This is a genomic window from Pseudacidovorax sp. DMC4, from assembly GCF_056314265.1.
The window spans coordinates 56410-142505 of the sequence record NZ_JBQUYR010000018.1 but is presented as its reverse complement, the minus strand read 5'-3'; the positions used below and the strand labels follow the sequence as shown (position 1 = coordinate 142505).

The following is an 86096-nucleotide window of genomic DNA, read 5'->3' as shown; positions in this document are numbered from 1 at the left end:
GATCTTGCGGTCATGAACCTTCTCCTGGTGAAGGCCCAGCCAGCGTATCAGTCTCTGCAACTATCGGTGGTCCAGCCGCAGGGGTTCACTCCAGCTGCCGCAGGCAGCGCAGCGAGTTATGCGACGCGCCCCCTGACCGCGCATCGCAGCGGAGTCGATGCGCAGCATCGACCGCCACCGTCTGAGCCCCTGGCAGCCCGGCCCCGCCGCGCCGCCCCCACCGCCAGTGAAGCTGCGAGCACGCGCACCACTGCGAAAGTCATTCAGAACCGGACGCTCCCAACGTTCGCAACGACACCCACAACAAGGCCCCACCAGTGAGCACCCCGCCCGTCCTGCTCGAAGCCAAGTCCCTCTGCGCCTGGTACGGCGCTGCCCAGATCCTCTACGACGTGGACCTGGAAGTGCGCCGCGGCGAAGTCGTCGCCCTCATGGGCCGCAACGGCGCCGGCAAGTCGACCACCCTCAAGGCGCTGATGGGCATGCTCGCCAAGCGCCGCGGCAGCATCCGCTTCCTGGGCCACGACATCTCCAGGACCGAGCCGCACCACGCCGCCCGCCTGGGCCTGGGCTTCGTGCCCGAGGACCGGCGTGTCTTCACCGACCTCACGGTCATGGAGAACCTCGAAGTCGGCCGCCAGGCCGGCCGCCAATGGGCCGACGGCGGCGCCGCGCCGCTATGGACGCCCGAGAAGCTGTTCAAGCTCTTCCCCAACCTCGGCGAGATGCCCGACCGCCCCGGCGGCCGCATGAGCGGCGGCGAGCAGCAGATGCTCACCGTCGCGCGCACGCTCATGGGCAACCCCTACCTCGTGCTGCTCGACGAGCCCTCCGAAGGCGTCGCGCCGGTCATCGTGGAGCAGATGGCGCAGATGATCCTGGAGCTCAAGGCCCAGGGCGTGTCCATCCTGCTGTCGGAGCAGAACATGCACTTCGCCGAACTCGTCTCGGACCGTGCTTACGTGCTGGAAAAAGGCCAGATCCGCTACCAGGCCACCATGGACGAGCTGGCGGCCAATGATGAAGTGCGACGGGCCTACCTCAGCGTCTGATTTCCAAACCTGTCCTCGGAGGGACCGATGATGACCATGCTGCGCACCGCCAACCCACGCCGCCATTTCCTGCAGGCCGCCGCCGCCCTCGGCGCGGCCGCCATCGCGCCGCCGCTGCTGGCGGCCGACGCGAAGAAGATCAGCCCCAGCGCCCAGGCCGCGCTGATCGTGGTCGACGTGCAGAACTGCTTCGTCGACGGCGGCACGCTGCCCGTCAAGGGCGGCGCCGACGTGGTGCCGGTCATCAATGCGCTGGCGCCCAAGTTCCAGAACATCGTCGTCACGCAGGACTGGCACACGCCCGGCCACACCTCCTTCGCCAGCGCCCACAACGGCACCAAGCCTTTCGACAGCATCAAGCTGAACTACGGCAACCAGGTGCTGTGGCCCGACCACTGCGTGCAGGGCACCGACGACGCGGCCCTGCACAAGGACCTGAAGCTGCCCACCGCCCAGCTCATCATCCGCAAGGGCTACAACAAGGGCGTGGACAGCTACTCCGCCTTCCAGGAGGCCGACCGCAAGACCGTCACCGGCCTGGCGGGCTACCTCAAGGCGCGCGGCATCAAGACCGTGTACGTCACGGGCCTGGCCACGGACTTCTGCGTGGCCTGGACGGCGCTCGACGCGCGGGCCGCCGGCTTCAACGTCTACGTGATCGAGGACGCGACCCGCGCCATCGACCTCAACGGCTCGCTCGCCAAGGCCTGGCAGCAGATGCAGGCCAAGGGCGTCAAGCGCATCCAGTCGGCCGACGTCGCCTGAGAAGGTTCGAGCGACCTGCCTTGCCCGCGCTTCAGCTCACCGTCAACGGCCAGCCCTTCGCGGGCGAGGTGCCACGCCAGGCCTCGCTGCTGCACCTGCTGCGCAACGACCTCGGCCTGAACGGGCCCAAGTACGGTTGCGGCCTGGGCCAGTGCGGCGCCTGCACGGTGCATGTGGACGGCACCGCGGCGCGGGCCTGCGTCATTCCCGCGCATGGCGTGGCGGGGCGCGCCATCACCACCTTGGAAGGCCTGGGCCGGCGCGGGCACTTCCATCCCGTGCAGCAGGCCTTCGAGGAGGCGCAGGCCGCCCAGTGCGGCTACTGCCTCAACGGCATGGTGATGCAGGCCGCGGCACTGCTCGCGCGTGAGCCGCAGGCCGACGAGGCGCGCATTCGCAGTGAGCTGTCGGGCAACCTGTGCCGCTGCGGGACGCATGTGGAGATCCTGCGTGCCGTGAGCCTGGCCGCCGCGCGGTTCGGCGTAGCGCCCGCACCGGAGGCCGCGCGTTGACCGCCGACCCGCGCCGCGCCGCCCAGCCCCGCACGCGCGCCGACTTCCTCGGCGCCGAGGGCGTGCTGGTCGTCGTGCGCGACACGCCGCTCCCGCCGCCGCCCGCCAAGGGCCAGCCCGCCGCCGTGCCCGGCAATCCGGCGGAGGGCGACGAAGTCCTGCTCGCCGTCTGGGACGACGGCAGCGTCACCGCCCTCAACGGCCATGTGGACCTGGGCACGGGCATCCAGACGGCCCTGGCCCAGATCGTGGCCGAGGAACTGGACGTGCCCATGGCCTGCATCGCCATGGCGCTGGGCCACACGGCGCAGGTGCCCAACCAGGGCGCCACCATCGCCAGCGCCTCGATCCAGATCCATGCACAGCCGCTGCGGCTGGCGGCGGCGCAGGCGCGGCACTGGCTGCTGGCGCGCGCCGCCGAGCGGCTCGGCCGGCCGGCGGACGAACTCGCCATCGACGGCGGACGCATCGTGGCCGAGGGTGTGGCGCTGCCCTTCGCGGAGTTGCTGGCCGGCCAGCGCACCCTGCTGCGGCTGGACCCGGCCGCGCCGCTCAAGCGGCCCGAGGACTACCGCATCGTCGGCACGCCGCAGCCGCGCATCGACATCCCCGCCAAGCTGGCTGGCGAGCTGGCCTTCGTGCACGACATGCGCCTGCCCGGCATGCTGCACGGCCGCGTGATCCGCCCGCCCTATGCCGGCGCGGACCATGGCGACTTCATCGGCAACACGCTGGAGTCGGTGGACGAGTCGTCCATCGCCCACATCCCCGGCATCCGCGCCGTGGTGGTCATCCGCGACTTCGTCGGCGTGGTGGCCGAGCGCGAGGAACACGCCGAGCAGGCCATGCGCGAGCTGCGCGTCCGCTGGAAGGCCTGGCCCGGCATGCCCGATCTGGCCGGCGCGGGCAAGGTGGCGGATGCCATCCGCGCCAACCCCGCCACCACGCGCACGCTGGTGGACGAGGGCGATGTCGAGGCCGCCCTGGCGGGCGAGGGCACGCTGCGCCGCACCTACCTGTGGCCGTACCAGCTGCATGCGTCCATCGGGCCTTCATGCGCGGTGGCGCAGTGGGAGCCGGACGACGGCGACGGCAGCAGCCAGGGCGGCGCCGATGGGCGTGGCGCAGGTGACGGCCAGAAGGGCGCCGGCCGCGAAGGCGGGCCCAGCGCCGGACCCGGCCGCGTGCGCCTGCGCTGCTGGGCCGGCACGCAGAACCCCCATGTGCTGCGTGCGGACCTCGCCCGCCTGCTGGACCTGCAGGACGTCGAAGTCGACGTGGTCCGCCTGGAGGCCGCCGGCTGCTATGGCCGCAACGGCGCCGACGACGTGGCGGCCGATGCCGCGCTGCTGGCCCGCGCGGCCCGCGCGCCGGTGCGTGTGCAGCTCAGCCGCGAGCAGGAGCACCTGTGGGAGCCCAAGGGCACGGCCCAACTGATGGAAGTGGCCGGCGCCCTGTCGCCCGAAGGCGGCATCGCGGCCTACGACTTCCAGACCAGCTACCCGAGCAACGGTGCGCCCACACTGGCCCTGCTGCTCACCCGCACCGTGGAGCCGCTGGCCCAGGCCTACGAGATGGGCGACCGCACCGCGCGCCCGCCCTATGCCTACGACCACCTGCGGGTGCAGGTGCGCGACATGGCGCCCATCGTGCGCGCCTCGTGGCTGCGCGGCGTTTCGGCCCTGCCCAATTCCTTCGCGCACGAGAGCTTCATCGACGAGCTGGCCACGGCCGCGGGCGTGGACCCGGTGCAGTTCCGTCTGCGCCACCTGCCCGACGAGCGGGCGCGCGAGCTGATCCAGGCCACGGCGCAGAAAGCCGGCTGGCGCTGGCGCACCGGGCCGCAGGAGGATGCGCATGGGGACCATCCCTCGCGGCCGGTGCAGTCCCGGGTGGGCCCGGGGGGCGACATCCTTTTTGGACAGGGCTTCGCGTACGCCCGCTACATCCACAGCAAGTGGCCCGGCTTCGGCGCGGCCTGGGCGGCCTGGGTGGCCGACGTGGAGGTCAACCGCCGGACCGGCGAGGTGCATGTGCGCCGCGTGGTCGTCGGCCACGATGCGGGTCTGACGGTCAACCCGGCCGGCGTCGAGCACCAGGTGCACGGCAATGTCATCCAGACCACCAGCCGCGCGCTGAAGGAGGAGGTGCGCTTCGCGCCTGCCCCGCAGCCGGCCGGCGTCGGCAAGCCGCCGGTCCCGGTGAAGGCCCCGCTGCCCGGCATGCCGCCAGCCGGCGTGGTCGCCACGCGCGAATGGGGCAGTTATCCGATCCTGCACTTCCGCGAGGTGCCGGTCATCGAGGTGCTGCAGATGCCGCGCCCCGGCGAGTCGCCGCTGGGTGCGGGCGAGTCGGCGTCGGTGCCGGGCACGGCGGCCATCGCCAATGCCATCTTCGATGCGACGGGCGTGCGTCTGCGCGAGCCGCCGTTCACGCCGGAGAAGGTGCTGGCGGCGCTGTCTTCACTCCTTCCCCCGCTGGGGGAGGGCGGGGGTGGGGGCCAGTCCACCACGCCGTCGCCTGATCGAGCGCCGCAGCCCCCATCCCAGCCTTCCCCCAGCGGGGGAAGGAGCCAGACCCTCGCCCCGCGTCGCAAAGGTTGGCCGGCCCTCATTGCCGGCCTGCTCGTCGGCGCCATCGGCGCGGTGGCGGGCCTGCTCGGCTGGCGGCCGGCCATCGCGCCCGTCAATTTCAGCGCACCCGCCTACAGCGCCCAGACCATCGAACGCGGCCGCCAACTGGCCGCGGCCGGCGACTGCGCCGTCTGCCACACGGCCGACGGCGGCCTGCCGAATGCCGGTGGCCGGGCCATGCACACCCCCTTCGGCACGATCCACACGACCAACCTCACGCCCGATGCCGAGACGGGCCTGGGCCGCTGGTCCTTCACCGCCTTCCAGCGCGCGATGCGTGAGGGAATCTCGCGCGACGGCCGCCACCTGTACCCGGCCTTCCCGTACACCGCCTTCGCCAAGACCAGCGACGACGACCTGCAGGCGCTCTACGCCTACTTCATGTCCCTGCCGCCGGTGAAGGCCGGCGCGCGCGAGGATGGCGGTCCGGCCCTCATGCCGGCCAACGACCTGCGCTTCCCCTTCAACCTGCGCCCGCTCATGGCCGGCTGGAACGGCCTGTTCCACGACCCCACGCCCTACCAGCCCGTCGCCGGCCAGAGCGCCGAATGGAACCGCGGCGCCTACCTGGTCAACGGCCTGGGCCACTGCGCCGCCTGCCACAGCCCACGCAACACCTTGGGTGCGGAGAAAGCCGGCGCTGACTTCCTGTCCGGCGCGCTGATCGACGGCTGGGAGGCGCCGGCCCTCACGGCCCGCTCCACCAACGCCGTGCCCTGGGATGCGGACAGCCTCTACGCCTACCTGCGCCACGGCCATTCGCCGCGGCACGGCATCGCGGGCGGGCCCATGGCCGAGGTCGTCCACGGGCTGCAGGAGCTGCCCGACACCGACGTGCGTGCCATGGCCACCTACCTGGCCAGCTTCAACCCGGCGCCCGCGGCCGATCCGCAGGCCATCGCCACGCAGGCGGTGCAGCGTGCCGTGGCCGGGCAGGGTGCGTTGCTGGGCGCGCCCCAGCGCATGTTCGAGTCGGCCTGCGCCGCCTGCCACCACGACGGCGACGGCCCCACGCTGCTGGGCGCCAACGTGCCGCTGGCCCTCAACAGCCAGCTCACCAGCACCCGGCCCGACAACCTGATCCGCACCATCCTCGACGGCGTGCGCACGCCGCCCACGCGGGACATCGGCTTCATGCCCGCCTTCCGCGACGCGCTGGACGATGCGCAGGTCGCCGAGCTGGCGGGCTACATGCGCGCCCGCTTCGCCCCGCAGGCGCCGGCCTGGGCCGACCTGCCCGCGCAGGTGGCGCGGGTGCGGGCGGCGCCGGGGCATGGCGCGCCGGCCGGGCACTGACGCCGGCCGGATCAGGGCGCCGCGCTCAGCGTGCGCCGGTATTGCATCGCCTCGCCCACGTGCAGGGCGCCGATGGTCTCGGCACCTGCCAGGTCGGCGATGGTGCGGGCCACCCGCAAGGCGCGGTGCGTGGCCCGTGCGCTCCAGCCCAGGCGCGTGGCCGCCTTCTGCAGGAAGGCGAGGGCGGCGGCATCGGCGCCGGCATGGGCATCAAGCGCCTGGCCGGCCAGGGCCTGGTTGGCACTGCCCTGGCGCTGCAGCGCGATGGCGCGCGCCGCGGCCACGCGTTCGCGTACGGCGGCGCTCGACTCGCCGGCGGGGGCGCCCAGCAGCTCCCGCGGGTCGATGGCCTGCACGTCCACATGCAGGTCGATGCGGTCCAGCAGCGGGCCGCTGATGCGCGCCTGGTAGCGCGCCACCTGGTCGGGCGAGCAGCGACAGGCATGCAGGCGCGAGCCCAGATGGCCGCAGGGACAGGGGTTCATCGCCGCCACCAGCTGGAAGCGCGCCGGGAACTGCGCCCGCCGCGCGGCCCGAACGATGGAGATGGTGCCGGTCTCCAGCGGCTCGCGCAGCGCCTCCAGGGCGGCGCGGGGGAATTCGGGCAGCTCGTCCAGGAAGAGCACGCCGTGGTGCGCCAGCGAGATCTCGCCCGGCCGCGGTGGCGAGCCGCCGCCCACCAGCGCCACCGCACTCGCCGTGTGATGCGGGCTGGCCACCACCCGCTGCATGAAGCGCTGCGGGTCGAAGCGACCGGCCAGGCTGGCGATGGCGGCGCTCTCCAGCGCCTCCTGCACGTCCATCGGTGGCAGCAGGCCGGCCAGCCGCTGCGCCAGCATCGACTTGCCGGCGCCGGGTGGGCCGACCATCAGCAGGCTGTGGCCGCCGGCGGCCGCGATCTCCAGCGCGCGGCGGGCGGCGGCCTGGCCCTTCACGTCCGCCAGGTCCGGTCCGTCGGGCGCATGACCGGCCAGCTCTGGCGGAACCATGCGCACCCAGCCCGGGCCGTCTTCCACCTGCGCCAGCGTGTCGGGCGGCAGGAAGGGGCGCACCACATCGAGCAGGTGCGCCGCGCCATAGACCGCGGCGCCGGGGACCAGCGCGGCCTCCCGCGCGCTGGCCAGTGGCAGCACCAGGACGGGGCGTGGCGACGGGCCCTCGGCCGCCAGCGCGGTGGCCAGGGCGCCGCGCACGGGGCGCAGGTCACCCGAAAGCGACAGCTCACCCGCGAATTCGTGGCCCGCGAGTCGCGCCCCATCGATCTGCCCGCTCGCCGCGAGGATGCCCAGTGCGATGGGCAGGTCGAAGCGGCCGGAATCCTTCGGCAGGTCGGCCGGCGCCAGGTTCACCGTGATGCGGCGGTCGTGCGGAAAGGCCAGCCCCGAGTTCTGGATGGCGGAGCGGACCCGCTCGCGGGCCTCCTTGACCTCCACATCGGCCAATCCGACCAGCGTGAAGCTGGGCAGGCCATTGGCCAGATGCACCTCGACGGTGACTGGCGCCGATTCAAGCGCCACCAAAGCGCGCGTCTGCACCAAAGAAAGGCTCATCGCTCATCTTCTCCCTGATTTGGTGCGTTGCACCGATCCTGTTTCATGCATTGAACAGGAGCCCGGCCCCTGCATGAAGCGCTCGCGAATTTTTCTTGTGGGGGTGTGGAGCACTTCACATGCGTAGGACGCGGCTGTCTTTTGGCACGCTCCCTGCTTTGAGGGGAACTCCAACGAACACCACTTGCGAGGAGTTACCCGATGAAGATCCGTCCGGCCACGATCAAGACGGCAACGATTGCCTTCTGCCTGGCTGCTGCCGCCGGTGCGGCCAGCGCCCAGACGGCGCCCGCCGCTGCCCCCGAGGCCTCGCCCATCACTGCCAACATCTCGCTGACCACCAACTACAAGTTCCGGGGCCAGGACCAGGACGTCATCGGCAACAACGGCTACTACAAGACCAAGGCCCTCAAGCCCGCCATCCAGGGCGGCTTTGACTACGCCCACGAAAGCGGCTTCTACGTCGGCAACTGGAACTCCAGCGTCAACTGGCTCGCCGGCAATTCCATCGAGAGCGACATCTACGGCGGCTACAAGTTCAAGGCCGGCCCCTTCGACCTCGACTTCGGTGCCCTGACCTACATCTACCCGGGCAACCGCAACGGCAACACCACCGAGCTGTACGGCGCCGCCACCTGGAGCGACGACGCCATCGGCTCGTTCACCGTCAAGTACTCCAGCACCGTCTCCAAGGACTACTTCGGCTTCGCCAGCAACCGCACCACGGGCTGGAAGGGCCGCGGCACCGGCTATCTGAACGTGTCGTACAGCAAGGCCGTGCTGCCCAACCTGACGCTCAAGGCCGCCGTGGGCTACACGCACCTGTCCAGCGACATCCGCCGCAACACGCCCTACAAGAGCTACGTCGACTACAACGTGGGTGCCACCTACGACTTCGGTGGCGGCCTGAGCCTGACGGGCGCCATCGTGGGTGCCAACAAGAAGGATGCCTACCAGGCCACCACCGCCGTCTACGACTACAGCGCCATCGGCCTGGGCACCTTCACCTACAGCGAGTCGCCCAACAAGGCACGCTTCATCGCCACGCTGACCAAGACCTTCTGAGGTCGCGCCAGCCAGCCGACAGGTGGGCGCGGCGGCTGCCGCGCCCGGTTCATCCCAGAGGAGAGAAATCGTGAAGCTGATCACAGCCATCATCAAACCCTTCAAGCTCGACGAGGTGCGCGAGGCCCTTTCCGCCATCGGCGTGCAGGGCATCACCGTGACCGAGGTGAAGGGCTTCGGCCGCCAGAAGGGCCACACCGAGCTCTACCGCGGTGCCGAATACGTCGTCGACTTCCTGCCCAAGGTCAAGATCGAGGCGGCGGTTGCCGACGAGCTGGTCGACCGCGTCATCGAGGCCGTGGAAAGCGCTGCGCGCACCGGCAAGATCGGCGACGGCAAGATCTTCGTGTTCAACCTGGAGCAGGTCGTCCGCATCCGCACGGGTGAGACCGGCCGCGAGGCGCTCTAAACCGACGCAGCAGAAGAAGGCACAAGAAAGACCAAGATGAAGAAGTTCCTTGTATCCCTGGCGCTCGGCCTGAGCGTCCTTACGGCTGGCGTGTCCAGCTTCGCGCAGGCGCCCGCCGCCAGCACCGAGGCCCCGGCGGCGTCCGCGCCGGCCGCCGCTGCGCCTGCAGCCGCCGCTCCGGCCGCGCCCGCCGCCGCAGCACCCGCTGCAGCACCGGCCGATGCCGCCGCTGCTGCCGCACCTGCTCCCAAGATCGACAAGGGCGACGTGGCCTGGATGCTGGTGTCCACGCTGCTCGTGATCCTGATGACCGTCCCCGGCCTGGCCCTGTTCTACGGCGGCCTGGTGCGCAGCAAGAACATGCTCAGCGTGCTGATGCAGGTGTTCGTCACCTTCTCGCTGATCGTCGTGCTGTGGTGCATCTATGGCTACAGCCTGGCCTTCACCGAGGGCAACGCCTTCATCGGCGGCTTCGACCGGCTGTTCATGAAGGGCATCTTCGACCCGGCCACCGGCGCCTTCGCGCCCGGCGCGACCTTCAGCAAGGGCGTCTACATCCCCGAGCTGCTGTTCGCCGCCTTCCAGGCCACCTTCGCCGGCATCACCTGCTGCCTGATCGTGGGTGCCTTCGCCGAGCGTGCCAAGTTCTCCGGCGTGCTGGTGTTCATGGTGATCTGGTTCACCTTCAGCTACACCCCGCTGGCCCACATGGTCTGGTTCTGGATGGGTCCGGACGCCTACACCGCCGCCGACGTGGTGGACGCCACCAACGCCAAGGCCGGCCTGATCTGGCAATGGGGCGCGCTCGACTTCGCGGGCGGCACCGTGGTGCACATCAACGCCGCCGTCGCCGGTCTGGTGGGTGCCTACGTGATCGGCAAGCGCATCGGTTTCGGCAAGGAAGCCTTCACGCCGCACTCGCTGACGCTGACCATGGTCGGTGCCTCGCTGCTGTGGGTGGGCTGGTTCGGCTTCAACGCCGGCTCGGCCCTGGAAGCCGGCAACAGCGCCGTGCTCGCCTTCATCAACACCTTCTCCGCCACCGCCGCCGCCGTGCTGGCCTGGTCGCTGGGTGAAGCGCTGCACAAGGGCAAGGCCTCGATGCTGGGCGCCGCCTCCGGCGCCGTCGCCGGCCTGGTGGCCATCACCCCGGCCGCCGGCAACGTGGGCCTGATGGGTGCCATCGTCATGGGCTTCATCGCCGGCTTCGCCTGCCTGTGGGGCGTGTCGGGCCTCAAGCGCCTGCTCGGCGCCGACGACTCGCTGGACGTGTTCGGCGTGCACGGCGTGGGCGGCATCGTGGGTGCCCTGCTGACCGGCGTGTTCAACACCCAGGCGCTGGGCGGCCCCGGCCTGGTGACCGACTGGGTCACGGCCACCGTCGGCTCCAACGGCATTGGCGCCCAGGTCTGGATCCAGCTCAAGGGCGTGCTGCTGACCATCGTCTGGTCGGCCGTGGTCTCCTTCATCGCCTACAAGATCGCCGACCTGACCGTGGGTCTGCGTGTGAGCGAAGAGGAAGAGCGCGAAGGCCTCGACATCACCGCCCACGGCGAGACGGCCTACAACCGCTGATCGACCACCGCCGCCACTTCGCCGCACCGAGGGCGGCGTGGCGGACGAAAGAATGTTTTAGCGAGAGTCTCCTTTGGATGTTCGGCCCGCAAGTGCTTCGGCATGAGCGGGCCATTTTTTTTGGGACCGGGCCCCGCAGGCCCCTGTGCCCTGCCACCAATAATCCGGCATGCCTGACCTCATCCCCCCCAACGATCCCCTGGGCTGGACGGCTCTGCCGGGCAGCGATAGCGCCCTGGGTGAATCGCCCTTCTGGCATCCGGACGAACGCGCGCTGTACTGGCTGGACATCCCGGGGCGGCAGGCGCTGCGCACCCGCGGCGACATCGCCAGCGGCCAGGCTGTCGTCGAGCGCTGGGCCTTGCCGCAGGAGCCGGGCTGCATGGCGCCGGCCCGCCGCGGCGGCCTGGTGATCGCGCTGCGCGACGGCATCTACCGGGCCCGCGAATGGGGCGGCGCGCTGCAGTGCATCGCCGCCTTCGACCATGACACGGCCACCATGCGCTTCAACGATGGCAAATGCGACCCCCAGGGGCGCCTGTGGGCCGGCACGCTGCAGGAGCCCAAGGACCGGCCGATCGCCGCGCTCTACTGCATCGATGCCCGCGGCGGCGGCGCGCCCCGCGTGCAGCGCATGGCCGGCGAGGCCATCACCGCCAACGGCCTGGTGCTGGTGCCCGAGCTGTCGCGTGTGTACTGGGCCGACACCAATGCCCATGCCGTGCGGCAGTACGACTGGGAGGCCGAGCCGCACGGGCTGGCGGGCGAGCGCCTGTTCCGCCAGTTCGATCCCAAGCCGGCCGGCTGGACCCCCGGCTCGGACCAGCCCTACGACGGCCGTCCGGACGGCGCGACGATGGACGCCGATGGCCGCTACTGGGTGGCCATGTTCGAGGGCGGCCAGTTGCAGGCGCTGGACGCGCAGGGGCGCACCACCGACGTGCTGCCGGTGCCCGCGCGCTGCCCCACCATGCCCTGCTTCGGGGGCGACGACCTGCGCACGCTCTTCGTCACCACCGCCCGCAAGGGCCGCCCGGCCGACGAGCTGGCACGGCAGCCGATGGCCGGGCAGGTGCTCTGGCGGCGCATGGACGCACCCGGCCGGCCCGTCGCCTTCTTCGAGGACTGAGAGGCCGGAGCTGGTGCGAATCAAGACGTCCAAGAGAGACCCTGACGTACCATCCCGCGGATGACCCCCGCCCAGTCCCAGATCGCCGAGCGCGTGCGCGCCGCGGCGGCCCAGAAGCGTCCTTTGCGCCTGCGCGGCGCGGGCACCAAGGATTTCCACGGCGGGCCGCTCGATGGCGAAGTGCTGGCGCTCGACGCGCTGACCGGCATCACCAGCTACGAGCCCAGTGAACTCGTGGTGACCGTGCAGGCCGGCACGCCACTGGCCGAGCTGGAGGCACTGCTGCAGGCCCACGGCCAGTGCCTGCCCTTCGAGCCACCGCACTTCGGCGAGGGCGGCACCGTGGGCGGCATGGTGTCCGCCGGCCTGGCGGGCCCCGCCCGCGCCAGCGTGGGCTCCGTGCGCGACTACGTGCTCGGTGCCAGCCTGATCAACGGCCGTGGCGAACTGTTGACCTTCGGCGGCCAGGTGATGAAGAACGTGGCGGGCTACGACGTCTCGCGCGTGCTGGCCGGCGCCTGGGGCACGCTGGGCGTCATCACCGAACTGAGCCTCAAGGTGCTGCCCATGGCCCCGGCCGAGGCCACCCGCGTCTTCGACTGCAGCCAGGCCGAAGCCCTGCGCCTGCTCAATGCCTGGGGCGGGCAACCGCTGCCGCTCAATGCCAGCGTGTGGCAGGCCGGGCCAGGTGGCGGCGCCGTCGGCCGGCTGTACCTGCGGCTGCGCGGCGCGGTCGCCGCCGTGCAGGCCGCCGGACGCCAGCTCGGCGGTGAGGTGCTGCCGCCCGATGCGGCCGACGCTCTGTGGCGCAGCCTGCGCGACCAGCGCCATGCCCTCTTCACCGATGCCGCGGCGCAGGGCCTGGACCTCTGGCGCGCCAGCGTCCCGCAGACGGCGCCCGTGCTGGCGGCCGCCGGCCTGTCCGCGCCGCTGATCGAATGGCATGGTGCACAGCGCTGGTACGCCGTGCCCCCCGGCGGTGCCGTGGACCTGGCCGAGTCGGTGCGCGCCGCCGGTGGCTGGGCGGCGGCCTTCCGCGCCGCGGCGGGCCGGCGGGCCGAGCCCGCGCCGCTGTCGCCTGCACTGATGGACATCCACCGCGCGCTCAAGGCCGCCTTCGATCCCGCCGGCATCTTCAACCCGGGCCGGCTGGTGGCCGGGCTCTGAGCGTCCTCCCTTCTCCATGCGCCGCCTGCGCCACCTGACCGGCCGCCATCGCGCCCCGTCGACCAACCGGGCGCTGGGCCTGCTGCTGGCCTTCAACGCCGGCGCCATCAACGCGGGCGGCTTCCTGGTGCTGCATCGCTACACCTCGCACATGACCGGCTTCACCTCACAGGTGGCCGATTCGCTGGTGATGGGCGACATGACGCTGCTGCTGGGCGCGCTGGGCGCCATCCTGGCCTTCCTGGCCGGGGCGGCCACCGCGGCCATCCAGATCAACTGGGGCCGCCACTACCGGCTGGCCCATGTCTACGCGCTGCCGCTGCTGCTGGAGGCCGCGCTCATGCTGCCCTTCGGGCTCATGGGTGCGCTCACGCTGGGCTGGCACACGCCCTTCGCCGTGCCGCTGACGGTGCTGCTGCTGTCCTTCATCATGGGGCTGCAGAACGCGCTGGCGTCGAAGATCTCCGGCGGAAAGATCCGCACCACCCACATGACCGGCAATTTCACCGACCTGGGCATCGAGCTGGGCAAGGCGCTGTACTGGAACCGCCGGCGCACCGATGCCACGCGGGTGCGGCCCAACCTGGAGCGGGTGCGCATCTTCGGTGGCCTGATCCTGGCCTTCGTGACGGGTGGGCTGGCCGGAGCCACCGGCTTCAAGTACCTGGGCTTCATCTGCGTGCTGCCGCTGGCCGCACTGCTGCTGTGGCTGTCGCTGCCGCCCTACCTGGACGACCTGCGCCACAACCAGGCCCTGCGGGCGTGGACCTTCGGCTGGCTGGGCCGGCTGCGGCTGCGCAGGCACCGCGCCGCAGCCGCAGAGCCACCGCAGCAGCAGCGGCCGCCTTCCTGAGCGCAGCGCCGCGCGGCCCCACGACAGACACCCACGACGAGACACGATGCAGACCGAACTCTCCCCCCAGTACCAGGGCACGCCCGAAGGTCGCGAGGCCGAGGCCATCCTGCGCAAGTGCGTGCACTGCGGCTTCTGCACCGCCACCTGCCCCACCTACCAACTGCTGGGCGACGAGCTCGACGGACCGCGCGGGCGCATCTACCTCATCAAGCAGGTGCTCGAAGGCCGCACGCCCACGCGTGCCACACAGCAGCACCTGGATCGCTGCCTGACCTGCCGCAACTGCGAAAGCACCTGCCCCAGCGGCGTGCAGTACGGCCACCTGGTGGACATCGGCCGCAAGATCGTGGACGAGCAGGTGCCGCGGCCGGCCGGCGAACGCGCCACGCGCTGGCTGCTCAAGGAAGGCCTGAACTCGCCGCTGTTCGCGCCCGCCATGAAGCTCGGCCAGGCCGTGCGCGGCCTGCTGCCATCCAGCCTCAAGGCCAAGGTGCCCGCGCCGCGCGCCGCCGGCGCCTGGCCGCGCCACAGCCATGCGCGCAAGGTGCTGCTGCCCATGGGCTGCGTGCAGCCGGCCATGGCGCCGTCCATCGATGCGGCCACCGCCCGCGTGCTCGATGCGGCCGGCATCGAGGCCGTGGTGCCGCAGGCGGGCGGCTGCTGCGGTGCCATCCGCTTCCACCTGAACGACCAGGCCGGCGCGCTGGACCAGATGCGCGCCAACATCGACGCCTGGTGGCCGCTGCTGCAGGGCGGCGGCGTGGAGGCCATCGTCAGCAATGCCTCGGGCTGCGGCGCCGCGCTGAAGGACTACGGTCATGCGCTGGCGCATGACCCGGCCTATGCCGACAAGGCCCGCGAGGTCTCGCGCCTCACCCGCGACCTGGGCGAGTTGCTGCCGGCCCTGGTGCCACTGCTGCGCGAGCGCGTGAAGGCGCCCCAGGGCGTGATCGCCTATCACCCGCCCTGCACGTTGCAGCACGGACAGAAGCTGCGTGGGGGTGTCGAATCGGGCCTGCGCGCGCTGGGCTTCGACGTGCGCGTGACGCAGACCGAAAGCCACCTCTGCTGCGGCTCGGCCGGCACCTACTCGGTGCTGCAGCCCGAACTGTCGACGCAACTGCGCGAACGCAAGCTGGGCCACCTGGAGCGGCTGCAGCCCGAGGCCGTGGCCTCGGCCAATATCGGTTGCATCACCCATCTGCAGGCCGGCACCGAGCTGCCGGTGCGGCATTGGGTGGAGTGGCTGGACGAGGCGCTGCAGCCGCGGGCCTGAGCGTCCCGAGCGTCTTCCGGCGCGGCCGCACGCCGGCGGGCGCTGCGGTCCGACAGCCGGCCAGGGCCTTTCGAGGCCAGCATCTCTTTCGTTTTTTCGAGGAGACCTTCCATGCCTTCACGCCAATTCCTGATGTCCGCCGCGCTCGCCGCTGCCTGCACCGCGGGCCTGGCCCATGCCCAGATGCCGCCGTGGACCGAGGCCGGCCAGGGCCGCTACGTGTGCGGCGGCATCGGCTCGGACGAATCCACCGCCATGCGCTCGGCGATGAAGTCGCATCCGCTGTCGCTGCTGTTCGCGCGGGCCGATGGTGCCTATCTCGCTTCGGTGGCGGTGGAGATCCGGGGTGCCCAGGGCGGCGCCGGCCTCTCGCTGCGCGCCGATGGCCCGGTCTGCCTGGTGGACCTGCCCGCCGGTGCCTACGTGGTGGAAGCCACCTTCGAAGGCCGTACCCAGCGGCGCGAGCTGAGCCTGGGCGGTGGGCCGAAGACGGCCGACTTCCGCTTCTGAGTGGGCTCGGCGGACGGCTCCGCCGGGCGGGCCGCGGATGCCGCGACGCGCGTCCTCGGCATGCAGCGCGTCGATCCGCTGACGAGTGGGGTTTCGGCGCGATGCGCCTGCGCAACCCGCTGCACGGGGTCATGCGGCTCCACTACACTTCGCGCCTCGCTCGGGGGGGCGCGCACCGCGCGCCGGCCCCGGCGCAGATCGAAGCAACTCTAGGAACCCAATCTTGAACCGTCTCGAATTCATCGAAAAGATCGCCTCCGCCCATGACGTCTCCAAGGCCGAAGCCGGCCGCATCCTGGAGACCATCACCAGCAGCATCGTCACCGCCGTCAAGAAGGGCGACAGCGTGACCCTGGTGGGTTTCGGCACCTTCAAGCAGGTGGCCCGCGCCGCCCGCACCGGTTTCAACCCGCAAGCCGGCGAGAAGATCAAGATCGCCGCCCAGAAGGTGCCGAAGTTCGTGCCGGGCGCCGCCTTCAAGGCCGCCGTGGACCCGAAGGCCGCCAAGCGCAAGGCCGACAAGGCCGAGAAGGCCGCCGCCGCCAAGCCGGCTGCCAAGAAGCCCGCTGCCAAGAAGGCCAAGAAGGCCTGATGGTGCTTCGGCACCGGATGCGGTGCCGAAGCAGACAACGAGAGGCCCTTCGGGGCCTCTTTGCATTGGGGCTTGCGTCGACGTCGTCGAAGGACGGCGCACGACCGGCATTTGCTCCCTCTCCCCTTGCGGGAGAGGGGAGAAGAAACGAGCCTCAGTGCTGATGCCCGCCGCTGCCCGCCGCAGCCGGCGCGGCACGCACCGGCAGCTGCACCTCGCGCGTGGACTCGTTGCCCTGTGCGTCCTTGAAGCGCAGCGTCAGCGGCAGCGTGCTGCCGACGGGCAGCGGCTGCTTCAGGTCCATCAGCATCACATGCAGGCCGCCGGGGCGCAGCTCGACCGTCTGGCGCGCGGGCAGCGCCAGTTCGGCGACGGCGCGCATCTGCATGTGGTCGCCCTGCATCGACATCTCGTGCACCTCGGCGATGCCGGCGACCGGCGTGCTGGCGCCCACCAGGCGCGCGCCCGAGGGCGCCTGCAGCTTCATGAAGGCGCCGGTGCCGCTCTGGCCGGCCACGGCCATGCGGGCCCAGCCGTCACGCACGTCCACGGCGGCCACGCCGCGCGGCAGCACGTCCAGCTTCGCGGCGGGCAGGGGCAGCTTCTCGTCGGCGGCGCCCGTGGGCAGCTGGGCCCAGTCGCTGCTGCCCACGTCGCAGCCCTGCAGCACCTTGAAGTACAGCGGGCCCGGCTTGTCGGGCAGGCGGCCGCGCAGCACGAACTCGGTCTTCTGGTCGGCAGGCACGGCGGTGGCCGCGCTGGTGGCGGTCCAGCGCACCACGGCCTCGTTGCCGCTGCGCGTCTGCTCGATGGTCCAGCCGGGGCGCGCAGGCACGTCCTTCAGCGCGAAGCCCTGCGGCAGGCGCACGGTGAGCGCGTTGGTGAGCGTGGCGTCCTTGCAGGCATGGCCGACGCGGAAGGCGGCCTCGTAGTCGGTGCCGACGGTGGCGCCGCCGGGCGGCAGCGTCACGTGGGCGATGGCACTGCCGGTGCCGGCCAGCAGGGCGAGGGCGAGGGCGAGAAGGGGGCGGTTGAAGCGGCTCATGGTTCGGGTCTCCGGAGGATGGGGTGGATCACAGGTCCCACTGCAGCGACGCGGTGTAGGTGCGCTGCGGGTAGGGGTGGAAGTTCCAGTACTGGGCGTTGTTGAGGTTGTCGATGCCGAAGGCGGCCGAGAAATGGCGGTCGATCTGCCAGCGCACGCGCGTGTCGACGGTGAAGTACTTGCTGGCGCCGAAGTAGGCATCGGCGTTGACGTCGCTGTTGTCCAGGTTGGAGTACTGGCGCCCGCTGTAGCGCGCCGCCACGGTGAAGGACCATCGGTCGGTGGGACGGTAGGTGGCGTACACCGTGGAGCGCCAGCGCGGCACGCGCGGCTGCCACTTGCCCACGCTCGCCGGATTGGCCACATTGGCCACGGTGCGCGAGTCGGCGAAGGTCAGGCTACCGCCCAGGTCCAGGCCGCGCATGAAGACATCGGTGCCGGTGTAGGCCAGCTCCACGCCGGTGGTGCGCACCTTGTCGACGTTCTGCACGCGCGAGGTGGTGGTGCCGGGCACCAGCTGGCTGAAGAGTGCATCGCGCGTGGTCTCGTGGAAGAGCGTGGCGCGCAGCAGGCCGTTGCCCAGGTCCTTCTCGGCGCTGAGTTCGCCGGTCCAGGACTTCTCGGGCTTGAGCGTCGGGTCGTTGACGAAGGACAGCGTGCCACTGGTGGCGCCGTACAGCTCGCCCACGGTCGGAAAGCGCACCGCGCGGCCGACCGAGGCCTTGATCACCGTGTCGTCGGTGGCCTGGAAGGCGAGGGCGGCCTTGGGCGAGAGGTGCGACTCGCTGCGGCGGGCATAGCGCAGGGCGCTGGTGGCGCTGGCGCTCAGGCCGTCCTCGGCCTGCCAGTCCTCCCAGCGCAGGCCGAGCACGGCCTTCCAGCGCGGGGCGAAACGCCAGGCGTCCTGCGCCCAGGCGCTCACGGTCTGCGTGCGGCCGCCCACGTTGCTGACCAGCGAGAGCGGGTTGATGGGCCCGTCGATCCAGCTGCCGGCGACGTTGTTCTTGGCGATGGCCAGCTTGTAGGCATCGCGGCCGATGCCGAAGTCCACGATGTGCGCGCCCTGCAGGCCCTGGGGGCGCCAGGTGCCCTTGGCGGCCAGCGTGTTCCAGCCGGTGCCGTCCTGGTCCTGCAGCGTGCCCGCCCCGCCGTAGGCGGCGATCGGCAGCGCCACCGTGGGCGCACGCTGCTGGTCCTTGCGGTAGTCGTACAGGCTGGCCGCGAGCTCCCAGTCGAAAACGCCCTCGGTGCGGCTCTTGAGCGACAGGCCGTGCATCAGGTGCGTCTGGTCGTCGTTGGTCAGCGGAAAGGCGGTGGGCGCGAGCGTGTAGCTTCTGCCGAGGATGTTGACCGTGCCGCTGTACACCGGCAGGCCGTCGGGCCCCGTCAGGTAACTGGCCGGACGGCCTTCCGAGCTGTTCTGCCACCAGCCCAGCGTGTAGCTGGCGCGCAGCGTGGGCGTGATGTCGTAGGCCAGCTTCAGCTTGGCCTGGTCCTGCACCGTCTGGTAGGCCGTGCCCGTGCCCAGGATGTACCAGGGCGTGTTGGTGGTGTTGAGTCCGCCCACCCAGCCCGTGACCGGCGTGCCTGCACGACCGGGCGTGCCCGAGGCGACGGTGGCCGTGGTGAAGGTCAGCGGCTGGCCTTCGCTGCGGGTGCGGTTGAGGTGGATCCACCACGACCAGTCGCCCGCGCGGCTGCCGATGGAGGCGCTGGTCTGCCAGCTGTTGAAGGTCTGGTCGGTGTTGTAGAGCTGGTTGGGCTGCGACGAGTAGCCGGCGCTCACATGCGCTTCGAGCGTCGTCGGCATGCGCGTCACGTAGTCGACCACCGCGCCGGCCGAGTTGCCGGGATAGGCGGCCGAGAACGGGCCGTACATCACGTCCACCCGCTCGATCTCCTCCGGCGACACCAGGCCCCAGCGCGGCGCGAAGTTGGTGCCGTTGGCGATGCCGTTGCCCAGGTAGTTGGACAGCAGGATGCCGTCCGCATACACCGCCGAGCGCGCGCTGTTGCCGGTGCCCGAGGCGCGGGTCGAGAGGATCGCGTGGTTGTAGTCGCCGATGTAGCGCTTGCGCACCAGCAGGCTGGGCAGGTACTTGAGCGCGTCCTCGCTGTCGGTGGCATTGATGCGCGTGGCGATCTCTTCGCGCGTGACGCCTTCGATGGTGGTGGGGATCTGCGTCGGCAGCGAGGTGGGCTGGCCGCCGGTGACGGTGACCACGCCGAGCGACTTGACGCGCTCGGGCGTGTCGGCGGCGGTGGTGCCGGCCTGCTGCGCCAGCGTGCCCAAAGGCAGGGCCAGCGGCAGCGAAAGGCCGGCGCGCAGGGCGAGCCGGGACAAGCGGGCGCGCTCGGCAGCGCGCGGGTGCAATGAGGGATTCATGGAGAGGCCTGGCATCCGCGCAGCCGGTGGCCGGAGTCGGTCCGGCCCGGGCCTGCGCGGCGATCTGTGGTTCGGGTCCACGCCGGGTGTTCGGCGGTCGGACGCAGACGGCCGGCCCGCAGGGCCGGGGCCGTCGCGCCGCCGGTCAACACCGCGGGCGAACGGGAAGAGAACAGCTCAGCGCAGTGCCGGGGGCCCGCGCGCCGGCAGCGGCGCGGCGGTGGCCGCCGCCAGGCGGGCGGCCTCGATGGGCTGCAGGGCCACGCCCAGGGGCTGGGCCTGGGGCAGTTGCAGCAGGGGTGCCTGCGGCGGCGGTGCGCCGGTGGAGACGCACAGGGGGCAGTCCATGTGCGTGGCGCCCATCTCCTGGACGCCGTCGTCGGTCTTCACGACCACCTTCACGGCACCCATCGCCGAGCAGACCAGTTCCATGGCCTGCGGATGCACCAGCGGCGAGGCAATGGCCGCACCCATCGACAGCGCGAACCACAGCAGCACCGCGCGACCGAGCAGGCCGCGGGCAAGGCGATGGAGGGTGCGTGCGAAGGAGCGCATGGGCGAGCGCGCGATTCTAGGAGCGGGCTTCGCGCGATGCGGCGGACTTTTTGTCCGAGGGTGTTGCACGGCCCTCACCCTTCGCCCCGAGTTGGGTGCCATCCGTGCGTCCTGAACTGGGCATCACCCCGTTCGCTCTGAGCTTGTCGAAGGGCAGAACGGCGCGCAGGCCTGCCTGCCGGCTCAGCCTGCGCTCAGCGCCGCCTCAATGTCCGCCGCGATGGACTCCGGCTTGTCCAGCGGCGCATAGCGGCGGATCACCTGCCCGTCGCGGCCCACCAGAAACTTGGTGAAGTTCCACTTGATGGCCTGCGTGCCCAGCAGCCCGGGCTTCTCGCTCGTGAGCCACCGGTACAGCGGCGCGGCATTGGCGCCGTTGACGTCGATCTTCTCCATCATCGGGAAGCTCACGCCGTAGTTGCGCTGGCAGAAGCTGCCGATCTCCTCGGCCGAGCCGGGCTCCTGCCCGCCGAACTGGTTGCAGGGAAAGCCCAGCACCGCGAAGCCGCGGTCCTGGAAGCGGGCATGCAATGCTTCCAGCCCGCCCAGCTGCGGCGTGAAGCCGCACTGGCTGGCGGTGTTGACCACCAGCACCACCTGCCCGCGGAACTCGCCCAGCGAGACCGGCGAGCCGTCCAGCCGGCGAACCTCGAAGTCGTGAAGCGTCGTCATGTCGATCTCCTCATCAAGTGGGTGGTGCCCATCGCTGACGAGGGCCGTGTCGGCTGGCCGCGAAGCACGCCATGCAAGGGCACCCGCGGAACCGGCTCCGCCGGGCCGCCGGGTGCGCCCCCTTGAGGGGGGAGGCGGCTACACGAAGTGAGCAAGCAACGGGGGTGGTCAATGATGCTTATCGCTGCGGGCGATCTCGAGCAGGCGCTGCACTTCCTCGCCATGCACCTTCAGGTTGCGCTGGTGCCACCGGCGGATGAGCTCCATGAAGCCGGCGACCACGATGCCGAAGGCGGTGATCGCGCCGAAGGCCGACAGCCCGAGGCCCGTGCAGGCGCTGTAGAAGGCCCCCAGCAGCAGGATGCAGGCCTGCTCGTTGAAGTTCTGCACGGCGATCGAACGGCCCGCGCCCATCAGGTTGTGGCCACGGTGCTGCAGCAGTGCATTCATCGGCACCACCAGGAAGCCGCCCAGGCCGCCCAGCAGGATCAGGAAGGGCACGGCCACCCACACGTTCGAGATGAAGTTCATCGCGATCACCAGCAGGCCCATGCCGATGCCCAGCGGAATCACCTGCGTCGCCATGTCCAGCCGCATGCGCACCGAGGCCACCACGGCGCCCACGGCGGTGCCGATGGCCACCACGCCGGTCAGCGCCGAGGCCTGCGGCGTGCTGTAGCCCAGGGCCAGCGAGGCCCAGGCCAGCACGATGTACTTGAGGTTGCCGCCGGCGCCCCAGAAGAGCGTGGTCGTGGCCAGCGAGATCTGGCCGAGCTTGTCGCGCCACAGCCGTGCGTTGCACTGCCAGAAGTCGGGCAGCAGCGCCACGAGGTTGCCCACGAAGCTGCGGTGCGGATCGGCGCGCAGCGGACGCATGGCCACGCCGGTGTGCGGGATGCGGGTGTTGAACCAGGCGGCCAGCGCATACACCGCGATCAACACGCTGATGGCGGCTTCCGGCGGGGTGTTGATGCCGGTGTCGATCAGCGGCACGTCCAGCGCCAGCAGCCGGTTGGAGACAGGCTCGCCCACCAGCAGGCCGCCGAGCACGATGCCCAGGATGATCGAGGCGATGGTCAGCCCTTCGATCCAGCCGTTGGCCTTGACGAGCTGCGAGGCGGGCAACAGCTCGGTCAGGATGCCGTACTTGGCCGGCGAGTAGGCCGCCGCGCCCAGGCCCACCACCGCATAGGCGGCCAGGGGGTGGCTGCCGAACAGCATCATCAGGCAGCCCACCACCTTGATGGCATTGCTGATGAACATGACCTTGCCTTTGGGCAGCGCGTCGGCGAAGGCGCCGACCAGCGGCGCCAGGGCCACATAGAAGATGGCGAAGATCGGCACCAGTGCCGCCCGTTGCCACTCCGGTGCGCCCGCGGTCCGCAGCAGTTCGACGGCAGCCACGAAGAGCGCTTGGTCGGCCAGCGACGAGAAGAACTGGGCCGACATGATGGTGTAGAAGCCGCGCTTCATCGATGGGGCTGGCTGGCCATGTGCAGGCTCGAAGCTGTATACAAAAAATCCCCGGGGTCGGGGGCCCGTGGTTATAGCACGCAGGTGCAATGCCAAAATGACCCATAACCCTGCCGCAGGCGGCCCGTCCGCGTCCGACATGGGCGTCATCCCGCATCGAATTCCGGCCGCCCCATGCCCCGCCCGATCCTCTGCACCATCCACCCCGGCGCGCTGCGCCACAACCTCGAGCGCGCCCGCCGCGGGGCGGCCCCGGCCAGCGTCTGGGCGGTGGTCAAGGCCAATGCCTACGGCCACGGCATCGAGCGCGTGTTCGAGGCCTTCCGGGCCGCCGATGGCTTCGCGTTGCTGGACCTGGCCGAGGCCGAGCGCGTGCGCGCCCTGGGCTGGCGTGGCCCCATCCTGCTGCTCGAAGGCGTGTTCGATGCGCGCGACCTGGAGTTGTGCTCGCGCCTGAGCCTGTGGCACACGGTGCACTGCGACGAGCAGATCGACTGGCTGGCCGCGCACAAGACGCAGGCGCCGCACCGCGTCTTCCTCAAGATGAACTCGGGCATGAACCGCCTGGGCTTCGCGCCGGGCCGCATGCGCGCTGCATGGACGCGCCTCACGGCCCTGCCGCAGGTGGACGAGGTCTCGCTGATGATGCATTTCAGCGATGCCGACGGCCCGTGCGGCATCGACGCGGCCATGGCCGCCTTCGACGACGCCACGGCCGACCTGCCCGGCGAGCGCTGCATCGCCAACAGCGCCGCGGTACTGCGCCATGCAACCCGCACCCGGGCCGATTGGGTGCGGCCGGGCATCGTGCTCTATGGCAGCGCTCCCGACTTTCCCGAGCACGACGCGGCCCACTGGCAACTGCAGCCCGGCATGACGCTGGCCACGCGGCTCATCGGCGTGCAGTCGCTGCAGCCGGGCGACACCGTGGGCTATGGCTCCAGCTTCGTGGCCGAGCAGCCCATGCGCATCGGCATCGCGGCCGTGGGCTATGCCGACGGCTATCCGCGCCATGCGCCCACCGGCACGCCGGTGCTGGTCGACGGCGTGCGCACCCGGGTCGTCGGCCGCGTGAGCATGGACATGGTCACCGTCGACCTCACGCCCGTGCCCGAGGCCGGCTTCGGCAGCGAGGTGGTGCTGTGGGGCCGCAGCGCGCAGCACGGCACTCTGCTGCCCATCGACGAGGTGGCCCGCGCCAGCGGCACCGTGGGCTACGAGCTGATGTGCGCCGTGGCGCCGCGCGTGCCGGTCGTGGTCGAAGCGCTGGAATGAAGGTCCGCTCGACCTGGCGCTCCGTGCGCCTGGAGGAATCGGCGCTGGAGCAGGCGCTGCACCGGCGCCACAGCCTGCGCATGCACGGCTGGCTGATCGGCAGCCTCGTGCTGCTCACGATGTGGGCCTGTTCGGCCCTGCTGCGGCATGGGGCCGAGGTCGATTCGCTGGCCCTGCGCTACCTGCTCACCCTGGGCGTGGGCTACCTGGTCTACCTGGGCCTGCTGCGCCTCTGGGCGCGTCGGCTGCTGGGCGAGCGGCGCGAAGGCGAATGCGGGGATTGGGGCGATGCGTTCGACCTCCCGGGGTCCGACCTGCCGGCCGGCCGCGGTGGCGCAGGCCCATCGATGCCCCGCACGGGCGGCGGCGGTGACTTCGCGGGCGCGGGAGCGCAGGGCGATTTCTCGGCGCCGGCCGCGGCCGACGGCAACGCGCTGGGTGACCTGGCCTCGGGGGCGCTCGAGGCCGCCGGCGCTGCGGACGAGGGCGCCATCGTGGTGGTGCCCGTCGTGGCCGTCTTCCTGATCGGTGTCGCGCTGCTGCTGGGGGCCGGCTCGCTGCTGTGGCTGTACTTCGGCTCGGAGGCGCTGCTGGCCGTCGCGGTCGAACTGGCCTTCTCCTATGCGGCGGTTCGCACCACCCGGCGCCTGGCCCGTGAAGGCTGGTTGATGGCCGCCGTGCGCCTGACCTGGAAGCCGCTGCTGGGTGCCCTGCTGTGCGCCGTGCTGCTGGGTGCCGCGGTCGACCACTTCGTGCCCCAGGCCCACACGCTGCCGGAGGCGCTGCGGATCATCACGGGCCGGCGCTAGACGGCCCCGCAACCTCGCACTCAGTACAGCCCCAGCCCCCGCGCCTGCACCCGGGCCAGGCCCAGCAGCGCGTCGGTGAAGGGCGTGGCCAGCCCGACGCCCTCGGCCAGCTCGCGCACAGCGCTGACCAGCGCATCGAGTTCCACCGGCCGGCCGGCCTCCACGTCCTGCAGCATCGAGGTCTTGAAGGCGCCCAGCTTGCGCGTGACCGCGTGGCGGTCCTCCGGCATCTCGGCGATGGGCACGCCGATGCGCTCGCCCACGGTGCGGGCCTCCAGCATCACGGCCGAGATGAAGCCGCGCAGCAGGTCGTCGGCCAGGATGCGATCGGTGGTCGCACCCGTCAGCGCGCTGATGGGGTTGACCGTCATGTTGCCCCAGAGCTTGTACCAGACGTCCTTCTGGATCTGCGGCGACACGCGGGCGTCGATGCCGCCGCGCTGCAGCAGGTCGGCCAGGCGCTGCACCCGCTCGGTCGGCTCGCCCGAGGGCTCGCCGACGATCAGGCCGTTGCCGAAGTGGTGGCGCACCACGCCGGGCCCGTCGAGCGAGCAGCTCGCATGCACCACGCCGCCGATCACGTGATGGCCCGGAATGGCCGCGGCGATGCGCCCGTCGGGATCGATGGCGGACAGCCGCCGCCCCGCCAGCGGGCCGCCGAAGCCGCCGTCGAGGAACCACCAGGGCACGCCGTTCATGGCCGTGAGCACGACGGTGTCCGGCCCCAGCAGCGGGCCGATGCGCTCGGCCACGGCGGCGAGGGCGGGCGCCTTGACGGCGACGGTCACCACGTCCTGCGGACCGAGGGCCGCAGGGTCCTCCACCGCGTTCACCGGCACGCGCGTGACCACGCCGCCCTGGCGCACCAGCTGCAGGCCACTCGTTTGCAGCGCTTCGAGCGTGGCGCCGCGCGCCACCACGTTCAGCCGCTCGCCCGCCTGGGCCAGGGCCACGCCTAGCCAGCCGCCGATGGCGCCGGCACCGTAGATGCAGATCTTCATGGGATGGGTCCGAAAGTCGCAAAGCCGCGATGGGCGACGATGCTAGTCGCCCGGGCGGCTCCGTGCGCGCAACGCGGCGGTCGGCGGCCGCGGATGCTCAGGCGCGGTAGCCAGGGTCGAGCCGGTCCACCTGTCGTACGAGCGCGTCGAAGACGTCCTGACCGGCACCCTGCTTGGGGTGGAACTGCAGCGCGTCGCGCTTGCATTGCTCGGCGATGGCCTCGGCCACGGGGATCGGCGTGCCCATGCTCATCGTCGCCAACTGCACTTCGCAGGCGCGCTGCAGCGTCCACAGCGTGACGAAGGCCTGCGGCAGCGTCTGGCCCCAGACCAGCAGGCCGTGGTTGCGCAGGATGACGGCCGGCTTGTCGCCGATGCTGGCCAGCAGGCGCGGGCCCTCGTCGGCATGCACCGTCACGCCCTCGAAGTCGTGGTACGCCACCCGGCCATGCAACTGCGCGGCGTAGAAGTTGGACAGCGACAGCCCGCCCTGCACGCAGGCCACCGCCATGCCGGCGGTGGTGTGGGTGTGCATCACGCAGTGCGCCCCGGGCAGCCCGTCGTGGATGGCCGCATGCACCGTGAAGCCCGCGGGATTGACCGGATGCGCCGAGCCGTCGAGCACCCGGCCCGCCAGGTCGATCTTGACCAGGTTGCTGGCCGTGACCTCGCTGTGGTGCAGGCCGAAGGGGTTGATCAGGAACTGCTTCTCGCCGCCCGTGACGCTGTCGGGCAGCCGGACAGTGATGTGGTTGTAGATCATCTCCGTCCAGCCCAGCATGGCGAAGACGCGGTAGCAGGCCGCCAGCTCCACGCGGGCGGCCCGCTCGTCGGGATGCAGGTTGGGATGGATCAGCGACGAGGCCGGCAAGGTCATGGCGATCCGTCCCGCTGCGGCCTCGTCAGGCCTCGGCCGTGAAGCCGACTTCCTTGACGATGGGGCCCCACTTGGCCGTGTCCTTCTTGATCAGCTCGGCCAGTTCGGCGGGGGTGGAGGACATGGCTTCCAGGCCGAAGGTGCCCAGGCCGTCGATCACGTCCTTCTGCGCCAGGGCGTTCTTCATGCCGGCATTCAGGCGGGCGACCAGCTCCGGGTTGGCCTTGGGTGGCAGGAAGAAGGCGAACCACTCGCTGTGCGCCATGTTGATGCCCTGCTCCATCAGCGTGGGCACGTCGGGTGCGAAGCGGCTGCGCTTGGTGCCCGAGACCGACAGGATGCGGACCTTGCCCGTGGACAGGTGCTGCGTGATGTCGCCGATGGGGCCCGACACGGCCGAGATGTTGCCGCCCAGCAGGTCCAGCATGGCCGGCTGCGTGCCGCGGTAGGCTGCGTGCTTGAGCTCGACGCCGGCGCTCTTGCCGATCAGCACGCCCACGAAGTGCGGCGTGGAGCCGGCGGCGGGCGAGCCGAAGTTGGCGCCCGTCGGGTTGGCCTTGGCCCAGGCCAGGAAGTCGGCCACGGTCTTGACGCTGGCCGGCACGGCCGGGCCCACGGCGAAGCCGAAGTCGAACACGCAGCCCAGGCTCACGGGCGTGAGGTCGGTCTGCGGGTCGTACGACAGCTTCTTGTAGATGTGCGGATAGATCGTCAGCATCGACGTGGGCGTCTGCAGCATCGTCGTGCCGTCGGCCGGGCGGGCCTTGATGTAGTTGATGGCGATCTGGCCGCCCGCGCCGGTGCGGTTGTCCACCACCACGGCCTTGGCGTAGTCGGGCTGCAGCTTCTGCGCCACGCGGCGGCAGATGGTGTCGGAGGTGCCGCCGGCCGCGAAGCCGGTGACGATGGTGGCGTTCTCCAGCGCGGCCTGGGCGAAGGCCTGCTGGCCGATGCCGGCGAGCAGCGCCGAGGCGCCGGTGGTCTGCAGCAGGTGACGGCGGGTGATCTGCATGGGGATGTCTCCGGAACGAGAGGAAAAAAACGGGCGCGACGCGCCCGGTGGATGGCCGACATTGTTCCAGCGCGTCCCGCCATCGGACCTTCTGGTTTACGCGAGCCCCGGGGCCGCGCGATGGGGGTCCCTACACTCGACCGATGGCCAAGGACAAGACCCAGTACGTGTGCAGCGAATGTGGAGGCACCAGCCCCAAGTGGCTCGGCAAATGCCCCTCCTGCGGCGCGTGGAACTCGCTGGTCGAGCAGGCGCCGGCCGCGGCGCCCGGCGCGGCGCAGAACCGCTTCGGCAACACCTTCGCCGCGCTGGGCGGCGCCTCCGAGCTGGCGGTGCTGGCCGAGATCGAGGCCACCGACGTGGCGCGCACGGCCACCGGCCTGGAAGAGCTGGATCGCGTGCTCGGCGGCGGGATCGTGCCGGGCGGCGTGACGCTGATCGGCGGCGACCCGGGCATCGGCAAGTCGACCCTGCTGCTGCAGGCGGCCGACGCGCTGCAGAACGCCGGGCAGATCGCCCTGTACGTGACCGGCGAGGAAAGCGGCGCCCAGGTGGCGCTGCGCGCCCACCGGCTGGGGCTCGAGCGCTCGCAGGTGCAGCTGATGGCCGAGATCCAGCTCGAGAAGATCCTCGCCACGCTCGACGCGCACCGGCCTGCCATCGCCATCATCGATTCGATCCAGACCGTGTATTCCGACCAGCTCACTTCGGCGCCCGGCTCGGTGGCGCAGGTGCGCGAATGCGCCGCGCACCTGACGCGCTTCGCGAAGGCCAGCGGCACCGCGGTGGTGCTGGTGGGCCATGTGACCAAGGAAGGCGCGCTGGCCGGCCCGCGCGTGCTGGAGCACATGGTGGACACGGTGCTGTACTTCGAGGGCGACACGCATTCCAGCTTCCGCCTGGTGCGCGCCATCAAGAACCGCTTCGGCGCCGTCAACGAGATCGGCGTCTTCGCCATGACCGAGCGCGGCCTGCGCGGCGTGGCCAATCCCAGTGCCATCTTCCTGAGCCAGCATGCGCAGCCGGTGCCCGGCAGCGTGGTGCTGGTGACGCTGGAGGGCACACGGCCGATGCTGGTGGAGATCCAGGCGCTGGTGGACGACGGCGGCCCCAGCCCGCGCCGCCTGTCGGTGGGCCTGGAGCGCGACCGCCTGGCCATGCTGCTGGCAGTGCTGCACCGCCATGCGGGCGTGGCCAGCATGGACCAGGACGTGTTCGTCAACGCCGTGGGCGGCGTGCGCATCACCGAGCCGGCGGCCGACCTGGCGGTGATGCTGGCCATCAGCTCCAGCCTGCGCGGCAAGGCGCTGCCCAAGGGCTTCGTGGCCTTCGGCGAAGTCGGCCTGGCCGGCGAGGTGCGGCCGGCGCCGCGTGGGCAGGAGCGCCTGCGCGAGGCGGCCAAGCTGGGCTTCTCGGTGGCGCTGGTGCCCAAGGCCAATGCGCCGAAGAAGCCCATCGAGGGGCTGACCATCCATGCCGTCGACCGGGTGGACGAGGCGATGGCGGTGGTGCGGCAGCTGGACTGAGCTGCTGCGTTGATTCCAGCGCGGCGCCCGTCGACGGGTGCGGAGGAACCGCGCAACCGCGCAACCGCGTCCCGCCTGCCCGACGCCCGGCCTGCGCCTACAGACACGCCGGGTGCCCGCCGCCTACAATCCGCGCCTTCGTTCCGCCCTATCCGGCCTCTCGCGCCGGTAGTCTGGGCATCGGGGTGGCCCCGCTGCCGCCCGCCCCTCGTCCGTGGACTGGTTCGTGCATCGCCCGATGCCGCGCCGTCGTCCGCGGGTGTTTTCATCCATCAGCGCCCGTGCCGGCATGCAGCATGCGTGGCGGACGCCTGAACCGTTCCCCGGGGGGCACGGCGGGCCACGCAGGGCGCACCGATCGAGGAGGAGTGCGCCATGCAACTCATCGTTTCCGCGGCCATCATCGGGGCCGTGGTGCTCTGGGGCCTGATCTCGCCCCGCACACTGGACAGCGTCTTCGGCACGCTGCTCGCCGACATCACCCGCACCTTCGGCTGGTTCTACCTGTGGGTGGTGCTGGGCCTGGTGCTGCTGGCCTTCTTCCTGGCCGTGAGCCGTTACGGCGACCTCAAGCTCGGCGACGAGGACGACGAGCCCGAGTTCTCCCTGGGTGCCTGGTTCTCGATGCTGTTCGCGGCCGGCATGGGCATCGGCCTGGTGTTCTGGGGCGTGGCCGAGCCGGTGTCGCACTACGTCACGCCGCCGCCGGGCATCGCGCCCAACACGGCGGACGCTGCGGGCGCGGCCATGCGCTATTCCTTCTTCCACTGGGGCTTCCATCCCTGGGCCATCTACGGCATCGTGGGCTTGGCGATCAGCTTCTTCACCTTCCGGCGCAAGGCCTTGCCGCTGGTGAGTTCGGCCACCGAGGCGCTGCCCTGGGCCTGGACCCGGCGGCTGTCGCCGGTGGTCAACGTGCTGGCTGTGGTCGCCACGGCCTTCGGCGTCGCCGCGTCGCTGGGCATGGGCGCCACGCAGATCGGTGCCGGGCTGCAGCAGGCGTTCGGCCTGCCCGACAGCCGATGGACAGAGTCGGCCATCATCGTGGTGACCACGGTGCTGTTCCTCACCTCGGCCGTGAGCGGCGTGGAGCGCGGCGTCAAGTGGCTGTCGATGGGCAACCTGATCGTGGCCGGCCTGCTGGCCCTGGTGGTGCTGTGCCTGGGGCCGACCATCGCCATCATCGACACCTTTACCGCCACCCTGGGTTCCTACCTCAGCGACTTCGTGCGGATGAGCCTGCGCATGACGCCCTTCCGCCAGAGCTCGTGGATCGGCGACTGGACCATCTTCTACTGGGCCTGGTGGCTGGCCTGGTCGCCCTTCGTGGGCCTGTTCATCGCGCGGGTCTCGCGCGGGCGCACGGTGCGCCAATTCCTGGTGGGCACCGTGCTGGCGCCCAGCCTGGTGGGCTTCGCCTGGTTCGCGGTGTTTGGCGGCACGGCGCTCAACTACGAGATCTTCCGTGGCGTCCCGCTGGCCGAGGCCGTGGCTTCCAACGTGTCGAGCGCGATGTTCGTGATGTTCGACGCGATGCCCGGCGGCGCCATCCTGTCCGTGGTGGCCACCATCCTGGTGTTCGTCTTCTTCGTCACTTCGGGCGATTCGGCCACGCTGGTGCTGGGCACCATGAGCACGCAGGGCAATCCCAACCCGCCCGCCCGCGTCAAGATCATCTGGGGCGTGCTGGTGGCGGCCATCGCGCTGAGCCTGCTGCTGGCGGGCGGCTTGAACGCGGTGCAGACGGCCACCATCGTGTTCGCACTGCCCTTCGCGCTGGTGTTGGTGCTGATGGCGATCTCCGTCACCTGGGCGATCCGCCACGACTGGGATGAGGAGCAGAAACGTGAGCGCGCCCTGCGCCGCCGGATGCGCGAGATGGTCAAGTGATCCGGGTTGACCCGCAGCGCGGCCTGCGGATGTCCGCAATGCGGACCCGCGGCGCGAGCAGGGACAATCTGCCGCCATGACTCTCTCGAAAATCCTCGTCCCGGTCGCGGGACTGGCCCTGCTGGTGATCGGATGGCGCAGCTATGGCCTGGCGGGCGTCGTTGGCGTGGCTGGCGGCATCATGATGTTCCTGCTGCTGCACTTCACGCGCACGATGACGGTGCTTCGCCGCGCCGGCAACCGGCCGATGGGCTATGTGGACAGTGCGGTGATGCTCAATGCCAAGCTCAAGCCGCGCATGACGCTGCTGCATGTGATCGCCATGACCCGCGCGATCGGCGCCGCACAGACGCCCGAAGGCGTGCAGCCCGAAGTCTTCCGCTGGACCGACAACAGCGACTCCTACGTGGACGCGACCTTCCACGAAGGCAAGCTGCGGGAATGGAAGCTGACGCGGCCGGTTCAGGTGGAGGAGGCGGCGGCGGTCGTGCCCTCGGTTGCCGAGGCCGGCGGCATGGCGACCGGGGTGGCGCCGGACGGTCGCTGAGCGACCTTTCTCTTTCCACGAGGGCGCCCGTTTTCTGCTCCCTCTCCCCTTGTGGGGGGCGGGGGAGAGGAGCGGCGCTCGCAAGGCGCAGGGCTGTTGGCGCGCAGGCTCCCCCTCTCCCCAACCCCTCTCCCGCAAGGAGTGAGGGGCTTCATCTTCAGAAGGGCGGGCCGTCGTCGTCGGTCGCCGACGTCGATCCGGGCGTTGTCTCTGCCACCAATTGCGATTCAGCCCGCGGCGCGGCCACCGGCGCTGGCGCGGCTGCCGCCGCCATGCCCGGCGCCATCTCCCCGCCCAGTGCCTCCAGCAACGCGGGCAGCAACTGCCCCAGCTCGCCGGTCACGATGGCGGCATCGGTGTCGAAGCCCTCGTCCTTGGCCTGCGCATCGCTGCCGGCGCCGTCGAACACGCCTTCCAGGAACTGCAGCTTGCGCAGCTGCATGCCCTCGGTCAGCTCGAAGGAGACGCGGTCCTCCCAGGTCAGCGCCAGGCGGGTCGGCCGCTTGCCCTGGGCGATGTGCTCGCGCACCTCCTCGATGTCCAGGGGATGCTTGGCATAGCGCACCACGGCCTTGGAGTCGTCCGTGGCCTTGAGCTCGCAGTCGCGGTCGATGGAAAAGCCCGCCGGTGGCTCCTGCGTGGCCAGCCAGCCGGCCATGGCGCTGCCGGGCTCCACCTGCGTGTGGAAGGCCGACACGCCGAAGCCGTCCAGCGCCTTGACCAGGGCCGTCACCACGCCGTCGGCGCGGGCCTGGTTGGAGGTGTCCAGCGTCAGTCGCCTTGCGCCCGGGTCGATCCACACGGCGATGCGCGCATGGCGGGTGAAGGCCATGGGCAGCAGCTCCTGCGTGATGTCTTCCTTGAGCTGCTTCTTCTCCTTCTTGCCGGGCTGGCGGCCGGTCTGCTGCTCGATCTGCGCGCAGCGCTCGTCGAGCTTGCGGCGCACCACCGAGGCGGGCAGCGTCTTGCTCTCGACCATGTACTCCAACAGCCACTGGCCGCCGACGGACTCCAGCAGCGGGCCCTCGGCCTGGCCGCGGGGCTCGACCCAGCCGGCGGACGATTCCTGCGTCGCGCCGCAGGGCACGAAGCGCTCCTTTTCCAGCTGCTGCTGGGCGGCGTCGAAGTCGGGCGCCCATGCGGGCTCGATGCGGAAGCTGATGACGTTCTTGAAACGGGGCACGGCAGGTCGGCGGGAAAAACGCGAAGCGGGCGATTGTGCGTGCGCCGCGTGGCCGGGGTCGCCTGCGCGGCCTGTAAGCCCGAGTAAAAGCCCGGGCAGGCCGGCGCCTTAAAATCGCCGGCTCCCCGCATTTCTCCCTGCAAGGACAAGCAAGACATGAGCGCGATCCCCTCGCTGGCCGACCGTGACGGCAAGATCTGGATGGACGGTGAACTCGTCGACTGGCGCGACGCGAAGATCCATGTGCTGACCCACACGCTGCACTACGGCTGCGGCGCCTTCGAAGGAGTGCGGGCCTACAACACCGTGAATGGCACCGCCATCTTCCGCCTCGAAGAGCACACCGAGCGCCTCTACAACAGCGCCAAGATCCTGCGCATGAACATCCCGTTCAGCAAGGAGCAACTCAACGAGGCGCAGAAGGAAGTCGTGCGGGCCAACCAGCTCGAAAGCTGCTACCTGCGCCCGCTGGTCTGGATCGGCTCCGAGAAGCTGGGCGTGAGCCCCAAGGGCAACACCATCCATGCGATGGTCGCGGCCTGGGCCTGGGGCGCCTACCTGGGCGAAGAGGGCCTCAAGCGCGGCATCCGCGTCAAGACCAGCAGCTACACCCGCCACCACGTGAACATCACGATGACGCAGGCCAAGGCGGTCTCCAACTACAGCAACTCCATCCTGGCCAACATGGAGGCCACGGAAGACGGCTACGACGAGGCCCTGCTGCTGGACGCGGCCGGCTTCGTCTCCGAAGGCGCGGGCGAGAACATCTTTGTGGTCAAGGGCGGCACGATCTACACGCCCGACCTGTCGGCCGGCGCGCTCAACGGCATCACGCGCAACACCATCCTGCACATCGCCAAGGACCTCGGCATCGAGGTGGTGCAGAAGCGCATCACGCGCGACGAGGTCTACATCGCCGACGAGGCCTTCTTCACCGGCACCGCCGCCGAGGTCACGCCCATCCGCGAACTCGACCGGGTGCAGATCGGCATCGGCAGCCGCGGCCCCGTGACCGAGAAGGTGCAGAACGCCTTCTTCGACATCGTCAACGGCCGCAATCCCAAGTACGCCCACTGGCTCACCAAGGTCTGATCGCCATGTCCACTTCCGCCGTCGTCGAACTCGCCGCCAAGGACCTGAACCACCAGGGCGGCGTCTTCTGTCCCAGCCCCAAGGCCGACATGAAGCTGTGGAACACCCATCCCAAGGTGTACCTGGACGTCGCCCGCACGGGCGAGGCCAAGTGCCCGTATTGCGGCACGCTGTACCGCCTGAAGGCGGGCGAGGTGGTGGCCGGCGGCCACTGAGGCAGGCGCCACCCGGGCCCTCGATTCGCGGGCCCTACGCCAGAACGAAACAAGGCCGCCGGGTCATCCCCGGCGGCCTTGTCGTTTCTGGCGGCAGTGCTAGACCGAGGCGCCTCGCCAGCGCCGTGGCAGCACCGCCAGCCAGGCGCCCGCCGGCTCGCGCGAAAGCCGCAGGAACACCATCCCCACCCACAGCAGCGACAACCCGATCTGCGCGTCCCGCAGGGCCGAGTTGACGCAGCTGGCCAGCAGCATGATGAGCGTGGCGGCGAAGGCCACGCGGCCAGACAGGTCCGGTCGCTTCCAGGCCTGCCACACGGCGCACAGCATCACGGCCAGCAGCGCGGCCACGCCGGGCAGACCGGTCTGTGAGCCCATCCACAGGAAGTCGTTGTGCGGCATGTTGTAGTTGGCCAGCAGGGCCGGGCCGCGCTCGCGCCAGATCTGGTTCCAGGCGCCGATGCCCCAGCCCGCCAGCGGCCGGTCGGCGATCATGCGGCCGGTGACGGTGTACATGTGGTAGCGCACCACCCAGCTGCCCTCGGAGACCGCGCCAGCGCGTGCGGCCTCGATCTCCGACACACCCTGGGCCAGCTTCTGCTCGACCACGGGCGGCGCCTCGCGCAGCGCGAAGCCGAGCACCACCACCACGGCCGCCAGCGCCACGGCCATGCCGCGCCAGTGGCTGCGCCACTGGTGCACGCACAGCAGGGGCAGCACGATCAGCATGGCCAGCAGCGAGGTGCGCGAAGGCAGGTTCCAGTTGACGATGAAGACCGTCGCAGCCGTCAGCGCGAAGCCGGCCACCGCCCGGTAGGGCCGGTGCTCCACCAGCCGCTGCAGCGCCCAGGCGGCCGAGGCGCCGCCCAGCACGGTGTAGAGCAGCGCATCGTTGATCGACTTGTTGCCCACCAGCATGATCATCGGCTTGAGCACGCCCATGGGCGGCATCACGCCGAACTTCATCAGGATGAAATAGAACACCGCCGTGTAGGCGATGTTGAAGAAGGCGATGCCCAGGAAGCCGCGCATCGCCCACACCGCCTCCTCGCGGGTGAGCATCAGGGCCAGCAGGATGGTCAGCGGGATGCGGATGCCGTGCCACAGGTTGACGCCGGTCTCGGCGTAGTGCGGCCCGATGACCAGCACGACCAGCTGCCACAGCACCAGCGCCGCGAGGGGCCAGCGCAGCGGATGGTGGGCCAGGCGCTCCACGCGCTCGCGCCAGTCGCCTGCCACCAGCATCGTCGCCAGCAGCAGCAGGAAGGCCATGTAGTTCAGGCCCACCGGCATGAACACCACCGCGCCCCACAGGCAGGCGGCGGCGCGGGGAAGAAGGGGAAGGCGCATCGGATGGGTCGGTTGGTCGCGGCGTCGGCACGCGCGGGCTGGTGTGCAGCACAAGGCGGCGGGTGGCCGGAGAAAGGCTGCCGATTCTAGGAAGCGACCGTGGCAGGATCGTGCAGACCCTGCGGGCGGCCCGTCGGGCGCGTGTCAGGCGGGCCGTGGCAGCCGGATGGTGAAGCGGGCGCCGCCCGCCGGGCTGCGCGTGCAGCGCACCCCGCCGCCATGCCGTTCGGCGATGGACTTGACCAGCGCCAACCCCAGGCCCACGCCCCCGTCGCGCTCGCTGGCACCGGGCAGGCGGTAGAAGGGCTCGAAGATGCGCTCGCGCAGCGCCTCGGGCACGCCGGGGCCCTGGTCGTCCACATGCAGCATCGCCCAGCCCGGCTCGGCCGCCAGCTCGACGGCCACCGTGCCGCTGCCGCCATGCCGGCGCGCGTTCTCCAGCAGGTTGCGCAGGGCCCGGCGCAGCAGGCGCGACACCCCATGCACCGTCACCGCGTCCAGTGCCGTGCCCGCGGCCAGGCCCAGGTCGGCATCCACGCGGGCGCATTCCTCGGCGGCCAGGCCCATCAGGTCCACCGTCTCGATGGTGCCGACGTCGGCTTCGCGGGCGTCGAGGCGGCTGGCCAGCAGGATCTCGTCGATCAGCTGGTCCAGCTCGGCGATGTTGCGCGAGATCTCGGCGCGGGCCGCGCTGTTGGCCTGGGGGCCCATCAGCTCCAGCCCCATGCGGATGCGCGCCAGCGGCGAGCGCAGCTCGTGCGAGGCATTGGCCAGCAGCGACTTGTGCGAGCGCACCAGTTGCTCCACGCGGGTGGCGGCATCGTTGAAGCGGCGGGCCAGGTCGGCCACCTCGTCCTCGCCGCGGTCGTCGACGCGCACCGAGAGGTCGCCTTCGCCGAAGCGCTGCACGCTGCGCTGCAGGCCTTCGAGGCGCAGCGTCAGCCGGCGCACGATGGGGTACAGCCCCAGGCCGGTGGCCAGGCCCACCATGCCCAGCAGCCAGAAGATGCCGGTATGCGGATGGAGCCAGGGCGGCGGCGTGGGCCGGCGGTCGATGCGCGGGCCCAGTTCCATGGTGAACTGCTGGCCGTTGTCCAGCGAGATGGCGAATTCCAGCGGCTCGCCCGGCCGGCTGGTGCGCACCGACTTGCCGTTGGCAAAGGCGTTGTTCTGCGTGTCTCGCAGCGTCACGTCGCGCGGCAGCGGGGCGCTGCGCTGGTCGTCCGCCACCTTCCAGGCCCAGCCCGCCGCCATCACGACCACGGCCACGCCGGCCAGCACGGCCAGCCAGATGCGCACGTAGAGATGGCGGGTGAACAGGCCGACCATGGAATCCCGGCTAGTCCTGTTGTTTGGCAAAGACGTAGCCCACGCCGCGCACGGTCAGGATGCGCTTGGGGTTCTTTGCGTCGGCCTCGATGGCGGCGCGGATGCGGCCCATGTGCACATCGATGGAGCGGTCGAAGGCCTCCAGCTCGCGCCCGCGAACGGCTTCCATGATCTGGTCGCGCGTGAGCACGCGGCCCGCGCGTTCGGCCATCGCCACCAGCAGGTCGAACTGGTAGGAGGTGAGTTCGGCCGCCTGGCCGGCCACGGTGACGGTGCGCGCATCGCGGTCGATTTCCAGTGAGCCGAAGCGCATGCCCCGCGCCGGCTCGGGCCCTGCCGCCAGCCCGCCCTCACCGCGGCGGCGAAGCACGGCGCGGATGCGCGCCAGCAGCTCGCGCGGCTCGAAGGGCTTGGGCAGGTAATCGTCGGCGCCCAGCTCCAGGCCGATGATGCGGTCCATGGGGTCGCCCTTGGCCGTCAGCATCAGCACCGGCACCTTGCCGGCCGCGCCGGGCAGGGCGCGGATGCGGCGGCACAGGTCCAGACCATCGGCATCGGGCAGCATGAGGTCGAGGATGACGAGGTCGGGCAATTGCTGCTCCAGCGCCGCCATGCCGCGCGCGCCGTCGCCGGCGTGGCTGACGGCGAAGCCGGACTGGGCCAGGTATTCGACGACCATCTGCGCCAGGCGCTGGTCGTCTTCGATCATGAGCAGCTGTGGGGTCGTCATGGTGAAGGGAATGCTCGCCGCCCGCCGGCAAGGGCGGTTGAAGTCTTCGTAAAGTTGGGTAAACCGGGTTGCATCGCGACGATGCATGCGAAGCGCCTGCCGGCCGCCTCTGCCTCTGCCGCGGCCTGCTGCTTGCCTCGTCGCCTTCCGCCTCAGGCCACCGCGGGGGATCGGGCCAGGTGCTCGAACAGCATCGGTGCCGCGTCGCGGTCGATGGGCGTGCGCGGCATGGGCTGGGCCAGCAGCGCGGCCAGTGCGCCATCGTCCAGCCCGGGGTGCTGGTCCAGCGCCTGCCGGTGGATCTGGTGGGCCAGCGTGCGCAGCTGTGCCACGCACTGGCGCAGCCGGGCCTGGAAGGCCGCCGCGTCGGGCAGCGGCGACTCGCGCAGGCTGGCATTGAGCTCGGCAAACCACGGCAGCGCCGCCTGGTCGAGCATGCGTGCCGCGTTGCGGCGCTCGCTCACCGACGACCAGGCACGCAGGAAGCCCTGCATCGCGATGTTCAGCTGCTGGCAGTGCTGCAGTTCCTCGCGCAGGTTGCCCAGCGTGGCGACGTCGGTCAGCCGCTCGTGGAAGAACAGCTGCGACAGCACGCCCCAGTAGTAGGTGTAGTCCCACACCACCTTGACCGGCAGCACCTCGGGGTCGCCGAACAGCCCGTATTGCCCCTGGTAGAGCGCGAGCGTGCTGTCGTAGAAGGAGTGGTAGATGTGGTCGTACAGTTGCGCGCGCGCCTGCACCGAGCGGCCCGCGCGGTCGTGGGCGATGAGGTCGCAGATGAAGGTGTTGCTCATCGCGATGAAGTCGCTGCCGGGCGAGTAGAAGGGGTCGAGGAACAGCCCCGCCTCGCCCGTGAGTGCCCAGCGCTCGCCGCTGAAGACCTTCTTGCAGCCGTAGGAGAACTTGCGCATGAAGGCGAAGTCCTGGAGTTTGTCCCGCTGGCCGTCGAGCACGTCGAAGAGCACCGGCTGGTGCTCGGCCAGCCAGTCCATGGCCTTGTCGAAGCTGTCCATGCGCTCCAGCGGGTGGAATGCGGGGTCGGCCACGATGCCCACCGAGTGCGAGCCCGAGGCCAAGGGGATCAGCCACACCCAGTAGCCGGCGCCCACCAGGTGATTGGTCGACAGCCAGCGTGCGGCCGGCGTGCAGCGCGCGCGCCAGTCCGGATCCTGGGCCCAGTCGTCCAGCGTCAGCCGGTTGCCGATGCGGAACCACACGGCATGCGCCTGATGCTCGTTGGGCTGCACCAGGCCGAGCTGGCGCTTGAGCAGGCCAGCGCGGCCGCAGGCATCCACCACCCAGCGGCACTGCGCGGCACGGGGCTCGCCGGCCTCGGTCCATTCGATCCGGTGCAGGCCCTGCGGGGCGGGGTCCAGCGCCATGCGCCGCACCATCGCGTTGTCGACGAAGCGCACGCCCTGGGCGGCGGCCACCTCGGCCAGGTGGTTCTCGAAGATGCCGCGGTCGATCTGGTAGCTGGGGATCGACAGCGGCCGGCTCGCGCCGACCTCGGTCACGGCATCCAGGTCGCGCCGGCCTTCAGAGAAGAAGAAGCGGAAGCCGAACTTGCGCAGCTGCGCTTCGTCCAGGTGCTGCTTGAGTCCGAGCACGGTGTCGAAGTAATGGGCGCCGATCTCCACCGACGACTCGCCCACCTTGTGCGTGGCATGCGGCACCGGGTGGCTGCGGCGTTCGAGCACCAGCACGTCGATGTCGCCGAAGCGCCGCTTGAGCTGCAGCGCCAGCGTGAGTCCTGCCAGGCCGCCCCCCATGATGATGACGTCGTGGGTGGCGGGCGTGGGGTGCATGGACTCTCCTGAAAGGGGCGGTCAGCCTAGCGTGATGTGCAGTGCCAGCGTGTCGGACAGGGCGAGGACCAGCGGCTGGCCGCCCGGGTCAGGACCGCGCGCCAGGGCCTCGAAGAAGGGCAGCGAGTCGGCCATGGCGTTGGGCGGCAGGGCGCGGGCCGCCTCGGACTGCAATGCCGTGGGGATGGCTGCGCCACTGTGTAGTGCGATGGACAGCGTGGCAACGGTGCGCTCGCTGGCCTCGGGGGCCAGCACCATGGCGCCGGCCAGCAGGCCGTGCGTGTCGTGCACCTGCGCCAGCGGGCCGGCGGCCTCGGCGTCGAAGCCCACCAGCAGCACAGCCTGGTGGTCGGCGGCGCACTGGGTGGCGGCTTCGAGCAGGCCGGCGGCAAAGCTGTGCGACGAGGCGCTGATCGCATTGCTGGCCTGCTGGCAGCCGGTGCCGATGGTCCAGTAGCCCACGGCGGCGTTGTGCACCGAGTTGTGGAACTTGATGGGCGACAGCTGCGTGGGCGCCTGCGCGAGCGTGGCGCACATGTAGTCGCTGATGGCCAGGTCGCCCTGGGCCGAGGTGAAGACGCAGGGCAGGTCGACGGCCGCGCGGCCGGAGCCGGCCACGGCGGCGCTGGCCACTTCCAGCGCCAGCGCCACCGTGTCGGGTGCGCGGCGGCGCTCGGCCGGCGCCAGGATCTGCGGCGCCGGGCGGCGGGCCGGAGCTTCGGCCAGGCCCGCTTCGCCACGGAAGGCGGCGCGGGCCGCCTCCCAGCCAGGCAGCAGCGGATGCCAGAAGGCCGGGCCTTCGACGTAGAGCGTGGGCAGCCGGCTCATTGCACGGCCCTTCCGAAGATCAGCGCGCAGTTGTTGCCGCCGAAGCCGAAGGAGTTGGACAGCACGTGCCGCACTTCCCCCTGGGCCGGCTCGCGGCGCAGCTGCGGGCCACAGACGGCGTCGAACGTCCGCGCGTTGATGTTGCCGGGCATCAGTCCCGTCTCCAGTGCCAGCAGGCTGACGGCGGCTTCGACGATGCCGGCCGCCCCCAGCGTGTGGCCGGTGAAGCCTTTGGTGCTGCTGGCATGGGTGCGGGCCGGGAAGCGCCGCGCCACCAGGGCGGCCTCGACCTCGTCGTTCTTGCTGCTGGCCGTGCCGTGCAGGTTGATGTAGTCGATGTCGTCGGTGGCCAGGCCGGCGCGCGCCAGCGCGTCGTTCAGCGCCCGCTCGGCGCCGGCGCCTTCGGGATGCGGCGTGGACATGTGATGCGCGTCGCTCGCCTCGCCATGGCCCAGCAGGTGCGGGCCGGTGCCGCTGCGCTCCAGCAGCGCAAAGCCGGCCGCCTCGCCCAGGCTGATGCCGCGGCGCTCGGCGTCGAAGGGCCGACAGGGCTCGGGCGACACCAGCTCCAGCGAGTTGAAGCCGAACAGCACGCTGCCGCACAGCGAATCGGCGCCGCCCACCACGGCGGCGTCGGCCAGGCCCAGGCGGATCAGCCGCTCGGCCGAGGCGAAGACCTTGGCGCTGGAGGAGCAGGCGGTGGAGATCGTCTCGCACGGCCCCGTCAGCCCCAGCGCGCGCTGCACGAACAGGCCGGGTGCATGCGGCGTGTGGACCTGCGCGTTGCGCATGGCTTCGGGAAAGCGGCCCTCGGCGTCCAGCCGGGTGTAGGCCTGTTCGGTCTCGCCGATGCTGGAGGTGGAGGTGCCGATGATCACGGCGACGCGGTCCGCGCCGTGGCGCTCGCGCGCGGCCAGGGCGGCGCCGATGAAGCCGTCGGCATTCAGGCCCATCCAGGCCAGGCGGTTGTTGCGGCAATCCCAGGGCGCGAGCTCGGGCGGCAGCACCACGTCCTCGACGCCGGGCACGCGGCCGATCCAGGTGGGCAGGCGCTGTTCGGTCGGCTCGCCGAAATCGTTGGGACGCAGGCCGCTGCGCGAGGCGGCCAGCGCGCTGCGCAGCGCCTCCAGGCCGGTGCCCAGGGCGGTGGTGGCCGTGTAGGCCGTGATGACGAGGGGCGGGATCTTCTGCGGCACGGTGCGGCGGGCAGGTTTCAGGAACGAGGCGGGAGCGTAACAGCCGCCGGGCCCGCGGTGCTGAAGACCTCTCGCTACACGGGTCGGCGGGCGGCCCGCATGGCCAGCGCCACCAGCGCCAGCACCGGCAGGCCCAGCAGCGCCGTGCCGGTGAAGAAGGTGGCGTAGCCGTAGGCCTCGACGAAGGCCCCCGAGAAGCCGGCCACGAACTTGGGCAGCAGCAGCATCAGCGAGCTGAACAGCGCGTACTGCGTGGCCGAGTAGCTCACGTTGGTCAGGCTGGAGAGGTAGGCGATGAAGGCGGCCGAGGCGATGCCTCCGGCCAGGTTGTCGGCCGACACCACCGCCACCAGCGCCGTCACATCATGGCCGCGGGTAGTCATCCAGGCGAACAGCAGGTTGCTGGCAGCGCTGAGCACGGCGCCCAGCATCAGCACCCGCATCACGCCCAGGCGCATGGCCAGCACGCCGCCGACGAAGGCGCCGACCAGGGTCATGATGACGCCGTAGACCTTGCTCACCGTGGCCACCTCGTCCTTGGTGAAGCCCATGTCCACGTAGAAGGGGTTGGCCATGATGCCCATCACGACGTCGCTGATGCGGTAGATGGCGATCAGCGACAGGATCAGCACCGCCTGCCAGCGGTAGCGGCGCAGGAAGTCGGCAAAGGGCTCCACCAGCGTGTTGCGCAGCCATTCGCCGGCCGAGCGGGCGGGCGGCAGCGGCACGCGCACGGGCTCGGCCGATAGCAGCACCGTCAGCACGCCCACCACCATGGAGCCGGCCATCACCAGGTAGGCCGTGCGCCAGCCGCCGTTCTGGTAGGCGCCGGTGGCGCTGCCCTCGGCCCAGGCCGCCACCCACAGCACGCCGGCACCGGCCCAGATCATGGCCAGGCGGTAGCCTGTCTGGTAGGCCGCCGCCAGCGCGGCCTGCTTGCGGGCCTCGGCCGATTCGATGCGGAAGGCGTCCAGCGCGATGTCCTGCGTGGCCGAGCCGAAGGCCACCAGCACGGCGCACAGCACCAGCGGCTCCAGTCCGGCGCGCGGATCGTTCAGGGCCATGCCCACCAGGCCCGCGATGACCATGGCCTGCGACAGCAGCAGCCAGCCGCGGCGTCGACCCAGCACCGTGGTCAGCGGCGGCAGCGGCAGCCGGTCGACCAGCGGCGCCCACACCCACTTGAAGCCGTAGGCCAGGCCCACCCAGCTCAGGTAACCGATGGTGGCGCGGTCGACACCGGCCTCGCGCAGGCGAAAGCTCAGCGTGCCCAGCACCAGCAGCAGCGGCAGGCCGGCCGCGAAGCCGAGGGCGAACATGCGCAGCGAGGCCGGCTCCAGGTACACGCGCAGGGTTTCGCGCCAGGGTTGCCTGGGCAATTCGGGAGTGACGGCTGGGGGATTGGACATGGAGGAGGAAGGTTGCAACCTTATTATTCCGCCCACCATGTGCCTGCTCTGCGACCTGCGTTCTGCCGCCGCCACCCCTGTCGACGACGAGGGCCCGGCGCAGCCCCGCTGGCAACCCCGCCGGGCCTTCCTGCTGGCGGGCGCCGCTGCAGCCGCCGGCGCCGCGCTGCCGGTGGCGGCCCAGGTCGACGTGGGGCCGCTGTCGGCCGCGCGCAACCTGGTGCCGGCCGATCAGATCGAAGGCGCGGCCGTGCAGCAGTACGGCGATCTGATCGCCAAGGCCCGCAGCCAGCGCGCGCTGGCCGGCCCCGAGCATCCGCAGCTGGTGCGTCTGCGCGGCATCGCACAGCGCCTCATCCCCTACACGCGCCAATGGAACGACCGGGCCGCCGGCTGGAAGTGGGAGGTCAACCTGATCGGCAGCAAGCAGGTCAACGCCTTCTGCATGCCGGGCGGCAAGATCGCCTTCTTCACCGGCATCCTGGACCAGCTCAAGCTCAGCGACGACGAGACGGCGATGGTGATGGGCCACGAGATGGCTCATGCCCTGCGCGAGCATGCGCGCGAGCGCATGGCCAAGACGGCCGGCACCGGCATGGCGCTGCAGCTGGGCGCCCAGTTGCTGGGGCTGGGCCAGCTGGGCGACATGGGCGCACGCGCCGGCACGCAGTTGATCTCCCTCAAGTTCAGCCGCGACGACGAGACCGAGGCGGACCTCGTCGGCCTGGAACTCGCCGCCCGCGGCGGCTTCCAACCCCAGGCCGCCGTCAGCCTCTGGACCAAGATGGCCCAGGTCTCCAAGAGCCAGGGCGGCCTGAGCTTCCTGTCCACCCATCCGACCGGGCCCGACCGCATCCGCGTGCTGGAGCAGAACGTGCCGAAGGTCGAAGGCCTTTACCGCGCCGCGCGACGCAGCTGATGCGCCGGGCGCGGCCTGGCCCTTGCTTGAACCGACTCATGTCCCTTCTCAGTGAACTGCGTGACCAGACCCTCGGCGAGGAGATCGCCAACGCCCTGAGCCACGGCCTGGGCGCCCTGCTGGCCATGGCCTCGCTGCCGATCCTGGTGCACCACGCTGCTGCGCGCGGCCACGTTGCCGAGGTGGTGGGGGCCAGCCTGTTCGCCGGCACGGCCATCGTGCTGTACCTGGTCTCCACCCTGTACCACGCGCTGCCGGCGGGCCGGGCCAAGCTGTGGTTCAACCGGCTGGACCATGCCTCCATCTACCTCTTCATCGCCGGCAGCTACATGCCCTTCGTGCTGGGCGTGCTGCGCGGCACCTGGGGCTGGACGCTGTTCGCCATCGTCTGGGCCGCGGCCGCGGTGGGGGTGGCGGCCAAGCTCTTCGACCGGCTCAAGCACCCGCTGTGGTCCACCGGCCTGTACGTGGCGATGGGCTGGGTGGCCATCGTGGCGGCGGTGCCGCTGGTCGAGCGCATGTCGGGCGCCGGCCTGGCCTGGCTGGTGGCCGGCGGCGTCTCGTACACGGCGGGGGCCGTCGTGTTCCTCTTCGACTCGAAGCTGCGCTATGCGCACTTCGTGTGGCACCTGTTCGTGCTGGGTGGCAGCGTGTGCCACTTCTTTGCCGTGCTCTGGCATTCGGGCGCGCCGGCGGCGCTGCCGGCCTGAGGGGGCTGTTCCGGCCCGCTCCGCAACACGGCCGGGCCTCGCGGTTGCCGGCCTGCGCCGACGCGGCGACACGGTGCCCCCGGGTACGATGCCGCGGCCCCACTTCCCGCCGAAAGGACGCACCCTCCATGCCCGCCATCGCTCGCCGACACCGACTCCTTCTGGCCTTCGCACTGCCTGCCGTCCTGTCGCTCGCGGCCTGCGGCAGCGGCGTCAGCCTGGACGAGCCCATCGAGGGGCCGACGTGGCGCCTGGTCCAGCTGCAGGGCGAGATGGTGGACGGTGGTGGCGATCCGCAGGGCACGCCCTCGGTGCAGTTCGGCAGCGACGGCCGGGCCGTCGGCAGTGGCGGCTGCAACCGCTTTTCGGGCACCTACAGCCGCACGGCCAGCCAGCTGCGCATCGGCCAGCTGGCAGCCACCCGCATGGCCTGCGTCGCACCCGAGCGCGGGCAGCGCGAAATGCAGTTCTTCCAGGCCCTGCAGTCCACGGCGAGCTACCGCCTGCAGGCGCCGGCGCGCCTCGTGCTGCTCGACGGCAGCGGGCGTACGGTGGCGATGCTGCAGCGCTGAGGGCTGCGCCTGTCGCCCTGCCGCCGGCTGCTCAGCCGGTCAGGCGTTCCAGCGCCTCGCGGTACTTCGCCGCGGTGCGTTCGGTCACGTCGTTGGGCAGGCGCGGCGCGGGCGGCGTCTTGTCCCAGGGCTTGCCGTTGATGCGCACGGCCTCCAGCCAGTCGCGCACGAACTGCTTGTCGTAGCTCGGGGGGTTGGTGCCGGCAGCCAGCGCGGCCTCGTAGCCTTCCACCGGCCAGTAGCGCGAGCTGTCGGGTGTGAGCACCTCGTCCATCAGCACCAGCTGGCCGGTTTCGTCCAGGCCGAACTCGAACTTGGTGTCGGCGATGATCATGCCGCGCTGCAGCGCGATCTCGGCCGCCGTCTCGTACAGCGCGATGCTGGTCTCGCGGATCTGCTGGGCCAGCTGCGGGCCGATCATTTCGACCACGCGCTCGTAGCTGATGTTCTCGTCGTGCTCGCCCACGGCGGCCTTGGCGGCGGGCGTGAAGATGGCGCGCGGCAGCTTGGCCGAATTGACGAGTCCCTCGGGCAGCGGCACGCCGCAGACTTCGCGGTTCTCCTGGTATTCCTTCCAGCCGCTGCCGGCCAGGTAGCCGCGCACCACGGCTTCGACCGGAATGGGCTTGAGGCGCTTGACCAGCATCGAGCGGCCCGTGACCTGCGCCACCTCTTCCGGGCGCACCACGCTCTCGGGCGCCTCGCCGGTCAGGTGGTTGGGGCAGATGCCGCCCAGGCGGTCGAACCACCACAGCGCCATCTTGGTCAGGATCTCGCCCTTGCCCGGGATCGGCTCGCCCATGATGACGTCGAAGGCCGACAGCCGGTCGCTGGCGATCATGAGGATGCGGTCCTCGCCGACGGCGTAGTTGTCGCGCACCTTGCCGCGTGCAAGCAGGGGCAGGCTCTGGATGGAGGAGGTATGGACGGTCGTGGCCATGGAGGTGCCGGGCGGCAGGGTGAAGGAGGAAAGCAGCGCGCGATTATCCGCGGGTGGTGACAGGCCGGTGTCACCGCCTGTATGCGTGTCGCGCGCGAAAAAAAGCCACCGCGCGGGCGGTGGCCGGTCCGGAAGGCGCCGGCGCCTGTCCGATGGTTTATTGGACGACCTGCGCCAGCTCGCCCTGGGCGTACTTGGCGGCCATCACCTGCAGGCCCGCGCCCTTGATCTTGCCAGCCTGGCCTTCGCAGCCGAATTCCAGGTAGCGCTGCTTGCACACGGCCTTGGCGGCTTCGCGGGCCGGCTTCATCCACTCGCGCATGTCGAACTTCTCGGGGTTCTCGGCCATGAACTTGCGCACGGCACCGGTCATCGCCATGCGGATGTCGGTGTCGATGTTGATCTTGCGCACGCCGTACTTGATGGCTTCCTGAATCTCGGCCACGGGCACGCCGTAGGTTTCCTTCATCTGGCCGCCGTACTGGTTGATGATGGCGCGCAGCTCCTGCGGCACCGACGACGAACCGTGCATCACCAGGTGGGTGTTGGGGATGCGGGCGTGGATTTCCTTCACGCGGCTGATCGCCAGGATGTCGCCCGTGGGCGGACGGCTGAACTTGTAGGCGCCGTGGCTGGTGCCGATGGCGATGGCCAGGGCGTCCAACTGGGTGGCCTTGACGAACTGGGCGGCCTCCTCGGGGTCGGTCAACATCTGGCTGTGGTCCAGCTTGCCTTCGGCGCCGATGCCGTCTTCCTCGCCGGCATCGCCGGTTTCCAGGTTGCCCAGGCAGCCCAGCTCGCCCTCGACGGTCACGCCGACCTTGTGGGCCATCTCGACGACCTTGCGGGTCACTTCCACGTTGTAGGCGAAGTCGGCCGGGGTCTTGCCGTCCTCACGCAGCGAGCCGTCCATCATCACCGAGCCGAAACCCAGGTCGATGGCGCCAGCGCAGATCTTGGGGCTGGTGCCATGGTCCTGGTGCATCACCAGCGGGATGTGCGGATAGGCCTCGGTCGCCGCCTGGATCAGGTGCTTGATGAAGTGCTCGCCGGCATATTTGCGGGCGCCGGCGCTGGCCTGCAGGATCACCGGGGCGCCGACTTCGTCGGCAGCGGCCATCACGGCCTGCACTTGCTCCAGGTTGTTCACGTTGAAGGCCGGAATGCCGTAGCCGTTGGCGGCGGCGTGGTCCAGCAACTCGCGCATCGAGACAAGTGCCATGGTGATGTCCTCTTAAATTAATCGTGGAAAAGTGCGAAAAAATTCCAACGATTCTACTGAGGGGGCCTGTGGGATGGGTCCGACGGCGCCAGTCCGAGGAAGTGCAGAAGCGGCGGCATCACCGGTCCGCCGATCCACTGCACGCGGGTGGCGACGGCGCCCATCAGCGTGATGTGGCTGAGGTTGTCGAAGGTGTGGACCTCCACCGGCACGCCTGCCACCTCCAGCTTGCGCGCCATCTGGGCGGTGTTGCGATGCGGGTCGACCAGGTTGTCCCGGCTGGCCGCCATGAGCAGCGTGCGCGGCGCGGCGGCCGAGACATGGTTGATCGGCTGCGATTCGGGCATCGTGCGCGGCCAGTCGAAGGCGCGCTTCACGTCCGGGTCGCCGATGGGCAGGAAGTCGTAGGGCCCGGCCAGGCCGATCCATCCGGCCAGTTGCCGAGGACTCGCCCCGAGCGCCTGGAGCCAGCGCGGATCGAGCGCCACCATGGCCGCGTTGTAGGCGCCCGAGCTGTGTCCCATGACATAGACCTGGGCCGGGTCCGCGCCCAGGCGGGCGGCGTTGTCCAGCCCCCATTTCACGGCCCGTGCGCTGTCCTGCACAAAGGCCGGATAGCGCACTTCGTGCGAGAGCCGGTAGTCGGCCACGGCCACGATGGCGCCGCGCGAGGCCAGCGCCTCGCCGACGAAGCGGTACTGGGCCCGTTCGCCCGTGGTCCAGGTGCCGCCATAAAAGAAGACCACCAGAGGCCGCCGGCCGGCCGCAGGCGCCGTGCGCGCCAGCGGCTGGTACACGTCCAGCCGCTGGCGCGGCTCGCTGCCGTAGGCGATGTCGTTCTGGACGGTGTAGGTGTCGGTGGGCGTGAGCCGGTCGACCAGCTTGATGGGGGAGCAGGCGCCCAGCGAGAGCGCGCCGGCCACGACGGCGAGCGCGGCCGCGACGGTGCGCAGCAGGGGAGGGTGGGAAGGCATGCCTTCCCATACGCAGGCGCCGCCGCTTTGGTTTCCGGCGCGCGCCGCTGTCCTACGCGGCCGGCGGGGCGGCCCGGCTGGCCGGCGTTCAGGACGCCGTGCAGATCCTCAGCATGTTGGTGCCGCCGGGCGCCCCCATCGGCTCGCCGCAAGTGATGGCGTACACATCGCCGCTCTGGACGATGCCGCGCTTCTTGAGGTGTTCCTCCGCCTGGTGGAGGGCGGCATCGCGGTCGTTCTGTGTCTCCGTCAGCAGCGGGCGCACGTTGCGGTAGAGCGCCATGCGCCGCTGCGTCGTCAGCCGCGCGGTCAGGGCATAGACCGGGATGTGCGCCGCATGGCGGCTCATCCACAGCGCGGTGGAACCCGATTCGGTCAGCGCCACGATGGCCTTGGCGCCCAGGTGGTGCGCCGTGAACAGCGCGCCCATGGCGATGGACTGGTCGATGCGGGTGTAGTGCTGGCCGCTGAAGTCCAGGTCGCGCGAGGTGTCCTCGGCCTGCTCGGCTGCCTCGCAGATGCGGCTCATCTCCTTGACCGTCTCCAGCGGGTAGCGGCCGGAGGCCGTCTCGGCCGACAGCATGACGGCGTCGGTGCCGTCCAGCACGGCGTTGGCCACGTCGCTCACCTCGGCGCGGGTGGGCACGGGGTTGGCGATCATCGATTCCATCATCTGCGTGGCGGTGATGACCACGCGGTCCATCTCGCGGGCCATGCGGATCATCTTCTTCTGCAGCGCCGGCACGGCGGCATTGCCCACCTCCACCGCCAGATCGCCGCGGGCCACCATGATGCCGTCGCTGGCGCGCAGGATCTCCTCCAGCCGCGGGATGGCCTCGGCACGCTCGATCTTGGCGATCAGGCCCGGCTTGTGGCCCCACTCGGCGCCGGCCACGTTGCAGAGCTGGCGGGCCATCTCCATGTCGGTGGCGTTCTTGGGAAAGCTCACCGCCACGTAGTCGGCCTGGAAGCTCATGGCGGTCTTGATGTCCTCCATGTCCTTGGCCGTGAGCGCCGGGGCCGTGAGGCCGCCGCCTTCCTTGTTGATGCCCTTGTTGTTGGAGAGCTCGCCGCCCACCAGCACGGTGGTGTGCACCGCATCGCCGCGCACGCCGTCGACCCGCAGCACGATCAGGCCGTCGTTGAGCAGCAGCCGGTCGCCGGCCTTCACGTCGCGCGGCAGGTCCTTGTAGTCCAGGCCCACGGCCTGGACGTCGCCGGGCTCCAGGCGGGCGGCGTCCAGCACGAAGGGCGCGCCGGGCTCCAGCCAGACCTTGCCCTCGGCGAACTTGCCCACGCGGATCTTGGGGCCCTGCAGGTCGGCCATGATGGCCACCTCGCGGCCGGCACGGCGGGCGGCCTCGCGCACCATGGCGGCGCGGTCGATGTGGTCCTGGGCCTGGCCGTGGCTGAAGTTCAGGCGCACCACGCTGACCTTGTGGACGATCATCTGCTCGATCAGCGCGGGCGTGCTGGACGCGGGGCCGAGCGTGGCGACGATCTTGGTGGCGTGGCGGGGAATGCGGGGGGCCATGTGCGGGAGTCTCCAGGTCGCGCCGCCCGAAAAGCCCGGGCGGCGAAGAATTCTCACCCAAAGGCCCGGAGGTGCCTCGCGCTGCTCCCATGCCGTCAAGGAATAGGGCTTATCGGCATGACATGCGGGGCCGATTTGACGGCCGTCATCCTCGGGAAAGCCGCATCGGTTATCGTCGACGGTTGTCCAGATTCGAAAACCGCCTATTTTTCAATGGCTTACAGACCCGAACTCTCGCTGCCCGAGCCGCTTGAGCCCAGCGCGCCGCTGCCGCACCGCAAGATCATCCGCAGCTGGCTGACGCCCCTGGCGCAGCGCAGCACTTGGCGCGCCTTCGCGCTCCTCACGCTCGACTACCTCCTCTTCTTCGGCCTGATGGCCGCCGTGGTGCTGGTCGATTCCGTCTGGCTCAAGCTGCTGGCCGCCCTGGCTGCCGGCTTCGTCATCGGCCGCCTGTTCATCATTGGGCACGACGGCTGCCACCAGAGCCTGACCGAGAACCGCCGCCTCAACAAGTGGCTGGGCCGCATCGCCTTCCTGCCCTCGCTCACGGCCTACAGCCTCTGGGACATGGGTCACAACGTGGTGCACCACGGCTTCACCAACCTCAAGGGCGTGGACTTCGTCTGGGCCCCCATGACGCAGGATGAGTACCGCGCCATGTCGCCGATGCGCCGCGTGGCCGAGCGCATCTACCGCAGCGGCTGGGGCCCGGGCCTGTACTACGCCGTGGAGATCTGGTGGGCCAAGATGATGTTCCCCAGCAAGAAGATCATGGGCAATACCTACCGCCCGGTCTTCACCCGCGACTGCCTGCTGGTCAGCGGCTTCGCGCTGGTGTGGATCGCCGCCCTGGTCGGCGCCGCCTTCGCCAGCGGCCAGTCGGCCTGGCTGCTGGTGCTGCTGGGCTTCGTGGTGCCGATGGTGTTCTGGTTCAACATGATGGGCTTCGTCATCTATGGCCACCACACCCACGTCAAGGTGCAGTGGCACAACGAGAAGGCCGCCTGGCAGCGCGCCCAGCCCTTCGTCTCCACCACCGTCCACCTGACCTTTCCGTTCCGGATCGGCGCGCTGATGCACCACATCATGGAGCACACCGCCCACCACGTGGACATGAGCATCCCGCTGTACAAGCTCAAGGAAACGCAGAAGGTGCTCGAGCAGATGCTGCCCGGCCGCATCATCATCCAGCGCTTCTCGTGGAAGTGGTACTTCGACACCGCCCGCGCCTGCAAGCTTTATGACTTCACGCGCCAGTGCTGGACCGACTTCAAGGGCCGCGCCACGAGCGAGCTGCGCTCGTTGGTGCCGCCGCAGGCGGCCGAAGCCGTCGCCCGTCCGGCCTGACGTGACGACCTGATCCCCCGCAGCGGCCTGCCGCCGCGTGCGGCGACAAAACAAAAAACCCGGTGCCGCAGCAATGCGGACCGGGTTTTTTGTTGGGCGGACGGCTTGGCTGGCAGGTGAGGCGGTGGCGGTACCCAGGCGCCGCCGCGCCGCCTCCGGACGCTCAGCCCGCTGCGCGCTTTTCCAGGATCTCGAAAGCCGGCAGCTTCTTGCCTTCCAGCACTTCCAGGAAGGCGCCGCCGCCGGTGGAGATGTAGCCCACGTCCTTCTCGATGCCGTACTTGGCGATAGCCGCCAGCGTGTCGCCGCCGCCGGCGATGGAGAAGGCGCTGCTCGCCGCGATGGCGCGGGCGATGGCCTCGGTGCCCTTGGCGAAGGCGTCGAACTCGAACACGCCGACCGGGCCGTTCCAGACGATGGTGCCGGCCTCGCGCAGCTGGGCGGCGAGCTGCTCGGCGGTCTGCGGGCCGATGTCGAGGATCAGGTCGTCCTCGGCCACCTCGGTGGCGGGCTTGACGGTAGCGGGCGCGTCGGCCGAGAAGCTCTTGGCCGTCACCACGTCCACCGGGATCGGCACGGCGGCGCCGCGGGCGCGCATGGCCTCGATCACGGCCTTGGCCTCGTCGACCAGATCGGCCTCGGCCAGCGACTTGCCGATGGGCAGGCCGGCGGCCAGCATGAAGGTGTTGGCGATGCCACCGCCCACGATCAGCTGGTCCACGTTGGCGGACAGGCTCTTGAGGATGGTCAGCTTGGTGCTCACCTTGGAGCCGGCCACGATGGCCACCAGCGGCCGCTTGGGCGCGGCCAGGGCCTTGGTGATGGCGTCGATCTCGGCCGCCAGCAACGGGCCGGCGCAGGCCACGGGTGCGAACTGGGCGATGCCGTAGGTGGTGGCCTCGGCGCGGTGGGCGGTGCCGAAGGCGTCGTTGACGTAGATGTCGGTCAGCGCGGCCATCTTGCGGGCCAGCGCCTCGTCGTTCTTCTTCTCGCCCTTGTTCAGGCGGCAGTTCTCCAGCAGCACGACCTCGCCCGGGGCGACCTGCACGCCGTCGGTCCAGTCGGCCACCAGGCGCACGTCGCGGCCCAGCAGCTCGCCCAGGCGCTGGGCGACAGGGGCCAGCGAATCCTCGGGCTTGAAGGCGCCCTCGGTCGGGCGGCCCAGGTGCGAGGTGACCATCACTGCCGCGCCGGCGTCCAGCGCCATCTGGATGCAGGGCACCGAGGCGCGGATGCGCGTGTCTTCGGTGATGCGGCCGTCGTCGTCCTGCGGAACGTTCAGGTCGGCGCGGATGAAGACCCGGCGGCCCTGGGCCTTGCCTTGTGCACACAGATCGGAGAAGCGGATGACGTTCATGGTTGCGGCTTGGGAGGAAGTTGTCTCGGCGCCGTCCGCGTGCGGGACGGGCAACAGGCCATTGTAGGGAGCGGCTTTGCCGCTACCAGCCCAATCCCAGGTGCAGGGGCAGGTACACCGCCATGCCGCCGGCCATCGTGATGAGGGTGCTGCGCCGCCAGAAGTACAGCGCCGCGCCCACGGCGGCGGCGAAAAGGCGCGCATCCTGCCAGGAGGGGACCAGGTGCCCGCCGCTCATCACCACCTCGGGCGCCACCACGGCGGCCAGCGCGGCCACCGGTGCGTAGCGCAGGGCCCGGTGCACCCAGGCCGGCAGCGGCAGGCTGCGCTCGCTGATGAAGAAGAAGCAGCGCGTAACCACGGTCACCACGGCCAGGCCCAGAATGATGGCGACGGTCCACGGATCGGTCTGCATCAGCCCGCCTCTCCGGTGCGGCCGCGGGCCAGGCGGCCCAACTGCTGTTCGAGCCAGAAGCAGGCCAGCACCGCCAGGCCGATGGACACCACGATGTTCAGCCGCAGGGGCAGGGCGTAGGCCGCCACCGCGGTGGCGCTGGCGATGAGCAGCGCCAGCACCTGCAGACGGGTGGTGACCATCGACGCCAGGATGCCCACCAGCGCCAGCACGCCGGCGAAGCCCAGGCCCCAGCGCTGGGGAATCAGTTCAGCAAGCGCGACGCCGGCGAGGCTCAGCAGGATCCAGCAGCTCCAGTTGACGGTGTAGCCGCCCACGAGGTACGCCTCCTGGTCGTCGCGCTCGGCCTGGGTGGTGGGTGGCTGCGGATAACGACGGGTGAAGACGGCATAGCTCAGGTCGCCCGTCAGGTAGCCGTGCACCAGGCGACGCCAGCGCGGCATGTGCATCAGGTAGTGGCGCAGGTGCAGGCTGAAGACGACGAAGCGCAGGTTGACGCAGAAGGCGGTGGCCAGGATCACCCAGGCCGGTGCGCCCGCCACCAGCAGCGGCACGGCGGCCAGCTGGGCGCTGCCTGCGTAGACCAGCAGCGTCATCAGCACGGCCTCCAGCGGCGACAGGCCGGCCTTCACCATGGCCACGCCGGTCATCAGGCCCCAGGCGCCAATGCCCAGCGCCACCGGCGTCATCAGCCGGGCGCCCTCGCGGAAAGCCAGCCGCCGGCGGAGGGCGGACGACCAGAACATCAGGCCAGCACCGTGCCGGCGGCCAGGGGCGCCCCGCGCAGGAAGTCGGCCGCCGCCAGGCGCTTGCCGCCGGCCCGCTGCAATTGCGTGGCCACCAGCAGGCTGCCGCCGCCGGCCGCGATGACGACACCGTCGGCATCGGCGCGCAGCACGGTGCCCGGCACCGGGCCGGTGGCGCCAGCCGCGGGTCGTGCATGTGCCGCCCAGATCTTCAGCGGCTGGCCGTCCAGCTCGGCCACGGCCCCCGGGAAGGGATCGAAGGCGCGCACCCGGCGGGCCAGGGTGGCGGCGTCCTGCGTCCAGTCGATGCGGGCCTCGGCCTTCTCGATCTTGTGGGCGTAGGTCACACCCTCGGCCGGCTGGGGCGTGCGCGGCAGCGGCCCGGTCTCCGCCTGGCGCAGCGCCTGCACGATCAGCCGACCGCCCATCGCGGCCAGCCGGTCGTGCAACTGGCCGGTGCTTTCCTGGGCGCCGATGGCGAGGGATTCGGCCAGCAGCATGTCGCCCGTGTCCAGGCCGGCGTCCATCTGCATGATGGTCACGCCCGTTTCGGCATCGCCGGCCTCGATGGCGCGGTGGATCGGGGCCGCGCCGCGCCAGCGGGGCAGCAGGCTGGCGTGGATATTGAGGCAGCCCAAGGCCTGGGTGCCGGCCGGCGCCCCTTCGCCCTGGCCGGCCATCAGGTCCAGCACCCACTGCGGCAGGATCAGGCCGTAGGCGGCCACGACCATGGCATCGGCCCGGGCGGCCGCCAGCTGCTCGCGCGCCTGGGCGGCGTCCTCGGGGTACTTGCCATCCAGGCGCAGGCTGCGTGGCTGGGCTACCGGCCATCCCCGGGTCAGGGCATGCGCCTTGACCGGCGAGGCCTGCAGCTTCATGCCGCGGCCGGCAGGGCGGTCGGGCTGAGTCAGGACCAGGGCGATCTCGATGCCGGCGGCATCCAGGGCTTCGAGCGCCACGCGGGCGAATTCGGGCGTGCCCGCGAAGACGATCCTCATCGGTGGGGAAATGCTTTCAAGGACGGTTGGGCGGCACGAAGCGCAGGTCGTCGCCCGTGTGGTAGCGGCGCACCACGCCCTGGGGGTCGATGTAGATGTAGAGCAGGCGCGGTGTGCTCAGCTGGCGGTAGCGCCACTGCCATACGTCGCCCTGGAACGACCATACGCGCGAGATCTCCTCCGGCCGGCCGAAGGCGCGCAGCACGTCGGCCACCCGCCACTGGTCGACGAGGATCTGGCCGAAACGGCCCTCGTCCAGTTCCTGTGTCACGGCGACGACGCGGCCACTGGCGTCCAGGTCGACGTTGTTGACCTCGAATCCGGCGGGTTGGCGGGAGTACTGCAGGCGTTCGCCCGCGGGCAGCGGATAGGTGGCCGTGGGCGCACCGAGCCGCTGCAGCACCTCGGCGCGCGGGGCGCCCGGCGGCACCCATTGCGGTTCGCTGGCGCAGCCCACCAGCCAGGCGGCGGCGGCCAGTGCGCACCCGAGGGCGAGGCGACGGCCGGTGCTCATGCGCTGCGCCGCCCGCCCTCGCGTTGCACGTCGCGCTGCGCCTTCAGCAGCTTGGTCTTGATGCGGTTTCGCTTGAGCGGCGACAGGTATTCGACGAACACCTTGCCCAGCAGATGGTCGAGCTCGTGCTGGATGCAGATCGCCAGCAGACCCTCCGCCTCGATGGTCTGCGGGTTGCCGTCGGCGTCGAGCGCTTGCACGCGCACGGCGGTGGAACGCTCCACGCCGTCGTAGATGCCCGGCACCGACAGACAGCCCTCTTCGTTCATGACCTTCTCGTCGCTGGCCCAGACGATCTCGGGATTGATCAGCACCAGCGGCTCGTTGCGCTCCTCGGACACGTCGATCACCACCAGGCGCTCGTGCACGTCGATCTGCGTGGCGGCCAGGCCGATGCCGCTTGCTTCGTACATGGTCTCGAGCATGTCGGCCACCAGGGTGCGGATGCGCGCGTCGACGGCCTGCACGGGCTTGGCCACGGTGTGCAGGCGCGGGTCGGGATAGCTCAGGATGGTTCGCAGGGCCATGTCTCTTACGGAAAGTTGTGGCTATTTTCGCCATTTCGACCCCCGCCCGACGCCGCTGCGCCCGGATGACGTTGCTGCCGGCAGGGCTTGCGCGCAAAATCGTTGCAAATTGTGAGTATTCGCTACTCCCGCCCGCGCCGTGGCAGGATGGCGCGCCGACCATGTACCACCTTCGACTGCCTGCCATCCCCCTTGCCGCCGCGGCCCTGCTCGGTCATTTCGCCGCCCACGCGCAGAACTACCCGGTGACGCCGGCTCAGCGGGCCGTCGCGCAGCAGACGGCCCAGCAGGGCGTGCCCCTGTCCGAACTGGCGCCCAACGCGCCCGACGAATACACCGTCAAGCGTGGCGACACGCTCTGGGCCATCTCTAAGATGTACCTGCTCAAGCCCTGGCGATGGCCCGAGCTGTGGGGCATGAACCTCGGCGAGATCGCCAACCCGCACCGCATCTATCCCGGCCAGGTGCTCTACCTCGACAAGACCGGGGGCCGCGCCCGCTTGAGTCTGCGTCGCGGCCTGGGCGGCAGCGGCGACACGGTCAAGCTGTCGCCGCGCACGCGCTACGACTCGGCGGCCAACCTCGCACTGCCCACCCTCGATCCCAGCCGCATCGACGCCTTCCTGACCGAGCCGCTGGTGGTCGAGGAGGGCACGCTGGCCGCCGCCCCGCGGATCGTGGCCGGCAACGACGAGCGGGTGCTGCTGTCGCGCGGCGACCGCGCCTATGTCCGCGGCCAACCCGGGGCGCCGCTGGTCGAGCCGGCAGGGCCGCTGCCGCAGTACCGCGTCTTCCGCAATGCCACGCCGCTCAAGGATCCGGGCACGGGCGAGATCCTCGGCTACGAGGCGCAATACGTGGGCCGCGTGCGCCTCGTGCGCGGCGAGTCGCAGACGCCGGCCACCGACTCGGCGCCGGGCGTCGCGGTGCCGGCCTCGGTCGACGTGATCGCCGCCCGCGAGGAGATGCGTGCCGGCGACCGCCTGTTGCCCGAGCCGCCCGAGCAGCTGATCAGCTACGTGCCCCGCGCGCCGGCCCAGCCGGTGGAAGGCGGCCGCATCATCTCGATCTACGGCAATGGCGTGCAGTACGCCGGCCAGAATCAGGTCGTGGCCATCAACAAGGGGCTGCGCGACGGCATCGAGAGCGGCAACGTGCTGGCCATCCTCAAGAACGGCCAGACCATCGTCGACCGCACCGGCGGCGACAAGGAGACGCTCAAGCTGCCCGACGAACGCATCGGCCTGCTGATGGTGTTCCGTCCCTTCGAGCGCGTCTCGTACGCCCTGGTGCTCGAGATCACCGACACGCCCCGCGCGGGCGACCGCCTCACCAATCCCTGAACAACAAGGGCGCGGGGTGGAGAGGGAGGATCTGCGGGGCTGGCTGCGGCTGGCCCTGGCCCCCGGTGTAGGGGCCGGTACCGCAAGAAGGCTGCTCACGGCCTTCGGATGGCCGGACGCGGTGTTCGCGCAACCGGCCGCCGCCCTGGAGGCGCTGTGCAGCCCGGCCCAGGCCCGGGCGCTGCTCGACGAGCAGGAGGGCTTCGCGGCCATGCTCCACCGCACGCGCGAATGGTTGGATGCGACCGGCCCCGAGGGCGCCGTGCACCGCATCGTCGCCCTGGGCGATGCCGCCTATCCGCCGGGGCTGCTGGAGATCGCCGATCCGCCGCTGATCCTCTACCTGCTCGGCCCGGCCGGGCTGGTGGATGCGCCCCTGCCCGGCGACGGCCTGGCCATCGTGGGCAGCCGCAATCCCACACCGCAGGGCGCCGTCGATGCACGCCTCTTCGCCCGCGCGCTGGCCGAGGCCGGCTTGCCCATCGTTTCGGGTCTCGCGCTGGGCGTGGACGGGTCGGCGCACGAGGGCGCGCTGGAAGCCGCCACGGCGGCGGATGGCCGGCTGAGCACCATCGCGGTGGTGGGCACGGGGTTGGACCGCGTCTACCCGGCGCGCCACCGGTCGCTCGCCCACCGCATCGCGGCCCGGGGCGTGATCCTGAGCGAACAGCCGCTGGGCACGCCACCGCTCACGGCCAACTTCCCTCGCCGCAACCGGCTGATCTCCGGGCTGTCGCAGGGCACGCTCGTGGTGGAGGCGGCATTGGCCTCCGGCTCGCTGATCACGGCGCGCTGCGCGGTCGAGCAGGGCAAGGAGGTGTTCGCCATTCCCGGCTCCATCCACTCGCCGCAGTCGCGGGGCTGCCATGCCTTGATCCGCCAGGGCGCCAAGCTGGTGGAAACCGCGGCAGACGTGCTGGAGGAACTGCGCCGGCCCGCCGCGGCATCCGTCCCAGGCACTGCCTCGCTCTTCGAGCGCGAAGGCGCGAGCGAGGTGGACGAAGCGGCCACGCCCGGGCCGGAGGACGGCGACGGACTGCTGAAGCACCTCGGCCATGCGCCGGCCACCCTGGACGCGCTCTGCGCCCGCACCGGCCTGGCCACGCCGGTCCTGCAGGCCCGGCTTCTGGAGCTGGAACTGGACGGCCGCGTCGGCCGACTGCCCGGCGGCCTGTTCCAGCGCATCGAAGTGGGCTGAGCACGCCCGGTTGGCAGCTGGCTGGGGGCGTTTCGTCGGCGCTTCTTCTGCGCCTGTCGGGCAAACACGGCGCATGCCGCGTTGGAAGGGCCGCGATTCTGGATTCTGGTTTCGCCTATCGCTCAAGCTGGGAGGGCTCGAGCGGCCGCGGAGCAGGCCATGCCAGAGCACCCGCGGAACTGGCTCCGCCAGGCCGCCGGGTGCGCCCCCCTCCAAGCCGAAGGCGCAAGAGAGGGGGGAGCCGCGAAGCGGCATGGGGGCCGCCCCTTTTCCTAGCTCAGCAGCCGTTCCGGATTGGCGTCGATCTTGGCCAGGGCCTCGCGGGTGGCGCGGACGGTCAGCGTCTCCTCTTCCGCCGGCACGAGCAGGCCGCCGTGCAGGTAGGCGGCGAGGCGCTGGGCCTGGATCAGGAACTGCCGGCCATCGGGCGAGCCGAACAGGTGCAGCTGGCGGTGCTTGCTGCGCCACACGAACTGCACCTGGCTGGGCCGTCCGTTGTGGTCGAGGAGGAACCAGGCGCCCACCTGCAGCGCGTTGGCCCATTCCAGCGCCTCCGGCGGCGCCTCGGCGCCGTTGTTGGCCAGCACTTCCATCGACGACACGTCGATGCCCAGCAACAGCTCCAGGTGGGTCGAGTCCAGGGCCAGCGGCTCGGCGCTCTGGTCCGCGATCACCGCCTCCAGATTGGCCAGCCGGCCTGCCAGGTTCTCGATCTGCGCGGCGGGAATGCTCTCGGTCTTGGCCGTGAAGGCGTCCGAGAGCGTGCGGCCCAGCGTGCGGATGTGGTCCTCCTGCGGCTGCCCGGTCAGGCCCATCAGGTCCATGCCCTGGCGCAGGCGCTGCAGCAGCGAGGGCAGGGCCTGGATCATGCGGGCGCGCTCGCTGCGGCTCGGCTTGGCGCTGGCCGCCCAGACCAGCTCCGAGGCCACCCGGCGCAACTGCGCCGTCTGCTCGTCCTGTGCGCCGTACTTGAGCGCGCCGATGGCCAGCACTTCCGCCCACACCTTGAACAGGAACTCGCGGATCTCCTCGCGCACCGGCATGTCGTTGAGCATCTTGCGAAGCTCGATGGTGTACTGGATGGCCAGCGTCTCCTTCTGCTCCACCTGCTGCGCGACGCTCATCACCTTCTGGGTGGCGTCGTTCTGGGTCAGGTACTTGGAGAGGAAGGCCACGAACTCGTCGTAGACCAGCTTGAACACGCGCTGGCCGGTTTCCGGGTACTGCTCGATCACCTGCACCACGCGGCGGATTTCGCTCTCCAGCGCGCTGCCGGAGATGGCGGCGGCGTCGAAGCCCATCACGACCGAGCCCATGCGGTCGATCAGCATGCGCGCCGGATGCTGCAGGGAGGCGAAGAACTCCGCATCGGCCACCGCCACCCGCAGCACGGGCATCTGCAGCCGGGCGAACCACACGCGCACGGAGAAGGGAATGCGCTCTTCGGCCAGGATGGACTGGAACATCAGCGCGACCACTTCCACCGTCGCCTTGTCGGCCGATGTGGGCGCACGCCGCTTGAGCTCGCCGCTCTGGCGCCGAAGGTCGCTGGCGGCACGCTGCATAAGGCCGGGCTCGGCCACGTCCACGTACACGCCCACGTTGAAGGGATAGGCGGCTTCCACGTCGGCGATGGCAGCGGTGAAGGCCTGGGCGCCGGTGTTGGTGGCCCAACTGCGCCGCTCGACGCCCATGGGCATCGGGCCGGCCGTGTGGCCCGTGGGGCCCGCGCCGTAGGCGTAGGCGTAGGCCGGGCCGGGAGCGCCCCCGCGGCCGCTGTGCCCGCCGGGGGCGGTGGTGATGCCGCTCGCGCCTCCACCCCCGAGGGAGGCCGGGCCGCCCTCGCCCCCGCCAGCCACCACGCCGCCGATGATGCGCCGCAGCCGCCCGAGCACGGCGCTGGCCTGCTGTCGCGCGGAAGCCATGGCGCCGGGGCTCGCGGCGAAGGGGGCAGCGTCGGGCATGGCCCGGGTGCGATCCCAGGGGCCCGCGGCCCCCTGGCGGCCGGCCGGTGCGCTCCCGCTCGCCGGGCCCAGGGGACTGGCGGCGCTGTCCGCGCCCCGTCGCACCAGGCTGCGCAGTTCGATCTCCGGCATCACCCCGCGCGCGATCAGGAAGGCATTCAGGGCCTCGTAGCCCTTGCTGGCGGCATCGCCGAGGTGGCCCGCGAGGACGTCCTGCACCTGCGACCACAGGGCGCGCGGCAGTCCGGTCGATGTCCATTCCTCGACCAGGATGGAGGCCAGTGTCTCCGGCCGCAGCACGTCGCCGCTCGCCCAGTCGGCCCCGCTGCTGCCCTCCAGATGCTGGATGCGCAGCTTCAGTTCATTCAGTTCGAAAGGTGAGCGGTCCTGGAGCGCCATCGCCAGTCGCGAGACCAGGATGCTGTTCTCCACGACCTCGTCGCCCACCAGCTCCAGCCGCAGCGATCCGCTGGTCGAGGTGCCCGCGGCCGGAGCCTGAGACAGGGCCTGCGACCAGCGCTGGCGCACCGCCTCCAGCCAGCGCGCGTGGTCGGCCTCCCAGGCGAGCAGGTGATCGCGGTTCTCCTGCATCTTGCGGGCCGTGCCCACCTCGCCGGCCAAGGCCAGCAGCCGGTCGCGCACGGCCTGGGTGGTGCGCAGCACCGCCGCCTCCATGGCGTGCACGAAGCGCTCGCGCGACTCGCGCGCGAGCAGCAGGGCAGATTCGCGGGGGAGCGAAGGGCTCATGGCGACAGGGAGGGCGCATCAGCGCCGGCAGCGGGCAGGGCGTTCACGCAGGGGGCAAGACAGGCGGAACGAAAGATAGTGAATTGTTGTTAATTCCAACTGGTTCGAATGTAACGGAGGCCGCCACTGCACCGTATGCGGGGTCCGCCCAAGTCCCGAAGCGCGGGTCAGAAAAGCGTCGACAAGGCGACAGGCTGCACAGATACGCGCGGCGCCGCATGCGGCATGCCCTGTCCAGAAAAGAAGAAACCCGGCCGGGGCCGGGTTGGACGTGGGGGCCGGTGCGCGCTTACACCGTGGCGCCGGCGTTGGGATCGTTCGGATCCTCGTCGCGCTTGGCCGGGCCGCCCTTGATCAGGTCCTCGCGCTTCACCCCCAGCCACATGGCGATGGACGCCGCCACGAAGCAGGAGGAATAGATGCCGAAGCAGATGCCAATGGTCAGCGCCAGCGCGAAGTAGTGCAGCGTCGGGCCGCCGAAGAAGAACATCGACAGCACCACCAGCTGAGTGGAGCCGTGGGTGATGATCGTGCGGCTGATGGTGCCCGTGATGGCGCTGTCGATGATCTCGACCGTGTCCATCTTGCGATAGCGCCGGAAGTTCTCGCGGATCCGGTCGAAGATCACCACCGACTCGTTCACCGAGTAGCCCAGCACCGCCAGCACCGCCGCCAGCACCGCCAGCGAGAACTCCCACTGGAAGAAGGCGAAGAAGCCCAGGATGATCACCACGTCGTGCAGGTTGGCCAGCACGGTGGACAGCGCGAACTTCCATTCGAAGCGGAAGGCCAGGTAGATCATGATGCCCACCACCACCATGCCCAGCGCCTTCAGGCCGTTGGTGGTGAGCTCGTCGCCCACCTGCGGGCCGACGAACTCGTTGCGGCGCAGCTGCACCGACGGGTCGACCGTCTTGAGGGCGGTCATCACGCGGTTGCTCTGCTCCTGCGAGCTCACGCCCTTCTGGGCCGGCAGGCGGATCATCACGTCGCGCGAGCTGCCGAAGTTCTGCACCTGCACGTCCTGATAGCCCAGGCCACTGACGGCGCTGCGCACCTTGTCGAGCTCGGCCGCCTGCGGGTAGTTCACTTCCATCACCGTGCCGCCGGTGAACTCCACCGACAGGTGCAGCCCGCGATGGAACAGGAAGAAGACGGCCGCGACGAAGGTGATGATCGAGATCGCGTTCAGCACCTTCGCATAGCGCATGAACGGGATGGTGCGGTGGATGCGGAAGAATTCCATGGTCGTTGTGCTCCGTGCCGCGGTTTACTTGGCCTTGGCCAGGGCCGTGTCGTCGGCCTGGCCCGGACGCCAGACGGTGCCGATGGACACGGTCTTGAGCTTCTTCTTGCGGCCGTACCAGAGGTTGACCAGCCCGCGCGAGAAGAACACGGCCGAGAACATCGAGGTGACGATGCCGATGCAGTGCACCACCGCGAAGCCGCGCACCGGGCCCGAGCCGAAGGCCAGCAGCGCCAGGCCCGCGATCAGGGTGGTCACGTTGGAGTCGAGGATGGTGCCCCAGGCACGGTCGTAGCCGGCGTGGATCGCGGCCTGCGGCGAGGCGCCGTTGCGCAGCTCTTCGCGCACTCGCTCGTTGATCAGCACGTTGGAGTCGATGGCCACACCGATGGCCAGCGCCATGGCCGCGATGCCCGGCAACGTGAGCGTGGCCTGCAGCATCGACAGGATGGCCACCAGCAGCAGCAGGTTCACGCCCAGCGCGATCGACGAGAAGACGCCGAACAGCGCGTAGTACACGCACATGAACACCATGATCGCCAGGAAGCCGTAGGCCACGCTCTTGAAGCCCATGGCGATGTTGTCGGCACCCAGGCTCGGGCCGATGGTGCGCTCTTCGATGATCTCCATCGGCGCGGCCAGCGAGCCGGCGCGCAGCAGCAGGGCCAGGTCGTTGGCCTCGACCACGTTCATCGAGCCGGAGATCTGGAAGCGCGTGCCCAGCTCGCCGTTGATCGACGGCGCCGTCAGCACCTCGCCCTTGCCCTTCTCGAACAGCAGGATGGCCAGGCGCTTGCGGTAGTTGTCGCGGCTGACGTCGCGCATGATGCGGCCGCCCTTGGCGTCCACGGTCAGGTCGACCTTGGGCTGCTGCGTCTGCGAATCGAAGCCGGGCTGCGCGTCGGTCAGGTTCTCGCCGCTGATGACGACCTGCTTCTTGACGATCACCGGACGGCCTTCGCGGTCCATGAAGCGCTCCGAGCCGAAGGGCACGGGGCCGGTGCCCAGTTCGGCGGCGCGGCCTTCGGCGCTTTCGTCCACCAGGCGGAGTTCCAGCGTGGCGGTGCGGCCCAGGATTTCCTTGGCCTTGGCCGTGTCCTGCACGCCGGGCAGTTGCACGATGATGCGGTCCAGGCCCTGCTGCTGGATCACCGGCTCGGCCACGCCCAGTTCGTTGATCCGGTTGTGCAGCGTGGTGATGTTCTGCTTGAGGGCGCTGTCTTCCAGGCGTCGGGCCGCCTCGGGCTTGATGGTCACGGCCAGCTTGTAGTCGCTGCCGTCCTGGCTGGCGGTGGCCGCCAGGTCGGTGAACTGGTCCTGGATGATGTTCTGCGTGGCCTGCTGGGCGGCGGCGTCGCGCAGGCGCACCTCGATGGCCTGGCCGTTGCGCGTGACGGCTGCGCCGCGGATGCTCTTGTCGCGCAGGGCGGTGCGCAGGTCGCTGGCGAAGGTCTCGGCGCGCTTGTCCAGGGCGCCCTGCATGTCCACCTGCAGCATGAAGTGCACGCCGCCGCGCAGGTCCAGGCCCAGGTACATCGGGAAGGCATGCAGTGCCGACAGCCAGGTCGGCGAGCGCGACACCAGGTTCAGCGCCACCACGTAGGGTGCGTCATTGGCATCGGGCACCAGGGCATGCTGCAGCACGTCGCGGGCCTTGAGCTGGTCGTCGGTGGTGCCGAAGCGGGCGCGGATGGAGTTGGCATCCAGCGTCAGCATGTCGGGCGTGAGGTTGGCGGCCTTGAGCGCCGCTTCCACGCGCTGCTGCGTCGAGGCATCCACCTTGACGGTGGACTTGGCGGGCGAGACCTGCACGGCCGGCGCTTCGCCGAAGAGATTGGGCAGGGTGTAGATCAGCCCCACCAGCAGCACGATCACCATGATCGCGTACTTCCAGACCGGATAGCGGTTCATCGCTGGATACCTAAGGAATCGAGACGCGGATGCGCTCAAAAAGAGAGGCTGCCCCGGGGGCAGCCTCTGCGCCTAATTACTTGTAGCTGCCCTTGGGGAGCACCTGGACCACGGCGCTGCGCTGCACCTTGATCTCGACGCCGTTGGAGATTTCCAGCGTCAGAAACTGGTCGCCCATGGCGCTGATGCGGCCGACCACGCCACCGGCGGTGGCCACGTCGTCGCCCTTGGCCAGCGCGTCGAGCATGGCGCGCGTTTCCTTCTGGCGTTTCATCTGCGGGCGGATCATGACGAAGTACAGCACCACGAACATCAGCACCAGCGGCAGCATGCTGGTGAGGGAAGACATCATGTCGCCGCCACCGGCGGCAGGGGCGGTCTGGGCGAAAGCGGAGGAAATGAACAAGGGAGGTCTCCAGGAGAGCGGATGGGGTCTGACCGCAGGCGGTGCCCGCGGTTCCGGGGCGGCCGGATCGCTGGAAGCGGGGCCGCCGGTGCGCGAAGAGACCCACGAGGGGAGGGCTTCGCACAACCGGCGGATTGTATGCGGGGGGTCTTGACGGGCCGGCGTCAAGCCGGCACGCGGCGCGGGATATTGCACGCCCTGCCAAGGCTGCTGTCACCGCGCGCCTCGGCCTGCACCCCGGACAGCGGCGCGCGGCATTCCGCGGGGCGGACGGCCGCGCGCGCTGATCAGGCCGCGGCGCGTGTGGCCGGCTCGCCCGTGCGCCAGCGCGCCATCAGCGACTGCCAGCGCGTGCGCACAGCAGCCAGGTTGCGTTCCTTCACATGGCCGTAGCCGCGGATGCCGTCGGGCAGCGCGGCGATCTCCAGCGCCAGCGCATGATGTTCGGCGTCCAGGCCCTGCAGCACTTCCTCGATGGCCGCGCGGTATTCGCCGATCAGCGCGCGTTCGGTGCGGCGCTCCTCGGTGCGGCCGAAGGGGTCTAAAGCGGTGCCGCGCAGGCCCTTGAGCCGTGCCAGCACGCCGAAGGCGCGATGCATCCATGGACCAAAGCGTTGCTTGACCAGCTCGCCCTTGGCGTTGCGCTTGGCGATCGCCGGCGGCGCCAGGTGGTAGTGCACGGTGTAGTCGCCTTCGAACATCTGGTCGATGCGCTCGCGGAAGCCCGTCTGCGTGTGCAGGCGCGCCACCTCGTACTCGTCCTTGTAGGCCATCAGCTTGAAGAGCTGGCGGGCCACCGTCTCGGCCAGCGCCGTCTTGCCCAGCGGCGCCTCGGCCGCGCGCACGCGTTCGACGAAGGCGCGGTAGTCCTCGGCATAGGCGCCATTCTGGTAGTCGGTCAGGAAGTCCACGCGCCGCGCCACCAGCGAGGCCAGCGTCTCGCGCTTCTTGAACTCGATCACCTGGCCCGGGTTCAGGCGCTGGGCCATCTCGGCCGGCCGGTGCGCGGCCTGGCGGCCCCATTCGAAGGCGGCCTTGTTGGCCTCGATGGCGACGTTGTTGAGCTCGATGGCGCGCATCAGCGATTCGTGTGCCAGCGGAATCCAGCCCTTCTGCCACGCATAGCCCAGCATCATCGGGTTGACGAAGAGCGTGTCGCCCATCAGCTGCGAGGCGGCCGCATCGGCGTCGAAGGCGCCCACGCCGGCCTCGCCCACGGCCTTGCCGATCTGCACGGCACAGGCGTCCTGCGGGTTCTGCCACTGCGCGTTCTTGACGAAGCTGGCGGTGGGCGTGCTGTGGGTGTTGAGGGCCACGTGCGTGCGGCCCTCGCGCATGCGGGCCAGGGTCTCGCCGTTGACCGTGACGATGGGGTCGCAGGCCAGCACCAGGTCGGCGGCGGCGGTGCCGACGCGGGTGGTGCGGATGTCGTCCTGCCGCGCCCCGATCAGCACATGGCTCCAGGTGGCGCCGCCCTTCTGGGCCAGGCCGGCGGCGTCCTGCGTGACGATGCCCTTGCCCTCGATGTGTGCTGCGACGCCCAGCAGCTGGCCGATGGTGATGACGCCCGTGCCGCCCACGCCCGCGACGACGATGCCCCAGACCTGGTTGGCCGCCAGCGCCGGCAGCGCAGGCTCGGGCAGGGCGCCCAGTTCGGCCGGCGTACCGGCATTGCCCTTGGCCTTCTTCTTGAGCTGGCCGCCTTCGACGGTGACGAAGCTGGGACAGAAGCCCTTCAGGCAGCTCATGTCCTTGTTGCAGGTGCTCTGGTTGATGGTGCGCTTGCGGCCGAACTCGGTTTCCAGCGGCTCCACCGACAGGCAGTTGCTCTGCACGCTGCAGTCGCCGCAGCCTTCGCACACCAGGTCGTTGATGACCACGCGCTTGGCCGGATCTGCCATCGTGCCGCGCTTGCGGCGGCGGCGCTTTTCGGTGGCGCAGGTCTGGTCGTAGATGATGGCCGTGGTGCCGGCGATCTCACGGAACTCGCGCTGCACCGCGTCCAGCTCGTCGCGGTGGCGCACCTTCACCGTCTCACCGGCGTAGCTGCCCGGAATGGCCACGCCCTGGTACTTGGCCGGCTCGTCCGTGACGATCACGACCTTCGTCGCGCCTTCGGCATGCAGGCTCTCGGCGATCTGCAGCACCGAATGGCCCTCGGGCCGTTCGCCCACCTGCTGGCCGCCGGTCATGGCCACGGCGTCGTTGTAGAGGATCTTGTAGGTGATGTTGACGCCCGCCGCGATGCTCTGACGGATGGCCAGCAGCCCGCTGTGGAAGTAGGTGCCGTCGCCCAGGTTGGCGAACAGGTGCTTCTCGTGCGTGAAGGGCGCCTGGCCCACCCAGGGGACGCCCTCGCCGCCCATCTGCGTGAAGCCGTAGGTGGACCGGTCCATCCAGTTGGCCATGTAATGGCAGCCGATGCCGGCCATGGCGCGCGAGCCTTCGGGCACCACGGTGCTGGTGTTGTGCGGGCAGCCCGAGCAGAACCATGGCACGCGGTCCGCGCCCTGTACACCGCCGGCGTTGAGCACCTGCATCGAGCGCTCCTTGGCCTCCAGCAGCGCCATCTGCGCCTCCACGCGGGCCACCAGGTCGGCACCGCCCGAGGCCAGGATGCCGGTCTTCTTCAGCCGCTTGACCAGCGCCCGCGCGATCAGCGCCGGGTTGAGGTCGGCATTGGCGCGCAGCAGCGTGTTGGCCGTGGGATTGGGCATGGCCCATTCGCCGCCGGAGAAGTCGCCCGCCAGCTCGTCGAACTTGCCCAGCACGTTGGGCCGCACGTCGGGGCGCCAGTTGTAGAGCTCTTCCTTGAGCTGGTATTCGATGACCTGGCGCTTCTCCTCGACGACCAGGATCTCCTGCAGGCCGGTGGCGAAGTCGCGGGTGAGCTGTGCCTCCAGCGGCCAGACCACGCCCACCTTGTGCAGCCGGATGCCCAGTTGGCGGCAGGCGGCGTCGTCCAGGCCGAGGTCGGCCAGGGCCTGGCGGGTGTCGTTGTAGGCCTTGCCGCTGGCCATGAGGCCATAGCGGTCGTTGGGCCCCTCGATGACGTTGTGGTTGAGCCGGTTGGCGCGGATGTAGGCCAGCGCGGCATACCACTTGTAGTGCATGAGGCGCGCCTCCTGCTCCAGCGGCGCGTCGGGCCAGCGGATGTGCAGGCCGCCGGGCGGCATGTCGAAGTCGGTGGGCAGCACGATCTCGACCCGGTCCGGGTCGATCATGGCGGTGGCGCTGGATTCGACGATCTCCTGGATCGTCTTCATGCCCGACCAGATGCCGGCGAAGCGGCTCATGGCGAAGGCATGCAGGCCCAGGTCCAGGATCTCCTGCACGTTGGCCGGGAAGAACACCGGCGTGCCGCAGGCCTTGAAGATGTGGTCGCTCTGGTGCGCGGCGGTGCTGCTCTTGGAGATGTGGTCGTCGCCCGCGATGGCGATCACACCGCCCAGCGGCGCGGTGCCGGCCATGTTGGCGTGCTTGAACACGTCGGAGCAACGGTCCACGCCCGGCCCCTTGCCGTACCAGATGCCGAAGACGCCGTCGAACTTCTGCTGCTCCTTCGGCGAGAAGCCCAGCATCTGCGTGCCCCACAGCGCGGTGGCCGCCAGCTCTTCGTTGACGCCGGGCTGGAAGACGATGTTCTGCGCCTTGAGGTACTTGCTGGCCTTCCACAGCGCCTGGTCGTAACCACCGAGCGGGGAGCCGCGGTAGCCGCTGATGAAGCCGGCGGTGTTGTGGCCCTGCTGCGCATCGCGCAGGCGCTGCAGCATGGGCAGCTTGACCAGCGCCTGCACGCCGCTCATGAAGGCGCGGCCGTAGTCCAGGCTGTATTTGTCATCGAGCGTGACCGTCTCGAGGGCCTTGCGGATGTGTTCGGGCAAGGGAGCGTTCATCGTTGTCTCTCTCCGTCGGCTGGGGCCTTGTGGGCCGTGGCAGGTGGGCAGGGCGCCGGGTGGAAGTCCCCCGATGCATCATGTGCGCAAAGTGTATGCCCGGCCCTTGGATAGGTGTTTGCTTTCCATGCGCTGAAAACGGATGATCGGGAAAGGATCTTGCGCAAAGGGTGCCGCTTTGGAAAGCATTGACAAATATGACCTCGCCATCCTGCGCGAGCTGCAGGACGACGCCCGGCTCACCAATGCCGAGCTGGCCCAGCGGGTCGGGCTGTCGGCCGCCCCCTGCTGGCGCCGGGTGCGCGCCCTGGAGGCGCAGGGCTACATCAAGGGGTACCACGCCGAGCTGGACCGCCGCAAGATCGGCTTGGGCGTCCTGGCCTTCGTGCGGGTGGACACCGACCGCGCCACCAGCGACGCCACCCGCGTGCTGGAAGAGGCCATCCGCCGCCTGCCCGAGGTGGTGGCCTGCCACTACATCAGCGGCAACGGCATGTTCGAGCTCCAGGTGGTGGCGCAGGACCTGGACGCCTTCTCCCGCTTCGCGCTCAACAGCCTGATGACGCTGCCCAACGTGAAGGACCTGCACACCAGCTTCTCGCTGGGCGAGGTGAAGGCGAATTCGGCGCTGCCGCTGGGCCACCTGGGCGGGTGAGTGCCCGCAGGGGCCCTGCTGCGGCGCGGGGCGTTAGGGGAGCGCATCGGCCTGCGGGCGGCTTTCAGCCCGGCCGCCGCACGCCGACGGTAGCGGCCGTTCAGGCAGCGCCGACCAGCGTGAAGTGCTCGACCACCGGTGGATGCGCGAAGAAAGGCCCGACGATGGCGCGCCATTCGGCGAAGGCCGGCGATTCGCGGAAGTCGACCGTGTGGTTCTCCAGCGTCTCCCATTCGATCTGCAGCAGGTAGCGCTCGGGCGATTCGATGCCCTTGACGACGCGCCAGCCGCGAAAGCCCTTCGCCTTGGCGATGACGGTCTGCAGGCCGCGCACGATGGCGGCGTCGAAGTCGGCCTGGCGGCCGGGCTGGATGCGGATGTCTGCGGTTTCGAGGATCACGGGAGAGTCTCCTGAGGGTTGAAAGAAGGGGGATGGTGCATCGCCGGCTCGTGTCACGTAGGGCACCCGGCGCGTCGTCATTCAGCCGCGCGCCAGTGCGACCAGCGCCAGCGTCATGGCGCCGTTCGGGTCAGCATAGGTGTCGAGTTCGTCGAAGTGCTGCAGGCCGGCCAGTGGCAGCCGGCGCGTGGGCAGGCCGGCGGCCTCGCGGGCGGCGGCGTAGTCCAGCGACTGCTGGCGCAGCTCCGGCTGCTCGGCCTCGCCCCAGGCGATGACCATCGGCGGCGAGTTGGCGGGCAGGTGGTGCAGCGGCGAGTGGCGCCGGGCAGTGGCGGCGTCCATGCCGAGCTTGTCGTTCAGCCGGCCCAGGCGGATCGGCTCCAGCTCGTACAGACCGCTGATCGCCAGGCTGCCGATCACGCCCGCCTCGTTCTGCAGGCAGGCCGTCAGGTGGCCCCCGGCCGACCAGCCCGACAGCACGATGGGCCGTCCCGTCTCGTGGCGCAGGAAGGCCAGCGCCTGCCGGCATTCCTCGACGATGCGGTCCATGCCGGCCTCCGGCCCCAGCGTGTAGCCCACGGCGGCAAAGCCCAGGCCATGCGCCAGCGGCCCTTCGGCCAGAAAGGAGAACTGCTCCCGTCCGCGCATCTGCCAGTAGCCACCGTGCAGGAAGACCACCAGCGGCGAGGCGTCGGCCGGTCCGAACAGGTCGATGCGGCAGCGCGGCGGCTCGGCATAGGGCACATCCAGCCGTGTGTCGGGCCGTGTGCGCCAGGGTGCGCTGCGCTCGGGCCAGCGGCCGGTGATGGCCTTGAAGTCGGGCACCGCGGCCGAGCTGTCGTAGGCGGCGTCGAGGGTGGGGCGGTCCATGCCGCGCCAGAGCGCCGGGCCGGAGGGGGTGGAAGCCGTCATGTTCATGGGTGCACCGGGGGGCGAACGAAGCGTTCGAGCTTAGGGCCAAGCCCGCTGCCCCACAATCAGGCACGCATGCCGCCCATCGACCCCGACGAGACCAGCCCCGCCCCGCCACCCCGCCGCGCGCCGCGCTTCGCGGCCCTGGAGCCGTTGCGGCTGCCGGTCTTCCGGTTGCTGTGGGGCACCTGGTTCATCGCCAACACCTGCATGTGGATGAACGACGTCGCGGCCGCCTGGCTGATGACCACGCTCACCACTTCGCCCATGTGGGTGGCGCTGGTGCAGACGGCCTCCACGCTGCCCGTCTTCCTGCTTGGGCTGCCCAGCGGGGCGCTGGCCGACATCCTGGACCGCCGGCGCTGGCTGGTGGCCACGCAGTTCTGGCTGGCGGGCTCGGCCACCGTGCTGTGCGTGGCCATCGGGCTCGACAAGATGAACGCGCCGCTGCTGCTGGCGCTCACCTTCGCCAACGGCATCGGCCTGGCGCTGCGCTGGCCGGTGTTCTCGGCCATCGTGCCCGAGCTGGTCACGCGCCCGCTGCTGCCGGCCGCCATGGGCCTGAACGGCATCGCGATGAATGCCTCGCGCATCGTCGGGCCGCTGGTGGCGGGCGTGCTGATCGCCAGCGCGGGCAGCGTGTGGGTCTTCGTGCTCAATGCGGTGCTGAGTATTGCCTCGGGTTTCGTCATCCTGCGCTGGCGGCGCGAGCACAAGGTCGATCCGCTGGGCCGCGAGCGGCTGGTGAGCGCCATGCGCGTGGGCGTCCAGTTCGTGCGGCAGTCGCAGCGCATGCGGGCCGTGCTGTCGCGGGTGGCCGTCTCCTTCTTCCATTCCAGCGCGGTGCTGGCGTTGCTGCCGCTGCTGGCGCGCGGCTTCCACGAGGGGCCGAAGGGCGGCGCCGGCACCTTCACGCTGCTGCTGGCTTCGATGGGGGCGGGCTCGATCATCGCGGTGCTGCTGCTGCCCCGGCTGCGGGAGATGTTCGACCGTGACCACCGCGTGCTCTACGGCTCGATGCTGCTGTCGGTGGGCACCGCCGTGCTGGCGCTGTCGCCTGCGCTGTGGCTGGCCGCCTTCGCCGTGTTCTTCTGTGGCGCGGCCTGGATCACGGTGGCCAACTCGCTGTCGGTGTCGGCCCAGCTGGCCCTGCCCGACTGGGTGCGGGCGCGCGGCATGTCCACCTATCAGATGGCCATCATGGGCGCCGGCGCGCTGGGCGCGGCGGTGTGGGGCCAGATCGCGGAACTGAGCACGCTGCGCGCCAGCCTGCTGGTGGCCGCCGTGACGGGCACGCTGGTGATGCTGGCCGTGCTGCGCTGGGTACCCGACGGCCCGGGCGAGGACGACATGAGCCCCGCCGGCACCGACTGGGCCTTCAACCCGCCGCCCGCTAGTGCCGGCGAGGACGGCCGCGTGGTCATCACCGTCGAATACCTGATCGACCCGGCCCGCGCCACCGCCTTCCATGCCGTGATGCAGGAGACGCGCCGCGCCCGACTCAGCCAGGGCGCCATCGCGTGGGAACTGCTGCACGACCTGTCGGCGCCCGAGCGCTATGTGGAGCAGGTGGTGGACGAGTCGTGGACGGAGCACCTGCGGCGCTTCCACCGCGCCACCGCGGCCGACCTGGCGCTGCGCGAGCGGCGGCTGGCCTTCCACCGCGGCGAAACGATGCCTGTGGTCAACCGCTACATCGTGCAACGCGGCTGACGCGGCGCCTCAGCCGCGCGGCAGGTACATCGTCGCCTCGACCTCGATCAGCACCTCGTCCCCGGGCAGGAAGCGGTTGACCTCCACCACGGTGGAGACCGGCGGCTCGCCCGGATAGAACAGGCCGCGCACCCGGTTGAAGAGTGCGTAGTCGGGCAGGCGTCGGAAGTACTGCACCAGCTTGACCACGTCGTCCATGGTGCCGCCCTGCTCGGCCGCCAGGTCGCGGATGCGGGCCAGCACGAACCAGCTCTGCGCCACCACGGGCGCCTCGAACACGTCCACCGACATCTGGCCGGTGGCGTAGCCCAGGCCACGCAGCTCGGCCTGCGCGGCCTCGGGCAGGTCCTCGTAGCGCGAGACGGCGCGGCGCGTGGCCGGATCGACGGCCACCACGCCGCTCATGAAGACGAAATCGCCGACCCGGCGGGCGGCGGCATAACGGGCCATGGGGGTGCCCATGCTCATGGGAAGACTCCTTTGCGACGGCAGGCTGCGTCGAACAGCGGGCCATTGTGGCCAAGCTGCGGCGAGGCACGCACGGGCTGTGCCGGGGAGTCCTGGGCCGCGGCTGTGCTCACCCGCAGCAAGCTGGCTCAGCGCCCCGTCAGCGGCTGCTGGCCACGCCCGTGCCGCCGTTCCAGTCGAACACCGCATGGGCCGTGGTGTAGCGGCCCACCTCGATGTCGCGTGAGACGGTCTGGCCATCGCGCGTGGCCGTCACCTGGTAGCGGCCCGGGTCCAGCCGAGCCACCATGTACGGACCGCCCGCCGTCACGTCACTGAGCACCACCGCGCCGCTGCCGGCGTCGCGTACCGTCACCTTGATGGGTGCGCCCGTTGGAAGGGGGCCCTGGCCCTTGGCATCGAACTCGAAGCTGGCAGGCCACCGCGGCTCCACCACCTTCATCAGCTTCGCTTCGTCGGGCGTGGTGCCGCCGCTCATGTACTCGATGCCGGCCTTGGTCATCTCGATGGGCGGGTTGTAGGTGGTCGAGGCATGGGCCGCGCCGGCGACCACGGCCAGCAGGCTGGCGGCCATCAGGTTGCCCACGGCGACCATCGGGTTGGAGATGGGGCGGGCGAGAGAGCGGTCGAGTGTGGGGGTGTTCATGATGGACGGAGGTGTGACAGGTTCGTTTTCTCGAAAGGACCGCCGCGCGGTGGTGGCGGGTGCGGCAGACCTCGTGTTTGATCAGGAGGCCGCGGAGCAGGCCACGCCAGCAACATCCGCGGAACCGGCTTCGCCGGGCCGCAGGATGTGCCCCCTACAGGGGGGAGGCGGAGCGCGAAGCGCGCAGCCTGGGGGTCTTGCTCAACCAGCCATGTCCGTGCCGGCCGGCCACATGAAGACCGCATGCGCCGGGCCCTTGGCGCCGACGTCGATCTGTCGCTGCAGCGCCTTGCCGTCCAGCGAGGCCGTCACGCGGTAGACGCCGGGGGCCAGCTTGGCGGCCATGAAGGGCCCGTCCGCCCTCACGTTGCGCAGCACCGTGGCGCCGGTGCGGGCGTCCTGCACCGTCACATGCACGTTGGCCGCGAAGTCGGCCTTGGCGCCGTCCTTGACGGCGAACTCGAAGCTGGCCGGCCACCGGGTCGCCGCCTGTTGCATGGCATGGGCCTCGTCACTGCCCACGCCGCCGCTGATGTACTCGACGCCGGTCGGCGCCGTGCGTACGGGGGGCAGGGTGTCGGCGTGCGCCACGCCCATGAGCGCGCCCATGCCGAGTAGCAGTGCAACGGCAAGGGGGCGGGCCGTACGGCGAGCGATGGAGGAGGTGAGGGTGGTCATGGCAATGTCCTTCCTTGGCTTTCCGTCCGCTGGATTCGCATCCCCGGCGGCGGAGCGGACGCCGTGGCGGCCGGGGAGTGCGCTCGACTTTCCGCCTGCCGCCTTAGGTGCGGCTTAAGGTCACCGCCCCGCCGCCGCACTGGCCGGCCCGGAGGGCGGGGGCGGGTCCGCCTGCGACGTTTGTTCTTCCGCCGATGAGACGGGCACTCCCGTGATGAACACGCCCGCGTACCGGTACAGCTGACCGAACCAGGGATGGGTCATGCGGAAATCCATCGCGAAGCGGTGCTCGTCGAGTGCCTCTTCCACGATGTCCGTGACGCCCGGGCCCAGCCATTGCGGAATCCCGATCCTGGCAGGGCCGAGTTTCAGCACGAAGCGAATCCCTCGGTAGCACAGGCGGCAGTCGTCGAGCCGGGGCGCCATCTCCAGACCGAGGAAGGGGTTCACGTACTCGATCAGCCGACCGGGGCCGGCGCATTCCCAGACGCTGTCGAAGCGGTAGACGCGGCCGTCGTCGAAGCGGATGGTGCGCCGCCAGTGCTGTCGCCCGCCGGCCATCTGCCGGACCACGTGCGTCGGCACCGCGACGGCCCGTCTTTCGAGCAGCGCGCCCAGCCAGGCCATGACGCGCAACACGGGTCGCATCGCGGCGGGAAACTCGATGTCCATGTGGCCGACGTCCGCCGCGGTGGTGCGGCTGTGGTGCGTCTGGAGGGCGGGCGGCAGCCGTGCCCAGTCCGCGCCCAACGCGCACTCCATCGGACCGGGAACGCTGGTGTCCGGGTCAAGGCCCGGACCGCGACCTGTCTGCGCGCAACGCGCCCCCGCGCAGCCCGAAACGTCTTTGCCGGCCGTGCGGTCCTGCGTCGGGGCGGATGCCTGGCCGCTCATGATGATGCCCCCGGCAGGTGCTTGAACGCCATGAGGACCACGATCATGACCATGGCCGTGAAGGCCGGCACGCCGAGCCAGAACCAGCAGCGTGCCAGCCGCCAGTAGATGGCCGGCAGCGGTGCATGGGCGCTGGCGGCGGCCTCGGCCAGCCGTCGCATCCGGATCTGCAGTCCGACCACCGGCAGCCAGCACAGGGCCGCCAGGCCATACAGCGCCAGGCTCGTGGCCAGCCACGGCGAATGCCATGACCAGCCCGCCATGGCGGCCATCCACAGGCCACTGAGGGGCTGAAAGATCACGGTCGGCGTGGTGAAGAGCCAGTCTGCCAGCACCACATGCCGGTTGGTGATGGCGATGTGTTGCACGTTGCCACTGCGGTCCGCCATCCACTTGTAGAAGGCGCTGCCCAGGCCGGTGCCGAACAGCAGCACCATGCTGAGGATGTGCAGCGACTTGAGGGCCGTGTAGCTCATGAGGCGGCTCCCTGGGCGCGTGTCGTGTCGGCGCGGGAGGCCGGCGCAAGGGTGGCGGGCAGCCGGCCCAGGAACTGCGCCAGCGGCTCGGCGTCGGCCACGTTGCCGGCCTCCAGCATGCGCAGGTTGTCGCGATGCAGCAAGGGGCTCAGCCCTCCGGCCAGGGCGGCGGCCACATAGGCCCACGCCTTCGGAATGTGCAGCAGCCTGGCCGGCGCACGTCCCTGGGCGGCCCGCAGCCGCTGCAGCCATTCGGCAAAAGTCAGCGGCTCGGGGCCCACCACGTCCAGCGTGCGTCGCGCCTGGCGCGTGCGCAGGCAGGCCAGGACCGTGGCGCACAGGTCGTCGACCAGCACGGGCTGGATGCGCTGCCGGCCGGTGCCCAGCACCGGGATCCAGGGCAGCCGCGCACAACGCATCAAGAGCCTTGCGCTGTCGCCGTCCGCTCCGTGCACGAGCGAGGGCCGCAGGACGAACCACTCGAGCGACGTGCGCCGCAATGCGTCGTCGGCCGCGCGCTTGCTGAGGTGGTAGGCCGAGAAGGCACTGTCGTCGGCGCCCAGTGCCGAGATCTGGATGACGCGCTGTACGCCTGCGCGCACGCAGGCATCGAACAGCGCCTGCGGGGCACGCACATGCACAGCTTCGAAGGTCTGGCCCTGCTGCTCGACCAGGATGCCGGCTGCGTTGATCACGGCATCGATGCCGACCAGCAGGGGCTGCCACGCCTCGGGGCGGTCGAGGTGGGCCAAGTCGAGGCCATGGCGGCGCGACACGGGGGCGACGGCGTGGCCTTGCGACGCCAACACGGCGGCGATGTGGCGCCCAAGAAAGCCGGAGGCGCCCACGAGCAGGACGCGCTGTGGCGAACCGCGCTGAGGCAGGCCTTGGCCGGCAGGGGCGGGAAGGGAGGCATCCATTGGGCAGGACTCCATGTGAATGAGCAGCCCTCAGTCTGGAAGCCGCCCGGCGGCGGCGCCTCCCGTTGGATCGAATCGGTGCAGCTTTGCGCTCCGGATCGATCATTTCGGAGCGGAAATCGCCGTCGTCCGCCCCTGCCGTGCCGATCAGCGTCTTGCGGCGGGGCCGTGCAGCTTGCGGTACTGGCCGGGCGTCATGCCCTCGATGTCGCGGAAGGCCTCGTAGAAGTTGGACTGGGCGGCGAAGCCCACGGCCAGCCCGACGGACAGCACCGAGGCGGACGGCTCGTCGCAGAGCATCGATTTGGCCGCCTCGATCCGCTGTTCGCGCACATAGCGGGCAAAGCTCTTGCCGAGCCGGGTGTTGAGCAGTTCCGACAGCTGGTGGGTCGTCAGGTCCAGCCGGGCCGCCAGCGCCGGCAGGCTGAGCGCGGGATCGACGAAGAGTTGCTGGGTCTGCATGAGCTGGAACAGCCGGGCCAGCGCGGCGTCGCAGTCGACACGGGCCAGCGTCGTGTGCTGGTAGGCGCTCTGCGCTGCTTCCTGGACTTCGGCCTCCAACTGCGGACGCTGGTGCAGCGTGGTCTGCACCAGCAGGAATGCCATACCGATGGCGATGGCATACAGCGCCGTGAAGCGCTTGTCCGGTAGGAGACCGGGCGCCATGCCGGCAAGCGCCACGGCGATGGCAAGCAGGAAGGCCGTGCCCAGCAGTCCGATCTCGGTCCGGAAGCGCGCGCGCTCCGGGCGCAAGGCCAGGAGGCGGTGGCCCAGCCAGAGGAGGTAGCCGGCACCGATCAGAAAGGCGGTCGGTCCCGCTGCTTCTTCAGGCAGCAGGAACGCAGCCAGCATGGGAAGGGCATGCCATGCGTCCCGCGGGCGCGGCTGGGCTCGAGCCGGCGTCAGCAGTTCGCGGCTGAACAGAAAGAAGCACGGCGCGACGGCGAAGAGCGCGAGGGTGTACAGGCGTTCGTGAGGCGCGGGCACATCGGCGTAGAGCCAGGCCGCATGCGCGCCTTGAAGGCCGGCCAGCAGCGCCAGCGTCAGCAGGCCCATGGTCTGCGCAAACGGCTGGCGAGTCCCGGAATCGTTGCGCAGTTGGAGAACAGCCAGCGCCGCAGCGCAGAAGATCGAATAACCGGCGAGAAGCAGAGCGAGGACGGTCACGGGGGGGCTCCGGAGGCTGCGCATTCTGCCGCCGCTCGCCGACCGCGCCTCGGCCTGCCGCTACCGCGCCGGGCGAAAGCAGGACGAAATGCCCAGTCGCCCGCTCACACGTCGATATTCGCCGCGCGCAGCGCATTCGTCTCGATGAACTCCCGCCGCGGCTCCACCTCGTCGCCCATCAGCATGGTGAACACGCGGTCGGCTTCGATGGCGTCGTCGATCTGCACGCGCAGCAGGCGGCGCACGGCCGGGTCCATGGTTGTTTCCCAGAGCTGCTCGGGGTTCATCTCGCCCAGGCCCTTGTAGCGCTGGCGGGCGGTGACGCGTTCGGCTTCGGACAGCAGCCACTGCATGGCGGTGCGGAAGTCGCTCACGCGCTCTTCCTTGGCCTTGTCGCCATCGCCGCGGCGGGCCGTGGCGCCTTCGCCCAGCAGGCCGCGGAAGGTGTCGGCGGCTTCGGCCAGCGCCGCATAGTCGGCGCCGTGCACGAACTCCTGCGTGAGCACGCTGCTCTTGATGTTGCCGTGGTGCCGCCGGCTGATGCGCAGCAGCGGCTTGTCGGTGCGCACGTCGAACTCGCTCGCCACTTCGGCCGGGATGCCGTTGCTGCTGATCTCGCGCAGGCGGGCCTGCAACGCGACGGCGCTGGCCTCGGCGGCCGCGGGCGTGTCCAGATCCAGGCGCACGCCGTCGGCGATGGCGCGCAGCGCCTCCGCGTCCATGAAGACGCCCAGGCGGTCGATGACCGATTCGGCCAGCTGGTGCTTGCGCGCCAGCGCGTCCAGCGTCTCGCCGCTGAGCACGGTGGGGTTGGCGCCACCGGTGTGCACGGCCGCGTCCTTCAGCGCCACGCGCAGCAGGAAGGCCTCCAGTGCCGGGCCGTCCTTGAGGTACTGCTCTTCCTTGCCGACCTTGACCTTGTACAGCGGCGGCTGCGCGATGTAGATGTGGCCGCGCTCCACCAGCTCGGGCATCTGGCGGTAGAAGAAGGTCAGCAGCAGCGTGCGGATGTGGGCGCCGTCCACGTCCGCGTCGGTCATGATGATGATGCGGTGGTAGCGCAGCTTGGCGACGTTGAAGTCGTCGGCCCCATTGCCACCGGTGGCGCCGGCATTGCCGATGCCCGTGCCCAGCGCGGTGATCATGGTCACGATCTCGTTGCTGGTCAGCAGCTTCTCGTAGCGCGCCTTCTCCACGTTCAGGATCTTGCCGCGCAGCGGCAGGATGGCCTGGAACTTCCGGTCGCGGCCCTGCTTGGCGCTGCCGCCGGCGGAGTCGCCCTCCACCAGGTAGATCTCGCACAGGGCGGGGTCCTTCTCCTGGCAGTCGGCCAGCTTGCCGGGCAGGCCCATGCCGTCGAGCACGCCCTTGCGGCGGGTCATCTCGCGGGCCTTGCGGGCGGCCTCGCGGGCCTTGGCGGCCTCCACGATCTTGCCGCAGATGATCTTGGCGTCCTGCGGGCGTTCTTCCAGGTACTCGGTCAGGGCGCGGGCCACGATGTCCTCGACCGGCGCGCGCACCTCGCTGGAGACCAGCTTGTCCTTGGTCTGGCTGCTGAACTTGGGCTCGGGCACCTTCACGCTCAGCACGCAGCACAGGCCTTCGCGCATGTCGTCGCCGCTGACCTCGACCTTGGCCTTCTTGGCCAGGTCGTTCTGGTCGATGTACTTGCCCACCACGCGCGTCATGGCGGCGCGCAGGCCGGTCAGGTGGGTGCCGCCGTCACGCTGCGGGATGTTGTTGGTGAAGCACAGCACCTGCTCGTTGTAGGCGTCGTTCCACTGCATCGCCACCTCGACGGTGATGCTCGTGCCGGGAATGCCGCCGTAACTGTCGGCCGGCCGCTCGCCGGTGGCGTAGAAGGCGTTGGGGTGCAGCACCTTCTTCGTGCCGTTGATGAATTCCACGAAGCCCTTGACGCCGCCGGCGCCGGAGAAGTCGTCCTCCTTGCCGCTGCGCTCGTCCTTCAGGCGGATGCGCACGCCGTTGTTCAGAAAGGAGAGCTCGCGCAGCCGCTTGGCCAGGATCTCGTAGTGGAAGTCGTGGTTTTCCTTGAAGATCTCGGTGTCGGGCAGGAAGTGGACCTCGGTGCCGCGCTTGTCGGTCTCGCCGGTCACGCGCATGGGCGAGACTTCGACCCCGTTCACCGTTTCCAGGATGCGGTTCTGCACGAAGCCCTGGCTGAATTCGAGCACATGCACCTTGCCGTCGCGGCGCACCGTCAGGCGCAGCATCTTGCTGAGCGCGTTCACGCACGAGACGCCCACGCCGTGCAGGCCGCCCGACACCTTGTACGAGTTCTGGTTGAACTTGCCGCCTGCGTGCAGCTCGGTCAGCGCGATCTCGGCGGCCGAGCGCTTGGGCTCGTGCTTGTCGTCCATCTTCACGCCGGTCGGGATGCCGCGGCCGTTGTCGGTGACGGAGATCGAGTTGTCGGTGTGGATGGTGACGACGATGTCGTCGCAGTGGCCGGCCAGGGCCTCGTCGATGGAGTTGTCGACCACCTCGAAGACGAGGTGGTGCAGGCCGGTGCCGTCGGAGGTGTCGCCGATGTACATGCCCGGCCGCTTGCGCACGGCCTCCAGGCCTTCCAGGATCTGGATCGCGCCTTCGCCATAGCCGGTGTCGGGCGTCACCTCGATCGGGATCGCCTTGTCGATCTCGGCTTCGTACACGGGCTCGGTCTTGGGCGTTTCAGGCGCGTCGGGCTGCTTGTTGTCGCTCATCTTTAACTTGAAGCCGCGAAGCGGCTGTGACTGTCATCTGGCTGGAACCCCCGCTTGGCGGGGGCAGGGGGTGCGCCACATGCACGCGAAGCGAATTTGAGGGCGCGTCGCGACCTCAGATTCGCATCGGCATGACCACGTACTTGAAGTTCGCGTCCTCGGGGATGGTCAGCAGCGCCGAGCTGTTGCCGTCCTGCAGGTCGACGCGCACCATGTCCTGGCCCATGTTGGCCAGCGCATCGATCAGGTAGGTGACGTTGAAGCCGATCTCGATGCTGTCGCCGCCGTAGTCGATGTCCAGCTCGTCCACCGCCTCTTCCTGCTCGGCATTGTTGGAGGCGATGCGCAGCAGGCCCGGCTCGATGTTCAGCCGCACGCCCTTGAACTTGTCGCTGGTCAGGATGGCCGTGCGCTGGAGGCTGGCCAAGAGCGGCGCGCGGCCCAGCGTCACGCTGTTCTTGTGGTTCTTGGGGATCACGCGGTTGTAGTCGGGGAACTTGCCCTCGACCAGCTTGGTGACGAACTCCATCGTGCCGAAGTTGAACTTGGCCTGGTTGTTGGCGAACTGCAGCTCGATCATGGGCGGCGTGTCGCCGTCGGCGTCGGACAGCAGGCGCTGCAGCTCCAGCACGGTCTTGCGCGGAAGGATCACCTCCTGGCGCGGCACCTCGACGTCCAGCGTGGCGCTGGAGAACGCCAGGCGGTGGCCGTCGGTGGCCACCAGCGACAGCTGCTTGCCCTCGGCCACGAACAGGATGCCGTTGAGGTAATAGCGGATGTCGTGCACCGCCATCGCGAAGGACACCTGCGACAGCAGTGCCTTCAGGGTGCGCTGCGGCACGCTGAAGGCCGGGCCGAAGCTGGCGGCTTCCTGCACCAGCGGAAAGTCCTCGGCCGGCAGGGTTTGCAGCGTGAAGCGGCTCTTGCCGCCCTTGAGCACCAGCTTGTTCTGGCTCGATTCCAGGCTCACCGTCTGGTCGGCCGGCATGGTGCGCAGGATGTCGATCAGCTTGCGCGCACCCACGGTGGTGGTGAAGGCGCCGTCGTCGCCGCCGAGCTCGGCGGTGGTGCGGATCTGGATTTCCAGGTCGCTGGTGGTCAGCTGGAGCTGGCCGCCGGCCTTGCGGATCAGCACGTTGGCCAGGATCGGCAGCGTGTGGCGACGCTCGACGATGCCTGCCACCGACTGCAGGGCTGCCAGAACCTGGTCTTGGGGTGCCTTCAGAACAATCATGTACGTCCTCTACTCTTCGTCCTCGATCTTCCCGGGCAGGGGCCCGGATGCCGGCGCATTGTCTGCGCCCCTTTTTGGGGTGGGGATGCTCATCCCTTGAGCGTCTGCTCCAGCACGTGCAGCTGCTGGTTCAGCTCGGTGAGCTGCTGGCGCTCGCCGGAAATCTTGCGCACCGCGTGCAGCACGGTGGTGTGGTCGCGGCCGCCGAACAGCTCGCCGATCTCGGGCAGGCTCTTCTGCGTCAGCTCCTTGGCCAGGTACATCGCGATCTGGCGCGGCCGCGCGATGCTGGCCGGGCGCTTCTTGCTGTACATGTCGGCGACCTTGATCTTGTAGTAGTCGGCGACGGTCTTCTGGATGTTCTCCACGCTGATCTGCCGGTTCTGGATCGACAGCAAGTCGCGCAGCGCCTCGCGCGCGAGCTGGATGGAGACTTCCTTCTGGTTGAAGCGCGAATAGGCCAGGATCTTGCGCAGTGCACCTTCGAGCTCGCGCACGTTGGAGCGCACGTTCTTGGCGACGAAGAAGGCCACCTCTTCGGGCATCTCGGCGCTCTCGGCCGCGGCCTTGTTGATCAGGATGGCCACGCGCATCTCGAGCTCCGGCGGCTCGATGGCGACCGTCAGGCCCGAGTCGAAGCGCGACACCAGGCGCTCGTGGATGTCGGTCAGGCCCTTGGGATAGGTGTCGCTCGTCATCACGATGTGCGACTTCTTCGCCAGCAGGGCCTCGAAGGCGTTGAAGAACTCTTCCTGCGTGCGGTCCTTGTTGGCGAAGAACTGCACGTCGTCGATCAGCAGCAGGTCGAGCGAGTGGTAGCGTTCCTTGAACTCGTCGAAGGTCTTGCGTTGGTAGGCCTTGACCACGTCCGACACGAACTGCTCGGCGTGCAGGTAGAGGATCTTGGCGTCGGGCTTGTCGGCCAGCAGCTTGTTGCCCACGGCATGCATCAGGTGGGTCTTGCCCAGGCCGACGCCGCCATAGATGAACAGCGGGTTGTACAGGTGGCCCGGCGTGCCGGCCACGTGCATCGCCGCGGCGCGCGCCATGCGGTTGGCCGAGCCTTCGACCAGGCTGTCGAAGGTGAGCTGCGGATTCAGCCGGTTCTTGAAGGCCCCGGCCGGTTCGTCGGGCGCTGCACCGCCCATGCCGGACATGCCCATCGGGCCGTCGCCGGGGCGCAGCGGTTCGGGCTCGGAGATGGACGAGGGCACGGCCTGCACCGTGACGGGCTGGCGCACCGGGATCTCGCGCGGCGCCAGGGCCAGTTCGACGGCCACCGGCTGACCCGACAGCCGCTCGGCCATGTCGGCGATGCGGGCGGCGTATTGCGCGCGGATCCAGTCCAGCTTGAAGCGGTTGGCGACAAAGATCGTCATCCGCGTCAGGTCGTCGGTCACCTGCGCGGTCAGCGGCTTGATCCAGGTATTGAATTGCTGCTCGGACAGCTCTTGCGCGAGCTGGTCGACACAGGCCTGCCAGAGGCTGGCACCGACCCCTTCACTCGACATGGCGGCTGCGCTGACCGAAGGGCCGCTGGGGGTTCATCGGCGCGTATGTCTGTTGTGGATAGTTGCGAACGGAAAGCACGCGCGATTCTAACTTGTCAAAAACTTATCCACACCCCTTGACGGGCGGCGGCATTGCTGGCTGATAAGCGCATGCATTGCTGCGCGTTCGGATGTCTGCGATAATTTCGGGTTCCCTTTTGCACCGGGCGGCCTCGGCGCGCGTGGTGCAAGGGCAGCCGGGGCCCGGCCGCGGACCTGATTGCAGCAAATTCGAAGGCGCGTGCCTTCGCGCTGCAATCCAGGGTCCGACTCCACATCACCAGACGGGCCTGTCGATCAGCACTCTTGCAGGAACCCTCGTCATGAAACGCACCTACCAACCGTCCAAGATCCGCCGCGCCCGTACCCACGGCTTCCTGGTCCGCATGAAGACCCGTGGCGGCCGCGCCGTCATCAACGCCCGCCGCGCCAAGGGCCGCAAGCGCCTGGCCGTCTGAACGGTGACGTGGTGGGCAGGCCCGCCTCTGGCGATGCCGCGGATTCCGCCGGCACGGGCCGGGGTGGGTTTTGGCCGACTGGCGTCGCGGGTCTTTGCCGCGGCCGCCGGCTGTTGCCAACTGCTTGTCCACAGCGCGTGAGCCTCGTTCCTCGCGCTTCGGGGCAGCCCCCTTCAGAGCCCTCGCCGGCTGCGCACGCGCAGGTGCCGGCGGCTTTGCTGCGCCTGCGCAACCGAGACCAGTTCCAGGCGGGTATGGCGGGGGCGACCATTGCACGCACGCCGCATTTCGCCTTGCATCGGCGTGCGTTGCCATTGCCGGTCGAGTCCGTCTCCGATGGGGAGGCGCCTGCCGCGGCGCTGTTTCGTCCGACGGGCGTGTGGCTGGGCGCCATGGTGCCCAAGCGCTGGGCCCGTCGCGCCGTCACGCGCAACGCCATCCGCCGCCAGATCTACACCGTCGGGCTCTGTCTCGAAGGCCAGCCGCCCGCCGCGTACGTGGTGCGCCTGCGCACGACCTTCGACCGTCGCCAGTTCGTCAGCGCCACCTCCGAAGCCCTGCGCCGCGCCGTGCGTGCGGAGCTGGAGCAGCTGTTCGCCCGCGCGCGCCGCACGGCTGCCTGAAATCCGACCGTCGCCGATGCAGCGTCTTCTGATTGCCATCGTCCGCGCCTACCGTCTGCTGCTCAGCCCGTGGCTGGGTGGCGCCTGCCGCTTTTCGCCCACCTGCTCCGTCTACGCCATCGAGGCGCTGCAGACGCACGGCGCGGCGCAGGGCAGCTACCTCACGCTGAGGCGCCTGGCCCGCTGCCATCCCTGGTGCGCGGGCGGGCACGACCCCGTGCCGCCTGCGGCCGGGGCCGGGCTGTTCACCTCTCTCGACAAGAAGTCCTCTTCATGAACGACATTCGCCGCACCATCCTCTGGGTGATCTTCGGTTTCTCGCTGGTGATGCTGTGGGACCAGTGGCAGGTCCACAACGGCCGCGCGCCGACCTTCCTACCCTCGACCAAGCCGGCCGTCACCGCCCAGGCGCCAACGCCCGCTCCCGGCGCCTCGGCGCCGTCGGCCTCCGCCGCCGGGGTGCCCGCAGCGGGCGGCGGCAGTGCGGCCGCCGCGCCGACGGCCTCGTCCACCTCCGTGCCGGCCGAGCGCGTGCAGATCGAGACTGATGTGTTCAAGGCGGCCATCGACCCGCAGGGCGGCACGCTCGCCCACCTCGAGCTCCTGCAGTACATGCAGGAAACCTCGCACGGCGGCCTGATGCCGATGGTGCGCCGCCTGCTGAACATGCCGGCCCTGCCGGTCGTTGAAGAGCCGGTCGTGCTCATGGACGACGGCCCGGCCAACCGCTACCTCGCCCAGACCGGCCTGCTGAATCCGGCCGGCGGTGGGGCCATGTTCCCCAACCACCTGAGCCTGATGGCGACCAAGCCCGGCCCGTACCGGCTGGCCGATGGCCAGGACACGCTGGAGGTGAGCTTCGAATCGCAGCCCGCCGGCGGCCTCAAGTACGTCAAGACCTACGTCTTCAAGCGCGGCGACTACGCCATCCATGTGCGCCACCAGGTGGTGAACGTGGGCGACCAGCCGCGCGATCCGCAGCTGTACCTGCAATTGCTGCGCCACGGCGTCGAGGCGCACGGCAGCATGCTGGGCACCAGCACCTTCACCGGCCCCGCCGCGTACACCGAAGAGAAGAAGTTCCACAAGATCGCCTTCGCCGACATCGCCAAGGGCAAGGCCGAGGTGCCGCCTGCGTCCGAAACCGGCTGGGTGGCGATGGTGCAGCACTACTTCGCCTCGGCCTGGCTGGTGGAGCCCACGCACAGCGCCGGCCTCAAGCGCGAGTTCCGCGTGCAGGGCCCGGATGCTCTGGGCCCCAACCTGTATGCCGTGGCCATGGTGGCCAACCTGCCGACGGTGGCGCCCGGCGCCACGCAGACGGTGGACACCGTGCTCTTCGCCGGCCCCGAGGAAGAGAAGAAGCTCGAAGCCCTGGCCCCCGGCCTGGACCTGGTGAAGGACTACGGCATCTTCGCCATCATCTCCAAGCCGCTGTACTGGCTGCTCGACCAGCTGCACAAGCTGCTGGGCAACTGGGGCTGGTCCATCGTGGCGCTGGTGGTATTGCTCAAGGCCGCCTTCTTCTGGCTCAACGCCAAGGCCTACGGCAGCATGGCCAAGATGAAGGCGATCAACCCGCGCATCATGGAAATGCGCGAGCGCCTCAAGGACAAGCCGCAGGAGATGCAGCAGGAGATGATGCGGATCTACCGCGAGGAGAAGGTCAACCCGCTGGGCGGCTGCTTCCCCATCGTGATCCAGATCCCGGTGTTCATCGCGCTGTACTGGGTGCTGCTGTCCTCGGTCGAAATGCGCCATGCACCGTGGATCCTGTGGATCCGCGACCTGTCGGCACCGGATCCCTGGTTCATCCTGCCGCTGGTCATGACGGGCACCACGCTGCTGCAGACCTGGCTCAATCCCACACCGCCGGACCCGATGCAGGCCAAGCTGATGTGGATCATGCCGCTGGCCTTCAGCGTGATGTTCTTCTTCTTCCCGGCCGGCCTGGTGCTGTACTGGATCACGAACAACATCCTGTCGATCACGCAGCAGTACGTGATCAACAAGCGTCTGGGCGTCACCAAGTAAACGGGGCGCTCACGCTTTGCGTCACAGGCCGCCTCCGGGCGGCCTGTTCGTTTGCGGCGGCCGCGCCATCGCCCCTGCCGACCCTGGCCAATGCTGAAAGAATCACCGCCATGCTCGCCCGTCTGAACGACCCCATCGCTGCCATCGCCACCGCCCCCGGCCGCGGCGCCGTGGGCATCGTGCGTGTGTCGGGCGCGGGCCTCGTGTCGCTGGTGCGTGGCCTGTGCGGGCGCGACCTCAAGCCGCGCGAGGCGACGTACCTGCCCTTCCTGGATGCCGATGGCAGCGCGCTGGACCATGGCCTTGCGCTGTACTTTCCCGGTCCCAATTCCTTCACCGGCGAGGACGTGCTCGAACTCCAGGCCCACGGCGGGCCGGTGCTGCTGCAACTGCTGCTGGCCCGCTGTCTTGCGGCCGGCGAAGAGGTCGATGCCGCCACCGGCCTGCCGCGCCTGCCG

Annotated in this window: 77 protein-coding genes (1 of these 77 running past the window's edge); 33 read left to right on the top strand and 44 right to left on the bottom strand. The window is 70.1% G+C overall.

What is annotated here, in order from left to right:
• Positions 1-317: 317 nt before the first annotated feature.
• From ACT54X_RS26395 to ACT54X_RS26380, 4 genes are read left to right on the top strand one after another with little or no spacing between them, the layout of a single operon-like run.
• The gene (locus tag ACT54X_RS26395; protein ID WP_294376776.1) at positions 318-1052 is read left to right on the top strand and encodes an ABC transporter ATP-binding protein; all 735 of its coding nucleotides are present in this window, start codon (positions 318-320) and stop codon (positions 1050-1052) included.
• A 27-nt stretch (positions 1053-1079) separates the two neighbouring features.
• Entirely contained in the window at positions 1080-1817 is a 738-nt protein-coding gene (gene pncA, locus ACT54X_RS26390; protein WP_476349517.1) for a bifunctional nicotinamidase/pyrazinamidase, read from the top strand.
• A gap of 20 nt (positions 1818-1837) precedes the next feature.
• Positions 1838-2329, top strand: a complete 492-nt coding sequence (locus ACT54X_RS26385; RefSeq protein WP_294376769.1) for a (2Fe-2S)-binding protein — start codon at positions 1838-1840, stop codon at positions 2327-2329.
• The gene (locus ACT54X_RS26380) at positions 2326-6258 is read left to right on the top strand and encodes a molybdopterin cofactor-binding domain-containing protein (protein ID WP_294376766.1); all 3933 of its coding nucleotides are present in this window, start codon (positions 2326-2328) and stop codon (positions 6256-6258) included. Before ACT54X_RS26385 ends, ACT54X_RS26380 begins: the two co-directional genes overlap by 4 nt.
• Before the next feature lie 11 nt (positions 6259-6269).
• Here the strand turns inward: ACT54X_RS26380 and ACT54X_RS26375 are convergent, their stop codons facing one another.
• Positions 6270-7808, bottom strand: a complete 1539-nt coding sequence (locus ACT54X_RS26375; RefSeq protein WP_294376762.1) for a YifB family Mg chelatase-like AAA ATPase — start codon at positions 7806-7808, stop codon at positions 6270-6272.
• Between the two features lie 207 nt (positions 7809-8015).
• Between ACT54X_RS26375 and ACT54X_RS26370 the strand changes: the two genes are divergently transcribed.
• The 9 genes from ACT54X_RS26370 to ACT54X_RS26330 all read left to right on the top strand — a co-directional run bounded on the left by ACT54X_RS26370 (position 8016) and on the right by ACT54X_RS26330 (position 16387).
• Positions 8016-8873 (top strand): TorF family putative porin, encoded by an 858-nt coding sequence (locus ACT54X_RS26370; protein WP_294376794.1) that lies wholly within the window; start codon positions 8016-8018, stop codon positions 8871-8873.
• Between the two features lie 70 nt (positions 8874-8943).
• The gene (glnK, locus tag ACT54X_RS26365; protein WP_017762018.1) at positions 8944-9282 is read left to right on the top strand and encodes a P-II family nitrogen regulator; all 339 of its coding nucleotides are present in this window, start codon (positions 8944-8946) and stop codon (positions 9280-9282) included.
• 36 nt (positions 9283-9318) lie between these two features.
• Positions 9319-10857, top strand: coding sequence for an ammonium transporter (locus tag ACT54X_RS26360; protein WP_294376757.1), 1539 nt, complete (start codon positions 9319-9321; stop codon positions 10855-10857).
• Between the two features lie 169 nt (positions 10858-11026).
• The gene (locus tag ACT54X_RS26355; protein WP_294376754.1) at positions 11027-11986 is read left to right on the top strand and encodes an SMP-30/gluconolactonase/LRE family protein; all 960 of its coding nucleotides are present in this window, start codon (positions 11027-11029) and stop codon (positions 11984-11986) included.
• 60 nt (positions 11987-12046) lie between these two features.
• Positions 12047-13153, top strand: coding sequence for a glycolate oxidase subunit GlcE (gene glcE, locus ACT54X_RS26350; RefSeq protein ID WP_294376752.1), 1107 nt, complete (start codon positions 12047-12049; stop codon positions 13151-13153).
• Positions 13154-13169: 16 nt separating this feature from the next.
• Positions 13170-14006 carry a YoaK family protein gene (locus tag ACT54X_RS26345; RefSeq protein WP_294376747.1) on the top strand — a complete coding sequence of 279 codons (837 nt, stop codon included), beginning with the start codon at positions 13170-13172 and terminating at the stop codon, positions 14004-14006.
• Positions 14007-14052: 46 nt separating this feature from the next.
• Positions 14053-15285, top strand: coding sequence for a glycolate oxidase subunit GlcF (gene glcF, locus ACT54X_RS26340; RefSeq protein WP_294376744.1), 1233 nt, complete (start codon positions 14053-14055; stop codon positions 15283-15285).
• Positions 15286-15396: 111 nt separating this feature from the next.
• Positions 15397-15795, top strand: coding sequence for a carboxypeptidase-like regulatory domain-containing protein (locus tag ACT54X_RS26335; RefSeq protein ID WP_234193459.1), 399 nt, complete (start codon positions 15397-15399; stop codon positions 15793-15795).
• Positions 15796-16018: 223 nt separating this feature from the next.
• Positions 16019-16387 carry an HU family DNA-binding protein gene (locus ACT54X_RS26330; RefSeq protein ID WP_017757950.1) on the top strand — a complete coding sequence of 123 codons (369 nt, stop codon included), beginning with the start codon at positions 16019-16021 and terminating at the stop codon, positions 16385-16387.
• A 154-nt stretch (positions 16388-16541) separates the two neighbouring features.
• Here ACT54X_RS26330 and ACT54X_RS26325 read toward each other — a convergent pair whose 3' ends face one another.
• From ACT54X_RS26325 to lplT, 5 genes are all read right to left on the bottom strand, one after another.
• A complete protein-coding gene (locus tag ACT54X_RS26325; RefSeq protein ID WP_294376733.1) occupies positions 16542-17432 on the bottom strand; it encodes a copper chaperone PCu(A)C domain-containing protein in 891 nt (296 codons plus the stop codon).
• A 28-nt stretch (positions 17433-17460) separates the two neighbouring features.
• Positions 17461-19818 (bottom strand): TonB-dependent receptor, encoded by a 2358-nt coding sequence (locus ACT54X_RS26320; RefSeq protein WP_476349512.1) that lies wholly within the window; start codon positions 19816-19818, stop codon positions 17461-17463.
• Positions 19819-19995: 177 nt separating this feature from the next.
• A complete protein-coding gene (locus ACT54X_RS26315; RefSeq protein WP_476349510.1) occupies positions 19996-20373 on the bottom strand; it encodes a DUF2946 family protein in 378 nt (125 codons plus the stop codon).
• Between the two features lie 183 nt (positions 20374-20556).
• A complete protein-coding gene (locus tag ACT54X_RS26310) occupies positions 20557-21045 on the bottom strand; it encodes a glutathione peroxidase (protein ID WP_476349508.1) in 489 nt (162 codons plus the stop codon).
• A 168-nt stretch (positions 21046-21213) separates the two neighbouring features.
• Positions 21214-22518, bottom strand: a complete 1305-nt coding sequence (gene lplT / locus ACT54X_RS26305) for a lysophospholipid transporter LplT (RefSeq protein WP_294376723.1) — start codon at positions 22516-22518, stop codon at positions 21214-21216.
• A 174-nt stretch (positions 22519-22692) separates the two neighbouring features.
• Here lplT and alr point away from each other — a divergent pair, with 174 nt between their 5' ends.
• Positions 22693-23793, top strand: coding sequence for an alanine racemase (alr, locus tag ACT54X_RS26300; protein WP_294376720.1), 1101 nt, complete (start codon positions 22693-22695; stop codon positions 23791-23793).
• Entirely contained in the window at positions 23790-24602 is an 813-nt protein-coding gene (locus tag ACT54X_RS26295) for a hypothetical protein (protein ID WP_294376717.1), read from the top strand. The genes alr and ACT54X_RS26295 overlap by 4 nt, the downstream gene beginning before the upstream one ends.
• A 20-nt stretch (positions 24603-24622) precedes the next feature.
• Here ACT54X_RS26295 and ACT54X_RS26290 read toward each other — a convergent pair whose 3' ends face one another.
• The 3 genes from ACT54X_RS26290 to ACT54X_RS26280 all read right to left on the bottom strand — a co-directional run bounded on the left by ACT54X_RS26290 (position 24623) and on the right by ACT54X_RS26280 (position 27492).
• Positions 24623-25603 carry a 2-dehydropantoate 2-reductase gene (locus tag ACT54X_RS26290; RefSeq protein WP_294376708.1) on the bottom strand — a complete coding sequence of 327 codons (981 nt, stop codon included), beginning with the start codon at positions 25601-25603 and terminating at the stop codon, positions 24623-24625.
• A gap of 97 nt (positions 25604-25700) precedes the next feature.
• Positions 25701-26480: a class II aldolase/adducin family protein gene (locus tag ACT54X_RS26285; RefSeq protein WP_476349505.1), complete on the bottom strand. Its 780-nt coding sequence runs from the start codon at positions 26478-26480 to the stop codon at positions 25701-25703.
• A gap of 25 nt (positions 26481-26505) precedes the next feature.
• Positions 26506-27492: a Bug family tripartite tricarboxylate transporter substrate binding protein gene (locus ACT54X_RS26280; RefSeq protein ID WP_017758885.1), complete on the bottom strand. Its 987-nt coding sequence runs from the start codon at positions 27490-27492 to the stop codon at positions 26506-26508.
• A 143-nt stretch (positions 27493-27635) separates the two neighbouring features.
• On the opposite strand from ACT54X_RS26280, the gene radA reads away from it, so the two are divergent.
• From radA to ACT54X_RS26265, 3 genes are all read left to right on the top strand, one after another.
• Entirely contained in the window at positions 27636-29018 is a 1383-nt protein-coding gene (radA, locus tag ACT54X_RS26275; protein WP_114801657.1) for a DNA repair protein RadA, read from the top strand.
• Between the two features lie 375 nt (positions 29019-29393).
• Positions 29394-30908 (top strand): BCCT family transporter, encoded by a 1515-nt coding sequence (locus ACT54X_RS26270; RefSeq protein WP_294376697.1) that lies wholly within the window; start codon positions 29394-29396, stop codon positions 30906-30908.
• A 76-nt stretch (positions 30909-30984) separates the two neighbouring features.
• Entirely contained in the window at positions 30985-31455 is a 471-nt protein-coding gene (locus ACT54X_RS26265; RefSeq protein ID WP_294376694.1) for a glycerate kinase, read from the top strand.
• A 157-nt stretch (positions 31456-31612) separates the two neighbouring features.
• Here the strand turns inward: ACT54X_RS26265 and ACT54X_RS26260 are convergent, their stop codons facing one another.
• Positions 31613-32638, bottom strand: a complete 1026-nt coding sequence (locus tag ACT54X_RS26260) for a recombination-associated protein RdgC (protein WP_294376693.1) — start codon at positions 32636-32638, stop codon at positions 31613-31615.
• 156 nt (positions 32639-32794) lie between these two features.
• Between ACT54X_RS26260 and ACT54X_RS26255 the strand changes: the two genes are divergently transcribed.
• Both ACT54X_RS26255 and ACT54X_RS26250 read left to right on the top strand, forming a co-directional pair.
• Positions 32795-33730 carry a branched-chain amino acid transaminase gene (locus ACT54X_RS26255; protein WP_294376689.1) on the top strand — a complete coding sequence of 312 codons (936 nt, stop codon included), beginning with the start codon at positions 32795-32797 and terminating at the stop codon, positions 33728-33730.
• Between the two features lie 5 nt (positions 33731-33735).
• On the top strand, positions 33736-33945 hold the full coding sequence (locus ACT54X_RS26250) for a zinc-finger domain-containing protein (RefSeq protein ID WP_017758891.1): 210 nt from the start codon (positions 33736-33738) through the stop codon (positions 33943-33945).
• Between the two features lie 99 nt (positions 33946-34044).
• On the opposite strand, the gene ACT54X_RS26245 is transcribed toward ACT54X_RS26250, so the two are convergent.
• The 7 genes from ACT54X_RS26245 to ACT54X_RS26215 all read right to left on the bottom strand — a co-directional run bounded on the left by ACT54X_RS26245 (position 34045) and on the right by ACT54X_RS26215 (position 42595).
• Positions 34045-35295: an O-antigen ligase family protein gene (locus ACT54X_RS26245; RefSeq protein WP_294376683.1), complete on the bottom strand. Its 1251-nt coding sequence runs from the start codon at positions 35293-35295 to the stop codon at positions 34045-34047.
• A 144-nt stretch (positions 35296-35439) separates the two neighbouring features.
• The gene (locus ACT54X_RS26240) at positions 35440-36624 is read right to left on the bottom strand and encodes an ATP-binding protein (RefSeq protein ID WP_294376679.1); all 1185 of its coding nucleotides are present in this window, start codon (positions 36622-36624) and stop codon (positions 35440-35442) included.
• A gap of 10 nt (positions 36625-36634) precedes the next feature.
• Positions 36635-37354 carry a response regulator gene (locus ACT54X_RS26235; protein ID WP_294376677.1) on the bottom strand — a complete coding sequence of 240 codons (720 nt, stop codon included), beginning with the start codon at positions 37352-37354 and terminating at the stop codon, positions 36635-36637.
• Positions 37355-37506: 152 nt separating this feature from the next.
• Positions 37507-39162 carry an NAD(P)/FAD-dependent oxidoreductase gene (locus tag ACT54X_RS26230; protein ID WP_354321529.1) on the bottom strand — a complete coding sequence of 552 codons (1656 nt, stop codon included), beginning with the start codon at positions 39160-39162 and terminating at the stop codon, positions 37507-37509.
• 21 nt (positions 39163-39183) lie between these two features.
• Positions 39184-39990, bottom strand: a complete 807-nt coding sequence (locus tag ACT54X_RS26225) for a beta-ketoacyl synthase chain length factor (RefSeq protein ID WP_294376673.1) — start codon at positions 39988-39990, stop codon at positions 39184-39186.
• Positions 39987-41186, bottom strand: a complete 1200-nt coding sequence (locus ACT54X_RS26220; RefSeq protein ID WP_294376670.1) for a beta-ketoacyl-[acyl-carrier-protein] synthase family protein — start codon at positions 41184-41186, stop codon at positions 39987-39989. The genes ACT54X_RS26225 and ACT54X_RS26220 overlap by 4 nt, the downstream gene beginning before the upstream one ends.
• 74 nt (positions 41187-41260) lie before the next feature.
• Complete coding sequence (locus tag ACT54X_RS26215; RefSeq protein ID WP_294376667.1) at positions 41261-42595, bottom strand: AmpG family muropeptide MFS transporter; 1335 nt, start codon at positions 42593-42595, stop codon at positions 41261-41263.
• Between the two features lie 37 nt (positions 42596-42632).
• Here ACT54X_RS26215 and ACT54X_RS26210 point away from each other — a divergent pair, with 37 nt between their 5' ends.
• The 3 genes from ACT54X_RS26210 to ACT54X_RS26200 all read left to right on the top strand — a co-directional run bounded on the left by ACT54X_RS26210 (position 42633) and on the right by ACT54X_RS26200 (position 44796).
• Entirely contained in the window at positions 42633-43514 is an 882-nt protein-coding gene (locus tag ACT54X_RS26210) for a M48 family metallopeptidase (protein WP_294376665.1), read from the top strand.
• Positions 43515-43552: 38 nt separating this feature from the next.
• Positions 43553-44224, top strand: coding sequence for a PAQR family membrane homeostasis protein TrhA (gene trhA / locus ACT54X_RS26205; RefSeq protein WP_294376660.1), 672 nt, complete (start codon positions 43553-43555; stop codon positions 44222-44224).
• A 128-nt stretch (positions 44225-44352) separates the two neighbouring features.
• Entirely contained in the window at positions 44353-44796 is a 444-nt protein-coding gene (locus ACT54X_RS26200; RefSeq protein ID WP_294376657.1) for an META domain-containing protein, read from the top strand.
• A gap of 31 nt (positions 44797-44827) precedes the next feature.
• On the opposite strand, the gene ACT54X_RS26195 is transcribed toward ACT54X_RS26200, so the two are convergent.
• From ACT54X_RS26195 to pyk, 4 genes are all read right to left on the bottom strand, one after another.
• Positions 44828-45736, bottom strand: a complete 909-nt coding sequence (locus ACT54X_RS26195) for a phosphoribosylaminoimidazolesuccinocarboxamide synthase (RefSeq protein ID WP_476349497.1) — start codon at positions 45734-45736, stop codon at positions 44828-44830.
• Between the two features lie 157 nt (positions 45737-45893).
• Positions 45894-46958 (bottom strand): class II fructose-bisphosphate aldolase, encoded by a 1065-nt coding sequence (fba, locus tag ACT54X_RS26190; RefSeq protein WP_043114233.1) that lies wholly within the window; start codon positions 46956-46958, stop codon positions 45894-45896.
• 53 nt (positions 46959-47011) lie between these two features.
• Positions 47012-47932 (bottom strand): alpha/beta hydrolase, encoded by a 921-nt coding sequence (locus tag ACT54X_RS26185; RefSeq protein WP_476349495.1) that lies wholly within the window; start codon positions 47930-47932, stop codon positions 47012-47014.
• Between the two features lie 88 nt (positions 47933-48020).
• Complete coding sequence (gene pyk / locus ACT54X_RS26180; RefSeq protein WP_295374871.1) at positions 48021-49466, bottom strand: pyruvate kinase; 1446 nt, start codon at positions 49464-49466, stop codon at positions 48021-48023.
• A 213-nt stretch (positions 49467-49679) separates the two neighbouring features.
• Between pyk and ACT54X_RS26175 the strand changes: the two genes are divergently transcribed.
• Positions 49680-50816, top strand: coding sequence for a fatty acid desaturase (locus ACT54X_RS26175; protein WP_294376644.1), 1137 nt, complete (start codon positions 49680-49682; stop codon positions 50814-50816).
• Positions 50817-50979: 163 nt separating this feature from the next.
• On the opposite strand, the gene ACT54X_RS26170 is transcribed toward ACT54X_RS26175, so the two are convergent.
• From ACT54X_RS26170 to def, 6 genes are all read right to left on the bottom strand, one after another.
• On the bottom strand, positions 50980-52173 hold the full coding sequence (locus ACT54X_RS26170; protein WP_354321532.1) for a phosphoglycerate kinase: 1194 nt from the start codon (positions 52171-52173) through the stop codon (positions 50980-50982).
• 82 nt (positions 52174-52255) lie between these two features.
• The gene (locus ACT54X_RS26165) at positions 52256-52591 is read right to left on the bottom strand and encodes an AzlD domain-containing protein (RefSeq protein WP_354321581.1); all 336 of its coding nucleotides are present in this window, start codon (positions 52589-52591) and stop codon (positions 52256-52258) included.
• The gene (locus tag ACT54X_RS26160; RefSeq protein ID WP_294376638.1) at positions 52588-53334 is read right to left on the bottom strand and encodes an AzlC family ABC transporter permease; all 747 of its coding nucleotides are present in this window, start codon (positions 53332-53334) and stop codon (positions 52588-52590) included. Before ACT54X_RS26160 ends, ACT54X_RS26165 begins: the two co-directional genes overlap by 4 nt.
• A complete protein-coding gene (gene fmt / locus ACT54X_RS26155) occupies positions 53334-54332 on the bottom strand; it encodes a methionyl-tRNA formyltransferase (RefSeq protein WP_476349492.1) in 999 nt (332 codons plus the stop codon). The genes ACT54X_RS26160 and fmt overlap by 1 nt, the downstream gene beginning before the upstream one ends.
• Before the next feature lie 16 nt (positions 54333-54348).
• A complete protein-coding gene (locus tag ACT54X_RS26150) occupies positions 54349-54846 on the bottom strand; it encodes a hypothetical protein (RefSeq protein WP_294376630.1) in 498 nt (165 codons plus the stop codon).
• Positions 54843-55373, bottom strand: coding sequence for a peptide deformylase (gene def, locus ACT54X_RS26145; protein ID WP_294376627.1), 531 nt, complete (start codon positions 55371-55373; stop codon positions 54843-54845). The genes ACT54X_RS26150 and def overlap by 4 nt, the downstream gene beginning before the upstream one ends.
• A gap of 161 nt (positions 55374-55534) precedes the next feature.
• Between def and ACT54X_RS26140 the strand changes: the two genes are divergently transcribed.
• Positions 55535-56716, top strand: coding sequence for a LysM peptidoglycan-binding domain-containing protein (locus ACT54X_RS26140; RefSeq protein ID WP_294376623.1), 1182 nt, complete (start codon positions 55535-55537; stop codon positions 56714-56716).
• Positions 56717-56732: 16 nt separating this feature from the next.
• Positions 56733-57914 (top strand): DNA-processing protein DprA, encoded by a 1182-nt coding sequence (gene dprA, locus ACT54X_RS26135; protein ID WP_294376620.1) that lies wholly within the window; start codon positions 56733-56735, stop codon positions 57912-57914.
• A gap of 272 nt (positions 57915-58186) precedes the next feature.
• Here the strand turns inward: dprA and ACT54X_RS26130 are convergent, their stop codons facing one another.
• From ACT54X_RS26130 to ACT54X_RS26110, 5 genes are all read right to left on the bottom strand, one after another.
• Positions 58187-60625, bottom strand: a complete 2439-nt coding sequence (locus ACT54X_RS26130; protein WP_294376619.1) for a DUF1631 family protein — start codon at positions 60623-60625, stop codon at positions 58187-58189.
• A gap of 289 nt (positions 60626-60914) precedes the next feature.
• Positions 60915-61871: a protein translocase subunit SecF gene (secF, locus tag ACT54X_RS26125; protein ID WP_294376616.1), complete on the bottom strand. Its 957-nt coding sequence runs from the start codon at positions 61869-61871 to the stop codon at positions 60915-60917.
• A gap of 24 nt (positions 61872-61895) precedes the next feature.
• Entirely contained in the window at positions 61896-63782 is a 1887-nt protein-coding gene (secD, locus tag ACT54X_RS26120; protein ID WP_294376613.1) for a protein translocase subunit SecD, read from the bottom strand.
• A gap of 76 nt (positions 63783-63858) precedes the next feature.
• Positions 63859-64188, bottom strand: coding sequence for a preprotein translocase subunit YajC (yajC, locus tag ACT54X_RS26115; protein WP_234193418.1), 330 nt, complete (start codon positions 64186-64188; stop codon positions 63859-63861).
• 287 nt (positions 64189-64475) lie between these two features.
• Entirely contained in the window at positions 64476-68084 is a 3609-nt protein-coding gene (locus tag ACT54X_RS26110; protein ID WP_476349487.1) for an indolepyruvate ferredoxin oxidoreductase family protein, read from the bottom strand.
• A 178-nt stretch (positions 68085-68262) separates the two neighbouring features.
• Here ACT54X_RS26110 and ACT54X_RS26105 point away from each other — a divergent pair, with 178 nt between their 5' ends.
• The gene (locus ACT54X_RS26105) at positions 68263-68739 is read left to right on the top strand and encodes an Lrp/AsnC family transcriptional regulator (protein ID WP_294376605.1); all 477 of its coding nucleotides are present in this window, start codon (positions 68263-68265) and stop codon (positions 68737-68739) included.
• A 100-nt stretch (positions 68740-68839) separates the two neighbouring features.
• Here the strand turns inward: ACT54X_RS26105 and ACT54X_RS26100 are convergent, their stop codons facing one another.
• Together ACT54X_RS26100 and ACT54X_RS26095 are read right to left on the bottom strand one after the other, a co-directional pair.
• On the bottom strand, positions 68840-69139 hold the full coding sequence (locus ACT54X_RS26100) for an antibiotic biosynthesis monooxygenase family protein (RefSeq protein WP_294376602.1): 300 nt from the start codon (positions 69137-69139) through the stop codon (positions 68840-68842).
• Between the two features lie 81 nt (positions 69140-69220).
• Complete coding sequence (locus tag ACT54X_RS26095; protein WP_294376598.1) at positions 69221-70051, bottom strand: alpha/beta hydrolase; 831 nt, start codon at positions 70049-70051, stop codon at positions 69221-69223.
• A 75-nt stretch (positions 70052-70126) separates the two neighbouring features.
• Between ACT54X_RS26095 and ACT54X_RS26090 the strand changes: the two genes are divergently transcribed.
• Positions 70127-71764, top strand: coding sequence for an MFS transporter (locus ACT54X_RS26090; protein ID WP_294376595.1), 1638 nt, complete (start codon positions 70127-70129; stop codon positions 71762-71764).
• A 9-nt stretch (positions 71765-71773) separates the two neighbouring features.
• Here ACT54X_RS26090 and ACT54X_RS26085 read toward each other — a convergent pair whose 3' ends face one another.
• From ACT54X_RS26085 to dnaA, 10 genes are all read right to left on the bottom strand, one after another.
• Complete coding sequence (locus tag ACT54X_RS26085; RefSeq protein ID WP_294376593.1) at positions 71774-72232, bottom strand: RidA family protein; 459 nt, start codon at positions 72230-72232, stop codon at positions 71774-71776.
• A 139-nt stretch (positions 72233-72371) separates the two neighbouring features.
• Positions 72372-72878 carry a carboxypeptidase-like regulatory domain-containing protein gene (locus ACT54X_RS26080; protein ID WP_294376590.1) on the bottom strand — a complete coding sequence of 169 codons (507 nt, stop codon included), beginning with the start codon at positions 72876-72878 and terminating at the stop codon, positions 72372-72374.
• A 201-nt stretch (positions 72879-73079) separates the two neighbouring features.
• The gene (locus ACT54X_RS26075) at positions 73080-73556 is read right to left on the bottom strand and encodes a carboxypeptidase-like regulatory domain-containing protein (protein WP_017760441.1); all 477 of its coding nucleotides are present in this window, start codon (positions 73554-73556) and stop codon (positions 73080-73082) included.
• A gap of 120 nt (positions 73557-73676) precedes the next feature.
• The gene (locus ACT54X_RS26070) at positions 73677-74450 is read right to left on the bottom strand and encodes a DUF4166 domain-containing protein (RefSeq protein WP_294376586.1); all 774 of its coding nucleotides are present in this window, start codon (positions 74448-74450) and stop codon (positions 73677-73679) included.
• Positions 74447-74926, bottom strand: a complete 480-nt coding sequence (locus ACT54X_RS26065; protein ID WP_294376583.1) for a DUF2269 family protein — start codon at positions 74924-74926, stop codon at positions 74447-74449. Before ACT54X_RS26065 ends, ACT54X_RS26070 begins: the two co-directional genes overlap by 4 nt.
• Positions 74923-75846 (bottom strand): complex I NDUFA9 subunit family protein, encoded by a 924-nt coding sequence (locus tag ACT54X_RS26060; RefSeq protein ID WP_294376581.1) that lies wholly within the window; start codon positions 75844-75846, stop codon positions 74923-74925. The genes ACT54X_RS26065 and ACT54X_RS26060 overlap by 4 nt, the downstream gene beginning before the upstream one ends.
• A 147-nt stretch (positions 75847-75993) precedes the next feature.
• The gene (locus ACT54X_RS26055; RefSeq protein ID WP_294376577.1) at positions 75994-77013 is read right to left on the bottom strand and encodes a helix-turn-helix domain-containing protein; all 1020 of its coding nucleotides are present in this window, start codon (positions 77011-77013) and stop codon (positions 75994-75996) included.
• Positions 77014-77117: 104 nt separating this feature from the next.
• Entirely contained in the window at positions 77118-79739 is a 2622-nt protein-coding gene (gyrB, locus tag ACT54X_RS26050; protein ID WP_294376574.1) for a DNA topoisomerase (ATP-hydrolyzing) subunit B, read from the bottom strand.
• A gap of 115 nt (positions 79740-79854) precedes the next feature.
• On the bottom strand, positions 79855-80973 hold the full coding sequence (gene dnaN / locus ACT54X_RS26045) for a DNA polymerase III subunit beta (protein WP_234193406.1): 1119 nt from the start codon (positions 80971-80973) through the stop codon (positions 79855-79857).
• A gap of 89 nt (positions 80974-81062) precedes the next feature.
• Positions 81063-82484, bottom strand: coding sequence for a chromosomal replication initiator protein DnaA (gene dnaA / locus ACT54X_RS26040; RefSeq protein ID WP_234193405.1), 1422 nt, complete (start codon positions 82482-82484; stop codon positions 81063-81065).
• Positions 82485-82846: 362 nt separating this feature from the next.
• Here dnaA and rpmH point away from each other — a divergent pair, with 362 nt between their 5' ends.
• The 5 genes from rpmH to mnmE all read left to right on the top strand — a co-directional run.
• The gene (gene rpmH, locus ACT54X_RS26035; protein WP_006299042.1) at positions 82847-82981 is read left to right on the top strand and encodes a 50S ribosomal protein L34; all 135 of its coding nucleotides are present in this window, start codon (positions 82847-82849) and stop codon (positions 82979-82981) included.
• A 215-nt stretch (positions 82982-83196) separates the two neighbouring features.
• The gene (locus ACT54X_RS26030; RefSeq protein WP_294376788.1) at positions 83197-83604 is read left to right on the top strand and encodes a ribonuclease P protein component; all 408 of its coding nucleotides are present in this window, start codon (positions 83197-83199) and stop codon (positions 83602-83604) included.
• A gap of 16 nt (positions 83605-83620) precedes the next feature.
• Positions 83621-83881, top strand: coding sequence for a membrane protein insertion efficiency factor YidD (gene yidD, locus ACT54X_RS26025; RefSeq protein WP_017760450.1), 261 nt, complete (start codon positions 83621-83623; stop codon positions 83879-83881).
• A complete protein-coding gene (yidC, locus tag ACT54X_RS26020) occupies positions 83878-85638 on the top strand; it encodes a membrane protein insertase YidC (RefSeq protein ID WP_294376566.1) in 1761 nt (586 codons plus the stop codon). The genes yidD and yidC overlap by 4 nt, the downstream gene beginning before the upstream one ends.
• 110 nt (positions 85639-85748) lie before the next feature.
• Positions 85749-86096, top strand: the 5' portion of a protein-coding gene (gene mnmE, locus ACT54X_RS26015; RefSeq protein WP_294376565.1) for a tRNA uridine-5-carboxymethylaminomethyl(34) synthesis GTPase MnmE. It continues 1071 nt past the right edge of the window; only the first 348 of its 1419 coding nucleotides appear in the window; its start codon is at positions 85749-85751; the stop codon falls past the right edge of the window.

Bases quoted from the DNA above. Each gene is read 5' to 3' on its own strand.
- pncA (WP_476349517.1), top strand. From the start codon at position 1,080: ATGATGACCATGCTGCGCACCGCCAACCCACGCCGCCATTTCCTGCAG.
- ACT54X_RS26375 (WP_294376762.1), bottom strand. From the start codon at position 7,808: ATGAGCCTTTCTTTGGTGCAGACGCGCGCTTTGGTGGCGCTTGAATCG.
- ACT54X_RS26360 (WP_294376757.1), top strand. From the start codon at position 9,319: ATGAAGAAGTTCCTTGTATCCCTGGCGCTCGGCCTGAGCGTCCTTACG.
- ACT54X_RS26355 (WP_294376754.1), top strand. From the start codon at position 11,027: ATGCCTGACCTCATCCCCCCCAACGATCCCCTGGGCTGGACGGCTCTG.
- glcE (WP_294376752.1), top strand. From the start codon at position 12,047: ATGACCCCCGCCCAGTCCCAGATCGCCGAGCGCGTGCGCGCCGCGGCG.
- ACT54X_RS26345 (WP_294376747.1), top strand. From the start codon at position 13,170: ATGCGCCGCCTGCGCCACCTGACCGGCCGCCATCGCGCCCCGTCGACC.
- glcF (WP_294376744.1), top strand. From the start codon at position 14,053: ATGCAGACCGAACTCTCCCCCCAGTACCAGGGCACGCCCGAAGGTCGC.
- ACT54X_RS26335 (WP_234193459.1), top strand. From the start codon at position 15,397: ATGCCTTCACGCCAATTCCTGATGTCCGCCGCGCTCGCCGCTGCCTGC.
- ACT54X_RS26325 (WP_294376733.1), bottom strand. From the start codon at position 17,432: ATGAGCCGCTTCAACCGCCCCCTTCTCGCCCTCGCCCTCGCCCTGCTG.
- ACT54X_RS26320 (WP_476349512.1), bottom strand. From the start codon at position 19,818: ATGAATCCCTCATTGCACCCGCGCGCTGCCGAGCGCGCCCGCTTGTCC.
- ACT54X_RS26315 (WP_476349510.1), bottom strand. From the start codon at position 20,373: ATGCGCTCCTTCGCACGCACCCTCCATCGCCTTGCCCGCGGCCTGCTC.
- ACT54X_RS26310 (WP_476349508.1), bottom strand. From the start codon at position 21,045: ATGACGACGCTTCACGACTTCGAGGTTCGCCGGCTGGACGGCTCGCCG.
- lplT (WP_294376723.1), bottom strand. From the start codon at position 22,518: ATGAAGCGCGGCTTCTACACCATCATGTCGGCCCAGTTCTTCTCGTCG.
- alr (WP_294376720.1), top strand. From the start codon at position 22,693: ATGCCCCGCCCGATCCTCTGCACCATCCACCCCGGCGCGCTGCGCCAC.
- ACT54X_RS26295 (WP_294376717.1), top strand. From the start codon at position 23,790: ATGAAGGTCCGCTCGACCTGGCGCTCCGTGCGCCTGGAGGAATCGGCG.
- ACT54X_RS26290 (WP_294376708.1), bottom strand. From the start codon at position 25,603: ATGAAGATCTGCATCTACGGTGCCGGCGCCATCGGCGGCTGGCTAGGC.
- ACT54X_RS26285 (WP_476349505.1), bottom strand. From the start codon at position 26,480: ATGACCTTGCCGGCCTCGTCGCTGATCCATCCCAACCTGCATCCCGAC.
- ACT54X_RS26280 (WP_017758885.1), bottom strand. From the start codon at position 27,492: ATGCAGATCACCCGCCGTCACCTGCTGCAGACCACCGGCGCCTCGGCG.
- radA (WP_114801657.1), top strand. From the start codon at position 27,636: ATGGCCAAGGACAAGACCCAGTACGTGTGCAGCGAATGTGGAGGCACC.
- ACT54X_RS26270 (WP_294376697.1), top strand. From the start codon at position 29,394: ATGCAACTCATCGTTTCCGCGGCCATCATCGGGGCCGTGGTGCTCTGG.
- ACT54X_RS26265 (WP_294376694.1), top strand. From the start codon at position 30,985: ATGACTCTCTCGAAAATCCTCGTCCCGGTCGCGGGACTGGCCCTGCTG.
- ACT54X_RS26255 (WP_294376689.1), top strand. From the start codon at position 32,795: ATGAGCGCGATCCCCTCGCTGGCCGACCGTGACGGCAAGATCTGGATG.
- ACT54X_RS26250 (WP_017758891.1), top strand. From the start codon at position 33,736: ATGTCCACTTCCGCCGTCGTCGAACTCGCCGCCAAGGACCTGAACCAC.
- ACT54X_RS26245 (WP_294376683.1), bottom strand. From the start codon at position 35,295: ATGCGCCTTCCCCTTCTTCCCCGCGCCGCCGCCTGCCTGTGGGGCGCG.
- ACT54X_RS26240 (WP_294376679.1), bottom strand. From the start codon at position 36,624: ATGGTCGGCCTGTTCACCCGCCATCTCTACGTGCGCATCTGGCTGGCC.
- ACT54X_RS26235 (WP_294376677.1), bottom strand. From the start codon at position 37,354: ATGACGACCCCACAGCTGCTCATGATCGAAGACGACCAGCGCCTGGCG.
- ACT54X_RS26230 (WP_354321529.1), bottom strand. From the start codon at position 39,162: ATGCACCCCACGCCCGCCACCCACGACGTCATCATCATGGGGGGCGGC.
- ACT54X_RS26225 (WP_294376673.1), bottom strand. From the start codon at position 39,990: ATGAGCCGGCTGCCCACGCTCTACGTCGAAGGCCCGGCCTTCTGGCAT.
- ACT54X_RS26215 (WP_294376667.1), bottom strand. From the start codon at position 42,595: ATGTCCAATCCCCCAGCCGTCACTCCCGAATTGCCCAGGCAACCCTGG.
- ACT54X_RS26210 (WP_294376665.1), top strand. From the start codon at position 42,633: ATGTGCCTGCTCTGCGACCTGCGTTCTGCCGCCGCCACCCCTGTCGAC.
- trhA (WP_294376660.1), top strand. From the start codon at position 43,553: ATGTCCCTTCTCAGTGAACTGCGTGACCAGACCCTCGGCGAGGAGATC.
- ACT54X_RS26200 (WP_294376657.1), top strand. From the start codon at position 44,353: ATGCCCGCCATCGCTCGCCGACACCGACTCCTTCTGGCCTTCGCACTG.
- ACT54X_RS26195 (WP_476349497.1), bottom strand. From the start codon at position 45,736: ATGGCCACGACCGTCCATACCTCCTCCATCCAGAGCCTGCCCCTGCTT.
- fba (WP_043114233.1), bottom strand. From the start codon at position 46,958: ATGGCACTTGTCTCGATGCGCGAGTTGCTGGACCACGCCGCCGCCAAC.
- ACT54X_RS26185 (WP_476349495.1), bottom strand. From the start codon at position 47,932: ATGCCTTCCCACCCTCCCCTGCTGCGCACCGTCGCGGCCGCGCTCGCC.
- pyk (WP_295374871.1), bottom strand. From the start codon at position 49,466: ATGGCCCCCCGCATTCCCCGCCACGCCACCAAGATCGTCGCCACGCTC.
- ACT54X_RS26175 (WP_294376644.1), top strand. From the start codon at position 49,680: ATGGCTTACAGACCCGAACTCTCGCTGCCCGAGCCGCTTGAGCCCAGC.
- ACT54X_RS26170 (WP_354321532.1), bottom strand. From the start codon at position 52,173: ATGAACGTCATCCGCTTCTCCGATCTGTGTGCACAAGGCAAGGCCCAG.
- ACT54X_RS26160 (WP_294376638.1), bottom strand. From the start codon at position 53,334: ATGTTCTGGTCGTCCGCCCTCCGCCGGCGGCTGGCTTTCCGCGAGGGC.
- fmt (WP_476349492.1), bottom strand. From the start codon at position 54,332: ATGAGGATCGTCTTCGCGGGCACGCCCGAATTCGCCCGCGTGGCGCTC.
- ACT54X_RS26150 (WP_294376630.1), bottom strand. From the start codon at position 54,846: ATGAGCACCGGCCGTCGCCTCGCCCTCGGGTGCGCACTGGCCGCCGCC.
- def (WP_294376627.1), bottom strand. From the start codon at position 55,373: ATGGCCCTGCGAACCATCCTGAGCTATCCCGACCCGCGCCTGCACACC.
- ACT54X_RS26140 (WP_294376623.1), top strand. From the start codon at position 55,535: ATGTACCACCTTCGACTGCCTGCCATCCCCCTTGCCGCCGCGGCCCTG.
- ACT54X_RS26130 (WP_294376619.1), bottom strand. From the start codon at position 60,625: ATGAGCCCTTCGCTCCCCCGCGAATCTGCCCTGCTGCTCGCGCGCGAG.
- secF (WP_294376616.1), bottom strand. From the start codon at position 61,871: ATGGAATTCTTCCGCATCCACCGCACCATCCCGTTCATGCGCTATGCG.
- secD (WP_294376613.1), bottom strand. From the start codon at position 63,782: ATGAACCGCTATCCGGTCTGGAAGTACGCGATCATGGTGATCGTGCTG.
- ACT54X_RS26110 (WP_476349487.1), bottom strand. From the start codon at position 68,084: ATGAACGCTCCCTTGCCCGAACACATCCGCAAGGCCCTCGAGACGGTC.
- ACT54X_RS26095 (WP_294376598.1), bottom strand. From the start codon at position 70,051: ATGACGGCTTCCACCCCCTCCGGCCCGGCGCTCTGGCGCGGCATGGAC.
- ACT54X_RS26090 (WP_294376595.1), top strand. From the start codon at position 70,127: ATGCCGCCCATCGACCCCGACGAGACCAGCCCCGCCCCGCCACCCCGC.
- ACT54X_RS26085 (WP_294376593.1), bottom strand. From the start codon at position 72,232: ATGAGCATGGGCACCCCCATGGCCCGTTATGCCGCCGCCCGCCGGGTC.
- ACT54X_RS26080 (WP_294376590.1), bottom strand. From the start codon at position 72,878: ATGAACACCCCCACACTCGACCGCTCTCTCGCCCGCCCCATCTCCAAC.
- ACT54X_RS26075 (WP_017760441.1), bottom strand. From the start codon at position 73,556: ATGACCACCCTCACCTCCTCCATCGCTCGCCGTACGGCCCGCCCCCTT.
- ACT54X_RS26070 (WP_294376586.1), bottom strand. From the start codon at position 74,450: ATGAGCGGCCAGGCATCCGCCCCGACGCAGGACCGCACGGCCGGCAAA.
- ACT54X_RS26065 (WP_294376583.1), bottom strand. From the start codon at position 74,926: ATGAGCTACACGGCCCTCAAGTCGCTGCACATCCTCAGCATGGTGCTG.
- ACT54X_RS26060 (WP_294376581.1), bottom strand. From the start codon at position 75,846: ATGGATGCCTCCCTTCCCGCCCCTGCCGGCCAAGGCCTGCCTCAGCGC.
- gyrB (WP_294376574.1), bottom strand. From the start codon at position 79,739: ATGAGCGACAACAAGCAGCCCGACGCGCCTGAAACGCCCAAGACCGAG.
- dnaN (WP_234193406.1), bottom strand. From the start codon at position 80,973: ATGATTGTTCTGAAGGCACCCCAAGACCAGGTTCTGGCAGCCCTGCAG.
- dnaA (WP_234193405.1), bottom strand. From the start codon at position 82,484: ATGTCGAGTGAAGGGGTCGGTGCCAGCCTCTGGCAGGCCTGTGTCGAC.
- rpmH (WP_006299042.1), top strand. From the start codon at position 82,847: ATGAAACGCACCTACCAACCGTCCAAGATCCGCCGCGCCCGTACCCAC.
- yidD (WP_017760450.1), top strand. From the start codon at position 83,621: ATGCAGCGTCTTCTGATTGCCATCGTCCGCGCCTACCGTCTGCTGCTC.
- yidC (WP_294376566.1), top strand. From the start codon at position 83,878: ATGAACGACATTCGCCGCACCATCCTCTGGGTGATCTTCGGTTTCTCG.